We start from the raw sequence: 115,343 nt of genomic DNA on the forward strand, positions 1-115,343 counted from the left end.
CGAACGCCCCTGTAAAGCACCAATGTGTTCGTTCGCCTGAAAAATAGCCAAAAAGCTGTTATTCGCCTGAAAAAACAACAAAATGAGCAGTTTTGCAGCGCCTTATCCGCTGTTATTCGGCTTAATGCTTTTTGATATACATATCTTTGGTGTAGTAATACCCAAGGCTATCTGCGCTAAATCCGCCCACCCACGGTTTAACTAAGTGCGTTCGCACATAGTGATAGACCGGAATGGCCGGAACATCGCGCGCCAGTAAGTCTTCCGCTTGCTGATAATCACGGGCACGCTGAGCGTTATCCTGCGCTTTCGCGGCATCTCGCAAAACCTCGTCATAATCAGGATTGCTGTACTTAGCTGTATTTTCACTATCACCGGTACGGAACGTATTCAGGAAGGTAGAGGCATCGGCGTAATCGGCAATCCAGGCGTAGCGCACCACATCAAAATTACCGGTATGCATCGCGTCCAGCATGGTTTTCCACTCCTGGTTTTGCAGCTTCGCTTCAACACCGAGATTTTTCTTCCACATGGAGGCCGCCGCAATAGCGATCCGCTGATGCGATTCTGAGGTGTTATAAAGCAGATTAAACGATAACGGGTGTGAATCACTGAACCCCGCTTCTGCCAGCAACTTTTTCGCCTCGGCAAGGCGTTTTTCTCGCGGCCAGGTAGCATAATCCGGGCCGTGCAACGTCACCCCGCCAATCTCCGGCTGGCTCACCACCCACGCAGGGCGCTGCCCCTGCCCCAAAACTTTCTCAGCAATAATGTCTTTATCTAACGCCATATTAAGCGCACGACGAACGCGCGCATCGTTGAACGGCGCACGCGTAGTATTAAATTGATAGTAGTAAGTCGCCAACTGTGGCGAAACATCCACCTGGTCGCCTAGCGTTTTCTGTAGCTGGCTAAACTGGTTAATCGGCAGTGTGTAGACAATATCCACCTCACCCGCTTTATAGCGGTTAACGTCTGAGGCTTCGGAACGAATGGGAAGATAAGTCACGCGATTAATCACGGTGTGTTTATCATCCCAATAGTGAGGGTTACGCGCCGCCACAATACGTTCGTTAACCACCCACTGCGAAAGAGTATAAGCCCCACTACTAACAAAATGCTCCGGCTTCACCCACTGATCGCCATAACGAGTAATCAACACTTTATCAAGGGGAACCAGCGACGGGTGCGCGAGCATTGCGAGGAATGATGACGTGGGCTGGCTGAGCGTTATCTCAAGCGTAGTGTCGTTGAGCGCCTTCACTCCGAGCGTATCAGGCTCTTTTTTACCAAGTGCGATATCAGCGGCGTTAACAATATGCATATTGCCCGGATAACTGGCATACGGTGAGCCTGTAGCGGGCGACACCAGGCGCTGCCAACTCCAGACAACATCTTGCGCGGTGATTGCTGAACCGTCTGACCACTTGATGCCAGGGCGCAGATGGAACGTCCAGACGGTGTTGTCTTTATTCTCCCAGGATTCTGCCAACCGAGGCTCAATACTGCCGTCCTGTTTTACCGCCACCAGCCCATCAAACAGGTCGCTGATAATATTGTATTCCACATCGCTTTCGACTTTATGTGGGTCCAGCGATGCCGGTTCATTACCGTTACTGCGAACCAGCTCCTGTTTATCAGCCAGTGCCGTCCCTTCCGGCACGTTCGCCGCCTGAGCCGCCCCAATAAAACCCAGAGCCAGTAACGCTATCGTGATGTTGTTATGTTGATATAATTTCATTTCCATTGCCTTGTTGTTATTACCCTCTTCACTGTTGGCATGGACACTCAATAATGCAAGTTCTTACAACGACCTATAAGAGATTGATCTCGATCCAGCGGGCTTTATCGCTCGAATTTGTGAGCCACCAAAAGTCCTGCGTTAGGGCTGAGTAAAGATGGGTAAAAGCATTAGGGAATAAAAGCGACTTTTCTTATGCTGAGTTACTAATAACATCTGTCATAAGAGAGTGACTCATGGATCGTATAATTACTTCATCGCGTGACCGCTCATCACTACTGAGCACACACAAAGTCCTGCGTAACACCTATTTTCTGCTGAGCCTGACGCTGGCGTTTTCCGCCATCACCGCGACCGCCAGCACCGTGCTGATGCTGCCATCCCCAGGGTTAATTCTGACGCTGGTCGGCATGTATGGCCTGATGTTCCTGACCCATAAAACGGCGGATAAACCGGTAGGTATTCTGTCAGCCTTCGCCTTCACCGGCTTCCTGGGCTATATCCTGGGGCCAATTCTGAATGCGTATTTGTCTGCGGGCATGGGCGACGTTATCGGTATGGCGTTGGGCGGTACGGCACTGGTGTTCTTTAGCTGCTCGGCCTATGTGCTTACGACCCGTAAAGACATGTCTTTCCTCGGCGGTATGCTGATGGCGGGCATCGTGGTAGTGCTGATTGGTATGGTGGCGAACATCTTCCTGCAACTGCCAGCGTTGCATCTGGCGATTAGTGCGGTGTTCATCCTTATCTCTTCGGGTGCTATCCTGTTTGAGACCAGCAACATTATTCGTGGCGGTGAGACGAACTACATCCGCGCAACGGTTAGCCTGTATGTCTCGCTGTACAACATCTTTGTCAGCCTGCTGAGCATTCTGGGCTTCGCAAGCCGCGACTAACCCCAGCTTACCCACACAAGGCCTCGCTTATGCGGGGCCTTTTTATTTGCTACACTTGCCAGCATTTGTTGGCAGTGTGAAAAATTATGCTTATCTACGAAAATACCGAAATCGAGACGGATAACGAAGGTTATCTCAAAGACACCACGCAATGGAGCGAAGGGTTGGCACAAGCGATTGCCGCCAATGAAGGTATTACGCTCAGCCCGGAGCACTGGGAAGTCGTGCGCTTTGTGCGCGAGTTCTATCTGGAATTCAATACTTCTCCGGCTATCCGTATGCTGGTTAAAGCGATGGCCAATACCTTTGGCGAAGAGAAAGGCAACAGCCGTTATCTGCATCGCCTGTTCCCGAAAGGCCCGGCAAAGCAGGCCACAAAAATTGCCGGTCTGCCAAAACCGGTGAAATGCATTTAATAGCGAATGCTGAAGTTGTTCCACGTCTTTTCGGGTTGATGAGGCTCCATCAGGACTTTATCAACCCGTGCACTTCGTGGCCCACCCGCCTTGAGCCACGCCAATAGTTTTTCAACCTGCTCGCCAGCGCCGCAGGCAACCACTTCCACGCTGCCGTCATCCAGGTTCGCGGCGTAGCCACGCAGCCCCAGACGCATCGCTTCTTGTTGGGTAAAATAGCGAAAGCCCACGCCCTGCACGTTCCCGTAAACCCAGCAGATAACACATTTATCCATCGTTGATCTCCTCCACATGCGTTGCACCGTATATCAACACTGTAACGTCAAATACCCTCACATTCTTCCGCTGTTCGTTGCATTTATGCAGCGAAGTCGGGAAAATGCAGCCTGATTCCTTCAAATAACCAGATAAAAAAACTATGAGTGTACGTTTAGTGTTAGCCAAAGGGCGCGAAAAATCATTGCTGCGCCGCCATCCCTGGGTTTTTTCCGGTGCGATTGCCCGCATGGAAGGCAAAGCCAGCCTCGGTGAGACCATTGATATTGTCGATCATCAGGGGAAATGGTTAGCCCGTGGCGCGTATTCTCCAGCGTCACAAATCCGCGCTCGCGTCTGGACGTTTGACGCCAATGAAACCATTGATATCGACTTTTTCGTCCGCCGCCTGCAACAAGCGCAGCGCTGGCGCGACTGGCTGGCCCAGCAAGACGGCCTGGACAGCTACCGCCTGATTGCCGGTGAATCTGACGGTTTGCCTGGCGTCACCATCGACCGTTTTGGTTCATTCCTGGTGCTGCAATTACTGAGCGCAGGCGCGGAATACCAGCGCGCAGCGTTAATCAGCGCGCTGCAAACGCTGTATCCAGAATGCGCCATTTACGATCGCAGCGACGTTGCGGTACGTAAAAAAGAAGGGATGGATCTCACGCAAGGCCCAGTCACTGGCGAATTGCCGCCCGCCCTGCTGCCAATTGAAGAACACGGCATGAAGCTGCTGGTAGATATTCAAGGTGGGCATAAAACCGGTTATTACCTTGATCAGCGCGATAGCCGCCTGGCAACGCGCCGTTACGTCGCCGATAAGCGCGTACTGAACTGCTTCTCTTACACCGGTGGCTTTGCAGTTTCTGCGCTGATGGGCGGCTGCCGTCAGGTCACCAGCGTCGATACTTCCCAGGAAGCGCTGGATGTCGCACGCCAGAACGTGGAGTTAAACAAGCTCGACCTCAGCAAAGCGGAATTTGTTCGCGATGACGTTTTCAAACTGCTGCGCAAATACCGTGATCAGGGCGAGAAATTCGACGTTATCGTGATGGATCCGCCGAAATTTGTCGAAAACAAAAGCCAACTTCAGGGCGCATGTCGTGGCTATAAAGACATCAACATGCTGGCTATCCAGTTGCTGAATCCTGGCGGTGTGCTACTGACATTCTCTTGTTCTGGCCTGATGACCACGGATTTATTCCAGAAAATCATCGCCGATGCCGCAGTAGATGCTGGTCGTGATGTACAATTTATAGAACAGTTCCGCCAGGCAGCCGACCACCCGGTAATTGCGACATACCCGGAAGGATTGTATCTGAAAGGATTTGCCTGCCGCATCATGTAACTTGAAAAGAGAAATGGTGTCTATATATGAAAGATAGAGGCCATTGACTGGGAGGTGTGTATGATAATTACCAGCAAATTCGGCATTGGCCAGCAAGTGCGTCACTCCTTACTGGGCTATCTGGGCGTGGTGGTAGATATCGACCCGGTTTACTCGCTTGACGAACCTGAGCCGGACGATCTGGCGGCCAACGATGAACTCCGCGCGCTGCCCTGGTATCACGTGGTGATGGAAGATGACGACGGCCAGCCGATGCATACTTACCTGGCCGAAGCCCAGTTGAGCAGCGAGCCCAGCGAAGAGCATCCTGAACAACCTTCGATGGATGAACTGGCGCGTACCATTCGCCGACAGCTACAGGCCCCACGGCTACGCAACTGACGTCAGCACCATAAATTGAACCCCGCGAATGCGGGGTTTTTATTATTTAGCCAACCCTAAACGTGGGATTTCAATCGCTGGGCATTTGTCCATCACCACATGCAAGCCGGCGTTTCGAGCTAATACCGCCGCCTGTTCGTTTATCACACCTAGCTGCAACCACAGCGTTTTTGCACCAATGGCAATGGCTTCTTGAGCCACGCCCCACGCGGCTTCTGAATTACGGAACACATCCACCATATCGACCTTTTCAGGAACATCAGCGAGCGTTGCATAACCTTTCTGCCCCAATAGCGTCGTGCCCGCCACTTTTGGCGAAACGGGGATCACATGGTAGCCCTGATCCAGCAGGTATTTCATTACCCGATAGCTTGGGCGGTCAGGCTTGTCGCTAGCCCCAACCAGCGCGATAGTGCGCGTGGTGGTCAAAATGCTGGCAATATCATTCTCAGTCATCATTATCCTCCTGGCCAATATGTTAAGTGTATGCTAGTCCTCTGACGTCGTGCGTCAAATTTTTGCGATTCAGGGCTTGCAGCCTGATTCGCTTGCAGTAATCTGTCTGGATTTAACACTTAGGGAAAGGTTTTATGGAATTAACAACTCGCACCTTAGCGGCGCGCAAACACATTGCTCTGGTTGCGCACGATCACTGCAAAGATATGCTGATGAAATGGGTGCAGCGCCATCAGGAATGTCTGGCGCAACACACGCTGTCGGCAACCGGGACCACCGGCAACCTGATTCAGCGAGCCACGGGTCTGGAAGTACAAGCAATGCTGAGTGGCCCGATGGGCGGTGACCAGCAGGTTGGCGCATTGATTTCAGAAGGTAAAATCGACGTGCTGATTTTCTTCTGGGACCCACTCAACGCCGTGCCGCACGACCCGGACGTCAAAGCCCTGCTTCGCCTGGCAACCGTGTGGAATATCCCTGTCGCCACCAACGCATCTACCGCTGACTTTATTATCCAGTCGCCAAATTTCAGTGAACCGGTCGATATTCTGATCCCTGATTATCAACGCTACCTGGCCGAACGCCTGAAATAAGCCGCTAAATACCCCGGCGCTGTAACGCCTGCGCCGGGTGACTGTTATGGTTTGCGCGCCACCGGTACGGACAACAGCTTAAGTTCCTCCACAAATGGCGAAGGCTGTGCTTTATTAAACAGCAACCAAACTCGCAAACGGGCACGCGTCATCGCCACATACAGCAACCGCCGCTCCTCGGCATCGGGGAAGTCTTCCGCTGCGGGTAATAGCGCCTGTTCCATAATCGACTCCCGCGCTGGAGCCGGAAAACCGTCAAAGCCTTCCTGCAAGCCCAGCACAATGACATAATCCGCCTGTTGCCCTTTACTGGCATGAACCGTCATAAAATCGATATTCAACTTCGGCCAGCGTGTAGCGGCTTTTTCCAGCGCAGCAGGCTTCAGATGATGGTAACGCGCGAGGACTAAAATCCGCTGCTCCGCCGTGACATAGCCACTCATCTTATCGAACAGAGCGTCGAGTTTGTCATCTTCCAGCAGCGTTACCGCGTTTTTATCACCAGCCGTCAGGCTGTTGAGCGGCTTACTGAGCTGATGTGGGTTTTGCTGAATAAAGCGGTTCGCTATCTCGCCAATACGGCTATTAAAGCGGTAGGTAGTATCCAACGCACAATTATCACCTTCACCAAAGTAATGCGTGAAGGCAGTCGTTAACGACAATTGCGCACCGCTAAAGCGATAAATGGCCTGCCAGTCATCCCCTACGGCATAGAGCGATGTTTGCGAGTTTTGTTTACGCAGTGCTGCCAGCAGTGCCGCGCGTTGTGGGGAAATATCCTGGAATTCATCGACCAAAATATGTTTCCACGGGCTGACAAACCGCCCTTTCTCCAGGATATTAATGGCCTGATGGATCAGCCCGGAGAAATCAACAGCGTTCTCCTCTTTTAGCGCGGTTTTCCATGCTTTCAGTAGTGGAGCCATCAATTTAACGCGTTTACCGAACAGCTCACGCACCTCTTCCGGCGCACCGGCAATCATCTCCGCCTGTGAGCCGCCGTGCATTCGCATCAGGCTAACCCAGCGATCCAGCCGGCTACCCATACGTTTGATAATTTTGTCGTCTTCCCAGAAATTATCTTCTGCGACATCCCAGCCCATCTCATCTTGCAACCACAGCCGCCAACCTTTGGCTTGCGCTTTTTTCTCGCGGCACTGCTGCTGCCAACATTGCGTAAACAGTGTGTAGCGAGCGAGGGCATCGTTTTCCAGTTTACTCACCACGGGCACTTTTTTGCTGCCCTGTTGAATAATAGAAAGCGCCAGCGCATGGAAGGTGCGCGCGGTGATGGCATCGGTGTGCAAGCGCGTTTGCAGGCGTTCGTCCATCTCCTGCGCCGCTTTACGGCCAAATGCCAACAGCAAAATTTGCTCCGCCGATGCTTCGCCACGCGCCAGCAACCAACCCGCACGCGCGACCAGCACCGATGTTTTACCGCTGCCCGCTCCCGCCAATACCAGTAACGAACGCTCGCCGTTGACGACCGCACACGCCTGCGATGGGTTAAGCGGCGAAGACTCTATCTGCTCGAAAAATTCGTGGTACTGCGCCAACATCTCGTCGGTATAACGCTGGTTATGCTGCGCCCGACCGTTCTCGTTATCCGCCAGCCAGGCCTGACACTGATGCCAGGCGTCACGGCAGTTATCAAACTCTTCAAGGCGGCGAGTGGGAAGCGGCAATCCTTCTAACGCCCGAACGATTTGCTGGCGAATACCCTGCGCCTGCTGGCGTGTTAACCAATGCGTTTGTTCGCTGTTGCCCGCAATAATCGCCAACTGTGATTGCAAAAGATTCGCAGCAATATCGCTCATTTCCGCGCTCCATTGCTGCCATAGCCCCAGAAGATGACGATGAAAACGCTGTGTCTCGCCCCACTCCGTACCGTGCAGGCGCACAACTTTATCCTCTGGCAGAACGAATTCCAGCTCTCCCCATACCAGCCCACGCTTACAGTTAATCGCTAATAACTGATTGAAAGGAATGAGATATTCATGTTGAGGGCCGGAAACCCGAACGCCTGCGTTGAGAATTTCAACTCGGTCATACGGATGCTGCGCCATGCGCTTGCCGAGCGTCGTTGCTTTTAATTCCATGTGCTGCCGAATCCTGACGTTTTCGATATCTCACAGTGTAACCGCCAGAGAATAGGTGCTCCAGCGTAAAAAAACGTTACAATCATAAGGTCTTACTTTTCACAGCACTGCACAGAGGATTTATGCGTACTGTTCTGAATATTTTGAATTTTGTCCTGGGTGGTTTTCTGACAACCCTGGGCTGGCTGCTGGCAACGCTGCTCAGTGTCATCCTGATTATTACATTGCCGTTAACACGCTCTTGCTGGGAAATTACCAAGCTGTCGCTGTTGCCTTATGGTAACGAAGCCGTTCATGTTGATGAGCTGGAGCCTGGCGCGAAGAGTAGTGTGATGAACGCGGGTGGCACATTGCTCAATATTGTGTGGCTCGTGCTGTTCGGTTGGTGGCTGTGCATAACGCACATCATGGCGGGGATTGCCCAATGCCTGACCATTATTGGTATCCCGGTCGGCATTGCGAACTTCAAAATTGCCGCCATCGCCCTGTGGCCTGTAGGCCGCCGTGTGGTTCCTGTCGAGGTTGCGCGCGCCGCGCGTGATGCCAATGCCCGCCGCCGCTTCCAGTAATCAGGACGACTTGTTGACATGCTAAGCCCCCTGATTCGCCGCTATACCTTGAACAGCGCCTGGTTATATAACGCCAGAATATTTATCGCCCTGGTGGGCACAACGGCCCTTCCCTGGTGGCTGGGTGATGCGAAACTGACTATTCCGTTAACGCTGGGGGTGGTTGCCGCCGCATTGACCGATCTCGACGACCGCCTGACCGGGCGGTTACGCAACCTCGTCATTACGCTTATCTGTTTTTTCATCGCCTCAACCTCAGTAGAACTCCTATTCCCGTGGCCGTGGCTTTTCGCGTTAGGGTTAACCGTCTCCACCGTCGGCTTTATATTGTTGGGCGGGTTAGGGCAGCGTTACGCAACCATCGCCTTTGGTGCGCTACTGATTGCCATTTACACCATGCTCGGGGTTTCGCTCTATTCCCACTGGTATCAACAGCCGTTACTGCTGATTGCCGGAGCCGTCTGGTATAACGTGCTGACGCTGACTGGGCACTTGATTTTCCCTATTCGACCACTCCAGGATAACCTGGCGCGCAGCTATGAACAGCTCGCTCGCTACCTTGAGCTAAAATCGCGCCTGTTTGACCCGGATCTCGACGATGAAAACCAGGCACCTTTATATGAACTGGCGCTGGCAAACGGGCAATTGATGGCGACGCTGAACCAAACCAAGGTTTCGCTGTTAACTCGTCTGCGTGGCGACCGTGGTCAGCGCAGTACGCGACGAACGCTGCACTACTATTTCGTGGCTCAGGATATTCACGAACGCGCCAGTTCTTCGCACATCCAGTATCAGTCACTGCGTGATAGCTTCCGCTATAGCGATGTGATGTTCCGCTTTCAGCGCCTATTGTCGATGCAGTCGATGGCCTGCCAGGATCTGGCGAAAGCCGTACTGTTGCGTACACCTTACCAACATGATGCTCGTTTTGAACGCGCCTTTACCCACCTGGATGCCGCATTGGATCGCGTACGCGCCAGCGGTGTCGCACCGGAGCAGATAAAAGCGCTGGGTTTCTTGCTCAACAACCTACGGGCGATTGACGCCCAGCTCGCGACAATTGAATCTGAACAGCTACAGTCGCAGGCCAGAAGCGAAACTGAAACGCTGCTGGCAGATGACAGCCTGCACGGTTTTGCCGATATTCGTTCGCACCTGAGCCGCAACATGTCGCCAGAGTCGGCCCTCTTTCGCCATGCAGTGCGCATGTCGCTGGTTCTGTGCGCAGGCTACGCCTTTATTCAGTTTACCGGGCTGCAACACGGCTATTGGATCTTGCTCACCAGCCTGTTTGTCTGCCAACCGAACTATAGCGCCACCCGTCACCGCCTGGCGCTGCGTATTATCGGCACGTTGGTCGGTGTCGCGCTCGGCCTGCCAATTCTGTGGCTAGTACCATCACTGGAAGGACAATTGGCGCTTATCGTTATTACCGGCGTGCTGTTCTTCGCTTTTCGCAACGTGCAATATGCCCATGCCACCATGTTCATTACGTTACTGGTGCTCTTGTGCTTTAACTTGCTTGGCGAGGGCTTTGAAGTGGCGTTGCCGCGCGTGATTGATACGCTGATAGGTTGTGGTATTGCCTGGTTTGCGGTGAGTTTTATCTGGCCAGACTGGAAGTTCCGCAACCTGCCGCGTGTACTGGAACGCGCTATCGATGCCAACTGCCGTTATCTGGATGCCATTCTGGAGCAGTATCACCAGGGGCGTGATAATCGCCTTGCGTATCGAATTGCGCGACGCGATGCGCATAATCGAGATGCGGAACTGGCGTCAGTGGTATCGAACATGTCCAGCGAACCGAAGGTGACCGCTGAAATGCGGGAAACAGCCTTCCGTCTACTGTGTCTGAACCATACTTTAACCAGCTACATTTCCGCACTCGGGGCACATCGAGAGAAACTGAACACTGCAGAAATTTTGGCTCTTTTGGACGACGCCGTCTGCTACGTCGATGATGCTCTGCATCACCTGCCTTCTGACGAAGAGCGGGTGCAGCAAGCATTAACGGGGTTAGCCGCACGAATTCAGCATCTTGATCCTCGTCCAGACAGCAAAGAGCCATTGGTATTGCAACAAATTGGCCTGATGATTTCTCTACTACCTGAAATCTGTCGGCTACAAAAGCAGGTTCTGGCATAACGCCATATCAGCTATGGTTCTTGGGTATAGCTTTGTGCCCATTCCTGTAACTCCTGGCGTCTTTGCGCCGGGAGTGCCGCAGCATGAACGCCAGTAATTGCCCCTTCAAGCGAATAAAGCACATCAACACTTAACTGCTTGCGAATCTGCCGTAGTAATAACCAAGCGGTTTTCGCCCCCATTTGCTGTAACGATCGGCTATCCTTAATGCCGACTTCATTCAGCAACTGCTCCATACGAAAAGAGATATTCGGTAAATCTTTCAAGCGTGGCACCTGTTTGCGCTGCATTTTCTCCTGTTGCGCATCCTCCAACGCGCACATTCCCAACTGCACCAATACTGGCCTATCCCCCCACAAACTCTCGTCAACCTGAAAATATTTTAACTGCTGTGAACGCCCTCGCTTTTGTAGCGTAAGCAACGGTGGGGAGTGCTGCGCCTGATAGGTCGCGTTTTTTTCGCATACCCTCAGATACAGCTCACCTTCCGCAACCATAGCAAAAACCGTGTTATCGATAGCAAGGCTATAGCCACCAAACAGTGCTCGTGACTTAACTTTGCCCAAGGACTCGAAATATTCCTTGGATTGATAGATCCGTCTATATGATATTATTTTCATGATCAATCCTTAATAATCATGGACATGAAAACATTAGATCCGTTAATGGGATACATAATAAGCAACATAGGGAAGTTCGTTCAGTACAGCAAGGTGTATTTGTCATACCGTGCAATTACTATGCAATTTTGCGAGTCACTTTCAGAAATTGAGGTTGATCTTTAATTTTACGGGTAGTACTGTATATGCATACAGTAACCCACAAGGTTGGATTAGCTATGTATATTTCTGGTGTTGTAAATCAATCTTCTGCCGCTGTTGCTACAACGGCTTCTCATGCTTTTGCACCTGCAAAAAGTACGTCTACGGCGTTCGTCAGCGAAGTGCTGTACAGAGAAGATCAGCCTATGATGGCGCAAATGCTACTGCTGCCATTACTCCAGCAGTTGGGGCAACAGTCGCGCTGGCAGCTTTGGCTTACCCCACAGCAGAAGCTGAGCCGCCAATGGGTGCAAGCCTCTGGCCTACCATTAGCGAAAGTGATGCAACTACGCCAAATGTCATCGTATGACATGCTTGATGCGATGGTTCGTGCATTACGCACCGGGAATTACAGTGTAGTTATCGGTTGGTTAACAGAAGAATTGTCTTCAGAAGAGCATACGCGTTTACTGGCTGCCGCAGAGGAAGGTAATGCAATGGTGTTCATTATGCGACCAGTTACGACCGCGTCTCACCCAACTGGACAATTTAATGGGCTAAAAATTCACTCGAATTTGTACCATTAACGGAAATTAGGATTATTCCTGGGATTTTTTTTGCACCTTTTTTATCTGTCCGTTTTTATGCGATATTTTTAGCAGAATGCTTGTCTGGTGCGGTTCTCAGTGTTTTTTATTGGTTATTTTTTAGACTTATTTGTTAAATATTGCGTATACAACTCTTTTTTTTTCATAAGCCTGACGGAGTTCACACTTGTAAGTTTTCAGCGACGTTGTAGACTTTACATCGCCAGGGGTGCTCAGCTTAACACCGCAGATATCTGCTGAGTAATTAACTAAGCCACGCCCCCGGTGAAGGATTTAACCGTGAGTCTACTTAGAACTTCATGGCAAATTTTGGATGATAACGAGGCGCAAAAAATGAAAAAGACAGCTATCGCGATTGCAGTGGCACTGGCAGGCTTCGCTTCTGTAGCGCAGGCCGCTCCGCAAGACAACACCTGGTATGCTGGTGGTAAACTGGGTTGGTCCCAGTTCCATGACACTGGCTGGTACCAGAGTGACCTGAACAACAACGGTTCTACCCACAACAGCCAGCTGGGCGCAGGCGCGTTCGGTGGTTACCAGGTTAACCCGTACGTTGGTTTCGAAATGGGTTACGACTGGCTGGGCCGTATGGAATACACCGGTAGCCAGACCAATGGCGCACTGAAAGCTCAGGGCGTTCAGCTGACCGCTAAACTGGGTTACCCAGTAACTGACGATCTGGACGTATACACTCGTCTGGGTGGTATGGTATGGCGTGCTGACTCCAGCAACAACATCGCTGGCGATCACCACGACACCGGCGTTTCCCCAGTATTCGCTGGCGGCGTTGAGTGGGCTGTAACTCGTGACATCGCTACCCGTCTGGAATACCAGTGGGTTAACAACATCGGCGACGCAAACACTGTAGGTGTTCGTCCTGATAACGGTATGCTGAGCGTAGGCGTTTCCTACCGCTTCGGCCAGCAGGATGCGGCTCCAGTAGTTGCTCCAGCTCCAGCTCCAGCTCCAGAAGTACAGACCAAACACTTCACTCTGAAGTCTGACGTTCTGTTCACCTTCAACAAAGCTAGCCTGAAACCAGAAGGTAAGCAGGCTCTGGATCAGATGTACAGCCAGCTGAGCAACCTGGATCCGAAAGACGGTTCCGTAGTGGTTCTGGGCTTCACTGACCGCATCGGTTCCGAAGCTTACAACCAGGGTCTGTCCGAAAAACGTGCACAGTCTGTTGTTGATTACCTGATCTCTAAAGGTATCCCAGCTGACAAAATCTCCGCACGTGGCATGGGTAAATCTAACCCAGTTACTGGCAACACCTGCGACAACGTGAAAGCGAAAGCTGCGCTGATCGATTGCCTGGCTCCAGATCGTCGTGTAGAGATCGAAGTTAAAGGTAGCAAAGACGTTGTAACTCAGCCTCAGGCTTAAGTTCCCGTCTAATAAAAAACCCCGCATTGCGGGGTTTTTTTTGTCTGTAATTCAGCACACAACCGATGACTTACCTATCAGAAATCGCGTTACTTTTCTTTGCCGAGCATAGCTTGCAGATCATGCTTAAGGCTGGACATCTTACTGACATACTTCTCTTTGTTTTCCGCATCTTCAATCAGTTGAACAACCGTCTCAGATAACGTTTTACCACGGCGCTGTGCAAGCCCAGCTAACCGCTGCCAGACCACAAACTCCAGGTCGATAGACTTCTTGCGAGTATGCTGATGCTCGGCATTAAAATGGCGCTTACGGCGTGCACGAATCGTCTGCTTCATTCGGTTGACCAGCTGCGGATTAATATGCTGGATAATCCAGTCATTAACCTGTACCGGTTCATGTTCCAGTTTCAGCAAAACATCGACGGCCTCTTGTGCGGCGCTGGCTTCAATGTAACGGGTGATGGGTTCGCCTTCCCGGTGTTTTTTCACCAGATATTTCCACTTCCAGCCGCTTTCAAGATTTTCCAGTTGTTGATATTTCATTGCGATCTCAGTGTGACCGTATAACTCTTTTCAGGATAACAGTTTTTTCTCAATGTGCTGAGAAGAAATCTGCAACTGTGATACCAATAAAGCCAACCATAAAAGATACTTCCCTATTCTCCGTGAGCTTCCCTGCGGCATCAGGTATAATCACGCACTTTACATCTGACTAAAAATAGCGACATTGACTATAAATACTCTTTCCCGGCGCTTTCTCGCCCCTGCGACTGAGGCATACCAGGCGCTATTTGCCCTGCCTGACTTAGCCTCAGAAAATGACTCTCTCTTTAGCGAACTCCAGGCGCGTTTGCATTATGCGTTGGAGCAGTTCCTGCATCCGCAAGGTGTCTCTCCTTTCTTGCTGGTCAAGGCGCCAGAAGAAAAAGAGTACCTACAGCTCCTCACGCAAACCACCGTTTCGCTGCGCGATAACGATGAGTCGATCCTGACCGGTGTCAACTACCAGGTAAACGGCAGCAAAGTCAGTATGACGCCAGCCAGTAGCCCGGATGATAACTTTGCCAGCACAGGGCCAGTTATTTTTGCTGACTGGGCCGAAGCCGAGCAGCTTTTTGGCTGCGTGCGCCAATTCAACGGTGAAATTACGCTACAGCCAGGCCTGGTGCATCAAGCAAACGGCGGCATTCTTATCCTGTCATTGCGCACACTTATGGCACAACCGCTGCTATGGATGCGCTTGAAAAACCAGGTCATGCAACAGTGCTTTGACTGGCTCTCTTTTGACGATGCACGCCCTTTACCTATTAGCATCCCATCCATGCCATTGACGTTAAAGGTGATGTTGGTTGGCGATCGCGATTCGCTGGCTGATTTCCAGGAAATGGAACCGGAAATCGCGCAAGAATCGCTGTACAGCGAATTCGAAGACAATCTACAGATTACCGACGAAGAAACGTTGAGGCAGTGGTGTCAGTGGGTGTGGGGCATTGCACGCGAGAAATCCTTGCCAGGGCCTGCGGCAGACGCCTGGCCACTGCTGATGCAAGAAGGCGCACGTGATACTGGCGATCAGGAGATTATGCCGCTTTGCCCACTGTGGATAACGCGTCAGCTTCGTGAGGCAGCACCGTTCACCACCGATAACTTCATTACCGCCGAGCAGCTTAGAACCATGCTGGTGCAGCGTCAGTGGCGTGAAGGTTTCCTGGCAGAGCGTATGCAGGATGAAATCTTGCTTGAGCAGATCCTTATTGAAACTGAAGGCGAATGCATTGGGCAAATCAACGCCCTGTCCGTTATTGATTTCCCTGGCCACCCTCGCCCATTTGGCGAACCATCACGTATTAGTTGCGTGGTACACATCGGTGACGGCGAATTTACCGACGTTGAGCGCAAAGCCGAACTGGGCGGCAACATTCACGCTAAAGGGATGATGCTGATGCAGGCTTTCTTAATGGCCGAGCTGGATTTAGACCAACAGCTGCCCTTCTCTGCCTCGTTAACGTTTGAGCAGTCCTACAGCGAGGTCGATGGCGATAGCGCCTCTATGGCTGAGCTGTGCGCGCTCATTAGTGCACTCGCGAATGTTCCTATCAATCAAAGCATCGCGATGACCGGTTCCGTTGATCAGTTCGGTCGCGCACAGCCGGTCGGTGGTTTGAATGAAAAAATCGAAGGTTTCTTTGCTATCTGCGCCCAGCGTGGCTTAAGCGGCAAGCAAGGGGTGATTATTCCTTCTGCGAACGTGCGCCACCTGAGCCTTGCCGTCGAGGTACAGGAAGCGGTGGAAGCTGGGGAGTTCACCATCTGGGCGATTGATGACGTTACCGATGCGCTGCCGCTTCTGACTCAGCTCAACTGGGACGGCGAAGGCCAGACACTATTGCAAACGATTCAGGAACGTATCGCACAAGCCACGCAGCCGGAGCCTCGCTACCGCTATCCGTGGCCGTTACGCTGGTTAAACCGCGCTAATTCCAACTGATCGGACTTGTTCAGCGTACACGTGTTAGCTATCCTGCGTCCCGAACTCAAAATAAGGCTTACTGAAAACATGGTAGATAAACGCGAATCTTATACAAAAGAAGACCTTCTTGCCTCTGGTCGCGGTGAACTGTTCGGCGCAAAAGGCCCGCAGTTGCCAGCACCAAGTATGCTGATGATGGATCGTGTCATTAAAATGACCGAAACCGGCGGCAATTATGACAAAGGTTATGTTGAAGCTGAGCTGGATATCAACCCGGACCTGTGGTTCTTTGGTTGCCACTTTATCGGTGATCCGGTGATGCCTGGCTGCCTGGGCCTCGACGCAATGTGGCAGTTAGTCGGTTTCTACCTCGGCTGGTTGGGCGGCGAAGGTAAAGGCCGTGCACTGGGTGTAGGTGAAGTGAAATTCACCGGCCAGGTTCTGCCAACCGCGAAAAAAGTGACCTATCGCATTCACTTTAAACGCGTGGTTAACCGTCGTCTGATCATGGGTCTGGCGGATGGTGAAGTGCTGGTTGATGGTCGTCTGATCTACAGTGCTACCGACCTGAAAGTCGGCCTGTTCCAGGATACCTCTGCATTCTAATGCGTTTTATCACCATCATGCGTGATAGATAAGTATTGTGAATCTAAAGGCGAAACCTCCGCACTGCGGAGGTTTCTTTTTAAAGAGACAGTGTCAGGCAACTACGGCCCTGTCCTCCATGGCTTCTCGCCAGCCTCCCAGCCAGTAAGACCTTTGGTTAATTGTCTGGTATGGACACATCTCTTTTGATCGTCCGGTAATACCGGCTTGATATCCACGCTGATGTGCTCGTTCCAGGCGATCTCGCTTTTGTCTCTTCATGCCTCGTTTCCCTCATATCTTGGTCTGGTGGAAAAGAAAACAGTGGTTACAAAGTATGCAGCCACATAATACGAATACCGCTAAACAATGCCCCCGTCAATGCGCAGAATTCATACCAATGTCATATTTGTGAGCTACTCAGAAGTTCATTTGTACAAAAAATGTGACGTAGCATAAGTAACTGACTGACCATAGAGACAAAAAAAACCGCCGCCGGTTTTGCACCGACGACGGCTTTAGAACAATTAATTCTACTTATGGTTGGCGATTGATGGTCTGAGCGATAGAAGCCGCTTCCTGACTCCAGGCCTGCGCCAGCATTTTGACCATTGCATCATAGCCATCCTGCTGTTGTGCCACTTCAATGTGGAACGGACGTTTGGTCAACTGCCCTTGATGGTTCAGTAGCCATTCTCCGCTCACCACCACTTTGCCATCATAACGGCCATGGAAACCGCTCACCGAGACATTGAGCGTATCCTGCTCACTGCCTAATGGCTGTGAGGACACCACCCAGCCCGGCAACTGGTTGCTCAGGTTAGAAACCAGCGTGGTGCGCAGCTGTTGATCCAGCGGGCTTGCCCACAGGTTATTGCTGGCAATCACATACTGGACATCGCTGGTCTGATAAACCACACCGCTACCGGCCAGGAAGTCAGGGATGTTAACTTGCTCCACCCACAGCAAGCGCTGGCCTGAATGTGCGCTGTTTTGTATCGTGCCCGTTGCCACTGGCAGTTGATAGTACGTTTTATTCTCGCTACTGCTACAGGCCGCCAGAAGGCAGGCCGCAGCCAGAACTAACCACTTTTTCATTATTTCGCCCTCTTAGGCTCTGGATCTTTTTTATCCTTCGCTTCGAATACCAGCGCGTTACTCTTCTCATTCAACGTTTTCAGCACCGGCTGCAATTCACGCAGTACTTGATCCAGACGTTGCATGTCAGCGACCATTTTATTGTAAGCCGCAGAACCTGGCTGGAAGCCTTGCATACTGCGGTTCAGCTCACGCAGTGTTTTCTGCATATCGGCTGGCAGCTGCTGCGCAGACTGGCTCGCGGTAATCTTATTGAGATTATCCAGCGTAGTTTGCAGGCGGCGCATCGTGTTCTGACTTTCGGCCAGCGTATTGGTCGCCTGTTCAACCATCGGCGTTAACGGCAGATTGTTGAATTTATCCAGCGTTTCCATCAGGCGTTGCTGAATTTGCGCCAGACCACTGCTCACGGTCGGAATAATGTCTTTGCCTTCAAATGACTTAACGTCGGCAACGACCGGCTCTTTTGGATAGAAATCGAGATCGACATACAGCGCACCGGTCACCAGGTTGCCAGTCTTCAACGCCCCGCGCAGGCCGCGACCAATCAGAGTAGGCAAATGACCACGAATATCTGGGTTATCGCCAAACTGGGTGACTAAACGCTGCGGTTCGATACGAATCAATACCGGAATACGGTAGTCGCTGGTTAACGTCTGACGTAAGCCCGGATTAAAGTACGGCACTTGCGCCACTGTACCCATCCGAATACCACGGAACTCTACCGGTGCTCCCGGTTGCAGGCCACGTACCGAATCTTTAAAGAACATCAGGTAATCAATATGTTCGGTATACAGCGAATCCTGAATACTTTTCTGATCGTCGTAGAGCTTAAACTCGGTCTTTTCAGCAATCGGCTGACCCAGTTCTACGCCTTCCGGCACATCAAAGCTAACGCCGCCGCTAAACAGCGTAGACAGCGACCCCATCTCGACGCGCATCCCGGCAGAGGTCAGATCAACCGCCACGCCGCTGTCTTTCCAGAAGCGCACGTTGCTGGTCACCAGACGGTCGTTTGGCGCGCTGATAAACAGCTGATAGGAAATGCTGCGGCTCTGCGGATCAAAGGTGCTGGTCTCAACCGAACCCACGCGATAGCCACGGAACAGCACCGGGTCGCCAGGGCTTAGCTGCCCTGCTTTCTTGCTATCGAGCAACACCCGAATCCCTTTGGCATCCGGCGGAGCCAGCGGCGGAGAGTCGAGCAATTGATAACTCTCCGGTACCGATCCTTTCGATCCCGGCTGTAACTCAATGTACGCCCCCGACAGCAGCGTCCCCAGCCCACTAATCCCCTCGCGGCCAATCTGCGGTTTCACGACCCAGAATACAGAGTCCTTATGCAGCAGCTTCTCCATACCAGAGTTCAGCCGCGCTTTAATTTCCACGTGCGTCAGGTCGTCCGTCAGCGTCGTACTTTCAACCACCCCGACGTCAACACTGCGGCTTTTAATGGTTGTTTTACCGCCCTCAATCCCTTCGGCGTTGGTGGTTATCAGCGTCACCTCCGGCCCCTGGTGGCTGTAATGGTAAAACAGGATCCACGCGCCAATCAGCGCAGTGACAATCGGGAAGATCCAAACGGGAGACCAGTTTTTCACTTTCTGCACTTTCGCCTCCCCACTCTTGGTTTCCATGCTTTTACGACTCCTCATGGCTTGATTCAGGTTCCCGATCCCACGACAAGCGCGGATCAAAGGTCATTGCCGAGAACATGGTCATTATAACGACCAGCGCAAACATCAATGCCCCGATCGCCGGATAGATATTCATTAGCCCGCCAATACGCACCAGCGCAGAGAGGACTGCAATTACAAATACGTCAATCATTGACCAGCGCCCTACGAACTCCACCACTTCATAAATCAGGTGCATACGTTCGCTATCAGGGTGGCGGCGTTTCATACCGTTTGCATCAAGACACAGCCAGGCAATGGCGATCATTTTCAGCGTCGGCACCATAATACTGGCGATGAAAATCACCATCGCCACGGGATAGGAGCCTTCACTCCACAACAAAATGACCCCGGCGATGATGGTTGACGGCATTTTGTCGCCCAGCAGGTCAGTAATCATAATCGGTAAGATATTGGCGGGCAGATACAGCAGAATAGAAGTCACCAGTAGTGCCATCGTCCACTGTAGGCTATTTTTGCGCCGCGCGTGGCCTTTACTGTGACAACGCGGGCATTCCAACTGATCAATAGGCAGTATTGCGGTACAGCACGAGCAGGAGCGTAATCCCTGGCGAATACCGGCAATCCCTGGTTTCATCGGTTGAGTAAGTGGTGGCATAGGGGCGATATCGTCCCACAGCCAGCGCCGGTCAACGCACTGAAGCGTGCGTAGTTGCAGCAGGCAAAACAGACACCAGGGCAGGAAACTGCTGCCGACGCCGATATCACCGTATGCCATCAGTTTCACAAAACTGACCAGCACCCCGGCCAGAAAAATCTCGGCCATTCCCCACGTTTTGAGGGTGAACAAAATACGCGCCAACAGCGTTTTTAACCGCAGCGGCATCCGTACTCGGTTCACTAGTAGCAGAATAGTGACCAGGCAGAACGCTGGCACCAACTGCACAAACAACAAGAAGAAAGTGCCAAGACTTGCGTAGTTTTCAGAGAACATCACGCTGGGAATTTCCAGCAGTTCAATTTCACTGCTGACGCCTGCTACGTTCATGCTGATGAACGGAAACAGGTTCGCCAGCACGAGCATGAAAAGCGCCACCAGGACGTACGCCGTCGGCCGCTGCCTTGGCTCATCCCACGCGGTAGTTAACGTAGTACCACAGCGTGGGCAAGTCGCCTTGTGTCGGTGCTCAAGGTGCGGCAACGCCACCAGCATGTCACATTGTGAGCACAGAATATGCTGCGCAGCATGATGTTGTTCGCACATGAAGATTCCTCAATCAAGCGCCGTTTTTCAACGCTTCCAGATATTCCCACCGTTCAAAAGCGTCTTCCAGCGCTTGTTCCGCCTGCGCCAGCTCCGCCAGTACCTTTTGAGTATGGTCATGAGGCTGGTTGAAGAACGCCGCATCTGCAACCTGGGACTGCAAAGCTTCCAGAGCCGCTTCCAGCGTTTCCAGTTTTTGCGGTAGCTGTTCCAATTCGCGTTGCAGGTTATAGCTTAGTTTAGTACTCGCGCGCTTTGCCGTTTCTGCTTTCGGCGCTGCCGCTTCCGCCGCTTTTTTCACGTTCGCTTGTTTTTGCGCCAATGACTGCGACTGCTGCCCGCGCGCGTCGTGATAACCGCCCACATAGCGGCCAATACGCCCTTCACCTTCGAAAATCCAGCACTCGGTTACCGTGTTATCAACGAACTGACGATCGTGGCTCACCAGCATAACCGTACCCTGATAACCGTCGATCAGCTCTTCTAACAGTTCAAGCGTTTCAACATCCAGGTCGTTGGTCGGTTCATCGAGAATCAGCAGGTTACTCGGTTTAAGGAATAAACGCGCCAACAGCAGACGATTACGTTCACCGCCTGAGAGCGCGCGCACTGGCGTCATCGCACGTTTCGGATGGAACAAAAAGTCTTGTAGGTAGCCCAGCACATGGCGTGGCTTACCGTTCACCATCACTTCCTGCTTGCCTTCCGCTAGGTTATCCATAACCGTTTTGTCCGGATCCAGCTCCGCACGGTGTTGGTCAAAGTAGGCAACTTCCAGCTTAGTCCCGACGTGAATACGCCCGCTATCGGCTTGCAGTTGACCCAGCATCAGTTTCAGCAACGTCGTTTTACCGCAACCGTTCGGGCCAATCAGCGCAATTTTATCGCTGCGCTGTACCTGCGCGGAGAAGTCTTTCACCAGCACTTTGCCGTCAACCTGGTAATTCACGTCTTCCATTTCAAAGACAATTTTACCGGAGCGTGAAGCCTCTTCGACCTGCATTTTGGCGCTGCCCATCACTTCGCGGCGGGCGCTGCGTTCATTACGCATCGCTTTCAGCGCACGTACGCGGCCTTCGTTACGGGTACGACGCGCTTTAATCCCCTGACGAATCCATACTTCTTCCTGCGCCAGCTTACGGTCGAACTCGGCGTTTTGTAGTTCTTCAACGCGCAGTGCTTCTTCTTTCTCCAGCAGATACTGATCGTAGTTGCCCGGATAAGTCACCAGCTTGCCACGATCGAGATCGACAATACGGGTTGCCATATTGCGGATGAATGAACGGTCGTGGGAGATAAAAATAATCGTGCCTTTGAAGGACTTTAGGAAGCCCTCCAGCCAGTCGATCGTTTCGATATCCAGGTGGTTGGTCGGTTCATCAAGCAGCAGCACGCGCGGCGCACTCACCAGCGCACGGCCCAACGCCGCTTTACGCAGCCAACCACCGGAGAGCGACGCCAGCTCGGTATTAGGATCTAACCCGAGTTGATCCAGCACTTCGTTAATGCGGTTTTCCAACTGCCACAGGCCGTGGTGATCCAGTTGTTCCTGCACTTTCGCCAGCTCTTGCAGGTTTTTATCGCTAGGATCGGTAATCACCAGATGTGAGATATCGTGGTAGCGTTTGAGATAAACCGCTTGTTCTTCAATACCTTCAGCAACAAAATCGTACACGCTGCCCTGCACGTTACGCGGCGGATCCTGCTGCAAGCGCGCGACAACTAAATCTTGTTCATAAATGATGCGACCGTCGTCCAGACCCTGCTCACGGTTGAGGATCTTCATCAACGTCGATTTACCCGCGCCGTTGCGCCCTACCAGGCAGACACGTTCGTTATCCTCGATATGCAATTCGGCATTATCGAGAAGTGGTGCATCGCTGAACGACAGCCAGGCACCGTGCATACTAATTAATGACATTCTTTATTCCTTTCAGGCTGCGGTAATCAGCCAGCAGTTGTGGATCTGACGGTTACGGGCAAAATCCTGCGACTGTGTTTTTTGGGTAATATCTTGTGCTTTCAGTCCCAGTTCAGCCAGGCCGTCGTGATCCATACGGAAACCGCGTTTGTTATTGGAGAACATGATAGTGCCGCCTTTACGCAGCAGACGTTTCAAATCCTTCATTAGACGCAGATGATCGCGCTGAACATCAAACGCATCGTCCATGCGTTTTGAGTTCGAGAAGGTTGGTGGATCGATAAAGATAACGTCGAACTGCTCGTCAGTGTCGCGCAGCCACGCCAGTACATCCGCCTGCATCAGGCGATGTGAGCGGCCGGTTAAGCCGTTCAGGCGCAGGTTACGTTCCGCCCATTCCAGATAAGTACGGGACATATCCACCGTGGTGGTTGAACGTGCACCGCCCAGACCCGCATGAACACTGGCGCTGCCGGTATAGGAGAACAGGTTCAGGAAGTCTTTCCCCTGGCTCATTTGGCCCAGCATCCGGCGCGCGATACGGTGGTCAAGGAACAGGCCCGTATCCAGATAGTCGGTCAGGTTCACCCACAGGCGCGCATTATACTCGCTCACCTGCATGAACTCGCCCTTCTCGCTCATCTTCTGGTACTGGTTTTTACCTTTCTGGCGTTCGCGGGTTTTCAGCACCAGCTTGTTCGGTGCGATGCCCAGTACAGAAATAGTCGCCGCGATGATATCGAACAGGCGTTGACGCGCTTTGTTGGCATCAACGGTTTTCGGTGGCGCGTACTCCTGCACCACGACCCAATCGGCATAACGGTCAACGGCGACGTTGTACTCTGGCAGGTCGGCGTCGTACAGGCGGTAGCATTCGATCCCTTCCTGTTTCGCCCACTTCTCATATTTCTTCACGTTCTTGCGCAGACGGTTAGCATAGTCTTCGGCCACATTGGCTTTCACTTCACCAGTGCTTTCTGCTACGTGATAGTTTTTCTGCACACAGTCCAGCGGGCCGTTTTTGGCTTTAAACTGGCGGTCCGCTCGCAGAGAAACGCAGCTTAATAGCTCTGGCGAGGCGCTAAACAGCGACAGGTTCCAGCCGCCAAACTGGTTTTTCATGGTGCGACCCAGCAGGCTGTGCAGCGCAATCAGCGCCGGTTCGCTTTCCAGACGCTCACCGTATGGCGGGTTACTGATCACCGTGCCGTACGGGCCTTTCGGTAACGGATTGGTTAACTGTGCCACGTCTTTTTGTTCGAAGGTGATAAGCTCGCCAATGCCCGCGCGACGGGCGTTGCTGCGCGCAATTTCAACGACGCGACGGTCGGTATCAGAGCCATAGAAACGAGACTCATAAGCCGCCAGACCGGCACGAGCACGAGTTTGCGCTTCGGCTTTCACTTCCTGCCACACCACTTCGTCGTGATGCGCCCAGCCGCCAAAACCCCAATGGCCGCGATGCAGCCCTGGCGCACGGTCAGTTGCCCACATAGCGGCTTCAATCAGCAGTGTGCCGGAACCACACATCGGATCGAGCAGCGGTGTGCCTGGAACCCAACCGGAGCGCATCACGATCGCCGCCGCAAGGTTCTCTTTGATAGGCGCAAGGCCGGTACGATCGCGATAGCCGCGCAGGTGCAGGCCTTCACCGCTGAGATCAAGAGAGATATACGCCGTTTCTTTATTCAGGCGTACGTTGATGCGCATGTCCGGGTTTTCACGATCGACATTCGGACGCGGCAGATTCTTACGGGTGAAGGCATCGACGATGGCATCTTTAACCTTCAACGCGCCGTACTGGCTGTTACGGATAGTGTCGTTCAGCCCATTAAAGCTCACGGCAAAAGTGGCATCCGGGGTGAAGATCTCTGTCCAGTCAATGGCTTGAACGCCAAGATAAAGATCGAGATCGCTCCAGACGCTACACTCTCCGAGCGGCATCATGATGCGCGAAGCCAGGCGACTCCACATCAGGCTTTGGTAAAGAAGGCGCGTGTCTCCCTGAAAATGGACCCCACCCTGGGTAATTTTGCACTCTTGCGCGCCCAGACCTTCCAGTTCAGTTTTTAACAGCTCTTCCAGCCCACGGGCCGTACTGGCAAACAGAGAATTCATATCGTCACTTTTACTCGCAGAAAATTGTTGCGCATTATAGCCAATCTGCGTCCCATGTCATAAAGTTAAAGGCTTATTTTCGACTCAGGGACAGCGTCATGGCTACGTTATCGCGACTTTTTGTTCATCCGGTGAAATCAATGCGCGGAATTGGGCTTACCCACGCCTTTGCTGATATTAGCGGGCTGGCGTTTGACCGCATTTTTATGATCACCGAACCTGATGGCACCTTTATTACCGCCAGGCAGTTCCCGGCGATGGTGCGTTTTACCCCTGCAGTCCTTCACGATGGTTTACATCTCACCGCACCTGACGGCAGCAGCGCGCTGGTGCGATTTGCTGATTTCGCCGGGCAGGCGTCACCGACCGAGGTATGGGGCAACCATTTTACCTCGCGTATCGCGCCAGATGCCATTAATCAGTGGCTATCGCCGTTTTTTAAACGCGATGTCCAACTGCGTTGGCTGGGTTCAGACCTCACCCGTCGGGTGAAACGCCACGATGCCGTGCCGCTCTCTTTCGCCGATGGTTTCCCATTTTTGCTCACTAACGAGGCCTCACTGCGCGACCTTCAAAGCCGCTGCCGAGCCAGCGTGAGCATGGAGCAGTTCCGGCCTAATCTGGTGGTCACTGGTGTTGAGGCCTGGGCTGAAGATAGCTGGAAAACCGTGCGTATTGGCGAGGTCGTTTTCGATGTTGCCAAACCGTGTAGTCGCTGCATCTTTACCACCATTAGCCCAGAAAAAGGGCAAAAACACCCTGCGGGTGAACCGCTCAGCACTTTACAGTCGTTTCGTACCGACCCCAGCAGCGGTGATGTTGATTTCGGCCAGAACTTAATTGCCCGCAATAGTGGCGTGGTACGCGTTGGCGATAGCGTGGAAATTCTCGCCACTGGCCCGGCTAAAATTTATGGCGCAGGAAAAACGGACGACGCAGTTGCACCACAAATTCAGCAAGACGCACAGGTAGAAATTGACTGGGAAGGGCAAGCGTTTAATGGCAATAATCAGCAGATTTTGCTGGAGCAATTAGAACAACAAGGAATCCGCGTTCCTTACTCTTGCCGTGCAGGGCTTTGCGGCAGTTGCCGCGTCACACTGGTGGAAGGTGAAGTCAGCCCATTAAAGAAAAGCGCAATACGCGATGATGGCACTATTTTGAGCTGTAGCTGTGTGCCGAAAACAGCGCTGAAGTTGATGCGTTAAACGGCCTGTTCCAGGCTGTAACCGTCCAGCCCCGGCTGCGGTTGCAGCCTGTCGTTCATGACTTTAATCGGATCACCCAGTTGCATCGTGCGCCCTGCCAGCAGCAGTGCGGGTTGTGCAAGTAGGCACAGCGCGGCGTTTTCACCCGGCTCGACCACTAACAGATTAACCTGGCTGTCATCATCGCTCAGCCACACGCTCGCAGCATCACCGATGACCGGAGACCAGGCGTCGTCGTGAGCACGGAAATGCCAGCTTTTCGGCATTTGTGGTTTCAGAAAACGAATCGCCACCAGCGCATTTAAAATTAATTCGGCACGGTGTTCTTTAGACAGCAAGAGATCACGGCATTTCTCTTCAAAGGAAAAATAAAGCGCGGCGTCATCGACGCAAAAACCGGTTGGCGCAAAAGCATCAGGCGTTAACATGCGGCGAGCAAAACGTGAGCGAAACAACATACCGTTGGCTAAATCGAGCATCATTCTGTCGTGCTCTTCATCATAATACCAGCGCCAGTTATCATCCGGTTTAATTCGCATTTATCACCCCTATCAATTCCCGCCTCCAATGCTTTGCCTGTTCTTCCGTTTCATTGCTTAGCCCTAAATAATAAAAGACCAATATGTTTAAATAAGCAACAATGTGGAAATATAAAACAACCAGGGCCGGAAATAAAGCCCTGGATCACATTACGGGGAAAAAGACTAGATGTGTCTGACGATTTCTTTAATCAGCGGTGGGCCTTTAAAAATAAAGCCGGAATAAATCTGCACCAATGATGCACCAGCCGCCATTTTTTCACGCGCGGCAATCACCGAGTCGATACCACCGACGCCAATAATAGGTAGCTGGCCTTTTAATTCCGCCGACAGCATACGAATAATCTCGGTGCTTTTTAATTGTAATGGACGACCGCTTAAGCCACCCGTTTCATCACAATTTTTCATCCCCTGAACCAGAGAACGATCTAATGTCGTATTGGTTGCAATGACGCCATCAATATTATGACGCACTAAACTGTCGGCTACCTGGATCAGTTCTTCATGAGAAAGATCGGGGGCGATCTTCACCGCCACAGGAACATATTTATGATGCTTTTCCTGCAATTCAGATTGCTTATTTTTAATACCGGCAAGCAGATCATCCAGCGCTTCACCATATTGCAAAGTACGCAGCCCTGGGGTATTTGGCGATGAGATGTTAATCGCGATATAACCGGCGTAGGCGTAGACTTTATCCATACAAATCAGATAGTCATCTTTACCCTGCTCGACCGGAGTATCTTTATTTTTACCGATATTAATACCCAGGATACCGTTGAAATGCGCTTTTTTAACGTTCTCAACCAGGTTATCAACGCCGTGGTTATTAAAGCCCATGCGGTTGATCAAACCTTCTGCATCGACAAGGCGGAACAGGCGCGGTTTATCGTTACCCGGCTGTGGACGCGGCGTGACAGTACCAATCTCTATTGAACCAAATCCCATGGCTCCTAAGGCATCAATACATTCACCATCTTTATCCAGACCCGCCGCCAAACCCAGTGGGTTTTTGAACGTCAGTCCCATACAGGTGACTGGTTTTTCCGGTACATTCTGGCGCACCAGTGCTTCCAGCGGTGTTCCGGTTATACGGCGTAATTGTTGAAACGTTAATTCATGAGCGCGCTCTGGATCGAGCTGAAAAAGTGCTTTACGAACGAAGGGATAGTACATGAACTCTCCTGGATTCCCGGTGTGCAAACCGGGGGCGTATTATGTGCGATATCGCTCAGAAAGGGAATTGACCTGTGGCAAAAAAAGCGCAATCGTTTTCTTTATCGCGGCATAGCGCTATGCGCCTATATGCATTTTCCAGTATATCTACGCCAGAAAAAGTATTTCGCCCGCCCTTTCACCTCTGACACACTCGATAAAATGTTATCAATTTTAGATTAATGTGTGTTTTTGGTTATAAGGAGAGATTATGCGCGTCATCACTTTAGCCGGTAGCCCCCGCTTCCCCTCCCGCTCCAGTGCGCTGCTGGAATACGCCAGAGAAAAGCTCTCAGCGGCAGATGTTGAAGTTTTCCACTGGCACTTGCAGAACTTTGCCCCCGAAGATTTGTTCCATGCTCGGTTTGATAGCCCCGCACTACAAACCTTAACCGAGCAGTTGAGCCATGCCGATGGGCTTATCATTGCCACGCCAGTATATAAGGCCTCGTTTGCTGGGGCATTAAAAGCCCTGCTCGACCTGCTGCCAGAGCGGGTGCTTGAAGGGAAAGTGGTATTGCCGCTGGCAACCGGTGGAACGGTAGCCCATATGTTGGCGGTCGATTACGCGCTAAAACCGGTGCTCAATGCACTGAAAGCACAAGAAATTTTGCAGGGAGTATTTGCCGACGATAGCCAGGTGACGGACTATCAGCATAAGCCGCAGTTCAGCCCGAATTTGCAAAACCGGCTCGACACGGCGTTAGAGGCATTTTGGCAGGCGCTGCACCGCCGCGATATTCGCGTTCCGGCGTTTCATCAGCAGTTTGAACAGGTATAAAAATAACGCCGGATAGCGCTGCGTTTTTCCGGCCTACAATAGACTTATCGTAGGCCGGGTAAGACGTAGCCTCCACCCGGCGTTTTAGTTACGCTAGCGCTTTAGTAATTTTCTCGTACAGATCGCCAGACAGGTTTTCCAGCCCTTTCAGCTGTTCCAGCGCCGCACGCATCAGTGCCTGACGTTTCGCGTCATAGCGTTTAAGGCGAATCAGCGGTTCAATCAGACGAGAAGCCACCTGCGGGTTACGGCTGTTCAACTCGGTCAACATTTCAACCAGGAATTGATAACCGCTACCGTCTGCTGCGTGGAACGCGGCTGGGTTGCTACCGGCAAATGCACCAATCAGCGAGCGAATACGGTTCGGGTTATTCATGCTGAAGGAGCGGTGATTCAGCAGCTTGCGAACCGTCGCCAGCACATCGTCTGCTGGGCTGGTCGCTTGCAGAATCAGCCATTTATCCATCACCAGACCATCATGATGCCATTTGTCGTCATATTCCTGCATCAGCGCATCACGGCACGGCAGTTCCGCCGCTACTGCCGCAGAAAGCGCCGCCAGCGCATCGGTCATATTATCGGCCTGATGATACTGCTGGCTCACCAGCTTATCGCCCAGCTCACGGTCGCCAAACGCCAGATAACGCAGGCAAGTATTGCGCAGCGTACGTTTGCCGATATCCGCGTGTTCAACACGGTAGCTATCAAGTTTGTTGGCGTGATAAACCGCCAGGCACTCATCGGCCAGTTCAGTCGCCAGCGTGCGAGTCAGCGCCTCGCGTACCGCCGCAATGGCAATAGGGTCGATAATCTCGAACAGCTCGGCAATTTCACTGGCAGACGGCAGCGTGAGGATTTCAGCTGCCAGCGCCGGGTCAATCTGCTCATCAAGCAGAACCGCGCGGAACGCATCGGCAACATGCACCGGCAGCGACAGCGGCTGGCCTTGCTGGTGACGCGCCACGTTCAGCTTGATATAGGTTGCGAGCAGGCTCTGCGCCGCATCCCAACGGGAGAAATCATTACGCGCATGGCGCATCAGGAACGTCAGTTGTTGATCGCTCCACTTATATTCCAGTTTCACGGGCGCAGAAAACTCACGCAGCAGCGATGGCACTGGCTGGTAGTAGACGTTATCAAACACAAACGTCTGCTCGGCCTGGGTCACGTTCAGCACGTTATGCACCGGGTGGCCATCTTTTTGCAGCGGGATCACCTTCCCTTCGTTATCGTAAAGCTCGATATCAAATGGAATATGCAGCGGGAATTTCTCTTCCTGCTCAGCGGTGGCTGGCGTGCGCTGGCGAATGGTTAAGGTGTACTGCTCGGTTTCTGGGTTGTAGTCGTCGTGAACGCTAACGACCGGAGTCCCAGCCTGGCTGTACCAGCGGCGGAAATGCGACAGGTCAACGTTCGACGCATCTTCCATCGCCTGCACAAAATCGTCACAGGTGGCCGCACTGCCGTCATGGCGTTCGAAATAGAGCTGCATCCCTTTCTGGAAGTTAGCCTCGCCCAGCAGAGTGTGCAGCATACGGATAACTTCTGCCCCTTTCTCATACACCGTTAGGGTATAGAAGTTATTCATTTCAATAACTTTATCTGGGCGAATTGGGTGCGCCATCGGGCTGGCGTCTTCCGCAAACTGAAGCCCACGCATGGTGCGCACGTTGCTGATGCGGTTAACCGCGCGAGAACCGAGGTCAGAGCTAAATTCCTGGTCGCGGAATACGGTTAAACCTTCTTTCAGGCTTAACTGGAACCAGTCACGGCAGGTCACGCGGTTCCCCGTCCAGTTATGGAAATATTCGTGACCGATAACACGCTCAATATCGAGGTAGTCTTTATCGGTGGCGGTATCGGTACGCGCCAGCACATATTTGGAGTTAAAGACGTTCAGGCCTTTATTCTCCATCGCGCCCATATTAAAGAAGTCAACGGCGACGATCATATAGATGTCGAGGTCGTACTCGAGGCCGAAACGATCTTCATCCCACTTCATCGAGTTTTTCAGCGAGGTCATCGCCCACGGCGCGCGGTCAAGGTTGCCACGGTCAACGTACAGTTCTAACGCCACATCACGCCCGGAGCGGGTTTTGAAGGTGTCGCGCAGCACGTCGAAATCACCGGCCACCAGCGCAAACAGGTAGCACGGTTTTGGGAATGGGTCTTGCCACTGCACCCAGTGGCGACCATTTTCCAGTTCGCCTTCGGCAATGCGGTTGCCGTTAGAAAGCAGGAACGGATATTTGGTTTTATCGGCGGTAATTTTTGTCGTAAAGCGCGCCAGAACGTCCGGGCGGTCAAGATACCAGGTAATATGACGGAAACCTTCCGCTTCACACTGGGTGCATAACGCTTCGCCAGACTGGTACAGCCCTTCTAATGCGGTGTTCGCGGCTGGGCTGATTTCATTCACAATCTTCAGGGTAAAACGCTCTGGCAGGCCAGCAATCACCAGCTGGTTATCTTCTTCTTTATAGTCGGCCCACGGCTCGCCGTTCACATGAAGGGAGACAAGCGTTAAGTCTTCACCGTTCAGGCGTAGCGGCACATCAGACGCTGCGTGACGGGAAACCTGGCTTTCCGCAGTCACAACGGTTTTTGCGGCATCCAGGTCAAAGGCCAGGTCGATATCACTAATCAGGTAGTCCGGCGCACGGTAGTCGTGGCGGTACTTGGCTTGGGGCTGTTGTGTCATAAAAAACCTTTAGCATCTTATGTAAATGTCATCTCCAGTCTATTCCTGTTGTGTTAAACACGCTATGCAGAATCTTCATCTTTTCCAGTCAAATAGGGAAAAATGATACATTTACGCAACATGACGCACAACACGCGTAGCGTACTGTTCGTGCCTTATGGTGTGATCGGGGTTCAATAAATCGATAAACAAGGTATACTTCTGCGATTCTCCCCTGTTGTTTAATGTACTAAACGCTCCTGTGAGAGGATGCTACTGCGCACAATGACACAATTCGCTTATCCTGTTCTGCACTCGCTGCTTGATACAGATGCCTACAAACTGCATATGCAGCAGGCCGTTTTCCACCACTACTATGATGTGAACGTGGCGGCTGAATTCCGCTGCCGTGGAGACGATCTGCTAGGCATTTATGCTGACGCAATTCGCGAACAAGTCGAAGCTATGCGTTCGCTCACACTGCGGGATGACGAGTATTACTGGTTATCCGGGCTACCTTTCTTTCAGCAAGATTATCTGGACTGGCTGCGTGACTTCCGTTACGACCCGCAGCAAGTCACCGTGACTAACGACAACGGCAAGCTCAATATCCGCCTTGAAGGCCCCTGGCGCGAAGTCATCATGTGGGAAGTTCCCCTGCTGGCGGTGATAAGCGAGCTGGTTCATCGCTATCGTTCACCGGAAAGCGGTGTGCCCCAGGCGCTGGAAATGCTGGAACAAAAACTGGTTAGCTTTAAACAGCTGACGGCGGATATCGATATGTCCGCATTCAAACTCATGGATTTCGGCACACGTCGCCGTTTCTCTCGTGACGTCCAGGAAGCGATAGTTAGCCGACTCCAGCAAGAACCGTGGTTTACCGGCACCAGTAACTATGACCTGGCGCGCCGCCTGTCGCTCACGCCAATGGGTACGCAAGCGCACGAGTGGTTCCAGGCGCATCAGCAAATTAGCCCCGACTTAGCCACCAGCCAACGCGCTGCGCTGGCGGCGTGGCTGGCGGAATACCCTGACAGCCTCGGCATCGCCCTGACCGACTGTATTACGATGGATGCTTTCCTGCGTGATTTCGGTCTTGAGTTCGCCACCCGTTATCAAGGGCTGCGCCACGACTCCGGCGACCCGTTCGAGTGGGGCGAAAAAGCCATTAAGCATTATCAGAAATTAGGAATCGACCCGCTAAGTAAAGTGCTGGTGTTCTCCGACAATCTCGATTTGCCAAAAGCAGTGGAGTTATATCGCCACTTCTCATCACGCATTAATCTAAGTTTCGGTATTGGCACGCGCCTGACTTGCGATATCCCACAGGTAAAACCGCTGAATATTGTGATTAAGCTGGTGGAATGTAATGGCAAACCAGTGGCAAAACTCTCCGATAGCCCCGGTAAAACCATCTGCCACGATAAGGCATTTGTCCGCGCATTACGTAAAGCCTTCGATCTGCCACAGATTAAAAAGGCCAGTTAATCGACAAAGGGAGCCTGATTGGCTCCCTTCTTCTTTATTTATTTCTTAAAACACCCTTTATCTGTGCGAATTCTACTTGTCTGATAGAAGATGACAGGTAACATAGATATCCCCCCGCTATTATGGGGAAAACGATTTTTTTATTGGACTACGAAATAGAGAGACTATTATGAGCGTTGTGCCTGTAGCCGACGTACTCCAGGGCCGCGTAGCCGTTGACAGCGAAGTCACCGTGCGCGGCTGGGTACGTACCCGCCGAGATTCAAAAGCTGGCTTTTCCTTCCTGGCCGTCTATGACGGTTCCTGCTTTGATCCTGTACAGGCCGTTATTAATAATTCTCTGCCCAATTACAATCAGGAAGTCCTGCGTCTGACCACCGGCTGCTCCGTTGTCATCACCGGTAAAGTGGTGGCTTCTCAGGGCCAGGGCCAGAGCTTTGAAATCCAGGCGACCAACGTGGAAGTGACCGGTTGGGTTGACGATCCCGATACTTATCCAATGGCGGCAAAACGTCACAGCATCGAGTATCTGCGTGAAGTGGCCCACCTGCGCCCGCGCACCAACTTGATTGGCGCGGTCGCTCGTGTACGTCATACCCTGGCGCAAGCGCTGCATCGTTTCTTTGACGAGCAGGGGTTCTTCTGGGTATCCACTCCGCTCATCACCGCTTCGGATACCGAAGGTGCTGGCGAAATGTTCCGCGTTTCTACGCTGGATCTGGAAAACCTGCCGCGCAACCCACAGGGTAAAGTGGATTTTGACAAAGACTTCTTTGGTAAAGAGTCCTTCCTGACCGTTTCTGGCCAGTTGAACGGCGAAACCTACGCCTGTGCACTGTCAAAAATTTATACTTTCGGCCCAACTTTCCGTGCTGAAAACTCTAACACCAGCCGTCACCTGGCGGAGTTCTGGATGCTGGAGCCAGAAGTGGCATTTGCCGATCTGGAAGATAACGCCCGTCTGGCAGAAGCGATGCTGAAGTACGTCTTCAACGCCGTGCTGACCGAACGTGCCGACGACATGAAATTCTTCGCAGAGCGCGTAGATAAAGATGCCGTTGATCGTCTGCAACGTTTTGTGTCTACCGACTTCGCGCAGGTTGATTACACCGATGCCGTCACTATTCTGGAAAACTGTGGCAAGCAATTCGAGAACCCGGTGTACTGGGGCGTGGATCTCTCCTCCGAGCATGAACGTTACCTGGCCGAAGAGCACTTCAAAGCGCCAGTTGTCGTGAAAAACTACCCGAAAGAGATCAAAGCCTTCTATATGCGTCTGAACGACGACGGTAAAACCGTTGCCGCGATGGACGTTCTGGCACCAGGAATCGGTGAAATCATCGGCGGTTCCCAGCGTGAAGAGCGTCTGGACGTGCTGGATGCGCGTATGGCTGAAATGGGCCTGAATAAAGAAGACTACTGGTGGTATCGCGACCTGCGTCGTTACGGCACCGTGCCACACTCTGGCTTCGGTTTGGGCTTTGAACGTCTGATTGCCTACGTAACTGGTGTACAGAACGTACGTGATGTGATCCCATTCCCAAGAACGCCACGTAACGCCAGCTTCTAACGTAACTCACTTCTCAAGGCCAGCCTTTGTGCTGGCCTTTTTTTAACTTCTTATGTAAAGATGTCTCTATTAAGTTTAACAAACTTAAACATCAAGACCTTACCTTCCGTAGTATGTTACGAGCCATTTCGCCGCAACAATTTCGTACAAAAAACAACCTAAAGCTTGTTGCAACTCAGATTAGCCTAATCCCTTAGCATATTTTTCAGGCAAAAACACAGCTATCTGGACGGCTAAATTTTATCATAAGAAAATTATCACTCATCCGCCCAGTGCAATAAGAAAAAACGTTATGCAAATAAAAGATAAGGAATTCATATTGATAGATATTCAATCGTTTAATTATTACGCGTACGTCTCAGAATTTTGAGTTAGTTCACAAAGTTCCTTAATTTACACAGATTCTTACACATTATTTCTTTTGCTTACTTATTCTCGATGTTTGTAGCATTTTCAGGCTAGCGAAAGAATGTTTTGAATGGAAAGATGCCTCTCAGACACATAAAGACACCAAACTATCATCAATAGTTCCGTAAATTATTATTGACGGAAGTAATTGGCGGCAGTGGCGAGTGTCTATAAAAAAAACCTAATGAGGGTAATAAATAATGATGAAGCGTAATATCCTGGCAGTGGTAATCCCTGCTCTGCTGGCTGCTGGCGCAGCGAATGCTGCAGAAATTTATAACAAAAATGCCAACAAACTGGACTTCTATGGTAAAGCAGTTGGTGAGCACATTTGGACCACCAATGGTGAAACCGGTAACGAAGACACCACTTATGCCCGTATCGGCTTCAAGGGCGAAACCCAGATCAATGATCAGCTGGTGGGTTACGGCCAGTGGGAATACAACATGGACGCTTCCGGCACGGAAGGTTCTCAGACGACTAAAACTCGTCTGGCGTTCGCTGGCCTGAAATTTGGTGACGCAGGTTCTATCGACTACGGTCGTAACTACGGTGCTATCTACGACGTAGCGGCATACACCGATATGCTGGTTGAATGGGGCGGCGATTCTTGGGCTGCAACCGACAACTTCATGAACGGCCGTTCTTCTGGCCTGCTGACCTACCGTAACAACAACTTCTTCGGTCTGGTTGATGGCCTGAGCTTCGCGTTGCAGTATCAGGGCAAAAACGATCGTGACAACAAAGTTGCGACCACTTATGACGACGTAACCGGCGCAGTTGATGTTGTTGGCTACGGCGGCAACGGCGCGAAAGCAAACGGCGACGGTTTCAGCACCTCTACCCAGTATGATTTCGGCAACGGTATCGCACTGGCAGCAGGTTATGAAGTTGCTGACCGCACCAACGAGCAGGTTAATCCTGGTCACAACGCGGCTGGCGATACCTGGGCGAGCGCTGGCGGTAAAAAAGCTGAAGCATGGTCAACTGCGGCTAAATACGATGCGAACAACATCTACGCTGCTGTAATGTATGCTCAGACTCTGAACATGACTCGTGAAGCTGACAGCAACTTCGCGAACAAAACCCAGAACATCGAAGCTGTGGTTCAGTACCAGTTCGACTTCGGTCTGCGTCCATCCCTGGGCTACGTTCAGTCCAAAGGTAAAGACCTGATCGCTCGCGGCGACTTCAAAGGCGGCGACGCTGACCTGGTTAAATATATTGAACTGGGTACCTGGTACTACTTCAACAAGAACATGAACGTATACGCTGCGTACAAGTTCAACCTGCTGGACGACAACACCTACTCTAAAGCTAGCGGTCTGGCAACTGACGACCAGGCAGCTGTAGGTGTCGTTTACCAGTTCTAATCAGCAGACCCCTTTGTTATATCCCTCAAAAGCAGGACTTCGGTCCTGCTTTTTTGCGTTCATGAGATGAAGATCGTAACTTTAGAAAACCTTCGCGCTTTTAGTCTCTAATGGTTGGCATTTTGTAAATCTACCGTTAACCTGATAGCGGATTTCCCCCGAACTTATAAATGGAACCTCGTCATGTTTGAGAACATTACAGCCGCCCCTGCCGACCCGATTCTGGGCCTGGCCGATCTGTTTCGTGCCGACGAACGCCCGGGAAAAATCAATCTCGGGATTGGTGTGTATAAAGATGAAACCGGCAAGACCCCGGTTCTGACCAGCGTGAAGAAAGCGGAACAATATCTGCTGGAAAATGAAACCACCAAAAACTATCTCGGTATTGATGGTATTCCTGAATTTGGTCGCTGCACGCAAGAACTGCTGTTTGGTAAAGGCAGCACTATCGTGAGCGAAAAACGTGCGCGCACCGCACAAACTCCTGGCGGCACGGGTGCTCTGCGCGTGGCGGCGGATTTCCTCGCTAAAAACACCGATGTAAAACGCATTTGGGTAAGTAACCCAAGCTGGCCGAACCATAAAAGTGTTTTCGGCGCAGCCGGTCTGGAAGTCCGTGAATACGATTATTATGATGCGGAAAAACATGCGCTGAACTTTGACGGCCTGGTAGCAAGCCTCAATGATGCAAAAGCAGGTGACGTGGTTCTGTTCCACGGCTGCTGCCACAACCCAACCGGTATCGACCCAACGCTTGAGCAGTGGCAACAGCTGGCTGCGCTTTCTGTTGAAAAAGGTTGGCTGCCGCTGTTCGACTTCGCTTATCAGGGCTTCGCTCGTGGTTTAGAAGAAGATGCCGAAGGTCTGCGTGCGTTTGCAGCGCTGCACAAAGAGCTGATTGTGGCTAGCTCCTACTCCAAAAACTTTGGCCTGTACAACGAGCGCGTAGGTGCTTGTACGCTGGTCACTGCCGATGCCGACACGGCCGATCGCGCATTTAGCCAGATGAAAGCGGTTATCCGTGCGAACTACTCCAACCCACCGGCTCACGGAGCTTCTGTGGTCGCAACGATTCTCAGCAATGACGCTCTGCGCGCTATCTGGGAACAAGAACTGACCGACATGCGCCAGCGTATCCAGCGTATGCGTCTGCTGTTTGTGAACACATTGCAGGAGAAAGGCGCGAGCCGCGACTTCAACTTTATCACTAAGCAGAACGGCATGTTCTCATTCAGCGGTCTGACCAAAGAACAGGTTCTGCGTCTGCGTGAAGAGTTCGGTATTTATGCCGTGGCATCGGGCCGTATTAACGTCGCCGGAATGACGCCGGATAATATGGCTCCGCTATGTGAAGCAATTGTCGCCGTCTTATAAGTGATTGCAGTTATTGCCTGATGACGCATAGCGTTTACCAGGCAAAATAACCGTCACCAATAAAAAAGGCCGCATTCGCGGCCTTTTTTCATATTACCAAACGGGTAATTCGTCCTGAAGGAACGGGTTATGCAAACGCTCATTCCCTAACGTTGACATCGGCCCGTGCCCGGCAATAAACGTCACATCGTCGCCCAACGGCAGCAGCTTACGTTTAATCGAATCAATCAGTTGCGCATGGTCACCACGCGGGAAATCGCTGCGCCCTACGCCACCTTTAAACAGTACATCACCTGAAATCAACAGCCGCGCTGATTCATCAAAAAAGACCACGTGGCCTGGTGTATGCCCGGGGCAATGAAGCACCTGCAATTTAACGTTGCCGACACTCACGGTGTCGCCTTCATTCAACCAACGGTCCGGCGTTAGCGGCTGGCAATCCTCAAGACCGAACATCCGGCTTTGCGCCGGCAGCCCCTGCAACCAAAACTCATCTTCTTTTTCCGGCCCGATAATTGGCACACCATAATGCTGCGCCAGTTCCGCCGCCGCCCCAACATGGTCAAGATGGCCATGGGTCAGCAAAATTTGCTGTAACGTCACACCCGCTTCCGCGACCTGCTGTTTGATGGTTTCAGCATCACCACCTGGATCGACCAACGCCGCCAGCTTAGTTTGCTCACACCAGATCAATGAACAGTTCTGCGCGAAGGCAGTGACCGGAATGATACGATAGTTCATGTTGCTCCTGTTTATACTCTAAATGCTCGCCATCATGCTGATTTATCACTAAATCAGCACTGTGTTGGGCGTAGAGTTACCAGTGCCTTACCGGCCCGGTATCAATATGCACAAAGTTGCTACGTGGGTAATATCCTACACCACCTGCGCGCAGAGATAACGCAGCTTTGCGTATATTACTTAATGAAACACCTTCAATATGGAAATCCATTGCCTGACCCTTGGTGTGGTAACTCTTTTTAGCTACCCCACTGCTGTGCGCTCTCAGCTCATTATTGGTATCAACAGAACGATAACCAGAAATCAATTGCACAGGTTTGCTCGTCCCTAATAACCCCTGAAGGCGATAGAGTTGATCAAACAATGACGGATCAATACTCTTTATTTTATTCGCGCGATAATCCCGGAAAAAATGGTTTAGTTTTGCTAATTCATCCTGAATATAGCCTCGGCCGTCAAAAAACTCGGCTTTTATCAACTCACCCGTATGTAAATTACTCAACGTTAAAATACGCGGGCGTGGGGTCGAGAGGGTAGCAAATGCAGGCGTAGGCAAGATGGCCGCTGCGCCCAACGCAACACCACCTAATGCCAGCAATTTGCGGCGATTAGCGTCAAATTTGTCCATGATAATCAGGTCTACAGTAAGTAAAGGTGATCGAAATATATGCACTTCTGGCGCACGTAAAGCACCTTACCGGTCATCAAAGCCAGCGTCAAGGCGGCCCCCCGCGCAGACATGCAGGCCCCGAGCAACCAGGACCTGTATGTCTACTTTTTATTCGACCACAACATTACCTGAACTACTTCATTTATCTGATTAATTGTTCCGCTTTTGACAAAATTTGTGCACCGGATCGCGCGGTCACATCATAATTGTAAATATCTGTTCGATATTGTGTCTGGCCGTCAGCGCCGACAAAGGCGGTGAGGTAATAGAGATTAACCGGAATATTCTGCCGGATATTAACGTAACGCGTATTCCCCTCTTTCAGCGCATCGGAAATTCGCGCATCATTCCAGCCCGCATCCTGCAACAGCATATTCGCTAAATCGGAGGCCTTATTAACACGCACACATCCTGAACTTAATGCCCGCGCATCTTTCTGGAACAAATTATGATTCGGCGTATCGTGCAGATAAATCGCATCTGAACTCGGCATATTAAATTTATAACGCCCTAAGGAGTTATGTGCGCCAGGCGCTTGCTGGAAACGGAACGGTAAATTGGACGGGGTAATCGTTGACCAATCAACCTGCCACGGATCAATCGCCTCTTTGCTACTCCAGCCACGCATCACAGTATAATTGTGGCGTTCGAGATACCCCGGGTCGTTACGCAGTTTCGGCAGAATATCGTTACGCGCCAGCGTCGGCGGCACATTCCACGGCGGGTTAACCACCACGTTATTCAGTGCACTGCTCATCATCGGCGTTTTACGGTCTGGTCGGCCAACAATCACTCGCGAAGCCAGCACTTCGCTGCCATTAAGATAATACACCAGCGAGTAAGCCGGAATGTTAACCATAATACCGGTGGAGAGTTTCCCCGGCAGCAGGCGCAGACGTTGGATGTTCAGCGCCAGCACTCCCGCGCGCTCGGCGGATGAGACATTGAGCCAGTCTCTCGTGGATGCTCCGATAACACCGTCAGCCCCTAACCCTTGTGCCGTCTGGAAACGTTTCACGGCCTCGACCAATTGACGGTCATAGGCGGCAGGCCCACTTTTCACCACTTTCTTGCTGCTACCAACATTGTCACCAGGCAGAGGAATGTCCGGGCTATTATCCAACATGCCGTTGCGCTGTAAAATTTCACGCAGCGCCGGGACATCATTACTCCATTGGCCCGGACGTAGCGATGCCGTTGACGTTAGCTTGGGCCACGGGCGAGAATCCCCCACCAGCGCTAACAATGCTTGATGCATCGCGGCGTACTGTGGGTGCTGCGGCGACAGCGCGGTAACAAACGGCACTAACATGCCGCTATCAAGCGCCAACTGCCATTGGTTAATCACCGACAACGGCGGCGTGCCCAACGTATAAGGTTTGGCGCTGTACAGCCAACGGTTGCCCTGAACAGGGATCCCGCTGATGAAATGCAAATAGCCCATCAGAGCGTCAGACAGCACCACATCACGCGCCATGCCGCTAACGTTAGGATTGGTGAGCAGTTCTACCCATTGGGTAAACTGTGGTTGAAAACCGGCAATCGCCACTTCGGCCAACTGCTGTTGGAAAGCGCGCACTGCTTCACGGTTTTCCCACATCGGTTTCATCCCTCTGGCGGCATACAGCGTCACCAAAGGGTTGAGATAAACAGGTTTGTAGCCGGTAGGCAGTACGGCCTCAATATCGGCGCGGCTTTTCGCTGCCGCCCCTTCAGCCAGCGGCTGAGTGCCAACAAAAGTCGCCATCACCGGAGACTGCGCCCCAGAATGCAAAAGCACCGACGATTGTTCAGCTGGCGTTGCAGTGCCGTCAGAAGGAACCAGTTCAGGCTCATCCGCAAAGGCAGTAAACAGTGGAGCAAACGTCATTGCCAGGCACAAACTTATGGCTGACAACCGACGACCATTTTCATTTTTCAGCAACATCCCTTGCCCCCTGTTAAATATACGAATACCCGTAACGTGGGCTTATCTTCAGTATATAAAGACAAAAACTTTTTTGCCCGTTCAAATGTAAAGAAGTCTAAAGATAATAACGTGCTGGCAAACAAATGAGGATCAAAAAAGGCGGCATTGCTGCCGCCTTGGGTTGCGTATTCGGACTTTTCTGGGGATCAGGTCACTATTTGGCCTGATTTATCGCCCCTAAGAGGCATCGGCAGTGCCCGGTAATGTCTCCGGTAGCTGTGCCGCAAAACCGCGCAGACCAACGACATGTACGTGTTCATGGTTGTTCACCACTTTACGCACCAGTTTATAGGTTGTGCCTTTCTCTGGGCTGATGTTTTCTGGTGCTGCGATAATCAACTGCATCTCCAGTCGCTCGCACAGCTCGAACAGCGTAGCGATGGAGCGCGCATCCAGACGGGCCGCTTCATCGAGGAACAGCAGACGGCACGGCGACAAGTCCTTGCCGCGCAGACGGCGCGCTTCATCTTCCCAGCTCTGAACGACCATGACCAGAATCGACATCCCCGTACCGATAGCTTCACCGGTCGAAAGTGCCCCAGATTCTGCGCGCAGCCAACCGTCAGAACCACGGTTAACCTCCACTTCCATCTCCAGATAGCTACGGTAGTCCAGCAGTTCTTCACCGATGGTTTGTGGCGTACGCTGCCCCATATCGATTTGCGGATTGAGACGCGAGTACAGTTTCGCCAGCGCTTCCGAGAAGGTCAGACGGTTGCTGTTGAACAAATCCTGATGCTGTTCGTGTTGTTCAGACAGCACATCCAGCAGCATTGAGTGCGTCTCACGCACGTTGACGTTCAGGCGCACGCTGTTCACCTGACCAAACGACACGTTTTGCAGCCCCTGGTTCAGTTGGCGAATACGGTTCTGTTCGCGCTGAATGGTCTTGCGAATAATATTCGCCACGCTGCGTGAGCTGATCGCCAGTTTCTGTTCACGGTTGGTCAGCTCTTCGGTCAGACGGCTCAGCTCGATTTCCATCTGTTCGATGGCTTCAACCGGGTCATCGGTGCGGATAATATCCTGGCGGATACGTTCGCGCAGGTGCTGATAAACGGCAACAAAGAACTGAATTTTGCGCTCAGGGCGTTTCGGATCTTCCGACATACGCAGCACGTCGCGCAGGTGTTCGTTGTCCGCCACCGCCAGACGCAGCGCACCCAACGCTTTATCCGACATTGAACGCAAATCATCAGCGGAGAGATAAGCCAGCTCGCGACGGTGCAGACGGCGTTCGACGTTGTTGTCTTTCACCAGGCGCATTACCGCACACCAACCGGCTTTCGCATTCACCACCTGCTCGCGCATTTCCAGATAATCACGCTCCAGCTTGCGCAGCTTACGGGTCAGGTTATCCATCTCCGCTTCACAGAAGGTCAGCGCTTTTTCTAACTGGTTACGACGCGCACGGTTATTGCTGAGCTGAGCATGGAGTTCGTCACGACGCGCACGCGCACGCTCTTCAGCCCCGGCATCGGCGCGCACACCGATATCCTTCAGCTCTTTATACAGGTCGTTGAGCAGCTCTTTTTTGGTGTCGTACGAGCTTTTCAGCGACGCCAGCACTTGGCTGTACTGGCTCACCTGCGCAGCGTGAGTACGCATGGCATCACGCGCGCGGCTACGTTCGCTTTCTGCCTGTGCCAGGCGCTGGCGCAGTTTTTCATTCAGGTCACTGTTGCCACTCAACATGTCAGCCGAGTCGGAATAACCAAAGTGAGCGCGGCGCTGTACCACTTCTGTCAGGGCAAAAGCCTGCTGACGTGCGTCACGCTGCACCTGCTGTGACCAGGCGTAATCTTCTTTCAGTTGTTCAAACTGTTCCGGGTCGCTTTGCAGAACGGAAACCATCGGCTCCAGTTTTGCCAGTTGATTACCGTGTTGCTGGATAAAGCGCGCGGCTTCCTGCGCTTCGTCCAAACGCTCCTGGATTTCATCCACACGGTCGGCCAGCGTTTCATCCGCCAGCAGGCTGAGGCGAGGCAGCAGGCGGTTGAGCATCGCAACGCCCTCTTTCGCCTGCTCAAACTGAACTTGCTGTTGCTGATTGTCGTTTTCGTGGCTGCTGAGCGCGCGCTCCAGTTCATTACGACGACCATTCAGTTTGCGAATTTCGGCTTCCGGGTCATCGTCAAAGGCCACTGACAAATGGCTACCGATAAAGCGGCTGAATGCTTGATGCAGACGCTGGGTTTTCTGTACGTCAAACGACAGCGTAGCGAAACGCTCGGACAGCACTTCACGCTCGGCGTGCAGACTTTCAATGCGGCTTTCACGCGCGGCGCGGCCAAACAGCGGCAGCGTCGGGAAGCGCGAATAACGCCACTGGCGATCGGAGGTTTTCACCACCACCGCTTTTTCCAGCTCATCGACGTTAAATACGCTGTCGTCGAAGGACTGCGGGTCCCCCTCGATCAGGTAGAGATCTTCCGGGCAATCTTCCAGACCTTCGAGGTATTCGGCGATCTGCGAGAGATCCGGTACGACAATGGCGTGACGTGACGGGCCATACAGCGCGGAGAAGTACGGAGCATCATCCAAGCTAACGTCATCATAAATTTCAGACAGCAGCACGCCGCCAAAACGTTCCGCCAGCGCGTTAAGGCGCGGGTCTTCCGAACCGCCAGGCTGGCTGAGACGTTCGATTTCCTCATCAACCGCACGCTTACGTGCGCCCACTTCATCGCGCTCAACGATGGCTTCGCGCTCACGCTCCAGCAGTTGTTGCAGGTACTCGGTTACGTCCTGGCTGGACTCAAACTGCTCACCGCTCTGCTCACACAGTTGGCTGAGGCTGTTTTGCGCCGCCAGCCAAACCGGTGCGCGGTGCATCAGCGCGGAGATGCGCGATTGCAGTTGTTCCTGCTCCTGACGCAGCGCCATGCGCTGTTCGCGCGCGTCGCTAACGCAGTCGCTCAAGGCGGCAATGCGTGCTTCCAGCTCGTGGTGCAGCGTTTCAAGTTCGTCGATATCGTACTGTTTGCCCTGACGTTTGCAGAACTCAGCCAGCAGACGCTCAGCCTCCTGCTGCTCACGCAGACGCTGTTCCAGCTCGTTTAAACGGCTGCGCAGCGGCTGCGCTTGCTCAGCCAGATGGCGCTGGTTAACGCCATCGCGCAGCAATTCACGCGCCACATCCCAGGCTTCGTTACGCGCCAGCGGGCCGTTGATCGCCACCACAATCTGGTAGGCCTGTTCAAACTGGCTGTGCGCAGTCTGCGCAACGCTCATTTTTTGTTCAAGCGAGAGCAGTTTTTCCGTCGCTTCCTGCTCTTTTGCCTGGAAGGTTTCCAGCCATTCGGCGGCGCTGTCCGGGGTTAAATCCGGCAGATGACACAGCTCTTTGGCGCGTTGTAACGCTTGCAACGCCTGGGTGTACTGAATGGCACGCGTCTGCTGTACGTCCAGCGCCTGCTGGTAATCCGCCAGTTGGCTTTTCAGCTCATCCACTTCCAGCTCGGCCGCTTCGGCGCGGGCTTCGTTTTCTTCCTGCTGTTCGGCGGCTTCTGCCACCACTTCGTTTTGTTCTTCCAGACGAATTTGCAACTCGTCGAGATCCGCTTCATAGCGTTCGATTTTTTCTTGCTGACGCAGCGCTGTTTGCACCAGATTCAGGTGGTCGCTGGCGGCCTGGTGATCGGCCTCCAGATCCCCTTCTGCGCCGTTGTGCTCTTGCAGTTCACGCGCCATTTCGACGTGTTTGAACTGCTCTGCGGCAAGCTGGGCGCGCGAGGTAAACAGCTCGCGACGGTATTCCAGAGCTTTGTCCAGATGCACTCGACGCTCGTTGGCGTGGCGCATATAGTCCGCCGCTACGTAGTCGGTCGCTTCTGAAATCAGGTGCTTAAACAGGTCACGGTCAGACTGCGTGACGCGAATCGCTTCTAGCGTCATGCGGTTTTCACGCAGTGCCGCTTCCATATCCTGGAAGGCTTTACGCACGCCGCTGTTTTCCGGCAACAGGTAGTCGCGCAGCGAGCGGGTGATGGCGCTGGAAATACCACCGTACAGCGAGGCTTCAATCAGGCGATAGAATTTGCTGCGATCGGACGCTGAGCGCAGACGGCGCGCCACAATGCCCAAATCGAACATCAGCGAGTGGTAATCGGTAATTGAGTTAAACTGCTTAAACTGTACGCCTTCAATGGTTTCCAGTTTATCTTTCAGCTCTTGCAGCGTCAGCACGCGCGCCTGGCGCTCGTTGAGCGTTTCGGTCAGTAGCTGGGTCGGCTGTATGGACGTTGGCAGCCCCTGGATTGCGAACGGTTTGATGTCAACTTTACGGTCACGCCCGGCGACTTGTTGCAGACGAACGCCAACCACCACACGCTGGTGGCGCGAGTTCATCACGTCAAGCACCGAATAACAGACACCGGCTTTCAGCTTACCGTGCAAACCTTTATCACGCGAGCCGCTGGTCGCACCAGCTTCGGTGGTGTTACGAAAGTGCAGCAGGGTTAAATCTGGGATCAGCGCCGTGACGAAAGCCGCCATGGTGGTGGATTTACCCGCCCCGTTACCACCCGACAGCGTGGTCACTAATTCATCAAGATCAAAGGTACGGGCAAAGAACCCGTTCCAGTTAATCAGCGTTAGCGAACGAAATTTACCGCGATCGATCATTATTCTTCCTCCCCGCTATCGTGCTGATTGTCGTCGTTCTCATCATTGAGTTGCAGATGGTTTTCAATCGCCATCGCTTCGCCATCGCGGATCATGCGCAGCTGTGCTTCGCGCGGATCATCGCCAGAACGGACGTCGGCACCAAAGCGGAAGACCGATTCGGTGATACGGAACTTACTGCTGTCATGGCCCATAAACCACACCATTCCCAGACGGCGCAGACGGTTGAGCGAGGAGCGCACTTTCTCCTGCAATTTCTGCCGGTCAAGGTCAGAACCGGTGGAACGGTTATTAACCAGCTTCAGCAGTTTGCTTTCGTCAGCCAGCGCCAGCAGCTCATCGTACAGCTCCTGCTGGGTAAAAATACCTTCGTTAGCCAGGCGTTCTGGGCTTAGGTAGAGGTAGCAGAGAATTTTGCCGACCATCATATCCAGCTCAGAAAGCACCGAACGCGGAATCAACGTGGTGGAACGCGGGCGCAGGTAGAAAAAACCTTCCGGCGCGCGAATCAGTTCAACGTTATAGCGGGTATAAAACTCTTCCAGATACTCCTGGAAATCCATCAAAAATGCGTGGTTATCCAGCTCGTCCAGACCAATGTGACGGCCAGCACGCAGCGCGCTATCCAGCGCAGGGAAAAGGGGGTTGGCCAGGGCCTGTGCCAGTTTAACCGGCATCACTTGTTCAATATTTGTCGATGACATGCGCCTGTACCTTGGCTCCGTAATCATTAATCGACTGCCATTTTGCCGGCAGTCCGGTGAAATCTGCTTGCGCTACGCCCAAACGTACCGCCTGGTCCACAACGATTCGCGCGACGTCAAAGTGACGCGCGCGCGGATATTGGGCCAGGTACTCTTTGACCACCAGACCGAGATCAAGCGGCAGTTGTTTGGTTTTATAAATGGCTAACTGTTCTTCTATCAGCGCAGCGAGCTGTTCGCGTATTTCGTTAAATTCTTCGTATTCAAGGTCGGCAGGCAGTTCGCCGGTGACCTCTTCATCGCGCAGCGTCATCTCTTCGTCACGCATATCCAGCAGACGATCGGCGCTGGCATGGGTTAACGCCCACGGCGCATCGAAATAAGATTGCACAGACTGGCGCAAACGCTGAGCAAAGACGCGATTTTTATCCATATCGATAGCGGTACGGATAAATTTATGCACGTGGCGATCGTAGCCGATCCACAGGTCAATCGCCTGTTGGCCCCAACTGACGATGCGGTCGAGTTTACTTTGTAAATCAAATACCAGTCGATCGACAAAGTGCAAATCGTTATGGCTCAGCGTCGCATCCTGAATACGCAGCAGGTTGGCTTGCAGCTTATCGCCCGCAGCATCCAGCGTATCCTGTAGCTCACGCAGCGTGCCGGAGGTTTCCGACAGCAGCAGCTCACAGCTGGAAATCGCCGCGCGCCAGTCTTTATTCAATAGCTGAGCGATATCATCTTTTACCGACTGCTGCTGCTCATCCATAATGCGCTGCGTCAGATCGATACTGTCAAAAATTTCAGCAACCGAATACTTCAGCGGCGCGTAAACGTTGCGATGCCAGTGGAACTCGTCGCCACCTTCATCTGCTGAATCGGCAGCCCTTTTCAGCTCGCTTGCCACAATCGATAGCTGCATCGATAAACGCAGCGTGGAAAATTCGCGCTGACGAATATAGTAATCGGTGATGCCGATACCCAGCGGCGTCAGACGATAAATGGCGTTCCCTTCTGTGATTTCGCTGGTAAAGCGGTTCAGCAGACGTTGGCGAACCAGGTCATTAATGGCGTTGTTAGCACGCGTACCGATGGTTTCACTGGTTTGCTCAAACGCATCACTGACGTGACGGAACGCATCCACCAGCTCGCCTTCCGTCATTTCACCTTCCAGCCGCTCGCCGTTCAGCGTTGCGATGGCCAGCAGAAATGAGAGCCTATCGACGGGTAGAGAGATGGCGAAATCATTTTTCCTGGCCCAGGCAACCAGTTCGGGGACTGTCTGGGAAAATTCACTCATCGTTTATCCTTGTTTCTGTCTGCGGCCTACGCGCGGTGACATGAATATAGCGCCCCAGGCTGATATACGGTTCCTGACGGCAGTAGCGCATTTCAAGCTCCAGCAGAAGTTCATAGCCGTCCTGCTGCTTGTATTTATCGCGCAAATAGTCATGAAACACTCGCACACCGGTTTTCCCGTTAATTTGCCAGCCGATCTCTTCCAGCCAGCCATAGACCTGCTGCGGGTCGCGCGGATAGTTCGGCGACAGCGTACGCTTTTTCTTTTTCGGCATACCGACAACGACATAGTCAAAGTTGCCCGCCACCATGTTATGCATCAACAGGCCGTTTGCATTGTAGAACATTAATGATAATGCGCCGCCCGGACGCAGCACTGACCACAGCGTTTTTAACACGTCCTGCGGTTCAGCCACCCACTCCAGCACAGCGTGAAACAATATCAGATCAACCGAGCTTTCCAAATGCTCGGCCACATCCTGCACCGCGCATTGTATAAAATGCATGTTGTGGCTCACACCTCTGTCGCTGGCGGCCTGCTTCGCTCTGGCGATCATTTCCGCAGAAAGATCGCACAACGTCACATGATGCCCGCGCTCCGCCATTTTGATGGCCGTCTGCCCTTCTCCGCCACCGGCGTCAAGAATATGCAGCGGCTGCGAGCCCATCGTCGCCAGCAGTGCGTCCAGATCCTGCCACAGAATAGCCTGGCGCAGCTTTCCTTTAGTGGTGCCATAAATATTGCGCGAAAACTTTTCCGCAATGTCATCGAAATTGCGATCCTGCACAGGACGGCCTCACTTCACCAACCACAAAGGGGCTATTTTGTCACACCCACGGCGAGAATGAAGCTATCTGGTGTAATATCCCTGCATTCATACGGTCAGATGGTTAAAAAAGGTACTCTACAGAATGCTTTTTATGCTGAAAAAGTATATCGGCGGCATGATGCTGCCGCTGCCCTTGTTGCTTTTACTGATTGGCTTGGGAATTGTCCTGGTGTGGTGCACCCGCTTTCAAAAGCTGGGCAAAAGCGCCATCACCCTGGGTTGGCTGTTATTGCTACTGCTGAGCCTACAGCCCATCGCCGATGGTTTACTCAAACCCATTGAAGACAAATACCCCACCTGGCAAGGCGAAAAACCGGCGCAGTATGTGGTGGTGCTGGGCGGCGGATACACCTGGAACCCTGCGTGGGCGCCAAGTTCAAACCTCATCAACAACAGCCTGCCGAGGCTGGCAGAAGGGATTCGCCTGTGGCAGGCCAACCCAGGAGCGAAACTGGTTTTCACAGGTGCGACGGCGAAAACTAACCCAGTGAGTGCCGCTGAAGCCGGTGCTCGGGTGGCCGAAAGCCTTGGTGTTCCGCGCAGCGATATTATCGTTCTCGATACCCCGAAAGATACCGAAGAAGAAGCCAGCGCGGTGAAAGCGGCTATCGGCGATGCGCCGTTCCTGCTGGTGACATCGGCCTCGCATCTGCCGCGCGCGATGATTTTCTTCCAACACGCCGGGCTACATCCACTGCCAGCGCCCGCCAATCAGTTAGCGATTACCTCGCCGCTTAACCCGTGGGAGCGCATTATTCCCTCACCAGTCTGGCTGATGCACAGCGACCGAGTGGGTTATGAAACGCTGGGACGCCTCTGGCAGTGGCTGAAAGGCCGCTCAGGAGAGCCAGGGGAGCAGTGATTTCGCGGCCAGAGAAAAGTTGTCGCGGTTGAATCTGCCGGTCGTCACCAGTTGTTCAACTTCGTCCCACAGCAGATACAGCCAACGCCGCCAGAGGAATGCTTCCGCCACTGGCGCGCGTTGCAGATAATGCCACAGCAGTTGTTCTGCCTGGCCACTTTCGTGCAAGCGGAATAACTCATATTCTCGCGGAGCCCACAAAATAGCCCCCGGGCCAACCATCGCTAATAGCTGGTCGCTTCGCGAGTCTTTGAGCATACTGCGCAAGGTAAAATGGCCGTGCACCAGCACACAGTTATCATTAAAGCCGTCAAATAACGCATCCAGACATTCGCGGGTACGGAACAACAGGCGCTTGTCCTGCATGGTCAGCCCCGTATTTTGATACAGATTGAGTGTCTCCCACAGCACTTCAATGCGCTGGCTATACCATTGCGGCCAGCTATTTTCCTGAGTGCCATCGACAAACCCGACACAGCCTGCACTATCAACGCGATGCCATGCCAGTAACGCTTCAACGATTTGATCTTTCAGTGCATTCCAGCGCTCCGGGCTGCGCGTGGGCGCTTCAACGGACACACCCCGTAACCGCTCCAGCAGCAGAACATCCGGGCCGGGCGTTTCTTCATGGGTCATGACGCCATAAACCACGGGCATTCGCACGGTGCCATTGCGCGCCAGCATCGAAAACTTCCACGCTAATTGCCGGGCGAGCCCCGGTGATGAAAAGCTCCGAGCCAACAATGGCATCGGGTTCCCCTCGGCATCATACAGCGACCACAGCGCGGTATCTGCCTGCTCATTAATGCACTCAACGCGGCTGAGAGATTCACCCAGCAGATGGCTTAATTCTACGCGTAGCTGTTCCATATCGGTTTCCCCCTATAAAAGCCATTGCTTTCATAATGAGCATATGAAATACAAATTTCACCAAACAAGATCAAAATTGCAACAGAAAGGCAGGAAATATTCAGGCGGGAAACGCCCCCTGAGATCCAGAGGGCGGGAATATCATTTCATTTCGGCGCGTACGCGAGCCAGATCTTCCGGGGTATCGACACCCGTCCCCGGCACTTCTTTCGCCACGGCAACGTGAATTTTTTCGCCGTACCACAGCACTCGCAGCTGTTCGAGCATCTCGATGTGCTCCAGCGGGCTTGGCGCCCAGTTGACGTAGCGGCGGACAAACCCGGCGCGGTAACCGTAGATGCCAATATGGCGCAGCAAGGTGTCACCAATTTGTTCACGGCTTTGCGCAAAACGGTCGCGATCCCAGGGAATAGTTGCTCTGGAGAAATATAGCGCGTAACCGTCTTTATCCATCACCACTTTCACCGCGTTCGGGTTAAAGGCTTCTTCTGCATCGTGAATCGGCACGGCAAGGGTCGCCATACCGGATTGGCTGGCTGCTAAGTTTTCAGCAACCTGGCGAATAATCACCGCCGGGATCATCGGTTCATCACCCTGCACGTTAACAATGACGGTGTCATCGCTAAAGCCACATTTCTCGACCACTTCCGCCAGACGCTCGGTGCCTGATTGATGGTCGGCGCGGGTCATGCACACTTCACCGCCCGCCGCTTCAACGGCTTTAGCCACCTCTGGGTGATCGGTTGCAACGATAATTCGCTCAGCCCCAGACTCACGGGCACGCTCCAGCACATGCACAATCATCGGTTTGCCGTTGATGTCCTGTAACGGTTTACCCGGCAGACGCGTTGAGGCAAAACGCGCCGGAATAATCACAACGAAACTCATGGTCGATTCTCTTCAGCAGCTAACACGCGGGCTTCGTTTTCCAGCAATACGGGGATACCGTCACGCAGGGGAAACGCCAGATTATCAATTTTGCAAATCAGTTCTTGCTTGTCCTGGCTGTAGTAGAGTTTGCCGTTGCAAACTGGGCAGGCAATAATTTCAAGTAGACGGTGATCCATGGTTCCTCCTGATGGGCCGTATCGAAAACCAGTGCAGCATATCATAGAGCGCTACCGGTCGGCGTCAATCTCCCAACCGTGTCGTTGTTGCGTAAAGAGTTTTTCAGCGACCGTGCCAAGCATAATTCTTGTGGCGCCCTGCCAACGGGCAAAATCATTGATGGCCTGCATCAACCCATTTTCCAGGCGCTGACTTACCCGTACGCCGTCTTCAAGGTACAGCGCAAAAATCTCCAGCACGCCATCACGACGATGCATTTTGCTGTCCATACGGCCAACAATTTCCCCTCGGTGCAGCAGTGGCAGCACGAAATAACCGTACTGACGTTTCGGCGCTGGCGTGTAACATTCCAGCCGATAACTGAAATGAAATAACTGCTCGCTACGTTTGCGATCCCAAACCACTGGGTCAAACGGTGACAGCACAGCGCTATGCGTGGCGTTAAGTTTGCCTTCTGCCGCCCGCGCAAGCTGCGTAAGCAGGCTGCAATGCACCCACATTTCGCCAAGCTGTTCAACCTCAACCGCCACGACTTTTTGCTGCGTCTGCCACTGTGCCAGCAGTTCGCTGAGATTGGGCTGGCGCAAACGGTAGTAATCCGCCAGCCACTGAGGGCGGAAAATGCCCAGGCTACGGGCGCTATTTTCTAGCATGAGTGCTTCGGCCCGCGGCTGCGGCAGCGCATCGGTGGCGTCATTCCATTCCGGCATTACGCGTTCGGTGAGGTCATACACGCGCTGGAAATTGCGCCGTTCGATTACCATCACTTCTCCGGCGGTAAATAGCCCTTCAAGGTGGCGTTTATGCGGCTTCCACGCCCACCAGCCACTCTCCCCTTTACGTGGATGCGTAAAATCGGCTGAGCGTACAGGGCCGTTTTCGGCAATATGGGATTTCAGCGCGCTAATGTCATCGGCGTGTTCTTCCATCCAGTTTTTAGGGTACTTCCAGCCCATCGTGTGCGGGGCCAGCATACGGTGGCGAACGAGTGGAAAATCACTGCGCGGTAGGAAACAGGCTTCATGCGCCCAATATTCCATCAGTTCCCCGCGAGACAGCGCTTCATCCAGCCATATTGGCGGGTACGCGCCAAGACGGCTGAACAGCACCAGATAGGGGCTACGTGCGACTACGTTGATAGTATCGATTTGCAGCAGCGACATTTGCTGGATGGTACGAAGAATATCTGCCGCAGTAGGCTGGCGACGGGGCCGGTTGAGGAGACCCTGCGCTGCGAGATGAAGCTGACGTGCGGCGCGAAGGGTAAGACGCAGAGAAGCCATGCCATTTCCCCCGAAAATCGCCGACGCCATCTAGCGCCGAGCGAGGGTTATCAGTTCCTGTAGTAGCGTTTGCGCGCGATCGCCACAAAGCACCGCATCAACCGGCAGATACCACCAGTTTTCCTGCGCAAAGGGGCGGCATTTCACCGCATCTTTTTCGGTCATGATCAGCGTTTGACCTGGCGCGACATGCGCTTCGACATCAGCTTGCGTTAGTGCCTGATGATCTGCCAGCGCCACCGTACGCACCGGCGTTAAACCACATGCGTTTAGCGTCGCAAAAAAGCGCGGTGGATGGCCTATTCCCGCCATCGCTATGGCATTTTGCAATGCCGAGACAGGCTGGCGTTCACCGGTAAGCAGATTAATGGCTTCACCCGGGCGCAAGGTCATGGGAATTTCTCCCGGCTGTGGCTCGCCGCCGTTGACGATTCGTGCATCGACGGTTTCCAGGCGCGACGCGCGTTCACGCATCGGCCCCGCCGGTAACCACCAGCCATTGCCGAAGCGACGCTCACCGTCGATCACCACGATCTCTTTATCACGCGCCAGGCGATAGTGCTGTAACCCATCATCAGTCACGATCAACTGTAGATCATGCTCCGCCAGCAGCGCTTTCACCGCGTCAACTCGCAGCGGAGAAACTGCAACCGGCGCGCCGGTACGCTGGAAAATCAGCACCGGCTCGTCGCCAGCTTGCGCCGTGGTGGTTTGTGCTGTGAGCAGCAGCGGATAGTGCTCCGCTTTGCCGCCGTAGCCCCGCGATACCACACCCACGCGAATCCCCTGCCGTTGCAGTTGCTCCACCAGCCAAATGACAACTGGCGTTTTGCCATTACCACCTGCTGTCAGGTTGCCCACGACAACAACCGGGCACGGCGCGCGCCAGGATTTTTTCAGCCCTAGTTGATAGCTCAGGCGAATGAGCCCACTCACCAGGCCATAAAGCCAGGAGAGCGGTAATAACAGCCGCCAAAGCGGCGATTCACCCGACCAGATTTTCGCTATCATTGGCCAAACTGCATTTTGTGCAACTGCGCATAAACACCGCGATGGGCAAGCAGGTCGGCGTGGCTGCCGCGTTCAACGATATAACCGTCTTCTACCACGACAATCTCATCAGCCTGTTCAATGGTAGACAGACGGTGCGCGATGACCAGCGAGGTGCGGTTTTTCTGCAACTCATCCAACGCAGCCTGAATCGCACGTTCTGATTCGGTATCCAGTGCAGAAGTCGCTTCATCGAGAATCAGAATCGGGCTGTTACGCAGCAGCGCACGCGCGATGGCGATACGCTGGCGCTGGCCGCCAGAAAGCAGCACGCCGTTTTCGCCAATAATCGTATCCAGACCGTTATCCATCTTATTGATAAAGTCCATCGCATAGGCCATGCGGGCGGCTTCTTCAATCTGCTCACGGCTGTACTCATCAGTACGCGCGTAGGCGATGTTATTGGCTACAGTGTCGTTAAACAGGTGGACGTTCTGTGAAACCAACGCGACCTGATTACGCAGCGAAGACAGCTTGTATTCACGCAGGTCATGGCCATCAAGCAAGATTTCGCCCTGATCGACATCGTAGAAACGGGTTAACAGGCTGGCAATGGTTGATTTACCCGAGCCAGAACGCCCCACCAGCGCCACGGTTTTCCCCTCTGGAATCTCGAGGTTGATGTTACGCAGCGCAGGAACTTCGCGCCCTGGATAGGTAAAGGTGACATCACGGAATTCGACTTTGCCTTTCGCACGTTCAACGTCGAGCGTACCTTCATCTTTTTCCTGCTCGCTATCGAGAATAGAGAACAGTGTCTGACATGCCGCCATACCGCGCTGGAACTGCGCGTTCACGTTGGTTAACGATTTCAGTGGACGCATCAGGGCAATCATGGAGGAGAAGACCACGGTAATCGTACCGGCGGTCAGCGTATCCATCACGCTCGGGAAGCTCGCGGCATAGAGCACGAACGCCAGCGCCAGAGAGGCAATCAGCTGAATGATAGGGTCAGAGATAGACGATGCTGAAACCAGTTTCATCCCCTGCAAGCGCATTTTATTGCTGACCTTTTCAAAGCGTTTGGTTTCCACTTGCTGGCCACCAAACATCAGCACTTCTTTATGCCCTTTCAGCATTTGTTCTGCGCTAGTGGTCACCTGCCCCATGGTGTTCTGCATGTTTTTACTGATACTACGGAAGCGTTTAGAAACCACGCGAATCGCTATCGACACAATCGGAGCCAATACGATAAGGATCAGCGACAACTGCCAGCTGTAGTAAAACATCATGATAAACAGGCCTATAATCGACGCCCCTTCACGCACCACAGTAATCAGCGCGCTAGAAGACGATGAGGCAACCTGTTCAGAGTCATAGGTAATGCGCGATAACAGAGTACCGGTGGACTGTTTATCGAAGAAAGAAACCGGCATTCCCATCATATGGCCGAACAACCGACGACGCATGGTCATCACCACTTTGCCGGAAACCCAGGAGATACAGTAGCTAGAGATATAGCTTGTAATGCCGCGCAGGATCATCAAGCCAACAACGACCAGCGGCATCCACAGCAGCACTGAGCGATCCGTTTTACCAAAACCATCATCCAGTAATGGTTTGAGAAGCGATAGCATAAACGTATCGCTAGCTGCGTTGAGGACTAACGCAACGGCCGCCACGATCAACCCTGCTTTAAACGGCGCAATAGTTGGCCAGAGTCGGCGGAAGGTCTGCCACGTGGAGAGATCTTTGTCGTTCTGCATTCAAAAAACCAGCTTGTATTGAAATAGCCGCATATTCTACCCGTTATCGCGAGTCTCGCCAAACCACTGATGATACCAACGTGGTAAAAGTTGATCTCGTAAGCCTTCAATCTTCCAGCCTTTGGCGCTGAAAGTGAGCGTGATTTGCCCCTGATGAGGCGTATCAAACCACGCATACTGCCGTTGAAGATAACGAGCCTTAATCTTTACTGAAGGCAGTCGCCACGCGTTATAGCGGGATGCGGAGGCCATTGCAGCGACACCACCAACGCGCTGGATTAACGCCATGCCCGAGGAGGTTGAACTGCCATGATGAGGAACCTGGATAATTGTAGACGCAAACGGCTGCCAAAAATGGCTTAACATTGCCATTTCCGCCGACAATTCAATATCTCCCGTCAACAGAATGCTATTTTTGCCGTCATCGACCCTGACCACACATGAACCGTTATTACCTTTTTGCTCCTTACCGGGTAATGGCCAAAGCGCACGAAAAGTTAAACCCTGCCATTGCCAGGATTGCCCACGCGCACAGGGCTGATGCCCTACCCAGCCAAGCGGGCTTTTGACCCACACCTGCGGCCAGGCTTTTTGCAATGAACGCAAGCCGCCACGATGATCCAAATGATCATGGCTAAGAATAATTCCCTGTGGGGTAAGCCCATGCCAGCGCAACCAGGGAATAATCAGTTGCTCGCCGCTATCTCCTTCCGGCCACGCTAGCCCTGTATCATAAAGAATGGCTTTGTCGCCGCGAGAAATCACCATCGCCAGCCCCTGCCCGACATCCAGCATGGTGACCTGCCAGCGATCTGCCGCTGTTTTTTGCCATAACGGGAAAGCCAACAGCACGCTTAACGATAGCCACAGCGCTACAAATCGCCACCAACCATTCACACGCCAAATCATCAGTGCAAGCCACGGCAGTAACGACACCCCAATCCATGAGCTGCTCACGCTTAACCAGCCCTCGGGCAACAGGCGTAAATAGGCAAATACCAGCGCTATCACGCGATCGGCTGCATACCAAACGCCCATCGCCACCGCCGCAGGAGCACAAATGTGTAGAAACATGCCAAGTAAAATCAGCGGTACGGCAACGAAAGTCACCACCGGAACAGCCAACACGTTAGCCAGCAAAGACGTTAGGCTGATACCGTGAAACAACAGAATTTGCAGCGGTGTAAGCAGCAGCATTAAGCCCAGTTGCAAATGAATAAGGCTGAATAAAGGCCGCGTCACAGGCGGATATCGCCACTCTGGCAACGGCAGCCACTGATACCAGAAAATAAGCGTCGCGACCGCAAATGCCGACAACCACAGGCTATCGGAAAGCACCGCCAACGGGTCAATAAACACAATAGCCGCCAGGCAGCACAACCAAACTTCCCAGCCACTCCACAGCCTACCGCTCAGGCGTAACAAACACCAGATAGCCGCAGCCACCACAGTACGCTGCGCAGGCGGTTGCATACCGGTAAAAGTGGCGTATGCCAACCCACTCAGCAGCGCGGCAATTAACGGTACACGCCAACTGACAAAACGTTCTGGCAGGAAAAACTGAATCCCACGAATAAACAGCCACCCCAGCCATGCGCCAAGGGCGATATGCAGCCCTGAAATCGCCATCAGGTGTGATGTGCCGGTTTGCTGCATCAGAGTTTTAATCTCTGAAGCTACCGATAAGCGCTCACCCATGCCTAACGCCAGCATGACATCACGCCAGGGTAAACCCGCCAACGATGCCTGCAATGAGCCCAGAAAGCGCGCACGTAGGCTACAGGCGCTATCAAGCGGTGCTGCGTCGATAATACGTCCGGTCAACGGCCTATGCTGTGATAACGCATAACGCTGTGAATCAAATCCTCCGTCATTTAGCTGACCATGAACGGCACGAACGCTGAGCGTCATTCGCCACTGCTGTCCTGCACAAGGAGGCTGTGGGAGGTAGCTGCCATACAGCACAATTTCTGGCGCAGGAAAAAGCCGCCGCCCGTCCAGACGAGTTATCTTGCCGCGATGCGTAGTTTGGCCATCGGTTTGTGTTAGTGACATCTCAACGTGGCGATTTTTACCCGGTAGCACCTCGGCAGGCCATTGCATTTGCCAGGCCGCCAACACTCCCCAGCAGAAAAACAGCCCAGTCAGCGCCAAAAGACGCCCCGCGCGCCTACAAAAACTCAGGCCAATCAGCCCCACAATGACAAACGGAATAATGCCTAACGGGGGAAGCGTGGGTAACACACAAAGCGGTAGTATTCCCGCGAGGACACAACAGGCGAGCAGTGGTAAACGCATTGGCAACTCCTTGTTATTCGGGAGTGTCACGCGAACCAAAAAACCTGTCGTTATTGATGTTTGCCGTTTACGTGGCGGATTCCAGTGATTCGTAGCGATTGCATAAGCGTTGCGCTAAATATGCGCGGCGGGTTCCACTCGTAGCGGATCTCTGCAGAAACGAAAAAAGCACCCGTAGGTGCTTTTCTCTCAATCAAGTTTACCGCACAGCGGCGACATGAACTCAATCGTAAATATTGGCGCGGTCGCGCAGTTCTTTGCCCGGTTTAAAGTGCGGAACGTATTTACCTTCCAGTTCCACTTTGTCGCCCGTTTTCGGGTTACGTCCGGTGCGTGGTGCTCGATAATGCAGAGAGAAGCTGCCGAAACCGCGGATTTCAATGCGCTCACCCTGTGCAAGAGTCGAGGCCATATGCTCCAACATCTCTTTCACCGCATCTTCCACTGCTTTGGCAGGGATATGGGATTGCTGGCTGGCAAGTCTTTCAATCAATTCTGACTTGGTCATGATTCCTCCGGTTTCCTTTCAAGGAAAATTAGCTAACAGCTTATTAAACAAGGGCGACCGTAGCCGCCCTTTGTGCTTGATTACAGGCCTAAACCTGTAATCTGTCAAGTAAACTCATCATAATTCAGATTGTTAAATCTGAATTAGTAAGATTACTCGCCTTTAGCTGCTTTGAATGCTTCAGCCATTGCGTTGGAGAAGTTGCCGTCTTCCTGTTTGTTGTTAACAGTAGCGATTGCATCTTTCTCGTCAGCTTCGTCTTTAGCACGAACAGACAGGCTAATTGCGCGGTTTTTGCGATCAACGCCGGTGAATTTAGCTTCAACGTCGTCACCAACGCTCAGAACCAGAGTCGCATCTTCAACGCGGTCACGGGATGCTTCAGAAGCACGCAGGTAACCTTCAACGCCGTCAGCCAGTTCTACGGTTGCGCCTTTAGCGTCAACTGCAGTTACTTTACCGTTAACGATAGCGCCTTTCTTGTTCAGAGCAACCCAGTTGTTGAACGGATCTTCTGCGAGCTGTTTAACACCCAGGGAGATACGTTCACGTTCTGCGTCAACCTGCAGAACAACTGCAGCGATTTCGTCGCCTTTTTTGTATTCACGAACTGCTTCTTCGCCTGCAACGTTCCAGGAGATGTCAGACAGGTGAACCAGGCCGTCGATGCCGCCGTCCAGGCCGATGAAGATACCGAAGTCAGTGATAGACTTGATTTTACCTTCAACACGGTCGCCCTTGTTGTGGGTTTCCGCGAACTGCTGCCATGGGTTGTTTTTGCACTGCTTCAGACCCAGGGAGATACGACGACGTTCTTCGTCGATATCCAGAACCATAACTTCCACTACATCACCAACGTTAACAACTTTGGATGGGTGGATGTTTTTGTTGGTCCAGTCCATTTCGGAAACGTGAACCAGGCCTTCAACGCCTTCTTCGATTTCAACGAAGCAGCCGTAGTCAGTCAGGTTGGTCACGCGACCAGTCAGTTTGGTACCTTCTGGATAACGCTTAGCGATAGCTACCCATGGATCTTCGCCCAGTTGTTTCAGGCCCAGAGAAACACGAGTACGCTCGCGGTCGAACTTCAGCACTTTAACAGTGATTTCGTCGCCAACGTTTACGATTTCGCTTGGGTGCTTAACGCGTTTCCAAGCCATATCGGTGATGTGCAGCAGGCCGTCAACGCCGCCCAGATCAACGAATGCACCGTAGTCAGTGAGGTTCTTAACGATACCTTTAACTTCCATGCCTTCCTGCAGGTTTTCCAGCAGCTGATCGCGCTCTGCGCTGTTTTCGGATTCGATAACGGCACGACGAGAAACAACAACGTTGTTACGCTTCTGGTCCAGCTTGATTACTTTGAATTCAAGCTCTTTGCCTTCCAGGTGCAGAGTATCACGCACTGGACGAACGTCTACCAGGGAACCTGGCAGGAACGCACGAATACCGTTCAGCTCAACAGTGAAGCCACCTTTAACTTTGCCGTTGATAACACCAACTACAGTTTCAGCGTCTTCGTAAGCTTTTTCCAGCGTGATCCAAGCTTCGTGACGTTTAGCTTTCTCACGGGACAGCAGGGTTTCACCGAAGCCGTCTTCTACTGCATCCAGAGCAACGTCAACTTCGTCACCAACCTGGATTTCCAGTTCGCCCTGGGCGTTTTTGAACTGCTCTGCCGGAATGGCGGACTCAGATTTCAGACCGGCGTCAACCAGTACTACGTCTTTGTCGATAGCAACAACAACACCACGAACGATGGAACCCGGACGGGTTTCGATTGTTTTTAAGGATTCTTCAAATAGTTGAGCAAAAGATTCAGTCATGTTTAATCTTCAGGTTAATATTAACGTCCACCTGGCTCCGTGCCGGATGGGGTTGTTTCACATACCCGCCGTCAATCCATTGCAGCGGGGGTACTGCAAATTCGGTCGCGTTTTACGCGAGAGCCAACTTCTGGCGCGCATAGTCTAACGCTTTTTCAATTACTTGCTCAATGCTTAAGGTGGTGGAATCCAACACTAAAGCATCGGAGGCAGGAACCAGTGGCGCAACAGCACGATTACGATCGCGATCATCACGCTCCTTTATCTCTGCCAAAAGGCGGTCAAAGTTAACACTAAAGCCCTTTTCCTGCAACTGTAGCATACGGCGGTTTGCCCGTTCTTCCGATGAAGCATCAAGGAAGATTTTAACCGGCGCATCCGGGAACACGACCGTGCCCATGTCGCGACCATCGGCAATCAGGCCTGGCGCTTCGCGAAAACCGCGCTGACGGCGAAGAAGCGCTTCACGTACGCGGGGAAATGCCGCCACTTGCGAAGCCGCGTTAGCCACTTCTTGAGTGCGGATTTCGCCGCTCACATCTTCACCTTCCAAAATCACTTCCAGCGTTCCGTCGGTGGAGACAAAACGAACGTCAAGGTGCACTGCCAGCGGGACTAACGCATCTTCCGATGCGACATCAACATGGTGATGCAGGGCCGCCAACGCCAGCACACGATAAATCGCGCCCGAGTCCAGCAAATGCCATTGCAATGCTTCTGCCATTGCTTTGCACAGCGTGCCTTTACCCGCGCCGCTTGGGCCGTCAATGGTAATTACCGGGGCAAGTGCCGTCATTTTTATCTCCTTAATAAAAGGCATATACAACGTAAACGCCGCGCATTATACGCATCTCTGCGTCAGACGGTTACTATTGTCTGCTATTTCCAGAGTTCGCCTCGAAAAAAGGAGAATAGACAAGTATAGCGGGCTAGCAAAACGCTAGCCCGAAAAGTGGTGCGGATTTACTTTTGGTCAGCCGCAATGCGGTCACGGATATGCTGTGCACGTTCCGTGAATACGAGTGTGAGTCGAACAATGATTTGGTGTGACCGGCATCAAGCGCCGCCAGTTTTGTAAGCGGTCATGGCTGAACCGACCAATGCATTCGTATCAGTTCCCTGCATATGTTCACAGCCCACCAGCAGGACGGTGGAAATGGTGCTCTTGCCCGGTAAAAAAGTCCGAAAAAAACGCCGACATAATGCCGACGTTTTTACCGATCATTTTTTGAATCTATTTCATCACGCCAGCGTACTAATTCGCGCCAACTGTTCGAAATAATCCGGGAAGGTTTTCGCTGTACATTTCGGGTCAAGGATGGTCACCGGCGTATCGGACAGCGCCACCAGCGAGAAGCACATCGCCATACGGTGATCGTTATAAGTCCCGATTTCGGCAAAATTCAGCGCTGTAGGTGGCGTCACACGAATATAATCTTCGCCCTCTTCCACTTCAGCACCCACTTTACGCAGTTCGGTCGCCATTGCGAACAGGCGGTCAGTCTCTTTTACGCGCCAGTTGTAAATGTTGCGCAGCGTCGTTGTCCCTTTAGCAAACAGCGCTGCTGTCGCGATAGTCATTGCTGCGTCAGGAATATGGTTCATGTCCATATCAATCGCGTTCAGTTCACCGCGCGTACAAGCAATAAAATCATCGCCCCAAGTGATGGTTGCCCCCATTTTTTCCAGCACGTCAGCAAAACGGATATCGCCCTGTACGCTGTAACGGCCGATACCGGTCACCTTCACCGTACCGCCTTTAATCGCCCCTGCGGCAAGGAAATAAGAGGCAGAAGAGGCGTCTCCTTCGACCAGATACTGGCCCGGAGAGACATATTGCTGATTGCCACGTACGATAAAGCGCTGGTAATTCTGGTTCTCGACGTCAACGCCGAAAGTTTTCATCAGGTGCAGCGTGATATCGATATACGGTTTGGAAACCAGATCGCCTTTAATGGTGATGGTGGTGTCTTGTGGAGCCAGCGGTGCGGTCATCAGCAACGCCGTCAGGAATTGGCTAGAGACACTGCCGTCCACTTCCACGCTACCACCGATAAAACCGCCTTGCAGGCGCAGCGGTGGGTAGTTTTCCTGCTCCAGATAAGTAATTTGCGCACCGCCCTGACGCAGGGCATCCACTAAATGACCAATCGGACGTTCTTTCATACGCGGTTCGCCGGTCAGAACGATGTTGTTTTGGCCGAGGCAAAGTGCCGCCGCCAGTGGGCGCATCGCCGTCCCCGCGTTACCTAAAAAGAGTTCTAGCTCGTCAGAAGACTGAAGCGGGCCGCCGTTGCCGGTGACTTCGCAGCAAGTGCGGTCATCAGACAAGGTGTAGTGAATTCCCAGCGCTTTCAACGCATTCAGCATATGGCGAACATCATCACTGTCCAGCAGGTTGGTCAGGACGGTGGTGCCTTGTGCTAAAGCCGCCAGCAGCAAAGCCCGGTTAGAAACGCTTTTAGAACCGGGTAAATTAATGGTGCCGTCTACGCGTGCGATAGGTTGTAACGTCAGGGATTCCATGAAAATCAACTCTCAAAAACAGAAGTAATAACCCCACGGTTTAGCCGTGGGGATGAAGTGTAGAGATAAACTAAATTAACCGTGACGGCGTTCGAAATCTCGCATGAAGTCCGTCAGCACCTGGACGCCAGCCAGCGGCATGGCGTTGTAGATAGAAGCACGCATCCCGCCAACCACACGGTGGCCTTTGAGCGCATGTAGGCCTGCTGCAAAGGATTCTTCTAAGAACAGTTTATCCAGCGCGCTATCCGCGAGCTGGAACGGTACGTTCATGCGCGAACGGTTGCTGCTCGCCACATCGTTACGGTAGAAATCGCTGCTATCAATGGTGTTATACAGAAGATCAGCCTTCTGCTGATTGATGCGATCCATTGCCGCAACGCCGCCCTGCTCTTTCAGCCATTTGAAGACTAAGCCTGCCAGATACCAGGCAAACGTCGGTGGGGTGTTGAACATCGAGTCGTTATCATTGAGCACGGTGTAGTCGAGAATGGATGGGCAGGCGATGTGCGCTTTACCCAGCAAATCTTCGCGAACGATAACCAGCGTTAAGCCCGCAGGGCCAATATTTTTCTGTGCGCCCGCGTAGATAACACCGTAGCGGCTAACGTCGATAGGACGAGACAGAATGGTTGAGGAGAAATCTGCGGCGACCACGACATCTTTGCCGAAGTCTGGGGTTTCATCGATAGCAATACCGTCGATGGTTTCGTTCGGGCAGAAATGCAGGTATGCGGCATTGTCGGAGAGCTGCCAGTCGCGCATAGGTTTCACTGCGCGTTTGCCGTCAACGGTCACTTTCGCGTCGATAACGTTCGGCGTGCAGTATTTTTTGGCTTCTTTAATTGCGCTTGCCGCCCAGTAGCCCGCATCCACGTAGTCTGCGGTGGTTTTGTCACCCAGAATATTGAGCGGCACACCGGCGAACTGACCGCGACCACCGCCGTGACAGAACAACACTTTGTAGTTGGAAGGGATATTAAGCAGGTCACGGAAATCTTTTTCTGCTTCCTCCGCCACATGGATAAATTCTTTACCACGGTGGCTAACTTCCATTACCGATGTACCTAACCCGTTCCAATCGCGCAGTTCACTCTGCGCCAGTTTAAGAACATCTGCCGGTAGCATCGCCGGACCTGAACTGAAATTAAAGACCTGAGCCATAACCCTCACCACATTGCAATGTTGTCTGACCGCATGCCACGCGCGTCATCGAACGCGTGGGCATAAGTTATTCCTGTGGTTATTGGTTTTATCATTCAGTGACACAGGCCGCAATGGGTAATCCCGTCTGAGGCAAAAATGCGTGGAAAATCACACAACAGAATCTATCGGCTTGACGAAACAAGATGGACTATTTCGCTGTTTGCGTTTGATAGTGGAAGTGTATAGCGCCTGTCATGCAAAACCCGTATCATTGCGCGCTTTCCGTACGACAAAAGAGATTGCTATGACGCAAACCTATATTCCCGGCAAAGATGCCGCTCTGGAAGATTCCATCGCTCGCTTCCAGCAAAAGCTGCTCGACCTGGGTTTCGATATTGAAGAAGCCTCCTGGTTGAACCCTGTTCCTAACGTCTGGTCGGTGCATATTCGTGATAAGGAATGCGCTCTGTGCTTTACCAACGGTAAAGGCGCAACCAAAAAAGCCGCACTGGCCTCTGCGCTGGGCGAGTACTTTGAACGTCTCTCTACCAACTATTTCTTTGCTGATTTCTGGCTGGGCGATGAGATTGCTAACGGTCCCTTCGTTCACTATCCAAATGAAAAATGGTTCCCGCTGACCGACGATGACGAAGTGCCTGAAGGCCTGCTCGACGCTCGCCTGCGCACATTCTACGATCCCGATGATCAACTGACCGCCAGTATGCTGGTTGATTTGCAGTCCGGTAACGACGATCGCGGCGTGTGCGGCCTGCCGTTTACTCGTCAGTCAGACGGCGAAACCATTTATATTCCGATGAACATCATCGCCAACCTGTACGTTTCCAACGGCATGTCTGCGGGCAACACCCGTAACGAAGCCCGCGTTCAGGGGTTGTCGGAAGTATTCGAACGTTATGTGAAAAACCGCATCATCGCGGAAAGTATCAGCCTGCCAGAAATCCCGGCTGACGTGCTGGCGCGCTATCCTGGCGTGGTCGAGTCTATTGCCACGCTGGAAGCCGAAGGTTTCCCAATTTTTGCATACGATGGCTCTCTGGGCGGTAAATATCCGGTTATCTGTGTCGTACTGTTCAACCCACAAAACGGGACGTGCTTCGCCTCTTTCGGCGCGCATCCAGACTTCGGTGTTGCGCTGGAACGTACGGTGACCGAGCTGCTGCAAGGCCGTGGCCTGAAAGATCTCGATGTGTTCACTCCGCCAACCTTCGACGATGAAGAAGTGGCCGAGCACACCAACCTCGAAACGCACTTCATTGATTCCAGCGGTTTGATCTCCTGGGATATGTTCAAGCAGGACGCCGACTATCCGTTCGTTGACTGGAACTTCTCCGGTACGACCGACGAAGAGTTCGCCACCCTGATGGCCATCTTCAAAGAAGGAGATAAAGAAGTGTATATCGCGGATTATGAGCATCTTAGCGTGTACGCTTGCCGCATTATTGTTCCAGGGATGTCCGATATTTATCCGGCTGAAGATCTGTGGCTGGCTAATAACAACATGGGTAGCCATCTGCGTGAGACGATTCTGTCTCTGCCGGGCAGCGAGTGGGAAAAAGAAGAGTACCTGAATCTGATTGAACAGATGGATGATGAAGGTCTGGACGATTTCACCCGCGTACGTGAGCTGCTGGGTCTGGCGACCGGTTCTAATAACGGTTGGTATACCCTGCGTATCGGCGAACTGAAAGCGATGCTGGCACTGGCAGGTGGTGACCTTGAACAGGCGCTTATCTGGACAGAATGGACGATGGAATTTAACGCCTCGGTGTTTAGCCCAGAGCGTGCTAATTACTACCGTTGTCTGCAAACGCTGCTGCTGCTGTCTCAGGAAGAAGATCGTGAACCGCTGCAATACCTGAACGCTTTTGTAAGGATGTATGGTGCTGAAGCCGTAGAAGCCGCCAGTGCGGCGCTGAGCGGCGAAGAGGCGTTTTATGGTCTCCAGCCGGTTGACGGTTCCCTCGATGCCTTCCCATCGCATCAGTCGCTGCTGAAAGCCTATGAAAAATTGCAGCGTGCGAAAGCCGCATTCTGGGCAAAATAGGATTAATCCGTAGAAAAAGTAGGCTTAAAGCGACGCTCTACGCTATATTACAGGGCCACTTGTTGGCCCTTTTTTTATTTTCACGCTTCGATTCACCAAAGTGTGAAAATAAAGTTAAAAATAAGTAAACACAATAATTGGTAGCTTACTTTTATTGTTAATTTACCCGATCATTACTCCATTTTAATTAACCAGTAAAATGAAGGGAAAAGAAAAAAATCAACTTAACTTGCAAATATTAAAAATTATTTTTATTATGTAATTCATAAAGTTACCCTGCGATTGTTGAAAAACCATTCTATTTGCAGGCCTATAAGCCAGGCGAGATATGATCTATATCAAATTCTCATCTATAATGCTTTGTTAGTATCTCGTCGCCGATTAAATAAAAAGAGAGAGTTAGTGTGAAAGCTGACAACCCTTTTGATCTACTCCTTCCTGCTGCAATGGCTAAAGTTGCCGAAGAAGCGGGTGTCTATAAAGCAACTAAGCATCCGCTGAAAACCTTTTATCTGGCGATTACTGCGGGCGTCTTCATTTCGATTGCTTTTGTTTTCTACATTACTGCCACCACAGGTACCGCAGGAATGCCGTTCGGCATCGCGAAACTGATTGGCGGTATCTGCTTCTCACTGGGCTTAATTCTCTGCGTTATCTGCGGTGCTGACCTGTTCACATCGACCGTGCTGATCGTTGTCGCTAAAGCAAGCGGCCGAATCACTTGGGGTCAGTTGGCAAAAAACTGGTTAAACGTCTACGTGGGTAACCTGGTTGGTTGTCTGCTTTTTGTATTACTGATGTGGCTTTCCGGCGAGTATATGACCGCGAATGGCGGATGGGGTCTTAATGTCCTGCAAACCGCCGACCACAAAGTTCACCACACATTTATCGAAGCCGTCGCACTCGGCATTCTGGCAAACCTGATGGTCTGCCTCGCCGTTTGGATGAGCTACTCTGGCCGTAGCCTGATGGATAAAGCCATGATTATGGTTTTACCGGTTGCCATGTTCGTCGCCAGCGGCTTTGAGCACAGTATCGCAAACATGTTTATGATCCCGATGGGTATCGTAATACGCGATTTTGCTAGCCCGGAATTCTGGACCGCTGTTGGTTCTTCTCCGGAAAATTTCTCTCACCTAACCGTGATGCACTTCATCACTGATAACCTGATTCCGGTCACTATCGGGAACATTATCGGCGGTGGTTTGTTGGTTGGGTTGACATACTGGGTCATTTATCTGCGTGGCGGCGACCGTCATTGATGGTTGCTCCAGGCAGTAAATAAAAGTCCACTTAAGAAGGTAGGTGTTAAATGTCCGAGCTTAATGAAAAGTTAGCCACAGCCTGGGAAGGTTTTGCAAAAGGTGATTGGCAGAATGAAGTAAACGTACGTGACTTCATTCAGAAAAACTACACTCCATACGAGGGTGACGAGTCCTTCCTGGCTGGCGCTACTGACGCGACCACCGCTCTGTGGGACAACGTTATGGAAGGCGTTAAACTGGAAAACCGCACTCACGCGCCAGTTGACTTTGACACCTCCGTTGCTTCTACCATCACTTCCCACGACGCTGGCTACATCAACAAAGCGCTGGAAAAAATTGTTGGTCTGCAAACTGAAGCGCCACTGAAACGTGCTCTGATTCCGTTCGGCGGCATCAAAATGATCGAAGGTTCTTGCAAAGCGTATGATCGCGAGCTGGACCCAATGATCAAAAAAATCTTCACCGAGTACCGTAAAACTCACAACCAAGGTGTGTTCGACGTTTACACTCCAGACATCCTGCGTTGCCGTAAATCTGGCGTCCTGACTGGTCTGCCAGATGCGTACGGTCGTGGTCGTATCATCGGTGACTACCGTCGTATCGCCGTTTACGGTATCGACTACCTGATGAAAGACAAATTCGCTCAGTTCACCTCCCTCCAGTCTGACCTGGAAAACGGTGTGAACCTGGAAGCGACTATCCGTCTGCGTGAAGAAATCTCTGAACAGCACCGTGCGCTGGGTCAGATCAAAGAGATGGCTGCTAAATACGGCTACGACATCTCTGGTCCGGCTACTAACGCTCAGGAAGCTATTCAGTGGACTTACTTCGGCTACCTGGCCGCGGTTAAATCTCAGAACGGCGCTGCAATGTCCTTCGGTCGTACCTCCAGCTTCCTGGATATCTACATCGAACGTGACCTGAAAGCAGGCAAAATCACTGAGAAAGAAGCTCAGGAAATGATTGACCACCTGGTCATGAAACTGCGTATGGTTCGCTTCCTGCGTACCCCTGAGTATGATGAACTGTTCTCTGGTGACCCAATTTGGGCAACTGAATCCGTCGGTGGTATGGGCGTTGATGGCCGTACTCTGGTTACCAAAAACAGCTTCCGTTTCCTGAACACCCTGTACACCATGGGTCCTTCTCCGGAACCGAACATCACCATCCTGTGGTCTGAAAAACTGCCTCTGCCGTTCAAAAAATTCGCAGCGAAAGTATCCATCGATACATCTTCTCTGCAATATGAGAACGATGACCTGATGCGTCCAGACTTCAACAACGATGACTACGCTATCGCTTGCTGCGTAAGCCCAATGATCGTTGGTAAACAAATGCAGTTCTTCGGTGCGCGTGCTAACCTGGCGAAAACCATGCTGTACGCAATCAACGGCGGCGTTGATGAAAAACTGAAAATGCAGGTTGGTCCTAAATCTGAACCAATCAAAGGTGACGTTCTGAACTATGACGAAGTCATGGATCGTATGGATCACTTTATGGATTGGCTGGCTAAACAGTACGTCACCGCACTGAACGTCATCCACTACATGCATGACAAATACAGCTACGAAGCGTCTCTGATGGCTCTGCACGACCGTGACGTTATCCGCACCATGGCGTGTGGTATCGCAGGTCTGTCCGTTGCTGCTGACTCCCTGTCTGCAATCAAATATGCGAAAGTTAAACCAATTCGTGACGAAGACGGTCTGGCTATCGACTTCGAAATCGAAGGCGAATACCCGCAGTTTGGTAACAACGACGCTCGTGTAGATGACATGGCCGTTGACCTGGTAGAACGTTTCATGAAGAAAATTCAGAAACTGACTACTTACCGCGACGCTATCCCTACTCAGTCTGTTCTGACCATCACTTCTAACGTTGTGTATGGTAAGAAAACCGGTAACACCCCAGATGGTCGTCGCGCTGGCGCTCCATTCGGTCCAGGTGCTAACCCAATGCACGGTCGTGACCAGAAAGGTGCTGTTGCCTCTCTGACCTCCGTTGCTAAACTGCCGTTTGCTTACGCTAAAGATGGTATCTCTTACACCTTCTCTATCGTGCCAAACGCACTGGGTAAAGACGACGACGTTCGTAAAACCAACCTGGCTGGCCTGATGGATGGTTACTTCCATCACGAAGCTTCCGTTGAAGGTGGTCAGCACCTGAACGTGAACGTAATGAACCGCGAAATGCTGCTCGACGCGATGGAAAACCCGGAAAAATATCCGCAGCTGACCATCCGTGTATCTGGCTACGCAGTCCGTTTTAACTCCCTGACTAAAGAACAGCAGCAGGACGTTATTACCCGTACTTTCACTCAGTCCATGTAATGGATTTGACTGAAATCGCGATTTAAAAAGCGTACAATAAAGGCTCCACGTAAGTGGGGCCTTTCTTATAACTGCCCCACTCTCTCCGAGTCGATTTTGCCTGGTAACTTCTATAATCAGGTTAACAAGCAAAATAAACTCAAGACGACCTGAAGTCATAATCGTCACCCTGCTGACCGCAGGGAAAAACTGGAGATAACACTGCAATGTCTGTAACTGGTCGCATTCACTCCTTTGAATCCTGTGGTACCGTTGATGGCCCAGGCATCCGCTTTATTACCTTCTTCCAGGGCTGCCTGATGCGCTGCCTGTATTGTCACAACCGTGATACCTGGGACACCCACGGCGGCAAAGAAGTCACCGTTGAAGAACTGATGAAAGAAGTGGTGACCTATCGCCACTTTATGAACGCTTCCGGCGGCGGCGTTACGGCCTCCGGTGGTGAAGCTATCCTTCAGGCAGAATTCGTGCGCGACTGGTTCCGCGCATGTAAAAAGGAAGGCATTCACACCTGTCTCGACACCAACGGTTTCGTGCGTCGCTACGACCCAGTAATTGATGAACTGCTGGAAGTGACTGACCTGGTAATGCTTGATCTCAAACAGATGAACGACGAGATTCACCAAAACCTGGTTGGCGTATCGAACCACCGAACCCTGGAGTTCGCTCAGTATCTGTCGAAAAAAGATGTGAAAGTGTGGATTCGCTACGTTGTCGTACCGGGTTGGTCAGACGACGATGACTCCGCGCACCGTTTGGGCGAGTTTACCCGCGATATGGGCAACGTAGAGAAAATCGAACTGCTGCCATACCATGAGCTGGGCAAACACAAATGGGTGGCAATGGGTGAAGAGTACAAACTTGACGGCGTTAAGCCGCCGAAGAAAGAGACCATGGAACGCGTAAAAGGCATTCTTGAGCAGTATGGTCATAAAGTGATGTACTAAGCACCGCAGAGTGGCTCCCTATTGGGGGTCACTCCCCTTTTTGCCAGGTGTTATCAATCGCCGTCAAAATTGTCGTCAACTGCGTTGAAGGTATTTGCCCTGGCTTCCACAATGCCACCACCGGATGCGTCAAACCTTTATCACCCGCTTCGATTTCCAGCCGCTCCACGTCATGCCATTGCTCCGCACCAAAATGATCGGGTAAAAAAGCCCAGCCATCACCTGCCGACACACGATGTTGCAGCAGCGACAGCTCATTGACTCTAATCATCCGATCGGCCAGTTGAATTCGCTGCGCCAGCGAGTCAGGCAATGCGCAAAACGGCACGAGCTGAGGGCGAGCCGCCAGGTGCAGCATCGATACCGGGCTAACGCTAAAAAAGCCGCTACGCGCCCAAACCGCCAATGAAATCGTGCCAACCGCCCGCCACTTTAAATGGTCATTCACCGAGCGGTTCAACGCTTGATAAATCCCCACATGGGCTTTGCCTTCATCCAGCCACTGCTCAGCCTGTTCGCGTTCACACATCAGCAGTTCCAGCGAAACATGCTGACGCGCCAGGCTTTCCGTTAGCCGCAACAAAAACGGGCGTGGGGTAAACGGGTCATAGCACAGCGTTAACTGCGTCTTGAGCTGATCCGGCAACTGATGCGCCGCCTGGGAAAATGCCTGAGCTTCATGCAGAAAAAGCCGTGCCTGCCGGTACAACAGCTTGCCGGACTCCGTTAATTTCAATGGCCGCGTGGTACGGTCAAACAGCGTATAGCCGAGATCAATTTCCAGATAATCAATCAACTGACTGACCGTCGTGCGATCTTTGCGTAATTTTTTAGCCGCCTGCGTTAACGTGCCGCACTCGCAAACACAGGCAAAAGCCTCAATCTGCGCCAGGGTGAAATTAATCGACTCCATCTCATCTCCTTTGATTGCTACTGGGGGATTTTCCCACATTAAGTGACTTATACCGACGTCTTTCTTATCGATATTATCCATAGCGAGCTAATCAATTAAGGATTTCACCATGAATAAGAAGACAATTTCTGCCGCTGCGTTGGGGATGGTATTAACCGCTGGTATTAGCGTCAGCGCCGATGCCTGCACCCGCGCCTTTATGAATATGTTCCCGGGCTATATGGTCACCGCACGTAATCTCGACTTTTTCGGCCCAGTTGACCCTTCGCTGGTTATCACGCCAAGAGGCGTTGAGCACAACGGCGGCGACAGTGCCAAAGCGGCGCACTGGACAACGCGCTACGGCAGCGTTGTTATTTACGCCGATGGAGTATTCCCAATGGACGGCATGAATGAAAAAGGGCTGGCTGGGCACACTCTGTTCTATATGAATGGCTCACAGGTTCAGCAAGATAACCAGGATAAACCGCTGCTGGAAAGCCGCGCCTGGCTAAGCTACATCCTGGATAACTATTCCACCGTCAATGACGCAGTAGAAGGCCTGCGCAATAATGTCCGCCTCGCCGCCGCAAAACTGCCGGTCGATTACGCCACCGACACCAAACATATCGCGATTGAGGACAACAGCGGCGATTCCGCCATTATTGAAATCGACAACGGCAAAGTGAATATCTATCACGACAAAAATTACCGCGTGATGACTAACCCGCCGTCCTACGACAAGCAGTTGGCGAACCTGGCGCGCTTCAAAAACGCCAGTCGTGAGGCGATCCCAACGGGCCTTGATGCCGACCAACGTTTAGTTCGCGCGACGTGGAACCTGCAAAACTTACCGAAGCCGGAGAATAAAGACCAGGCGCAAGGTTTTGTGTTATCGGTCGTCAATAACGTAGCGTATCCGCTGGGTATTCCAGCAGAAAGCAGTGAGCAAAAAGTCATTGATATGTACGCGAAGTACAGCAAAAAACCGGAGAATAACAAAGGGATTGGAACCTACTGGACGACGATTTCCGATCTCTCGCATCAGGAGTATCACTTCAAATCAACCTTTGCCGCTTCTCAGGTATGGGTGGATTTAAAACAGATTAACTTCAATGCGGGACAGCCGGTTAAAACCATCAATGGCCTGAATGACTACGCACAAAAAGGCTGGGAAGGTAATATTTTGGCTCAGGCAAAATAACATTCCACATCACCACAAACCCGCTCGCGCGGTGGGTTTGTGGTGATCACGATAATTACCGCTACCATACACCAGACCATAATCCCACACGCGAGCCAGATAACCTTTCAGCATCGCCGGGAAGCTATACCACCAAACAGGGAAAACAATCACTGCGGTATCATGGCCCTGCATCTCGGAAAAGAGCTGGTGCACATCGGCAATTAGCCATGCAATTAAGCAACTGGAGCAGCGATTAAAAATCCGCCGGTTCAACCGCACGACCCGAAGCGTCGCGCTGACGGAGGCCGGACGCAGCCTGTATGAAAAACTTCGCCCCGCTTTTGATGACCTGTACACCATGCTGGATGAGGTCAACAATTTTCGTGATACCCCATCAGGAACCCTGCGCTTTAACGCCGCCAGAACAGCAGCCCGTTCGCCTGATGGCGGTCGCTACGCCGGGACATTATCATTAAGCGTGGGCCACTGGCGTTGGATGATGCCCAGCTTTGCGCAGCAGCATCATCAAATAAACCAACGAGACACCCGCAATCATGACAAACAGCAGATTATCGGAGTAGCTCTGCATCAGCATGGCGGTGAGCGATGGCCCCACTAAGCTGCCGATGGTGTAGCTTAGCAATAGCGCCTGGTTCATCGACACCAACTGATGATGTTCCACCTTCTCACAAGCCCAAGCCATTGCTACCGGATACAGCGTAAAGCCAGCCGCTCCCAGGATAAACAGCGCCGGAGCCATCATCGCCTGGCTTAACATTCCCAGACAGCCGATAATGACCACAAACACCTGCACGCGCAGCACCAATAAACGGCCATAGCGATCCGCCAGGCGACCAATAGGCCATTGCCCCAGAATACCGGCACTGACCATGACCGCCATCCAGAAACCGATCCCGGAATCGCTCACGCCACGGTGGTTAAGGTACAGCGGCATCAGGCCATACAGCGAGCCGAGAACAATCCCGGAAATAATACAACCGTTCACCCCTAAACGTGCCTGGCGCAGTTTGAACATAGGCCAAACGCGAGTGCTGCCATCCTGCGGACCGTCTTGTTGATTCATGATACGGGTAAACAGCAGCGGCAGGATGCCCGCCAACACAACCCCCGTCATTAATGGCAAAATGGTCGCCATGTCTGTCGGCAATTTGCTGACGATAAGCTGCCCCAGCACAGTGCCGATATAATACATCATCATATAGGCTGCCAGCAGGCGGCCCCGGTTGCTTGACGTACCGCTGCACATCAGCGCGCTTTCCACTACCACCCAAATCATGGCGCAGCCGACACCCGCGATAAAACGCCAGAACATCCAGCTCCAGAAGCCGACCATAAAGCCCAGCCCTACGCAGCCCGCCGCGAAAATCAGCGAGGCAATGTAATAGCTGAAGTTAAAGCCAAGACGTTTAATCAGACGCCCGGTTAGCAAAGTGCCTACCAGGTTGCCGGTGAAATAGGACGAGCCGACCATTCCTACCTGCCATGTCGGCAGACTTTCATGGGCGAGCCACAGCGGGACGAGCGTATTTAATACCGCGATCGCCAGCGTCAATAACAATAAGCCACAGAGCAATAACAGCACCGGGCGAGTATAGGTAGACATGGGTCTAAAACCGTGAGGATAAACAGATTCGTGCGCATCATGCCACCGCCAAAAACATTGTCAATCCACCGGAATTACGCTACGGCACACTTTGATCGATGACGATTGACGTTTTTTATTCAACGCAGCGGAATAAAGACATTATAAAAATCTATTTAATTGTTTTTGTTAATAAATGATGAGAATAAAAGAAAGGCGTTCAGTTGAAAAATTCATGAACAAAAAATGCCGGAGCGGGGCCGCCCCGGCAGTCTATTTTCGTTAGCTGGCAATCGCCATGCCGACGGTCATATGCAGACAGTAGAATACGCCACGCCCAATCAGCTCACCGGCCAGCACCAGCACAAACGCCAGGCTGAGGAGCGGCAGCGTCGGCTGGTAGCCTTTCAGCTGTGGAGCCACCCAGCACACCAGCGCCAGCGCAATCGCCACCACCCGCCACGCCATCAGCGAGCCGTAGTCCGGCACCAGCGCGGACGCCTGCTGAATCGAACTGTGGATTGTCGCCAGCTCTGCCCCTGCATCAGCGATACCACCACGCTCACCACCAGTGCAGTCAGGCTCACCACCGGCAGCAGACGCATCGCCCAGCCTTCCACGCCGGCCCAGCGCAGCAGCAGGAAGCCCAGCAGCGGGCCGCCGATAAACAGCGTCAGGAAGAAGCTCAGCGGCGTCCAGATGCTGTACCACGTCGGCACGGTGTCGATGGTGTTGTACACCCGCACCATCATCCACACGAACACCACGCCCAGCACCAGCGTCACCACCAGCCACAGGCTGCGCAGCGCGCACGACAGCTTACCGGTCACGGCCAGCAACCAGCCGATACCGCCCACGGCAAAGAAGACGGCGCCGCTGGCAATTTCATTACTCAGCGACGACGCCCCCACGCGGTTCAGCGAGTTAAACGCGCGCAACGGAGAGCCGAGGTGCAGGGTCGAGGCGATAAAGCCAATCCCCATCAGCACCCACAGTGCAAACATACTCAGCACCACACGCTGCTGCTGTTCACGCGCCAGTTGCCCTTTCATCAGCGCCAGCGCCAGGACGATAAACCCGCCTGCCACGCACTGTCCAAAGACCGTGAAGATCATTAACGGCCATTCATGCCATCCGCTTCCCATCTCAGACCTCCTTCGGGTTGGCCAGGTAGCCAGTAGTGTCGCCGCACGGACGTGCATTGGCGTTCGGTTTAATCACAATGCTCGGCCTGGTGAAGTGCGCCGATGGCAGTGGCGCAACTGCCGCCAGTTGCCCGTGTTTCTGGCGCAGTTCCTCAACTGGGCCAAAATCCAGCGCGCGCAGCGGGCAGGACTCGACGCAATCGGTTTTTTGCCGTCGGCCACACGTTCATGGCAGCCGTCGCACTTGGTCATGTGGCCTTTGGCGGCGTTGTACTGCGGTGCGCCGTACGGGCAGGCCATATGGCAGTAGCGGCAGCCGATGCAGACATCTTCGTCCACCACCACAAAGCCGTCTTCGCGCTTGTGCATTGCGCCGCTCGGGCACACTTTGGTACAGGCCGGATCTTCACAGTGGTTGCAGGAAATCGACAGGTAGTAGGCAAAAACGTTCTGATGCCAGACGCCGTTATCTTCCTGCCAGTCGCCGCCCGCGTATTCGTAAATACGACGGAAGCTGACGTCCGGGGTTAAGTCTTTGTAATCTTTACACGCCAGCTCGCAGGTTTTGCAGCCTGTGCAGCGGGCGGAGTCGATGAAAAATCCGTATTGTGTGGTCATCTATTATTCCTTACGCCTTCTCAACCTGAACAAGGTTGGTGTGAGATGGGTTACCTTTCGCCAGCGGCGATGGGCGTGATGAAGTCAGAATATTGATGGAACCACCGTGGTCTATCTTATCGCCGAACATATCGGCCTGTAGCCAGGCCCCCTGACCCATTGCTGTCACCCCTGGCATAATGCGTGGCGTCACTTTGGCCTGAATAAACAACTGTCCACGATCATTAAAGACTTTAACCTTGTCACCATTGGCTATTCCGCGCGGTTTCGCATCGATAGGGTTAATCCATACTTCCTGCTGACAAGCTTGCTGCAAAACATCAATATTGCCGTAGCTGGAGTGGGTTCGCGCCTTATAATGGAAACCGGTTAATTGCAGCGGGTAATTCTGCCGTTGAGGATCGTCCCAGCCTTCAACTTCGGCAGCATAAATTGGCAGCGGATCAATCACATCTCCTTTAGGTAATTCCCAGGTCGATGCGATTTCTGCTAATCGTTGTGAATAGATTTCGATTTTGCCAGATGGCGTTTTTAATGGGTTAGCCTGTGGGTCTTCACGGAAAGATCGATAAGCCACATAATGCTCTTCCGGGCATTTACGTTTATAAATCCCCGTTTCTTTCATCTCTTCATAAGATGGCATTTCAGGATTGCGTTCGCGGGTTTTCTCAAACAGATATTTTATCCATTCATGCTGCGTACGCCCCTCGGTGAAGGTATTCCAGACATCATCCCCCAAGCGTTTTGCTATTTCGCTGAGCATCCAGTAAATAGGCTTACGCTCAAATTTTGCCGTGGTAGCGGGTTGCCCCAAAATAACGTAGCCCATATTACCTGCCGACTCATGCGAGATCAGGTCTTCCTGTTCGGTAGGCATCAGGTCAGGCAGCAGGATGTCATAATATTTCGCCGACGCGGTGACAAAGTGATCCATCCCGACAATCATTTCGCACTTGCTCTCGTCTTGTAATATGTCGTGCGTTCTGGCGATATGGCTATTCTGGTTAATCAGGGTATTACTGGCGTAGCACCACATAAATTTAATCGGCACATCAAGCTTATCTTTACCTCTGATACCGTCGCGGATCGCGGTCATTTCAGCCCCACGTTCAATGGCATCAGTCCAGGTAAAGACCGAGATCTGTGTTTTCACTGGGTTATCCAGCATTGAAAACCACTCTACGCCCAAATCAAACGTCCCTTCACGAGCCCCTGAGTTGCCGCCATTAATACCGACGTTGCCGGTCAGAATAGACAGCATGGCAATAGCGCGAGAGGCTTGCTCACCGTTGGCGTGGCGCTGTGGCCCCCAACCCTGACAAATATAGGCGGGTTTAGCCGTGCCGATTTCACGTGCCAGTTGCACGATTTTATCTTGTGGAATACCCGTAATACGCGAGGCCCATTGCGGCGTTTTAGCGATACCGTCTGGCCCATTTCCCTGAATGTACGCTTTATAATGCGCATTCGGTAATGCGCCTTCCGGCAGCGTTTTCTCATCGTAGCCAACGCAGTATTTATCGAGGAACGGCTGATCCACCAGATTTTCAGCAATCAGCACCCAGGCAATTGCCGCAGCCAGCGCACCGTCCGTACCAGGGCGAATCGGCAGCCACTCATCTTCACGCCCTGCGCCCGTGTCGGTATAGCGTGGATCAATCATTATCATCCGCGCATTCGAACGTTCACGCGCCTGTTCGACGTAGTAAGTTACTCCGCCGCCGCTCATTCGCGTTTCCGCCGGGTTATTACCGAACATCACCACTAATTTACTGTTCGCAATATCATCCGGGCTATTGCCGTCGTTGCCGCCGTATAAATAACTCATCGCGGCACTAATTTGCGCGGTACTGTAGCTACCGTAGCGGCTTAAATAGCCCCCACAGGAGTTCATTAAGCGATACGGCACATTGGAGTTAGTAATATTGCCGCCATCAACCCCAGTGCCATATAAAACGTGCACTGCTTCATTACCATAATCGTTGAGCGTTTTTTTCAGGCTGTTGGCAATGGTATCCAACGCTTCATCCCAGCTGATGCGTTCAAATTTACCTTCACCACGTTTACCTACCCGTTTCATCGGATATTTAATTCGATCCGGGTGATTCATTCGGCGGCGAATAGAGCGTCCACGCAAACAGGCTCTGACCTGATGCTGGCCATAAATATCGTCACCCGTGGTATCTGATTCCACCCAATATACTTCATCATCTTTCACGTGAAGCCGCAGCAAACAACGGCTACCACAGTTAACGGTGCAGGAACTCCACACGGCTTTTTCTTCTAACCTGGCGGCTTTTTCACTGGCGGCAAAAACTTTACGACTGAAAGGTAATGAAATACCACCGGCTGCGGCAACCAGCCCAGTTGCGGCCCCTGCCTGAATAATCTTTCTTCGGCTTACCGGTATTTTAATGAATTTATCAATATGGTCATCTGACATTATTCCACCCCGAGCTTGCTTTAATTTAGAGACAAAAAAGCCGGAAATCATTCCGGCTTCAAAATTTGATTAGCTGGCAATCGCCATGCCGACGGTCATATGCAGGCCGTAGAACACGCCACGCCCAATCAGCTCACCGGCCAGCACCAGCACAAATGCCAGGCTGAGGAGCGGCAGCGTCGGCTGGTAGCCTTTCAGCTGTGGAGCCACCCAGCACACCAGCGCCAGCGCAATCGCCACCACCCGCCACGCCATCAGCGAGCCGTAGTCCGGCACCAGTGCGGACGCCTGCTGAATCGAACTGTGGATTGTCGCCAACTCTGCGCCCTGCATCAGCGATACCACCACGCTCACCACCAGCGCAGTCAGGCTCACCACCGGCAGCAGACGCATCGCCCAGCCTTCCACTCCGGCCCAGCGCAGCAGCAGGAAGCCCAGCAGCGGGCCGCCGATAAACAGCGTCAGGAAGAAGCTCAGCGGCGTCCAGATGCTGTACCACGTCGGCACGGTGTCGATGGTGTTGTACACCCGCACCATCATCCACACGAACACCACGCCCAGCACCAGCGTCACCACCAGCCACAGGCTGCGCAGCGCGCACGACAGCTTACCGGTCACGGCCAGCAACCAGCCGATACCACCCACGGCAAAGAAAATGGCGCCGCTGGCAATTTCATTACTCAGCGACGACGCTCCCACGCGGTTCAGCGAGTTAAACGCGCGCAACGGAGAGCCGAGGTGCAGGGTCGAGGCGATAAAGCCAATCCCCATCAGCACCCACAGTGCAAACATGCTCAGCACCACACGCTGCTGCTGTTCACGCGCCAGTTGCCCTTTCATCAGCGCCAGCGCCAGGACGATAAACCCGCCTGCCACGCACTGTCCAAAGACCGTGAAGATCATTAACGGCCATTCATGCCATCCGCTTCCCATCTCAGACCTCCTTCGGGTTGGCCAGGTAGCCAGTAGTGTCGCCGCACGGACGTGCATTGGCGTTCGGTTTAATCACAATGCTCGGTCTGGTGAAGTGCGCCGATGGCAGTGGCGCAACCGCCGCCAGTTGCCCATGTTTCTGGCGCAGTTCCTCAACTGGGCCAAAATCCAGCGCGCGCAGCGGGCAGGACTCGACGCAAATCGGTTTTTTGCCGTCGGCCACACGTTCATGGCAGCCGTCGCACTTGGTCATGTGGCCTTTGGCGGCGTTGTACTGCGGTGCGCCGTACGGGCAGGCCATATGGCAGTAGCGGCAGCCGATGCAGACATCTTCGTCCACCACCACAAAGCCGTCTTCACGCTTGTGCATTGCGCCGCTCGGGCACACTTTGGTACAGGCCGGATCTTCACAGTGGTTGCAGGAAATCGACAGGTAGTAGGCAAAAACGTTCTGATGCCAGACGCCGTTATCTTCCTGCCAGTCACCGCCTGCGTATTCGTAAATACGACGGAAGCTGACGTCCGGGGTTAAGTCTTTGTAATCTTTACACGCCAGCTCGCAGGTTTTGCAGCCTGTGCAGCGGGCGGAATCGATGAAAAATCCGTATTGGGTAGTCATTGGTTACTCCTTACACCTTCTCAACCTGAACAAGGTTGGTATGCGATGGGTTGCCTTTCGCCAGCGGCGACGGGCGTTGAGTGGTCAGCACGTTAATGCAACCGGCCTGGTCAATACGCCCGGAGTCCGGGTTGTACCAGGCACCTTCTCCCAACGCGACGATGCCAGGCATCATGCGCGGTGTAACTTTGGCTTCAATATGCACTTCCCCGCGATCGTTGAAGATACGCACGCGATCGCCGTTGGCAATACCGCGTCGCTGCGCATCCAGCGGATTAATCCACATCTCCTGGCGGCAAGCCGCTTTCAGCACGTCAACGTTGCCGTAGGTAGAGTGCACACGCGCTTTATAGTGGAAACCGGTCAGCTGTAGCGGGAATTTCTCCACTAACGGATCGTTGTAGTTTTCAAAACCTGGGGTGTAGATCGGTAACGGATCGATAACATCGCCTTCCGCTAGCTCCCACGTGGCGGCAATCTTCGCCAGATCCTGCGAATAGATTTCGATTTTGCCGGATGGCGTGGTCAACGGGTTAGCCTGCGGGTCATCGCGGAAGGCTTTATAAGCCACATGATGCCCTTCTGGATCACGCTGCTTAAAGATGCCCTGCTGACGGAAGGTGTCGAAGTCCGGCAGTTCCGGTACAGCCTGGCGGGAAAGCTCATGCAGATGGCGCATCCAGCCTTCTTGCGTACGCCCTTCGGTAAACTGCTGCTCAACGCCCATGCGTTTTGCCAGCTCAGTGGTCATGTCATAAATCGTTTTGCATTCGAAGCGCGGTTTAATGGCCTGATCGGTAAAGATGACGTACGACATGTTGCCGCAGGAGGCATCCATCGCGAAGTCCATCTGCTCAGAGGCCGTACAGTCTGGCAGCAGAATATCGGCATATTTCGCCGATGAGGTCATGTGGCAATCAATCACCACAATCATCTCGCATTGCTTATCATCCTGAAGGATTTCATGCGTACGGTTGATATCGGAATGCTGGTTAATGAGGCAGTTACCGGCATAGTTCCAGATCATCTTGATCGGCACGTCCAGTTTGTCTTTGCCCCGCACACCATCGCGAAGCTCCGTCATTTCAGGCCCACGCTCGATAGCATCCGTCCACATGAACATGGAGATGCTGGTCTGCACTGGGTTTTCCAGCGTCGGCATACGCTCAAACGGAACCTCATAGGAGCCTTCGCGCGCGCCGCTGTTGCCACCGTTAATGCCCACGTTACCGGTCAGAATAGACAGCATCGAAATCGCGCGAGTGGTGATTTCACCGTTCGCATGACGCTGCGGCCCCCAGCCTTGTGAGATATAAGCGGGTTTGGCATTCGCAATTTCACGCGCTAGTTTCACTATGCGCTCAGCCGGAATACCGGTAATGCTCGCGGCCCATTGTGGGGTTTTCGCCGTAGCATCTTTGCCCTGACCCAGGATATAGGCTTTGTAGTGGCCGTTAGCTGGCGCACCTTCAGGCAGGGTTTTCTCGTCATAACCGACACAGTATTTATCGAGGAACGGCTGATCGACCAGATTCTCAGTGATCATCACCCACGCCAGCGCCGACACTAATGCAGCGTCCGTGCCCGGGCGAATCGGGATCCATTCGTCTTCACGCCCCGCACCGGTATCGGTATAACGGGGATCGACGATAATCATGCGCGCGTTCGATTTCTGCCGCGCTTGCTCCAGGTAATACGTCACCCCGCCGCCGCTCATGCGCGTTTCACCAGGGTTATTCCCGAACAGCACCACTAATTGGCTGTTTTCGATATCCGATGGGCTGTTACCATCAGCCCAACCGCCGTAGGTGTAATTCAGGCCAGCAGCAATCTGTGCAGAGGAGTAATCACCGTAGTGGTTGAGATAACCACCGCAGCAGTTCATCAGGCGCGCAATCAGCGTTTTTCCCGGTGGCCAGGAACGGGTCAGCGTGCCACCCAATGTGCCAGTGCCGTAGTTGAGGTAGATAGACTCGTTGCCGTAATCTTTAATCAACCGCTTCATATTATCAGCAATGGTATCGAAGGCTTCTTCCCAGCTAATCCGCTCGAATTTGCCCTCACCTCGCTTACCTACCCGCTTCATCGGGTATTTCAGGCGATCGGGGTTATAAACACGGCGGCGCATAGAACGGCCTCGCAAGCAGGCGCGAACCTGGTGCAAACCATCGTAGTTATCGTCACCGGTATTATCCGTCTCAACGTATTTAATTTCGCCATCGACAACATGCATACGCAGCGGGCAGCGGCTTCCACAGTTTACGGTACAGGCACTCCAGACGACGCGTTCCGCTGCCGTCACCGGAGCCAGTGTATCGGCGGCGTTAACAATACGGCTAAACGGGAGCGTAAAAGCACTGCTGGCCATCGCCAGGCCGCCTATGGCCGTGGTTTTCATCAAACCACGACGGCTGACCTCTGCTGCCAGTAAAGCATCGGGGGTTTCAGTTTTCATGGATACTCACTTCGTTGCTTACATTGAAAATACTCTTCGTTATATAGTTATTTATATAACGAATATTTATTATTGTAGTTTTATATGCTGGTACTACTTAGAAGGGAGTATTAAATCTTCTGCCAGGAGGGGTATTGTTCGGTATCAATATGGATATAAAAAAAGCGCCTTACGGCGCTTTTTTTTGCAAAATAGTCGGAAATTAACCGATATATTCCAGACCATTCATGTAAGGACGCAGTACCGCAGGAACTTCAATGCGGCCATCTGCTTGCTGGTAGTTCTCCAGCACGGCAACCAGCGTACGACCAACTGCCAGGCCAGACCCGTTCAGGGTATGCACCAGACGCGTTTTCTTGTCGGACTTGCTGCGGCAACGAGCCTGCATACGGCGCGCCTGGAAATCCCAGACGTTAGAGCATGAAGAGATCTCGCGGTAGGTATTCTGCGCCGGAACCCAAACTTCAAGGTCATAGGTTTTGCAAGCGCTGAAGCCCATATCACCGGTGCACAGGATGATTTTACGGTACGGCAGGCCCAGTAATTGCAGCACTTTTTCCGCATGACCGGTCATCTCTTCCAGCGCCGCCATAGAATCTTCTGGACGCACAATCTGAACCATTTCAACTTTGTCGAACTGGTGCATACGGATCAGACCACGCGTATCACGACCATAAGAACCCGCTTCGGAACGGAAGCATGGCGTATGAGCGGTCATTTTGATTGGCAGGTCATCTTCGTCGATGATTTCATCACGAACCAGGTTGGTCAGCGGCACTTCTGCCGTTGGGATCAACGCATAGTTGCTGCTGTCAGATTCTTCTTCCAGTGGACGCGTGTGGAACAGGTCGCCAGCAAATTTTGGCAATTGGCCTGTGCCGTACAGCGTATCGTGGTTCACCAGGTAAGGGACATAGTTTTCACTATAACCATGCTGCTCGGTGTGCAGATCCAGCATAAATTGCGCCAGAGCACGATGCATACGAGCAATCTGACCTTTCATCACGACGAAGCGTGAACCGGTCAGTTTAACGGCCGATGCAAAATCCAGCCCGCCATGCATTTCACCCAAGGTGACGTGATCGCGAATTTCGAAATCGAACTCACGCGGCGTACCCCAACGGCTGACTTCAACGTTGTCGTTTTCATCTTTGCCAATCGGTGCGTCGTCATGCGCAATGTTCGGGATCGCCAGCGCAATATTGCGAATCTCAGCCAGCAGGAGATCCAGTTCGGATTTCGCGGCATCAAGTTGTTCGCCAAGTTTATTCACTTCCAGGCGTAAAGGCTCAATGTCTTCCCCGCGCGCTTTCGCCTGGCCGATGGATTTCGATCGCGAGTTACGCTCTGCTTGCAGATTTTCAGTTTCTACCTGCAGCACTTTACGACGCTCTTCAAGAGCGCGAAGTTTATCTACATCCAGCTTATAGCCCCGGCGTGCCAGTTTTTCTGCGACTGCGTCTGGCTCTGTACGCAGCAGATTGGGATCGAGCATGCTTATCCTATGCTTATCGAATTGAAAGTGGAGTATGTGACCGCAGCCCGCGGTCACAGAGGTACATCGACAACATTACCGCAACGCCTGCGCTAGCGGTAGCGTTTTGTGCGGCTATTTTGATCCTGTTCAGCAAGCCAGGCGAGCTTTTCGCCAATCTTGCCTTCAAGACCTCGGTTTGTTGGATGATAGTAGCGAGTTTGTGCCATTTCGCTGGGGAAATACTCTTCGCCTGCGGCATAAGCATTTGGTTCATCATGGGCATAGCGATATTCCTGCCCATAGCCCATCTCTTTCATCAATTTGGTCGGCGCGTTGCGCAGATGCACCGGCACGTCATAGTCCGGGCGTTCACGGGCATCAGCCATCGCCGCTTTAAAGGCGGTATACACTGCGTTACTTTTTGGCGCGCACGCAAGATACACAATCGCCTGTGCAATCGCTCGCTCCCCTTCGGCTGGGCCGACGCGGGTAAAACAATCCCAGGCTGAAATGGCAACCTGCATGGCGCGCGGGTCGGCATTGCCAACATCTTCAGAAGCAATCGCCAGGCAACGGCGCGCCACATATAGCGGATCGCCACCGGCGCTGATAATCCGGGCATACCAGTACAGCGCGGCATCAGGTGCGCTGCCGCGTACCGATTTATGCAGCGCGGAAATCAAGTCGTAGAAGCGGTCGCCTTTGTTATCAAAGCGGGCGCTGCGCTCACCGGCAATTTCAGTCAGCAGCTGCGGTTGCAACACGCGCTTACCGGAATCATCCAGTTCCGCCATATCGGCCATCATTTCCAGCGTATTCAGCGCCCTGCGCGCATCGCCGTTGACCAGCTCCGCAATAGCACGACGCGTTTCATCCGGCAGGACGATATCCTGCCCGCCATAGCCGCGCGCTTTATCTTCCATCGCCTGAGTAAGCACTTGCTCAATATCTTCGGTAGTCAGCGATTTCAGCAGATAGACACGGGCGCGGGAAAGCAGTGCCGAGTTCAGTTCAAATGAAGGGTTTTCAGTAGTCGCGCCGATAAACGTAATAGTGCCGTCTTCAATATGCGGCAGGAAAGCATCCTGCTGGCTTTTATTGAAACGGTGAACTTCATCGACAAACAGAATAGTGCGCCGCCCGGCGTTGCGATTTTGCCGCGCGCGTTCGATAGCCTCACGAATCTCTTTCACCCCGGAGGTCACCGCCGAAATACGCTCAACATCCGCATTGGCATAGCGAGCAATCACTTCCGCCAGCGTCGTTTTACCCGTGCCTGGCGGCCCCCAGAGGATCATCGAGTGCAGATGTCCTGCTTCAATGGCGCGCGGCAACGGTTTACCGGAGGCCAGCAGATGCTGCTGCCCGATATACTGCGCTAAGTTTTCTGGCCGCATACGCGCGGCCAGGGGTTGGAAAGTATTTTCAGAAAAATCGAGCGACAAATTGCTCACGCAGGCCTCTTACTTACGCTGATCGTCCACCGTCACGCCCTGCGGCGGTGTAAAGGTGAATTTGGACACATCAATCGCACCATTCTGCTGTGCTTTCAGCTGATAGCTGCTGCGCTGATCGTCTTGTTCGATAGCGCTAAATTGATGGATGGTGCCATCACGCCCAACGTTGATAGTGAATTTTTTCAGGTTACCGTTGCTGCCACGCGGGGTCAGCACAAAATCATCGCCATTTTGCTGGATATTGTACTGCTGCCAGTCGCTGGCCTGGTTACGGGCAATCAGCATAAACGGTGTGTTGCCGGTAGCATCTTTTAACCAGGTGGCTGTCGCCTGTTCGACAAACGGATTATAGAACCACAGCGTTTTGCCATCGGAAACCAGAACGCTTTCATCCGGCTGAGTCATGTGCCAGTTAAACAGATTTGGGCGCTTAACCCACAGATCGCCCTGACCGTCCTGCACCGCATTACCGCTACCGTCAGTCACTTTTTGGGTGAAGCTGGCGTGGAAACTACTCACTTTATCCAGGCGGCTTTTCAGGTCGCTGGCGGCATCAGCCCATACGCTGCTGACAACAAAGCTGGAAAGTAATGCACAGGTGATCGCTGTCTTTTTCATTGTTAGTCCTTAAATAGCCTCAAGCTCCCGTCAGGAGCGCCTCTGTCACTCACTCTATGACGTCATTTCGAGTGGTGACAGAAGAAAATACTTAATTCTGACTTATTTACCGATCTTTGCAATCAATCGAACGGCGGCGGAGCCAGCACCTCACGGTTGCCGTTATGCCCCTGCTCGCTGACGATCCCCTGCGCTTCCATCTGTTCGATGATACGCGCGGCGCGGTTGTAGCCAATACGGAACTGACGCTGTACGCCGGAGATCGACGCTTTACGTTTCTGGGTCACGAAATTCACCGCTTGATCAAACAATGGATCCAGCTCCTCGCCACCGTCGAAGCCACCGCCGCCGCCTTCGCTTTCGCTATCGGAGGTGATGCCGTCGATATACTGTGGACGACCGCGCGCTTTCCAGTCCTGTACCACGGCGTGAACTTCCTGGTCGCGAACAAACGCCCCGTGCACACGCACTGGGTTGTTAGAGTTCGGCGCGGCATAGAGCATGTCACCCATCCCCAGCAGGGATTCTGCGCCACCCTGGTCAAGGATGGTACGGGAGTCAATCTTACTGGAAACCGTAAACGCAATACGCGTTGGAATGTTGGCTTTGATAAGGCCGGTAATGACGTCAACCGACGGACGCTGGGTTGCCAGCACTAAGTGGATGCCCGCAGCACGCGCTTTCTGAGCCAGACGCGCGATAAGCTCTTCCACTTTTTTACCTACGGTCATCATCAGGTCAGCAAATTCATCGACCAGAACCACGATATACGGCAGTTTTTCCAGCACAGGGTGTGTGGCGTCCATGCTGTCGCCCGGCTTCCAGTACGGGTCTGGAATCGGACGGCCCATACGCGCCGCTTCGGCAATTTTCTCGTTATAGCCCGCCAGGTTACGCACGCCCAACGCCGACATCAGCTTGTAGCGACGTTCCATTTCATTGACGCTCCAACGCAGGGCATTAGCGGCATCTTTCATGTCGGTCACAACTTCGGTCAGCAGGTGCGGAATACCTTCGTAAACGGAAAGCTCCAGCATTTTCGGGTCGATCATGATGAAACGCACATCTTCCGGCTGTGCTTTGTACAGCATACTGATGATCATGGCGTTAACACCAACGGATTTCCCCGAACCAGTCGTACCGGCGACCAACAAGTGCGGCATTTTGGCGAGGTCAGCCACCACCGGTTCACCGGCAATGTCTTTACCCAGCACCACGGTCAGTGGCGATGGATTATCGCGGAATTTATCGCAATCCAGCACTTCACGCAGGTAAACGGTCTGACGTTTTTTGTTCGGCAACTCCAGGCCAACGTACGGTTTCCCCGGGATCACTTCCACCACACGCACAGCGACAGTAGAGAGTGAACGTGCCAGGTCACGCGACAGATTAGAGATACGCGCGGCTTTTACACCCGGTGCCAGGTTCAGCTCGAAGCGAGTAATAACAGGGCCTGGCGAGTAGTTCACAACATCCGCTTTGATACGGTAGTCAGCCAGTCGCGTTTCTACCAGACGCGCCATTTGTTCCAGTGCAAAGGTATCAACCGGCTCCACTTCCGTTGGCGGTGGCGTTAACAAATCTAACGATGGCAGCGGCGTCGTCGGTTTTTGCAACGGACGATCGTCACCGTTACGCATCAGCAGTGGATGAATCAGGCTTTCCTGCGGCGGTGTTACCGGCTGCTGTACGTGCTGCTGAGGCGGCACATATTGCTGCGCTGGCTGAGGCGCATATTGCGGCGGCTGCGCGACAGGCTGTGGAGCTGGCTGCTGATGAACAGGCTGCGGCTGATAAGCTGGTGCAGGTTGTTGCTGTACGTGCTGCTGCGGCGCTGGCGGTGGAGTCACCGCAGGCTCCGGCATTGCGCCTGGCGTGAACAACGGCGCTTTCGGAGTATCGTCTACCAACGCTTTCATTGGCGAAAATTCAAAATCGTCGAGTGAGAACGGATGCGCCCCTTCAGGTTGTTCATTGGCGTAGCGCGTCTGCTGCGAGGCCGCGAACTGGCGCGCGAGTTCAGCCTCTGCGGCAGTATCGGCATCGTCTTCTTCAGCGGCGTAGCTATTTTGCGCTTCGGTTTCACCGTAGCGCTGCTGCTGTGAGGCGGCAAACTGGCGTGCTAACGCATCCTGATGCAGTGCATCGGCTTCGTCATCCATCAAGTGAGAATGATTGTCCTGCTGGCCACGCTCAGCTTCACGGGCGGCACGTTCTTCAGCCATCCGCTGCGATGGCAGCTTAATGCCATAAGAAGCCAGCTCACGACGCGTAGGAACACGTACTCGATTCGGCGGTGGCAGTTTCGGGCCAATCCCCTCTTTCACCTGTGGGCGCGGGCCTTCGGCTGGGCTAAATAATGGCGTAGACGCCGCTGCGGCAGCCGCAACACCGACGGTGGCGGCAGCGTGACGAACGCTGGCAGCAACTGGAGCAACGCTTGCGCTCGGCTCAGGTACGGCAGCAGGAGCAGATGCAGAAGCTATCGATGCTCCGCGTTGTTCAACCGGCGCTAGCGGTTCTGGAATAGGCTGATACCATGCAGCCAACTGTTCACGCTCACGTGCGCGCTTCTCTTCCACTTCTTCGAAGTAGTAAAGCGGAGGACGATGGGCTTTAACCTCTTCTTCCACGGCCGGTTCAGGCTCAACAACCGGAGCAGGTTCAGTCTGAGGCTGTTCATAAACCGGTTGCTGCGGTTCGGCATATTGTGGCTGTTCGTAAACCGGTTGCTGCGGTTCGGCATACTGCGGCTGCTCATAAACCGGCTGCTGCGGTTGAGCGTACTGCGGCTGCTCGTAGACCGGCTGCTGCGGTTGAGCGTACTGCGGCTGTTCGTAAACCGGTTGCTGTGGTTGAGCGTACTGCGGCTGTTCGTAAACCGGTTGCTGTGGTTGAGCATACTGCGGCTGCTCGTAGACCGGTTGCTGCGGTTGAGCATACTGCGGCTGTTCGTAAACCGGTTGCTGTGGTTGCGCATACTGCGGCTGCTCATAAACCGGCTGCTGCGGTTGAGCGTACTGCGGTTGCTCGTAAACCGGTTGCTGCGGTTGAGCGTACTGCGGCTGCTCGTAAACCGGCTGCTGCGGCTCGGCATACTGCGGCTGCTCGTAAACTGGCTGCTGCGGCTCGGCATACTGCGGCTGCTCGTAAACCGGCTGTTGTACCGGCGGCCAACCTTCTGGCGTCGGCGCTACCGCTGGATCTGTCTCCTGCCACGGCGCTGCAGGCGCTGTAACAATCTGATCGTTAATAGACGGCGCGGCCTGAGTCGGGTCTGCGGCCCAAGCCGGAGCCGTGCCAAGTGCGGCGGTCGCGGCAAGCGGCTCAGTGACAGAATGCCCATTCAGCAGCGGATCGTATTCATCGTAGCTCGCCGTGCGCGCAACACTGGCACCAGAAAACAGAACATCATCAGGATCGACCTGAGTAACATAACGCCCGCCCTCTTCCGGCTCGTCCATACGACGACCAGAGAACAGCGCCTCATCGGTCTTACGACCCATAGGGTTAGAGAATTTTTCGGCTATGCGTTTACGACGCGCCAACGCGCCACGCAAGATTCTGGCACGACGAGATTCTCGAGAGGCTTTTGGTGCAACCTCACCCTCTTCGTCCTCATATTCATCGTCTTCGTATTCATCTTCATCGACCCACGTATCATCACGACGGGTGCGATTGCTCGCGAAGGTTAGAATACTGAGTATCCAGCTGCCCATTTTTTCGGCAATGCTCACCCACGACCAACCGGTGAACAATGTCAGACCGGCGGCCCAGATACACAACAATGCAATGGTTCCGCCACTGCTGTGCAGCATCGGTTGCAGTGCCGTGCTCAGCAGGCTGCCAATGACGCCGCCCGAGGCGAAATACCAGATGTCATCGGCGTTGATTGCCGCCAGGCCACAGGCGGTAAGAATCATTGCCAGCACGCCAATCAGGCGTAAAGAAACGGCGAAATAGTCGATGTAATCTTCGCTCGCTCGGTGTCGCCAGGCAAACCAACAGCCGCCGACAATAATCACCGGAATGGTGTAAGCCATGACGCCGAAGATGAAGAACAGCGTGTCAGCCAGCCATGCACCAGAAGCGCCGCACAGATTATGGATAGGTTCGTGCCAGGCCGTTTGTGACCAGCTGGGATCGGAAGGATTAAAGCTCAGCAACGCCGCCATCAACCAAATGGCAAAAATGGCGCATAAAAGGAGTAACGCCTCAAGTAGTCGGCGTCCGCTGCTGAGTTTTGTCAGTTTGACTTCTTTGTCTTCTGTATATTCCTGGCTCAAGAAAGGCTCTCCAGGTGCCAAATGCTAAAACGGACAACAGTGTCAGAGATACCCCGACACTGTTGCTGTATGGATTAACAGGAGTGTAATCAAACTACGCTGATTTTGCACCTGTTCCGTTTTAGCGGGTCTTAATTACCAGACGATTGCTCTGCTTGACCTCTTCCATCACGACGTAAGTACGGGTGTCGTTGACGCCTGGCAGACGCAGCAGGGTTTCGCCAAGAAGTTTACGGTAGGCCGACATGTCCGGTACACGGGTTTTCAACAGATAGTCGAAATCCCCGGAAACCAAGTGACACTCTTGAATTTCTTCAAGTTTTTGCACAGCGGAGTTAAATTGTTCAAACACGTCCGGCGCGCCGCGATTCAGAGTAATCTCAACAAAAACCAGCAGCGATGCATCCAGATAATGCGGGTTTAACAGCGCGGTATAGCCCTGAATAAAACCCTGCCGTTCCAGACGACGTACGCGCTCAAGGCACGGGGTCGGAGAAAGTCCTACTCTTTTGGAAAGCTCCACGTTCGAAATACGCCCATCCTTTTGCAGCTCATTCAGAATGTTGCGGTCGATGCGGTCGAGATCTTTGCCAGGGCGTTTTTTACTATCTACCATTATTATTGTCTCTCTGTATTCCTTCCCTACTCCTGTCTTGACTCTGTGCACTTCACTGTTCAGAGCCTTCTCCCCACTTCAATACGCCGTTGTTGCTGCAACACCGTATATCCCGGGTATGCGTATGAGAAGCCCCGGGGCCTGACGGCCTCTCTCCAACATCACGTATGATGTCTGTCCACACCATACGTAGATTTCAGTGAACCGGGTAAAAATGGCATTTGCGTGCATGAAAATTCACCGCACGCGAAACACTGCTTTTCTTCTTCCTTGAATGTTGTCGCAAAAGCACAGGGGATTGTCAAAGCAAAACATCTTTTTTTAGTACAACATGCCAGATATTCATTATTGCCTGGCCCGTATCGACATGTAATCGTCTTATAATTCGTCCGCGTGCAGTAGAAATAGTTATATTCTTTGTTGTTAAAACAGACGATTAATCGGTCTATTCTATTGCACATATCGTTAACAAAATCGCTATGCTCTTTTTTTACGTCTACAAATTCCCTACAATCCAGACCAATGTCTGCCAACAATTATGGGGATCTCATGGGCACGGCCAAACACAGTAAGTTGCTAATCCTTGGTTCTGGACCTGCGGGATACACCGCTGCGGTCTATGCTGCACGCGCAAACCTGCAACCGGTATTGATTACCGGGCTGGAAAAAGGCGGTCAACTGACCACCACCACAGAAGTGGAAAACTGGCCTGGCGATCCAAACGACCTGACAGGCCCGCTGCTGATGGAACGTATGCACGAACATGCAACGAAATTTGATACCGAAATTATTTTCGATCACATCCACAGCGTCGATTTACAAAACCGTCCGTTCCGCCTGACTGGCGACAGCGGCGAGTACACCTGCGATGCGTTAATCATCGCCACGGGGGCATCCGCGCGTTATCTCGGCCTACCGTCGGAAGAAGCATTCAAAGGCCGTGGCGTATCTGCCTGCGCGACCTGCGACGGTTTCTTCTACCGTAACCAAAAAGTCGCGGTCATCGGCGGCGGCAATACCGCAGTTGAAGAAGCGCTGTATCTGTCTAACATTGCATCCGAAGTGCATTTGATTCACCGTCGCGACAGCTTCCGCGCGGAGAAAATCCTCATCAAACGCCTGATGGATAAAGTGGAAAACGGCAACATTGTGCTGCACACCAACCGCACGCTGGAAGAAGTGACTGGCGATCAGATGGGCGTGAGCGGCTTGCGCCTGCGTGACACGCAGAACACCGACACCCTTGAGACTCTCGAGGTGGCGGGCCTGTTTGTCGCTATCGGTCATAGCCCTAACACCGCGATTTTCGACGGCCAACTGGAGCTGGAAAACGGCTACATCAAAGTGCAATCAGGGATTCACGGCAACGCCACGCAAACCAGCATTCCAGGTGTGTTTGCTGCGGGTGACGTTATGGACCACATCTATCGCCAGGCAATTACCTCTGCGGGCACGGGCTGTATGGCGGCGCTGGACGCGGAACGTTACCTCGACGGACTGGCTGACGCTTGCAAATAATCTTTACAAGTCAGTAACAAAAGTAAAAAAGGCGACGATAAGTCGCCTTTATTTTTTCTGCGATGTAACATTGCCGCGCCCATAACTGAAACCATTACCTATAAGCCACCTGCTAAGCGCCCAATGAATAAAAGTCGCCAACAAGAACTCACCCGCTGGCTCAAACAGCAAAGCGTACTTTCACGCCGCTGGTTGATGACCTCCCGTCTGCTCGGCTTTGTCAGCGGTGTGTTGATCATCGCCCAAGCCTGGTTCCTGGCTCGTATTCTCCATCATATGATCATGGAGAATATCCCGCGCGAGGCGCTGCTGTTGCCCTTTGTGCAACTGGTGTTGATTTTTATCCTTCGTGCGTGGGTGGTTTGGCTGCGCGAACGCGTCGGCTTCCATGCGGGGCAACAGATCCGTTTTGAAATCCGCAAACAGGTGCTCGACCGGCTACAACAGGCTGGCCCTGCGTGGATCCAGGGCAAACCCGCCGGTAGCTGGGCAACCCTTATTCTTGAACAAATTGACGACATGCATGATTACTATGCCCGCTATCTGCCACAAATGGCGCTGGCGGCGTGTGTGCCGTTATTAATCGTAGTAGCGATTTTCCCATCCAACTGGGCGGCTGCGCTGATTTTACTGGTTACCGCGCCGCTGATTCCGCTGTTTATGGCGCTGGTTGGCATGGGCGCTGCCGACGCAAACCGTCGCAACTTCCTTGCGCTGGCGCGCCTGAGTGGGCACTTCCTTGACCGCCTGCGCGGTATGGACACGCTGCGTATTTTTGGCCGTGGCGACGCTGAAACAGAGAGTATTCGCAGTGCCTCACAGGATTTTCGCCAGCGCACTATGGAAGTACTGCGTCTCGCCTTCCTCTCATCAGGCGTGCTGGAGTTTTTCACCTCGCTCTCCATCGCACTGGTCGCGGTCTATTTTGGCTTCTCCTATCTTGGCGAGCTGAATTTTGGCAGCTACGGGACGGCTGTCACGCTCTCTTCCGGTTTTCTGGCATTGATTCTGGCGCCTGAATTCTTCCAGCCGTTGCGCGATTTAGGCACGTTTTATCACGCCAAAGCGCAGGCTGTCGGGGCTGCCGATAGCCTGAAAACGTTCCTTGAAGCGCCACTGGCGCATCCTGAGCAAGGCGACCAAACGCTGGATTCCAGCGACCCCGTCACACTGCACGCACGCGATCTCTTTATCACCTCACCAGAAGGCAAAATGCTGGCTGGCCCGCTTAACTTTACGCTGAAAGCCGGGCAACGAGCGGTGCTGGTTGGGCAAAGCGGTTCGGGGAAAAGTTCGCTGTTAAATGCGCTGGCGGGCTTCTTACCCTACAGCGGTTCATTACAAGTGAATGGCGTAGAGCTGCGCAATCTGCAACCGGAAAGCTGGCACCGAATGATGAGTTGGGTGGGGCAAAACCCACAACTACCGGCGTCTACGCTGCGGGAAAACGTGCTGCTGGGCAACCCTGATGCCGGAGAGCAACCGTTGCATAACGCGCTGGAAAAAGCGTGGGTGAATGAGTTTTTGCCGCAGCTCCCGGACGGCATTGATACCGTAGTGGGCGAGCAAGCCGCGCGGTTGTCCGTCGGCCAGGCGCAGCGCGTAGCCGTTGCTCGTGCGCTGATAGCGCCTTGCCGCCTGCTGCTGCTGGATGAACCCGCCGCCAGCCTTGACGCGCACAGCGAGCAGCGCGTGATGCAAGCATTGACCAAAGCATCAACCCAGCAGACCACGCTCATGGTCACTCACCAGTTAGAAGGCCTTATAGCGTGGGACGCCATCTGGGTTATGGAAAACGGGCAGATTATCGAACAAGGGACGTATCAGCAGTTAGTTGATGCCAACGGCGTGTTTGCCAGCCTGTTGGCTAATCGTCAGGAGGAAATTTAAATGCGCGCACTGTTGCCTTATCTGGCGCTCTATAAACGCCACAAATGGCTGTTAAGCCTTGGCGTCATTCTGGCGATTGTCACGCTGTTAGCGAGCATTGGCTTACTGACGCTTTCCGGCTGGTTCTTGTCGGCTTCGGCGGTGGTCGGGTTTGCGGGCGCTTACAGTTTTAACTACATGCTCCCCGCCGCAGGCGTTCGTGGCGCAGCGATTATTCGTACCGCCGGGCGCTATTTTGAACGTCTGGTCAGCCACGATGCGACATTCCGTGTGCTTCAACACCTGCGCGTTTTCACCTTCAGCAAATTGCTACCGCTTTCCCCTGCTGGCCTGGCGCGTTTTCGTCAGGGCGAGCTACTTAACCGCATGGTGGCGGATGTAGACACACTCGATCACCTCTACCTGCGCGTAATTTCGCCGCTGATGGGGGCTATGGTGGTGATTGTGGTGGTGACCTTAGGCCTGAGCCTGTTGGACGTGTCTCTGGCGCTCACGCTGGGCGGCATTATGCTGGCAACACTTTTACTGTTGCCACCGCTGTTTTACCGCGCTGGCAAGCCCGCAGGCGAGCAGCTCACCACACTGCGCGGGCAGTATCGCCAACAGTTGACCAGCTGGTTACAGGGGCAAGCGGAGCTGACCATTTTTAACGCCAGCCAGCGCTACCGTAAACAGATGGAACGCACCGAACTGCACTGGCATGACGCGCAACGCCGCCAGTCTGAACTCACCGCCCTGTCTCAAGCGCTGATGCTGCTGATTGGCGGCGTGGCGGTTGTCGCGATGCTGTGGCTGGCTGCCGGTGGCGTCGGTGATAATCGCCAACCGGGGGCGCTGATTGCGCTATTCGTATTCTGTGCGCTGGCAGCCTTCGAAGCGCTCGCGCCGGTAACCGGTGCATTCCAGCATTTAGGGCAAGTGATCGCCTCGGCGCTGCGCGTTAGCCAGATTATTGAGCAGCAGCCGGAAGTGACCTTCCCGCAACAAGCTGTTGCTCGTCCACAGCAGGTGGCCTTAACGCTTGAGCAGGTGTCATTCACTTATCCGCAGCAGTCTCAACCCGCGCTGAATAACCTCTCGCTACAGGTCACCGCCGGTGAACATATCGCCATCCTGGGTCGTACTGGCTGCGGTAAATCGACTTTATTACAATTGCTGACCCGCGCCTGGGATCCACAGCAGGGCACGATTCTGCTCAACGATATGGCGCTTAATAGCCTGGATGAACAGACGCTCCGCCAGAGCATGAGCCTGGTTCCGCAACGTGTGCATCTGTTTAGCGCTACGCTGCGCGATAACCTGCTGTTAGCCAAACCGCAAGCCAGCGATGAAGCGCTAAGCGACGTACTGCGCCGTACCGGGCTTGAAAAACTGCTGGAAGACGCCGGTTTGAACAGTTGGCTGGGTGAAGGTGGCCGCCAGTTATCCGGCGGTGAGCTGCGCCGCTTAGGCATTGCTCGCGCATTGCTGCACGACGCCCCGCTAATGATGCTCGACGAACCTACTGAAGGGTTAGATGCCACCACCGAGAGCCAAATTCTTGAGCTATTGGCCGACGTTATGCGCGATAAAACGCTGCTGATGGTGACCCATCGCCTGCGCGGCCTGGCGCGGTTTAATCGGATAATTGTCATGGACAACGGGCAAATTATTGAGCAAGGTAATCATACAGAACTGCTGGCAAAACAAGGCCGTTACTACCAGTTCAAACAGCGCCTGTAAGCTATGATTAGTGAATACCCGCGTTGAAAACACGCACGGTCAAACGGGCAAATAAAATCGCCTGATGGGATAGTTTTTTAGAGCCTATGCCATCAGGCGTATATTGTTGCAGCCAGTTTGGACACGGACAGCGCGGAAAAACCGCAGCGTACACGTAGTACGTGAGGATTTTGAGCACTGCCCTGGGCCAAAATGGCAAATAAAATAGCCTAATGGAATAGGCTCTTAGTGAGGTTGTCGCAGTATGCGCCTTGTCCAGCTTTCTCGTCACTCGATTGCTTTCCCCTCACCCGAGGACGCATTACGCGAACCGAACGGGCTTCTGGCCTTAGGGGGCGATCTCGGCCCTGCCCGGCTGTTGATGGCTTATCAACGCGGGATCTTTCCGTGGTTTTCACCTGGTGACCCGATCCTGTGGTGGTCACCGGATCCACGTGCGGTTTTATCGCCAGAGCAGTTTCACCTCAGCCGCAGTATGAAGCGCTTTCATAAAAATTCGCCCTACCGCGTGACGCTCAACTATGCCTTTAGCCAGGTTATCGAAGGCTGCGCACAAGATCGCCACGAAGGCACGTGGATAACCACCAGCATCAGCCTGGCGTATCAACGCCTGCATGAGCTTGGCCATGCGCATTCGATTGAAGTATGGCATCACGATACGCTGGTAGGCGGCATGTACGGCGTGGCAATGGGCGAACTGTTCTGCGGCGAGTCGATGTTCAGCCGAGCCGAGAACGCCTCTAAAACTGCGTTGTACGTCTTCTGTGAGGCTTTTCGTGAAGCAGGCGGTAAATTAATCGACTGTCAGATACTCAATAATCATACTGCTTCGCTTGGCGCGGTGGAAATTCCACGCCGGGATTACCTGGAACAGCTCGATTCTCTGCGTTTGCAGCCGCTATCCGACAGATTCTGGGTTCCACGCCATCTCTTTTCACCTGAAACGTAAATGTTTTCAGCACAATCTTCATCAGGATGATATAATTGCCGACGAGAGTCGCTTCTGCCTTTTGCCCCGCCGCCGTTTGGGAATCATTCGAGTCAGATAACGCCCACGTTAATCCTGCTGTTTCCGGCCTGGTTCGCGCCCATCACACGTTGCTTTTGTGTGGTGAAAGGGTAATGCGCAAAAACGACTTTCGCCAATTAATATGCACAATTCTTTACTTACTTGATGAACTTCGGCATTATCTTGCCGGTTCAAATTACGGTAGTGATACCCCAGAGGATTAGATGGCCAAAGAAGACAATATTGAAATGCAGGGTACCGTTCTTGATACGTTGCCTAACACCATGTTCCGCGTAGAACTGGAAAACGGGCACGTGGTTACTGCACATATCTCCGGTAAAATGCGCAAAAACTACATCCGCATCCTGACGGGCGACAAAGTGACTGTTGAGCTGACCCCGTACGACCTGAGCAAAGGCCGCATTGTCTTCCGTAGTCGCTAATAGCCGCAGATAATGAGCGCCCGACGCCAATGCCGCCGAGTGCTATTTGCCAAACGATGCCTCGCTTAACGCGGGGCATTTTTTTGCCTGCCATATAGCGATTCCCTGCCATATATAAAACAAAGCAAATATCGCGAATCTCTTGGTTTTTTAGGAAGTTGTACGACAGGGTTTTACCCTATAAATCGGCGCATATTTCTAAACTGCCTATGCGGAAGTCCACGAGGCAATATCATCTCATTGTTTCGCATAGGAAAAGACATAAACCCTCTTTTTATCTCCTTTTTTATAACCCTATATTCAGCATTTAAAAATCAAACAGTTACCGGGCCTGAATTAAAAAGGATAAAAATCCGCCCTTAAGATTGAGGGCGGATGCATCGCATATTAGAACCAGGGAACCGTCGCAACAGCGCTCAACCCGTAACTGCTGAATACGCCATCGGCGGGCGCAGTTTGCAATGGCCCATGCTCTACAAACAGGCGGAATTGCTGATTACTCGAAAGGCTTTTTATTGTCAGATAAGGCAGTGTCGTTCGTTGCACCGTCAACGTAGGCAAACGCGCTTCAGCTTCCTCTGGCGTTAACCACCCTTTTTTTACCGAACGGCGTAACAACCGCTGCGGATTACTCTTTACCTGAACACGATTGACCGTTCTCCACCCTTTGGCTTCGGGTATCGGAGAAACTATCCCACACTGGCAATAGTCGTTCATACCCTTACGCCAGTGGGTCATTTCAAGTTCGTGCAATGCGCTGACGCTACCATGCAGACGCAAGCAGCCGCCCAGCGTGATGTCATAGAGAGGAAAACTTACACCGATATCACCTTTACCTCTCGCCCCCAATGCGCGATGAAGTTTGGCAAACAGCGCAGACATCAACATACCGGTATTAAACTCAGGATCAGGTAACACCCGGATCTCCAGATAGTGATCCATATCCAGCTCCTTATTCGCTCTTCTCACCGAATACGCCACCGCGAATCAGTACCGCCATCACGTAGTGCTGCTGCTCCGTATCAGGTTTTACCCCTTTGGTTACCCAGTTATCCAATAAGGTGTAAAAATCCATTTTATCTTTTGGCTGGCGACAAGCGACACCACGGCTTGTGACTGAGCCGTAAGGTTCCACAGCAATCGCCCCCAGTTCATCAGTACGCGGATGCCAGGTATCAATAGTGCGCAGTGCATTACCGATTTTCTGTGAGTGGATACCTGCAACCCCCGCCACCTGATATAACACCCGACTTTTCGTGCTATTGCTGTCCAGCACCAGCTCCTGAGACGGGAAGACTTCCTGCCCAGCGCCCAAACGGACCTGAGCCTCGACATTTAGCATGACCCACTGTTCGCCGTTTAATCCCTTAGCAATTACAGCAGCGAGTTCATTCAATGACTTCTCACGGTAGTCAAACTGGCGCAGTGAATAATCATGGCTGTTAAATGTCCATGACTGCTCGCCCGTAGTCACTTTTACCTGAACCTGTTCTGCACCAATTCGGTTACGCCACAGAAAGCGGCCATTCGCCAGATTAGTCGCATAACGGTATGCCAGTTCACCAAAACCGTGTTCCTGTATATACCCCTCAATAACCTGTAAAAGCGCATCCTGATAGGCCATATCATTACAAACGGAAGGCGTAGACAAGTTCCCGAGCACGCGCAGGGTAAAGACTATTTTGAGCGTATCAGCATCGGCAGGTAATGCGGCGACATCTACACGTTGCAGGTTTGCTTTTTGAATTTCGGCATCCAGCTTTGTAGGGTCGCTGGCAATCGCATTTTTCAGGCGATTAGAGATAGTGCCGCGCACGGCCTTTTCTTGTATTTCAATCGGTTGCCAGTTAACACCTTGCCAGTTACCGGCATACATTGTTGCGTCAGAGGTTGCCAGTTTGCGTTCAAATGCCAGCACAGAAGCCGTTTTTACAGAGACAGGAGCCTTTGCCATAGTCATATCCTTATTCATATTCATCATTGTCATTAATCGTGAAATCATCAGCGACTGGCGGCATCGCTGAGCAGTAGTAGCCGGTATCGGTTGTTCGATAGCGCCACAACAGTGGCTCAATGTCGGTTATTCGATGCAGCCCACGCCATTCGCCAACACCGTACACGGCTTCGACAAAAGCAAAAGGTGTGGCAAGATCTCGTGCTTTTTCCACCTCACCCGGAGCGTACAATGCTGAAATACGCTGATAACCACACATTAACGGCACGAGATAACCCGGCATCGGTTTAGGTTGATACTCCCATCGCGCGTCATCCCCCTCTTCTGCTGGTTCAGCCTGATATTTGATGGCAGCAAAATCCAACCAAGCGTCCAGAAGCGGCTTTTCTGGACGCTGTTGATGATGCTCCGCTAACCATCCGCTGCGATCGTATAAAGCAAAACCGGGCATTAGCCGCCACAGGATTTGCCGTAACTGCTTTTCATTTTCGGGGGGATAAAAAATCTGCGGGTCGCGCATACTGATAATGCTGCCACCGGCCAGTTTTTGCCCCTGGCACAGCATTTTCAGATGCCTACACAGCGCGTCTTTACCGTATTCGCCATTGATAATTTCACCTTTACATTCAACCACCAGCGAAACGGTGAGGTGCATCCGCCCTTCTTCATTGAAGGAGGCGGTATTACCTTCTTTAGTCAGCGGATTACGGGTAAGCGCAAATTGATAATCACGGCCAGACGAGTACGCATGAACCTGATGTTCATGGCTAATCACCGAGCAGCCGTCAAAACGAACGCCATATTCTGCGTAAATTTTACGAGAGAGTGCATGGACATAGCCCAGAAAATGGGTGATGGCCGGAAATCCCCAGGTTAATCCCGCCACGGCATTAGCATTCTCGACGCGTAAATGGGGCAATATCACCAGATAACTCATTTCAGCGCCTCCTGCACAATAGCGTCCATTTCTCGCATCCGTTGGCGGAACAGAGACTGCGTACGCCATTCTCGATATTCAACCGCGCCAACATCCAGGCTCGCTTTTTTCAGTCGATAGTTCAGCCAACGAGCAAAGTCTTCTGCCACACCAGCCTGCCAGCCATCTTTCTCGCGTTCGAGTCTGAATGTTTCATCGGTTTTGCTGCGCCACGGATCAAGCCAAAGCTGTTGGTGTAACGGCATATCGGGGCAATGCTGTGTCCAACCCTGCCATTTTTCCTGCTGGAGGGTTGAGGCTTGCACAAAAAGGAGGTCGATAAGTTCATCAACATACCGCGCCCTGGTTGTGCGGATATGGACATTATTTCGGTCAGCATTCACCGCTAACAGGTGGGTCATGCTGGCGAGCACACCAGACGCAGCCCGATTAAACGCCCCACTACGTGTAAAAAGACTCCGCATATTTTGTGGCGCGCGCGGAAAGGTTATCCACGCAGGGGGCTTTGAAGGCAGTAGCCAAATGCGACCACCGCGCGAACTATTCAGGGCAGATATATTTTGCGGTTTAGTCCCGCCGAAATGCATCTCGGCAAGATTCGGGTAGCGGACATCAGGCTGCGAATGCCATTTTCTGGCCCTATGCGCATCCCGGATGGCTTTCGCCTCTTCGCCAAAACGTGCAGCCACCAGCTTTTCTTGCATCGCCTGCGCCAACGAAGTCGCAAACAACGGGCACAGGAGGTGGTAACCATCATCAACAGGAAAATAGATCTGTTTCGCCAGCTTGTGGGAGGAAGGCTGCGCTGGGGTCAATGCCTGATTAAAGCCATCTACCCATTGTTTCAGTTGCGCTTCGTCTTCAGCCAGTGCCTCCAACGCTTGATAATCGCCACGTTTCAGGCAGTCGAGTAAGGAGTCTCCATCGACAACGGTTTGCAGTAATTTAGCCACATCCAACGCCGCTGCATTACCTACCGCATCAGTAGCAATGCTCGATAGCGAGTCTGTGCTGAGATAATCAGCCTCACTTTCCGTTTCCCGATAAATACTGCTACTTTTCGAATCACCGTGGGTAAACTTCGCCGCATGGGTGACAAGGCTAATTTGCCCAGCGCGTTTTGCGGCATCCGTTAGCCAGTTTCTGGGCTGATAGCGAGCATCCAGATCCTGGCGTTCCTGCGCTATCGCGCTTGCATCCTCCCCCTGCTCCAACCGTTTAGCGGCCATTTTTTCAAAGGCTTCAAACTTCGGCTGCCTTCGCGAGGCGATATAATCGGTGATAAAATTAACTAAATTATCGATCAAAAGTTTCCCTCCCCGTACCTTATAATCCCTAAAAACTTAAAGAAATGAATGAGTTGTATATAACCCCACCAGTTCCAATATGCTGATTAATTGACATCAAGACTGGTTTAGATGCAAACATCCATGATGTAAAAAGCAAAACCGTGCAAAGCACCTTAAAATCGTTATGCATGAACAATACCTCGACAGTATTAAGTATCGGGATTGTAGGACTAGCACGACACAGATTCAACCCCCTATATAATGTTTACTTTTTTAATATAATCTCAGCGTACCTTTGCTCTACTTGAAATCTAGAACTAAATTACTTTAAACTCATAAATTAACCTGTCGAACAGACAGCTTAGAAATATATAAAGTTAACTTTATTAACCCAGTACACTGCTGTACAAGCAGCTCGCGCCCCTTTTCAGGGGGCGCGAAACACACCCAACCACGGGTGATAAAACCAATCTTTAACGGCATCGTCCTCACTGACAGTCACACGAACCTCACCAAATATCTCCCCTATCTGGTCGATTTCTCGATTCTGCTTATCAGCCAGTTTTAGCAAGACTTGTTTGTAATCCACCGCTCCCCAGCAGGCTACGCCGCTGGCACAGGTGAGTTTCTGCAACTTAAAAGTGGCGGCTTTGCCTTCGTTATTGTCCTGGCGGGAGAAAAAGCGTGGCTCACTTTCTTCATCTTTCATGTGCAGGTAAAACACCGCTTCCGGCTGCGAGCATCGAAATGGGGTTCTGCGCTGCATCCAACCGTTCCAGCTCAAAGACTGACGCCACCATTGCGCCGCCACCACAGACGGGCTTTTCGTGCTTAACAACGCATCTTTTAAGCGCTGATGCTCCAGCTCCGCCAGCTTGTTTTCGCCATCCGGTGACAGGATTCTCGGTAACGCATTAATGGTGCGGAAGTCCTGCAACGGGAGCAGTTCCCGCAAATCATGGCTGACAAGCAGATGGGTTTTGTCTTCAAATCCTGGTTTACAGAAGGCAGGCGTTTGGTGCTGTAACGCTTTGATATTGTGACTAAGAATCACCAGATTCTCACTTTGCGGCACAACACGGCGATGGCGTTGAACACGCCCGGCAAACTGGATAATGGAGCGCATCGAACTGGGCTCTATTATTCCCCAATCCGCATCCCAATCTCGCCCCACCTCAATAACCGAGGTTCCGAGCACGACAAAAAGATGATGTTTTTCTGGGCGATGCTGAAGTGCGGCGGCAATATCCGTATTGCGCCAAAGGGCATCCGGTTGATGTCGGGTAAAGGCGCTATCCAGACGGGCTTCAATATCCGAACGCACCGCCAGAGGATGGCGGGCATGATAAACGCAGTAGTGAATGCAAACATCGTCCGGTGAAGGTATCGCCATTAGCGCTTGCGCCACCGCCACCAATGGATTGATATTGGCAAATCTTACCAACCCTAACGACACTGTTTTGCCCGTTTCATGCACCACTTTATGTGCCTGATGTAAGGCTCGCATTTGGGTATGCACGGTGTGAGCCACACTGGCTATCACTTCGTCTGTCGCCGGAGTTGTTGCCTGAACCGCCGCGATACGCCCAAAATGGAGACGCGGCTTTGCAGCCAGCATCTGTGACCGCTTGCTGATAAACGCCTGATGGGTTTCATGAAACGTACGACCATCGGCAATCCGCTCCGCCTGTGCGTGCTTTTCATCAAACCATGCACAACCGATGTTTACGGGCCGATCGTGCCCTCCACACGCAGACTGCCATATTTTGCGCCCAGCCAGGTAAGCAGCAAACAGTGCTTGAATGAGATCTGGCGGCAACGTCGCAGACGAAAGCAGCACGCGAGTTCCCAGCATTCCCGCCCAGTTCATCAACCGGCATACGGCGTAGAGATCGGCAATATCAAAATCGTCTGGTTCATCCAGCACGAGATCGCTGGTTAGTAGCCGTAACATGGCGGGAAGCTGTGAACCACCTCGCACACCTTCCGTTGCAGGAATCAAGTGATCGATAGTTGCCACTAAAATCGGCGCACTGATCAGTGCCTTTAACTTATCATCACCTTGTAACCATTTTTCCAGTACACCCGTATTCATGCTGCCGTCGTAATGAACGTATTGCACTTCATCAGACAACGCATCTTCCGAAGCACTGCCACGATCCGCATCCGGTTTTTCCGCGTTTTTTTGCTGCCACAGCCTTTTTACCGCCGCCGAACCTATCAGCACCGCCAGATCGTCCTCATCCAGACCTAGCCGATCGCGAAGCGCCTCACCGGTTTGCAGCGTTAAAGTCCGCAAGCCTAGTGCTACGGTGAAACGACAGCCTTCCTGCTCGTCTGCCAGTGCATACATGATGCGCGCGTTAGCGTAGGTTTTCCCGCAGCCTGTTGACGCCATGTTGACACCAAAAAAGCCCTCCTGACGGCTATACTCACGTAGCCCACGCGCCACATCCCATGCTTTATTCTGCCAATGATAACGCTCATCGACCGCCCGCTGACTAAACCCTTTATGCCGAGCGATGGCAGGCAGCGAGGCGCGTACTTGTGGCAGTTGTCGCCCCAGTAATAGCGCATGATGAGCCACGCCAACAAGGTGTTCATCCACGCGCTGCTTAAGCTCACCACTCTTTCTGTCACTATTAGCCCACGCGCCATAATCAGGGTCTTGCCACTTTTGCTGAGGGTGATTGGCAGAGTAAAAATGGTCTGCCAACATTAAGCAAAAACGCGCAATATGCAGCGTAAACGGCTGATCCATCTGCCCCCAGGTTTTTAATGACACGGCATTCTGAGTTCGGCGGGCAATCTGTCGCGCCTTTTCTCGCCAGGTACGGCTTTGCAATGGCGTGCCTGACGGAAATGTCCAGACAGACTGGAAATCGCTACGCATCCATTCGTCTTTACGATGATTCAGCGCATTCCAGTCCACATTGAGCTGATTTTCCAGCCAGGTATCACAGTGTTCTGAAGACTCTTTGCTGGCGCTGGGCAAATTTTCCGGTAAACGGTGATGCGATAAAATCAGCCAGGCGACCGTTTTCGCCACCGGAGGCAGCTTGCGAAATGGGCTATCGGTAAACTCTGGGCTATCCTTGCGTAACCGCTCCAGTATGGTTTGCTCATCATTGGGTGAAAGCGTGCCAAGTTTTGCCAACCATTCTTCATCCGTTTGCCCACCGACAAATGCCTGAAAAAGCCGAACGGAGATCCACTCGTGGCGATAAGGTTGATAGCTTTTTGCTTTTTTACTGGTCAGACTCGCCTGGAAACTACGCCCCGACTTACCAAAATCATGAAATAACCCCGCGATTGCCGCCAGTAATGCGATGCTCTCCGCACTTTGCCAACGATGCTCTTCTCGATTAACCGCCAGGCTGCGCGTCGTGCGATGGGTAGGCACTCGCCCTTGAGCATTAAAGCGCCTGAGATTCCCCACCATCCACATTAGTTCCGTTTGGCCATTTTTCTTCAACCAGTGACATGCCACCGCCGTGTTGCGCCTTGCGGTTTTACGTAACAAACGCCGTAACGTATGCACACCTTCGAGGGTGATTGCGGTCTGCCAGGCGGCATCTCCGGTACGCTCGGCAAACTGGTCGATAATCCGGCAACTTTCTTCTCTGGCTCGTTTGGTGCAGCGCGAAATAATCAATACATTCATTGAGCAACCTTACCCAACGATTGTGCCGTTTCCTGAAGCGAAGTAATCATGATGTCTAGCGCATCTGCCTGCTGAAAGACGTTGATGCAACGCTGGCGAAACTCCTGCGTATCTTCTCCCGCCATTGCGGCAATAAATGCCTGCGGCATCACTAGCGCGTCTTTGATCAGATCGGCCAGGTCAAATACCAGGCCGCCGCGACGCGTTTTGCCATGCATTACCGCTAAGCCATGTGGCACACCAGTTACCCACGCCGCTACCGCAGCAAGCCCATAAGCCAGGTAATTTCCCTGATCGAGAAAGCGGTTTGCCATATCGATCCCACCACCGCGCTTAGCCCGTGTAAAATCGCCATAACCCACCGCTTGGCTTGCCGTTTTGTACAGCACTTTAGTCAGCTTGGCTTCCGCCAGCATTAAGAGGGTGTGATCTTTGGCCTGCGACATGCTGTCACTGGCCTGAGTCAGTAAGGTGCGTAATGCCTGAGGGTCTGGTTGAAAAGCTGACTCACGTTGCATCTGCGTACTTAGCCAGCGCTTTTCAATTTGTGCTAGCCGGATTTGCTGAAAACGTTTTGCCGCCTCAAGACGTTGCGATTCATCAAACCAAAACGATACCCAGTGCTGGAGATATTCCGTCGGGCGATATTCGCTTTGTGGACTCAACCATGAAACATCAACATCGACTTCATTGGCTGAATATAATGGCGTGCCGTCAGTGCCACAAAAACCCACCATCACCCCTGCATGAGCAAATTCACGCATCGCAGCCTGAGTAACCGAAGTCCCCATTCCTAGCATCAGCGCGGTGGTATTCGCGATCGGGATATTCCAGTAAAACGACTCTTTCCCCTCGCTGGTGACATACTCGACTCGACCACCATTAACCTGCACACGGCACTTTTCGAGGTAGTAAATATTGGCGCGCTTAGAATGAAGGATGGTTTTGAGATCGGATGGGGTGAAATGGTTCGCAGTCATAAGCACGTCCTGTGATTATTACGTCTCGTTGTTTATTCGAGACAATAAAACATTGTTCCACAGCAGTTTCGTTGGTTTCCATCGCAATTATTAACTTTGCAACTATCTGACAATGCGTAGAGAGAGGATTAAGAGGGATGGGATGAAAGCTGCCAGTGCGGCAGTGAACGTTGTAACGCAACACACTCATGCCCGAGTAATTTTCTAAGCTGCCTATACGGCAGTGAACTGCTGCTGCTGCTGCATTGCGTTCGCGGTATTTTTCTAAGCTGCCTGTACGGCAGTGAACCCGTTCAGACCGGAACTTTCGCTACTGCGATCTTTCTAAGCTGCCTGTACGGCAGTGAACCGGAAAGGAATTCTCCCCTGAATACCCTTCACTTTCTAAGCTGCCTGTACGGCAGTGAACTTCTGTCGTCAGTTGACGCGGTTATTTGTCGATTTCTAAGCTGCCTATACGGCAGTGAACAATGACATCAGAATCCATGATGCAGTCATACTTTTCTAAGCTGCCTATACGGCAGTGAACGCAATCATTGCCCCGATTGCGGCCCGTCGTGTTTTCTAAGCTGCCTGTACGGCAGTGAACTCCCCGTTGTGCGCACCACTTCATGTTTTTTGTTTCTAAGCTGCCTGTACGGCAGTGAACCCCATAACGCTGACATGCTCGTGCCAGTTACTTTTCTAAGCTGCCTGTACGGCAGTGAACGTAGTGATTAGCCGCTCGGCAGTCTGGCGCAATTTCTAAGCTGCCTGTACGGCAGTGAACGGACGTGCTCCCCGGCGAATGGAGCTGCACATTTTCTAAGCTGCCTGTACGGCAGTGAACCAGTGCGGGGATTCTCTCGACGAACGTCGAGATTTCTAAGCTGCCTATACGGCAGTGAACGAAAGTGGAAGCACAATTTTAACCGACGAAGATTTCTAAGCTGCCTATACGGCAGTGAACAGAAGCGAGTCAGAACGTATTCTGTCATCAATATTTCTAAGCTGCCTATACGGCAGTGAACTGTCAGATGGCTGTTGCCCGTTGTTTTTGACTTTTCTAAGCTGCCTATACGGCAGTGAACTTTCTGACCTAGCTCGTCAGCACAGCATGAACTTTCTAAGCTGCCTATACGGCAGTGAACTTATTTACCTGATGGCATGAACATTTCGGCGCTTTCTAAGCTGCCTATACGGCAGTGAACTAGACAATAAACAATCCAGCGTATTGGAATCATTGCACTTTATCAACAAATCCAGCATTTACCCTAATTTTTACTTCACTTATCCAGCCTATAAAAATCAATAAGTTATAAAACATCGAAGAAAAAGGGTTTATCACAGGCGGAGTAAAAACCACCTGCGTAGAAACTAGCACATCACTGGGGTGTATTAAAAATGCGTAAAAGAAGCCCCTGGCGGTTGCTACCACCTCCCTTCTATAGATGGAGATAATGTTGGGTTAAAAAACTTAGTGAAAATGGGTATTAGGTTTTCGTGATTTTTGCCAGTGATGATGCTCACGCAAACCTTCCGCTGACTCCTCCGCCACAATTCGCAGCTCGTCGCTATCAGCTTCATGGCGCAACTGGTGATCGACATTTTTAACCATCAAAAACTCATGGCCTTTATGCCCAGCCATCAACTGACCGGAAAATAATGCACAGGTCAGTAAAATAACTGACAACGCTTTCGTCAACATCCTATCCTGCCACCGTCTTATTACCTTTTGCGATTATGATGCCAACGGCTTCGTCTGGTTGTTATTGACAGTTCAAAGTAACGCAAACAATTTGTCAGCGCGGGTTAGGCTGCGTTAGCGCAGGTGAGTGATATAAAAAAACCGAGCTGTTTCCAGCTCGGTTTGTATTCTACATCGCGGCATTTGCCGTTAATGCGCCGCTTCCGGCTTGTGCTTTTGCGCACTCTGGAAGTCGTAGGTCAGCTCGTTCTTCTCTTTATCGAGCGCCACGGTGACCTGGCCGCCGTCCACCAGCGAGCCGAACAGCAGTTCGTTAGCCAGCGGTTTTTTCAGGTTGTCCTGAATCACACGCGCCATCGGACGCGCGCCCATCGCCCGGTCATAGCCTTTATCGGCCAGCCAGTTGCGGGCTTCCTGGCTCACTTCCAGCGACACGCCTTTTTGATCCAACTGTACCTGCAACTCGACGATGAACTTATCCACCACCTGATGGATCACCTCGGTTGACAGGTGATCGAACCAGATAATGTTGTCCAGACGGTTACGGAACTCTGGCGTAAAGATCTTTTTGATCTCCTCCATCGCGTCGGTGCTGTTGTCCTGCTGGATAAGCCCAATCGATTTACGCTCGGTTTCACGCACACCGGCGTTGGTGGTCATCACCAGCACCACGTTGCGGAAGTCAGCTTTACGACCGTTGTTATCCGTCAGCGTGCCGTTGTCCATCACCTGCAACAGCAGGTTAAAGACATCCGGGTGCGCTTTTTCGATTTCGTCCAGCAGCAGCACAGCGTGCGGATGCTTAATCACCGCATCGGTCAGCAGACCGCCCTGATCGAAACCAACGTATCCCGGAGGCGCACCAATCAGGCGGCTCACCGTGTGACGTTCCATATACTCAGACATATCGAAACGCAGCAGCTCAATGCCCATCGCCTTCGCCAACTGAACGGTCACTTCCGTTTTACCAACACCCGTTGGGCCAGCAAACAGGAATGACCCCACCGGACGATGCTCGTGGCCGAGGCCCGCGCGGCTCATCTTGATAGCTTCGGTCAGCGCATCAATGGCGTTATCCTGTCCGAACACCAGCATTTTGAGGCGGTTGCCCAGCGTTTTCAGCGTATCGCGATCGCTTTGAGAGACACTTTTCTCTGGGATACGCGCAATACGCGCCACCACAGATTCAATATCTGCCACGTTGATCGTTTTTTTACGCTTGCTCACCGGCATCAAACGCGCCCGCGCGCCTGCTTCGTCGATAACGTCAATCGCTTTATCCGGCAGATGGCGATCGTTAATGTATTTCACCGCCAGCTCCACCGCCGCACGTACCGCTTTTGCGGTATAGCGAACGTCGTGGTGCGCTTCGTACTTCGGTTTCAGGCCGTTAAGAATCTGCACGGTTTCTTCAACCGATGGTTCGGTAATATCGATTTTCTGGAAACGACGCGCCAGCGCCCTGTCCTTCTCAAAGATATTGCTGAACTCCTGATAGGTAGTAGAACCCATCACCCGAATTTTACCGCTGGAAAGCAGCGGTTTAATCAGGTTCGCGGCATCCACCTGGCCGCCGGACGCCGCCCCCGCACCAATAATGGTGTGGATTTCGTCGATAAACAGAATGCTGTTGCTGTCCTGCTCTAACTGTTTGAGCAGCGCTTTAAAGCGTTTCTCGAAATCGCCACGATATTTAGTACCCGCCAACAGCGAGCCAATATCCAGCGAGTAGATAGTGCAATCAGCCATGATTTCCGGCACGTCGCCGCGCACGATGCGCCATGCCAGCCCTTCGGCAATTGCTGTTTTACCGACACCGGATTCCCCCACCAACAGCGGGTTATTTTTACGGCGACGGCACAGCACCTGAATGGTGCGCTCCAGCTCTTTATCACGGCCAATCAGCGGGTCAATACCGCCGACACGAGCAAGCTGGTTAAGATTGGTGGTGAAGTTTTCCATACGATCCTCCCCGCCTGCTTGCTCTTCGTTAGTCTGCTGGCTTCCGGCATCAGAAGACTGGCTTGGCTCGTCTTTACGCGTACCGTGAGAGATGAAGTTCACCACATCAAGGCGGCTAACCTCATGCTTACGCAGAAGATAGGCGGCCTGCGATTCTTGTTCGCTAAAAATGGCCACAAGGACATTCGCGCCGGTCACTTCGCTACGCCCGGACGATTGAACGTGGAAGACCGCGCGTTGCAGAACACGCTGGAAACTGAGCGTCGGCTGAGTTTCACGCTCTTCTTCACTGACCGGCAGCACCGGCGTGGTTTGTTCGATGAAGGCTTCGAGTTCCTGACGCAGCGCCACCAGATCGACCGAACACGCTTCCAGCGCTTCACGGGCTGATGGGTTGCTGAGCAGCGCCAGCAACAGATGCTCCACGGTCATAAACTCATGACGGTGCTCGCGCGCTCTGGCGAAAGCCATGTTTAAACTGAGTTCCAGTTCTTGATTGAGCATAGGCACCTCCCCCAATTTTCATGCCTGTATCAGGCTTGTTCCAGCGTACACAACAATGGATGCTCGTTCTCCCTCGCATACTGATTCACCATGGCAACTTTGGTTTCGGCGACTTCTGCCGTAAACACACCACAAATTGCCTTACCTTGATAGTGAACCGTTAGCATCAGTTGCGTGGCACGTTCTACATCATAAGAAAAGAATTTTTGTAACACGTCAATAACAAACTCCATCGGAGTGTAATCATCATTGACCAATATCACTTTATACATTGACGGGGGTTTAAGCCCATCCTGAAGTTTATCTGCCGCAAGCTGGTCGAAGTCCAGCCAGTCTCTGGTCTTACTCATTGTCAGTCATCATCGTCGGTGTCATCTATTGCTGCTGACGAGCCTGTTTACAACATGCGGCTCTGGTTCTCGTATTATTGACGGGTTTTATGACACATCCCCCGCCGCCACGTTACCGTCCGTTTCTGTGTATACAGGTTCTCAATTTACTGTAGATCATAGATAGCTATCACCTATAGCTGCCATTCGCGAACTCTGTCACATTCCCGTCAATAGCGTTAACTGCTTCAAATTTTGATTCATTTTCCCCCTTTCCTCTTCCTCTAACGCTTGACGCTTGGTGCGAAAACTCTAAATTGTACTGGCGAGAGTTGGTGAGGTTTTGAGCAACTCCTGACTCCACCACCGGTTCATTCCATCTACTTATAAACGTATAATAGAGTTACGAAGGATGTCGAAGTATGGAAATGGGTACTGTTAAGTGGTTCAACAATGCCAAAGGGTTCGGTTTTATTTGCCCGGAAGGCGGTGGCGAGGACATCTTCGCCCATTACTCCACCATCCAGATGGATGGCTACAGAACGTTAAAAGCCGGGCAAGCCGTCCAGTTTGATGTCCACGAGGGGCCAAAAGGTAATCACGCCAGCGTAATTATCCCCGTAATAGAAGCAGAAACAGCCGCCTAGTTTACTGCCCCATTGTGTACATCCCGCCGTCAAAATGCCAGTCCTTCTGACTGGCATTTTTTCATTTAAACACCGTAATTATTCCCGCGCCAATGCATCGACCGGATCTAGCCGCGCCGCATTGCGCGCAGGTAGCCAGCCAAAAAGCACGCCTGTTAAGGTCGAACAAATAAAGGCCGTGAGAAGTGCCAACGGTGAGAAACCAATTTCCCAACCAGGCAGCACCAGTTGCAATATTAGCGCAATCATTAGCGATAACATCACGCCCAACGCGCCACCCACCAAACAAACCAGGATGGCTTCAATCAAAAATTGCTGTAGAACATTGCTCGCCCGCGCGCCCACCGCCATACGAATGCCGATTTCCCGCGTGCGCTCCGTCACCGACACCAGCATGATATTCATCACGCCAATCCCACCAACCACCAGCGAAATCACCGCCACCAGCGTTAAGAACAGCTGTAATGTATGTGTGGTGCGTTCTGCGGTTTTCAAGACGCTGTCCATATTCCAGACGAAGAAATCTTTCTTGCCATGCCGCAGGCTCAGCAAGCGGGTAAGCTGCTGCTCGGCAACGCTGCTGTCGTAGCCCTCTTTCACCCTCACGGTAATCGAGTCTAACCACGATTGCCCCATCACACGCCCGGACATCGTGGAATACGGTAGCCAGACACGCAAAGCGCTACTGCTGCCAAACATCGACTGCTTCTCATCCGCCACACCAATGACGGTGGCGGGCATATTGCCAACGAGGATAACCTCGCCCACGACCTTCGGTTTATTGGGGAACAACTGGCGTCGGCTGTTGTTGTCCAGCACCACCACCTGCGAGCGTTCCGCAGCCTGCACCTCATTAAAGGTATTCCCTTCGCTGAAGGTCATGCCGTAGACGTTAAAATAGTGCTGTCCGATACCCTGCGCGCCAGCGGCAACGTCAACATTGCCCGCGCGTATACGCAGGTTTTTTGACACCGACGGCGTCACCGAACTCACCCATGACTGTTTTTCAATCGCCAGCAGGTCGTCATATTTCAATGACTGCCGATACTGCGGGTCGTCATCGCCGAAATCCTTCCCCGGATAGACATCAATGGTGTTAGTGCCAATTGCGCGGATATCTGCCAGCACCATTTGCTTGGCGGCATCCCCGACGACCACAATCGACACCACCGAGGCGATGCCGATAATAATCCCCAGCATGGTCAGCAAGGTGCGCATTTTATTCGCCACCATCGCCCGCCAGGCCATAGAGAGCGCTTCACGGAAACTGTTGCTGAACTGCAACCAGCCAGAGGTGGTTTGCTTCGTTGGCTGGTGTGGCGTGACCGTGGTCTGGCGCGCGGGAGGATTATGGATAATTTTGCCGTCACGAATTTCAATCACTCGCTCGGCCTGCGCCGCCACCTGCGGGTCATGAGTGACGATGATAATGGTATGGCCCTGCTCTTTGAGCTGATGGAGAATCGCCATCACCTCTTCGCCGGAATGGCTATCCAGCGCGCCGGTTGGTTCATCCGCCAGAATCACCTGGCCGCCGTTCATCAGCGCACGGGCGATACTCACGCGCTGCTGCTGGCCGCCGGAAAGCTGCGACGGCGCATAATCCACGCGATCGGCAAGCCCCAGGCGCTGTAGCAACTCTTTCGCACGTACCAGCCGCGCCTTGCGCTCCATGCCCGCATATACGGCGGGCACTTCGACGTTTTGCGCCGCCGTCAGATGCGACAACAAATGATAACGCTGGAAGATAAAACCAAAGTGCTCGCGACGTAACGCCGCCAGCGCGTCGCTGTCGAGCGTGGCAATATCCACGCCCGCCACCCGATAAGTGCCGCTCGTGGGTTTGTCCAGACAGCCGAGAATATTCATCAGGGTGGATTTACCGGAACCTGAAGCCCCGACAATCGCCACCATTTCCCCGGCGTTAATCTGCAACGAAATGCCTTTCAGCACCTCAACGCTTTCATCACCTGAAGGATAACTACGGCGAATATCCGTCAGTTCGAGCAGTGCGGTCATTGTTCGGCTCCGGCGTTGCCTTCACCGATGATCACTTCGTCGCCCTCTTCCAGCCCTTTGGCAATTTCCACGTCCGTATCATTACGTGCGCCAATCACGACTTCACGGGTTTTTACTTCGCCATTGCGCAGTAAGCGCACGTTGTAGCGGTTATCGCCGACGTTATCGCCCAGCGCCGACAGTGGAATCGTCAGTACGTTATTGACGCCGCCGAGTTGGATATGTACCTGCGCGGTCATCTCCAGGCGCAGCACGCCCTGCGGGTTTGGCACTTCAAAACGGGCATAGTAGAAGATGGCGTCGTTGACTTTCTCCGGCGTTGGCTGAATATCTTTCAGCGTTCCTTCGTAGCGGGTTAACGGGTCGCCCAGCACGGTAAACCAGGCTTTCAGACCGGGTTTAAGGTGGATAACATCGGCCTCAGAAACCTGCGCTTTCACCAGCATAGTGCTGAGATCTGCCAGCGTAAGAATATTAGGAGCCTGTTGCGCCGCAATAACCGTTTGCCCTTGCAGTGTGGTGATTTGGGTCACTTCACCCGCCATCGGCGCAACGATACGGGTAAAATCAAGGTTTGTTTTGGCGGTATCAAGCGAGGCTTGATTACGCTTAATTTGCGCATCAATAGTGATAATTTGCGCCTTTTTCACCGCCATTTCCGTCGCGGCGGTGTCGAGATCCTGGCGAGAAACCGCCTGTGTTTTTGCCAACTGTTGTTGTCGCGAATAAGTCACACTCGCCAGCTTCCATTCGGCTTCTGCCTGCATACGCTGGGCGCGCAGTTCCATTAACGTCGCTTCAACCTCTTTTATTTGGTTTTCTGCCTGTTCCGGGTCGATAACCCCTAAAAGCTGATCTTTCACGACTTTATCGCCGATATTTACCGACAGCGTTTTCAACTGCCCGCTGACCTGCGCGCCGACATCGACTTTACGCAGCGCATCCAGTTTACCGGTCGCCAGAACGCTCTGTTCAAGGGAGCCCTTACGCACAATTAACGTTTGATAATTGGGCAACGGCGCATTCAGCGTCCGCCAGACTGCAATAACCACAAAAATAAGAATGGCAATAGCAATCAAATACCGTTTTTTCAATTTTCCCTTGATGTTCATAAAAATCCTGAATTCCCCAGTTAATACGACAGAATGGAAAAGTTAACGTCAATGAGAATTAAACGACCGTTCGATAGTGCAAAAAACCACACACCTATTGAGATTTTGTTTAAATTTCTAATTGTAAAATATGGAAAAGTTTTCCCTTCCAGGTCGTAAATCATGTCACAGCTCAGCGAAAATTCACTTGCGCCTTCTCGTTCATACACCGGTGCAGGCCTCTTTTTAAGCCTGTTTAGCGGTCAATGGCGTCCAGGTGAACATTGGCATAAACGCAGCTTTCGCCGGAAGTTTATGCTGCGATCGCTGTTAATGCCACGTTTAAGCCGTGAATGGATGCACGAACTGTCTCAATGGCCTAACCTGGACACGTTACTGAAACGCCAGCCTCGCCTGCCCGTTCGCCTACATCGTCCTTATTTGGCGGTGAATTTTAACCGTCATCAGGTACTGGATGCGCTGCGTTATCACTATACGCTGTTGTCTCAAGCCATGTCCCCTGAAGAGTTAAAAACCTACCTGAATAGCCAGTCTTTACCGCTGGCGAAAATAGAAGGTAAAAATGGTGAGCTATTTACCTTTGAGCTGACGATGCAGGTCAATCTGGATAAAGAAGGCGATAGCACCATTCTTATGCGTAATAGCGACGGCGACGTACTGGCAGAAATGACCTTTGCCCTGTTGGCCTATCAAAATAAACGTACGTTATTTATTGGCGGGCTTCAGGGCGGTAGACCAGACCTGCCACACGAAGCGATTCAGGGGGCGACGAAGGCCTGTCATGGGTTGTTCCCGAAACGCCTGGTGATGGAAGCCGTATGCCGTTTTGCCGAACGCCTACAGGTTGAGCAAATTCTTGCCGTCAGTAACGAAGTGCATATTTTCCGTGGCGAACGTTACCAGGATAAGAACAAAAAAATTCTCTCTGACTACGACTCCTTCTGGGAAGCCGTCGGCGGTGAATGCGATAAAAAAGGCTATTTCCACATTCCGGGGATTATCGCGCGCAAAGATGAAGCGGAAATCGCCAGTAAAAAACGAGCGGAATACCGCCGCCGCTACGCGTTGCTGGATGAAATTCAGACCCAGATGTCCAGCCTTTTTAGCTAGCATTCTGCCCTGATCTCCCATCGCCGCCGGGCGATGGGAGAATACTTACATTAAGTAACAATCATTAATATAAATAATCATTCAACAAGATTATATATTTTTCATTTATTTTAATTCGTTGAAAAACCGTTGAATCTCATCCTGTTGGAATAAGCACATCCCCCCACCAATGAGATTTACAGCTTATGTCTAGCGTCGCCGATCTTTCGCAATCCACCTCCCCGCAGCCCGAATCC

87 protein-coding genes, 4 pseudogenes and 1 CRISPR repeat array (1 of these 92 cut by a window edge) are annotated in these 115,343 nt (G+C 52.5%); of the genes and pseudogenes, 32 read left to right on the forward strand and 59 right to left on the reverse strand.

Features of this window, described 5'->3' with window-relative positions; genetic code table 11:
* Positions 1-121: 121 nt before the first annotated feature.
* A complete protein-coding gene (locus tag AC6I4B_RS14710; protein WP_497766126.1) occupies positions 122-1,741 on the reverse strand; it encodes an ABC transporter substrate-binding protein in 1,620 nt (539 codons plus the stop codon).
* 236 nt (positions 1,742-1,977) lie between these two features.
* Between AC6I4B_RS14710 and yccA the strand changes: the two genes are divergently transcribed.
* Positions 1,978-2,637 (forward strand): FtsH protease modulator YccA, encoded by a 660-nt coding sequence (gene yccA, locus AC6I4B_RS14715; protein WP_349599944.1) that lies wholly within the window; start codon positions 1,978-1,980, stop codon positions 2,635-2,637.
* Between the two features lie 86 nt (positions 2,638-2,723).
* The gene (gene tusE, locus AC6I4B_RS14720; protein WP_497766128.1) at positions 2,724-3,053 is read left to right on the forward strand and encodes a sulfurtransferase TusE; all 330 of its coding nucleotides are present in this window, start codon (positions 2,724-2,726) and stop codon (positions 3,051-3,053) included.
* Here the strand turns inward: tusE and yccX are convergent.
* The gene (yccX, locus tag AC6I4B_RS14725) at positions 3,050-3,328 is read right to left on the reverse strand and encodes an acylphosphatase (protein WP_497766129.1); all 279 of its coding nucleotides are present in this window, start codon (positions 3,326-3,328) and stop codon (positions 3,050-3,052) included. The genes tusE and yccX overlap by 4 nt on opposite strands.
* A gap of 143 nt (positions 3,329-3,471) precedes the next feature.
* Here yccX and rlmI point away from each other — a divergent pair, with 143 nt between their 5' ends.
* Both rlmI and hspQ read left to right on the forward strand, forming a co-directional pair.
* Positions 3,472-4,662 carry a 23S rRNA (cytosine(1962)-C(5))-methyltransferase RlmI gene (rlmI, locus tag AC6I4B_RS14730; RefSeq protein ID WP_497766131.1) on the forward strand — a complete coding sequence of 397 codons (1,191 nt, stop codon included), beginning with the start codon at positions 3,472-3,474 and terminating at the stop codon, positions 4,660-4,662.
* A 63-nt stretch (positions 4,663-4,725) separates the two neighbouring features.
* Positions 4,726-5,043, forward strand: coding sequence for a heat shock protein HspQ (hspQ, locus tag AC6I4B_RS14735; RefSeq protein WP_497772186.1), 318 nt, complete (start codon positions 4,726-4,728; stop codon positions 5,041-5,043).
* Between the two features lie 42 nt (positions 5,044-5,085).
* Here hspQ and AC6I4B_RS14740 read toward each other — a convergent pair whose 3' ends face one another.
* On the reverse strand, positions 5,086-5,499 hold the full coding sequence (locus AC6I4B_RS14740; protein ID WP_497772188.1) for a CoA-binding protein: 414 nt from the start codon (positions 5,497-5,499) through the stop codon (positions 5,086-5,088).
* Positions 5,500-5,633: 134 nt separating this feature from the next.
* On the opposite strand from AC6I4B_RS14740, the gene mgsA reads away from it, so the two are divergent.
* Entirely contained in the window at positions 5,634-6,092 is a 459-nt protein-coding gene (gene mgsA / locus AC6I4B_RS14745) for a methylglyoxal synthase (protein ID WP_497766133.1), read from the forward strand.
* A 44-nt stretch (positions 6,093-6,136) separates the two neighbouring features.
* On the opposite strand, the gene helD is transcribed toward mgsA, so the two are convergent.
* Positions 6,137-8,191, reverse strand: a complete 2,055-nt coding sequence (gene helD / locus AC6I4B_RS14750; RefSeq protein ID WP_497766134.1) for a DNA helicase IV — start codon at positions 8,189-8,191, stop codon at positions 6,137-6,139.
* Positions 8,192-8,313: 122 nt separating this feature from the next.
* On the opposite strand from helD, the gene AC6I4B_RS14755 reads away from it, so the two are divergent.
* Both AC6I4B_RS14755 and yccS read left to right on the forward strand, forming a co-directional pair.
* On the forward strand, positions 8,314-8,760 hold the full coding sequence (locus tag AC6I4B_RS14755; protein WP_497766136.1) for a YccF domain-containing protein: 447 nt from the start codon (positions 8,314-8,316) through the stop codon (positions 8,758-8,760).
* An 18-nt stretch (positions 8,761-8,778) separates the two neighbouring features.
* Positions 8,779-10,905: a YccS family putative transporter gene (gene yccS / locus AC6I4B_RS14760; RefSeq protein WP_497766137.1), complete on the forward strand. Its 2,127-nt coding sequence runs from the start codon at positions 8,779-8,781 to the stop codon at positions 10,903-10,905.
* Positions 10,906-10,916: 11 nt separating this feature from the next.
* Here the strand turns inward: yccS and AC6I4B_RS14765 are convergent, their stop codons facing one another.
* Positions 10,917-11,525: a TfoX/Sxy family DNA transformation protein gene (locus AC6I4B_RS14765; protein ID WP_497766139.1), complete on the reverse strand. Its 609-nt coding sequence runs from the start codon at positions 11,523-11,525 to the stop codon at positions 10,917-10,919.
* A 218-nt stretch (positions 11,526-11,743) separates the two neighbouring features.
* Between AC6I4B_RS14765 and sulA the strand changes: the two genes are divergently transcribed.
* Together sulA and ompA are read left to right on the forward strand one after the other, a co-directional pair.
* Positions 11,744-12,253, forward strand: a complete 510-nt coding sequence (gene sulA / locus AC6I4B_RS14770; protein ID WP_497772189.1) for an SOS-induced cell division inhibitor SulA — start codon at positions 11,744-11,746, stop codon at positions 12,251-12,253.
* A gap of 354 nt (positions 12,254-12,607) precedes the next feature.
* Positions 12,608-13,660, forward strand: a complete 1,053-nt coding sequence (ompA, locus tag AC6I4B_RS14775; RefSeq protein WP_497766141.1) for a porin OmpA — start codon at positions 12,608-12,610, stop codon at positions 13,658-13,660.
* Positions 13,661-13,749: 89 nt separating this feature from the next.
* On the opposite strand, the gene matP is transcribed toward ompA, so the two are convergent.
* Positions 13,750-14,205, reverse strand: a complete 456-nt coding sequence (gene matP / locus AC6I4B_RS14780) for a macrodomain Ter protein MatP (RefSeq protein ID WP_497766142.1) — start codon at positions 14,203-14,205, stop codon at positions 13,750-13,752.
* 184 nt (positions 14,206-14,389) lie between these two features.
* Here matP and AC6I4B_RS14785 point away from each other — a divergent pair, with 184 nt between their 5' ends.
* Both AC6I4B_RS14785 and fabA read left to right on the forward strand, forming a co-directional pair.
* Complete coding sequence (locus AC6I4B_RS14785) at positions 14,390-16,150, forward strand: AAA family ATPase (protein ID WP_497766144.1); 1,761 nt, start codon at positions 14,390-14,392, stop codon at positions 16,148-16,150.
* A 69-nt stretch (positions 16,151-16,219) separates the two neighbouring features.
* A complete protein-coding gene (fabA, locus tag AC6I4B_RS14790; RefSeq protein ID WP_497766145.1) occupies positions 16,220-16,738 on the forward strand; it encodes a bifunctional 3-hydroxydecanoyl-ACP dehydratase/trans-2-decenoyl-ACP isomerase in 519 nt (172 codons plus the stop codon).
* Between the two features lie 93 nt (positions 16,739-16,831).
* On the opposite strand, the gene rmf is transcribed toward fabA, so the two are convergent.
* The 6 genes from rmf to rlmKL all read right to left on the reverse strand — a co-directional run bounded on the left by rmf (position 16,832) and on the right by rlmKL (position 24,755).
* Positions 16,832-16,999 carry a ribosome modulation factor gene (rmf, locus tag AC6I4B_RS14795; RefSeq protein ID WP_497766147.1) on the reverse strand — a complete coding sequence of 56 codons (168 nt, stop codon included), beginning with the start codon at positions 16,997-16,999 and terminating at the stop codon, positions 16,832-16,834.
* Positions 17,000-17,254: 255 nt separating this feature from the next.
* Complete coding sequence (gene pqiC / locus AC6I4B_RS14800) at positions 17,255-17,815, reverse strand: membrane integrity-associated transporter subunit PqiC (RefSeq protein ID WP_497766148.1); 561 nt, start codon at positions 17,813-17,815, stop codon at positions 17,255-17,257.
* Positions 17,815-19,452: an intermembrane transport protein PqiB gene (gene pqiB, locus AC6I4B_RS14805; protein ID WP_497766150.1), complete on the reverse strand. Its 1,638-nt coding sequence runs from the start codon at positions 19,450-19,452 to the stop codon at positions 17,815-17,817. The genes pqiC and pqiB overlap by 1 nt, the downstream gene beginning before the upstream one ends.
* A 4-nt stretch (positions 19,453-19,456) precedes the next feature.
* Entirely contained in the window at positions 19,457-20,716 is a 1,260-nt protein-coding gene (gene pqiA, locus AC6I4B_RS14810) for a membrane integrity-associated transporter subunit PqiA (protein ID WP_497766152.1), read from the reverse strand.
* 13 nt (positions 20,717-20,729) lie between these two features.
* Positions 20,730-22,637 (reverse strand): ABC transporter ATP-binding protein, encoded by a 1,908-nt coding sequence (locus AC6I4B_RS14815; RefSeq protein ID WP_497766154.1) that lies wholly within the window; start codon positions 22,635-22,637, stop codon positions 20,730-20,732.
* Positions 22,638-22,649: 12 nt separating this feature from the next.
* Positions 22,650-24,755, reverse strand: a complete 2,106-nt coding sequence (gene rlmKL, locus AC6I4B_RS14820) for a bifunctional 23S rRNA (guanine(2069)-N(7))-methyltransferase RlmK/23S rRNA (guanine(2445)-N(2))-methyltransferase RlmL (RefSeq protein ID WP_497766156.1) — start codon at positions 24,753-24,755, stop codon at positions 22,650-22,652.
* 98 nt (positions 24,756-24,853) lie between these two features.
* Here rlmKL and AC6I4B_RS14825 point away from each other — a divergent pair, with 98 nt between their 5' ends.
* A complete protein-coding gene (locus AC6I4B_RS14825) occupies positions 24,854-25,963 on the forward strand; it encodes a YcbX family protein (RefSeq protein WP_497766157.1) in 1,110 nt (369 codons plus the stop codon).
* Here AC6I4B_RS14825 and zapC read toward each other — a convergent pair.
* Together zapC and pyrD are read right to left on the reverse strand one after the other, a co-directional pair.
* Positions 25,960-26,502, reverse strand: a complete 543-nt coding sequence (gene zapC, locus AC6I4B_RS14830) for a cell division protein ZapC (protein WP_497766159.1) — start codon at positions 26,500-26,502, stop codon at positions 25,960-25,962. The genes AC6I4B_RS14825 and zapC overlap by 4 nt on opposite strands.
* Before the next feature lie 165 nt (positions 26,503-26,667).
* Positions 26,668-27,678, reverse strand: coding sequence for a quinone-dependent dihydroorotate dehydrogenase (gene pyrD / locus AC6I4B_RS14835; protein ID WP_497766160.1), 1,011 nt, complete (start codon positions 27,676-27,678; stop codon positions 26,668-26,670).
* 250 nt (positions 27,679-27,928) lie between these two features.
* Here pyrD and ssuE point away from each other — a divergent pair, with 250 nt between their 5' ends.
* Positions 27,929-28,498 (forward strand): NADPH-dependent FMN reductase, encoded by a 570-nt coding sequence (ssuE, locus tag AC6I4B_RS14840; RefSeq protein ID WP_497766162.1) that lies wholly within the window; start codon positions 27,929-27,931, stop codon positions 28,496-28,498.
* Between the two features lie 88 nt (positions 28,499-28,586).
* Here the strand turns inward: ssuE and pepN are convergent, their stop codons facing one another.
* Positions 28,587-31,199 (reverse strand): aminopeptidase N, encoded by a 2,613-nt coding sequence (gene pepN / locus AC6I4B_RS14845; RefSeq protein WP_497766163.1) that lies wholly within the window; start codon positions 31,197-31,199, stop codon positions 28,587-28,589.
* A gap of 264 nt (positions 31,200-31,463) precedes the next feature.
* Here pepN and pncB point away from each other — a divergent pair, with 264 nt between their 5' ends.
* From pncB to AC6I4B_RS14865, 4 genes are all read left to right on the forward strand, one after another.
* Entirely contained in the window at positions 31,464-32,666 is a 1,203-nt protein-coding gene (pncB, locus tag AC6I4B_RS14850; RefSeq protein ID WP_497766165.1) for a nicotinate phosphoribosyltransferase, read from the forward strand.
* A gap of 169 nt (positions 32,667-32,835) precedes the next feature.
* A complete protein-coding gene (gene asnS / locus AC6I4B_RS14855) occupies positions 32,836-34,236 on the forward strand; it encodes an asparagine--tRNA ligase (RefSeq protein ID WP_497766166.1) in 1,401 nt (466 codons plus the stop codon).
* 608 nt (positions 34,237-34,844) lie between these two features.
* On the forward strand, positions 34,845-36,017 hold the full coding sequence (locus AC6I4B_RS14860; RefSeq protein ID WP_497766168.1) for a porin: 1,173 nt from the start codon (positions 34,845-34,847) through the stop codon (positions 36,015-36,017).
* 183 nt (positions 36,018-36,200) lie between these two features.
* Entirely contained in the window at positions 36,201-37,391 is a 1,191-nt protein-coding gene (locus tag AC6I4B_RS14865) for an amino acid aminotransferase (protein WP_497766170.1), read from the forward strand.
* Positions 37,392-37,484: 93 nt separating this feature from the next.
* Here AC6I4B_RS14865 and AC6I4B_RS14870 read toward each other — a convergent pair whose 3' ends face one another.
* The 7 genes from AC6I4B_RS14870 to cmoM form a co-directional block, all read right to left on the reverse strand.
* Positions 37,485-38,132 carry an MBL fold metallo-hydrolase gene (locus tag AC6I4B_RS14870; protein WP_497766171.1) on the reverse strand — a complete coding sequence of 216 codons (648 nt, stop codon included), beginning with the start codon at positions 38,130-38,132 and terminating at the stop codon, positions 37,485-37,487.
* A gap of 76 nt (positions 38,133-38,208) precedes the next feature.
* Positions 38,209-38,760: a peptidoglycan L,D-endopeptidase MepK gene (gene mepK, locus AC6I4B_RS14875; protein WP_497766173.1), complete on the reverse strand. Its 552-nt coding sequence runs from the start codon at positions 38,758-38,760 to the stop codon at positions 38,209-38,211.
* A 184-nt stretch (positions 38,761-38,944) separates the two neighbouring features.
* Entirely contained in the window at positions 38,945-40,729 is a 1,785-nt protein-coding gene (ldtD, locus tag AC6I4B_RS14880; RefSeq protein ID WP_497766175.1) for a L,D-transpeptidase, read from the reverse strand.
* Between the two features lie 219 nt (positions 40,730-40,948).
* The gene (gene mukB / locus AC6I4B_RS14885) at positions 40,949-45,397 is read right to left on the reverse strand and encodes a chromosome partition protein MukB (RefSeq protein ID WP_497766177.1); all 4,449 of its coding nucleotides are present in this window, start codon (positions 45,395-45,397) and stop codon (positions 40,949-40,951) included.
* Complete coding sequence (gene mukE, locus AC6I4B_RS14890) at positions 45,397-46,101, reverse strand: chromosome partition protein MukE (RefSeq protein ID WP_497766179.1); 705 nt, start codon at positions 46,099-46,101, stop codon at positions 45,397-45,399. The genes mukB and mukE overlap by 1 nt, the downstream gene beginning before the upstream one ends.
* A complete protein-coding gene (gene mukF, locus AC6I4B_RS14895) occupies positions 46,082-47,404 on the reverse strand; it encodes a chromosome partition protein MukF (RefSeq protein WP_497766180.1) in 1,323 nt (440 codons plus the stop codon). The genes mukE and mukF overlap by 20 nt, the downstream gene beginning before the upstream one ends.
* Complete coding sequence (gene cmoM, locus AC6I4B_RS14900) at positions 47,397-48,191, reverse strand: tRNA uridine 5-oxyacetic acid(34) methyltransferase CmoM (RefSeq protein ID WP_497766182.1); 795 nt, start codon at positions 48,189-48,191, stop codon at positions 47,397-47,399. The genes mukF and cmoM overlap by 8 nt, the downstream gene beginning before the upstream one ends.
* 124 nt (positions 48,192-48,315) lie before the next feature.
* Here cmoM and elyC point away from each other — a divergent pair, with 124 nt between their 5' ends.
* Positions 48,316-49,095, forward strand: a complete 780-nt coding sequence (elyC, locus tag AC6I4B_RS14905; RefSeq protein ID WP_497766183.1) for an envelope biogenesis factor ElyC — start codon at positions 48,316-48,318, stop codon at positions 49,093-49,095.
* Here elyC and AC6I4B_RS14910 read toward each other — a convergent pair.
* The 12 genes from AC6I4B_RS14910 to serC all read right to left on the reverse strand — a co-directional run bounded on the left by AC6I4B_RS14910 (position 49,072) and on the right by serC (position 63,394).
* The gene (locus tag AC6I4B_RS14910) at positions 49,072-49,965 is read right to left on the reverse strand and encodes a YcbJ family phosphotransferase (protein ID WP_497766185.1); all 894 of its coding nucleotides are present in this window, start codon (positions 49,963-49,965) and stop codon (positions 49,072-49,074) included. The genes elyC and AC6I4B_RS14910 overlap by 24 nt on opposite strands.
* Positions 49,966-50,106: 141 nt before the next feature.
* Positions 50,107-50,853, reverse strand: a complete 747-nt coding sequence (kdsB, locus tag AC6I4B_RS14915; RefSeq protein WP_497766186.1) for a 3-deoxy-manno-octulosonate cytidylyltransferase — start codon at positions 50,851-50,853, stop codon at positions 50,107-50,109.
* Positions 50,850-51,032 carry a protein YcaR gene (gene ycaR, locus AC6I4B_RS14920; RefSeq protein WP_106928826.1) on the reverse strand — a complete coding sequence of 61 codons (183 nt, stop codon included), beginning with the start codon at positions 51,030-51,032 and terminating at the stop codon, positions 50,850-50,852. Before ycaR ends, kdsB begins: the two co-directional genes overlap by 4 nt.
* A 51-nt stretch (positions 51,033-51,083) precedes the next feature.
* Positions 51,084-52,316 carry a winged helix-turn-helix domain-containing protein gene (locus tag AC6I4B_RS14925; RefSeq protein WP_497766188.1) on the reverse strand — a complete coding sequence of 411 codons (1,233 nt, stop codon included), beginning with the start codon at positions 52,314-52,316 and terminating at the stop codon, positions 51,084-51,086.
* A 30-nt stretch (positions 52,317-52,346) separates the two neighbouring features.
* Positions 52,347-53,327, reverse strand: a complete 981-nt coding sequence (lpxK, locus tag AC6I4B_RS14930) for a tetraacyldisaccharide 4'-kinase (protein WP_497766189.1) — start codon at positions 53,325-53,327, stop codon at positions 52,347-52,349.
* On the reverse strand, positions 53,324-55,072 hold the full coding sequence (gene msbA / locus AC6I4B_RS14935) for a lipid A ABC transporter ATP-binding protein/permease MsbA (protein WP_497766191.1): 1,749 nt from the start codon (positions 55,070-55,072) through the stop codon (positions 53,324-53,326). The genes lpxK and msbA overlap by 4 nt, the downstream gene beginning before the upstream one ends.
* A gap of 36 nt (positions 55,073-55,108) precedes the next feature.
* Positions 55,109-57,370 (reverse strand): ComEC family protein, encoded by a 2,262-nt coding sequence (locus tag AC6I4B_RS14940; protein ID WP_497766192.1) that lies wholly within the window; start codon positions 57,368-57,370, stop codon positions 55,109-55,111.
* 223 nt (positions 57,371-57,593) lie between these two features.
* Positions 57,594-57,878 (reverse strand): integration host factor subunit beta, encoded by a 285-nt coding sequence (ihfB, locus tag AC6I4B_RS14945; RefSeq protein ID WP_015965094.1) that lies wholly within the window; start codon positions 57,876-57,878, stop codon positions 57,594-57,596.
* A 152-nt stretch (positions 57,879-58,030) separates the two neighbouring features.
* Positions 58,031-59,704 carry a 30S ribosomal protein S1 gene (rpsA, locus tag AC6I4B_RS14950; protein ID WP_497766194.1) on the reverse strand — a complete coding sequence of 558 codons (1,674 nt, stop codon included), beginning with the start codon at positions 59,702-59,704 and terminating at the stop codon, positions 58,031-58,033.
* A 112-nt stretch (positions 59,705-59,816) separates the two neighbouring features.
* Positions 59,817-60,500, reverse strand: coding sequence for a (d)CMP kinase (gene cmk, locus AC6I4B_RS14955; protein ID WP_497766195.1), 684 nt, complete (start codon positions 60,498-60,500; stop codon positions 59,817-59,819).
* Between the two features lie 446 nt (positions 60,501-60,946).
* Positions 60,947-62,230 (reverse strand): 3-phosphoshikimate 1-carboxyvinyltransferase, encoded by a 1,284-nt coding sequence (aroA, locus tag AC6I4B_RS14960; protein ID WP_497766197.1) that lies wholly within the window; start codon positions 62,228-62,230, stop codon positions 60,947-60,949.
* 75 nt (positions 62,231-62,305) lie between these two features.
* Positions 62,306-63,394 (reverse strand): 3-phosphoserine/phosphohydroxythreonine transaminase, encoded by a 1,089-nt coding sequence (serC, locus tag AC6I4B_RS14965; protein ID WP_497766198.1) that lies wholly within the window; start codon positions 63,392-63,394, stop codon positions 62,306-62,308.
* A 286-nt stretch (positions 63,395-63,680) separates the two neighbouring features.
* On the opposite strand from serC, the gene ycaO reads away from it, so the two are divergent.
* The 4 genes from ycaO (at position 63,681) to pflA (ending at position 69,983) form a co-directional block, all read left to right on the forward strand.
* Positions 63,681-65,441, forward strand: a complete 1,761-nt coding sequence (gene ycaO, locus AC6I4B_RS14970) for a 30S ribosomal protein S12 methylthiotransferase accessory factor YcaO (protein ID WP_497772191.1) — start codon at positions 63,681-63,683, stop codon at positions 65,439-65,441.
* Positions 65,442-65,845: 404 nt separating this feature from the next.
* Complete coding sequence (gene focA, locus AC6I4B_RS14975) at positions 65,846-66,703, forward strand: formate transporter FocA (RefSeq protein WP_497766200.1); 858 nt, start codon at positions 65,846-65,848, stop codon at positions 66,701-66,703.
* A gap of 50 nt (positions 66,704-66,753) precedes the next feature.
* Entirely contained in the window at positions 66,754-69,036 is a 2,283-nt protein-coding gene (gene pflB, locus AC6I4B_RS14980; protein WP_497766201.1) for a formate C-acetyltransferase, read from the forward strand.
* A 206-nt stretch (positions 69,037-69,242) separates the two neighbouring features.
* A complete protein-coding gene (pflA, locus tag AC6I4B_RS14985; RefSeq protein ID WP_497766203.1) occupies positions 69,243-69,983 on the forward strand; it encodes a pyruvate formate lyase 1-activating protein in 741 nt (246 codons plus the stop codon).
* Positions 69,984-70,011: 28 nt separating this feature from the next.
* Here pflA and AC6I4B_RS14990 read toward each other — a convergent pair whose 3' ends face one another.
* Entirely contained in the window at positions 70,012-70,896 is an 885-nt protein-coding gene (locus tag AC6I4B_RS14990; protein WP_497766204.1) for a LysR family transcriptional regulator, read from the reverse strand.
* A 109-nt stretch (positions 70,897-71,005) separates the two neighbouring features.
* Here AC6I4B_RS14990 and AC6I4B_RS14995 point away from each other — a divergent pair, with 109 nt between their 5' ends.
* Positions 71,006-72,079, forward strand: coding sequence for a linear amide C-N hydrolase (locus AC6I4B_RS14995; protein WP_497766206.1), 1,074 nt, complete (start codon positions 71,006-71,008; stop codon positions 72,077-72,079).
* Positions 72,080-72,133: 54 nt separating this feature from the next.
* Here AC6I4B_RS14995 and AC6I4B_RS15000 read toward each other — a convergent pair.
* Positions 72,134-72,277: pseudogene (locus AC6I4B_RS15000) on the reverse strand (NAD(P)H-dependent oxidoreductase); the annotation flags it as partial.
* On the opposite strand from AC6I4B_RS15000, the pseudogene AC6I4B_RS15005 reads away from it, so the two are divergent.
* Positions 72,273-72,497, forward strand: a pseudogene (locus AC6I4B_RS15005) (LysR family transcriptional regulator); the annotation flags it as partial. The pseudogenes AC6I4B_RS15000 and AC6I4B_RS15005 sit on opposite strands and share 5 nt — an antisense overlap.
* A 36-nt stretch (positions 72,498-72,533) precedes the next feature.
* Here AC6I4B_RS15005 and AC6I4B_RS15010 read toward each other — a convergent pair.
* The 12 genes and pseudogenes from AC6I4B_RS15010 to lrp all read right to left on the reverse strand — a co-directional run bounded on the left by AC6I4B_RS15010 (position 72,534) and on the right by lrp (position 90,331).
* Complete coding sequence (locus tag AC6I4B_RS15010) at positions 72,534-73,685, reverse strand: MFS transporter (RefSeq protein WP_497766207.1); 1,152 nt, start codon at positions 73,683-73,685, stop codon at positions 72,534-72,536.
* A gap of 261 nt (positions 73,686-73,946) precedes the next feature.
* A pseudogene (locus AC6I4B_RS15015) lies at positions 73,947-74,809 on the reverse strand (dimethyl sulfoxide reductase anchor subunit family protein).
* Position 74,810: 1 nt separating this feature from the next.
* Positions 74,811-75,427: pseudogene (locus AC6I4B_RS15020) on the reverse strand (DMSO/selenate family reductase complex B subunit).
* 10 nt (positions 75,428-75,437) lie between these two features.
* Positions 75,438-77,843 carry a selenate/tellurate reductase subunit YnfF gene (gene ynfF / locus AC6I4B_RS15025; RefSeq protein WP_497772192.1) on the reverse strand — a complete coding sequence of 802 codons (2,406 nt, stop codon included), beginning with the start codon at positions 77,841-77,843 and terminating at the stop codon, positions 75,438-75,440.
* 96 nt (positions 77,844-77,939) lie between these two features.
* Entirely contained in the window at positions 77,940-78,803 is an 864-nt protein-coding gene (locus tag AC6I4B_RS15030; protein ID WP_497766209.1) for a dimethyl sulfoxide reductase anchor subunit family protein, read from the reverse strand.
* A gap of 1 nt (position 78,804) precedes the next feature.
* The gene (locus AC6I4B_RS15035) at positions 78,805-79,422 is read right to left on the reverse strand and encodes a DMSO/selenate family reductase complex B subunit (protein WP_497766210.1); all 618 of its coding nucleotides are present in this window, start codon (positions 79,420-79,422) and stop codon (positions 78,805-78,807) included.
* A 10-nt stretch (positions 79,423-79,432) separates the two neighbouring features.
* Positions 79,433-81,877, reverse strand: a complete 2,445-nt coding sequence (dmsA, locus tag AC6I4B_RS15040) for a dimethylsulfoxide reductase subunit A (protein ID WP_497766211.1) — start codon at positions 81,875-81,877, stop codon at positions 79,433-79,435.
* A gap of 202 nt (positions 81,878-82,079) precedes the next feature.
* Positions 82,080-83,372: a serine--tRNA ligase gene (gene serS, locus AC6I4B_RS15045; RefSeq protein ID WP_497766213.1), complete on the reverse strand. Its 1,293-nt coding sequence runs from the start codon at positions 83,370-83,372 to the stop codon at positions 82,080-82,082.
* Between the two features lie 92 nt (positions 83,373-83,464).
* Entirely contained in the window at positions 83,465-84,808 is a 1,344-nt protein-coding gene (rarA, locus tag AC6I4B_RS15050; protein ID WP_497766214.1) for a replication-associated recombination protein RarA, read from the reverse strand.
* A gap of 9 nt (positions 84,809-84,817) precedes the next feature.
* Positions 84,818-85,429, reverse strand: coding sequence for an outer membrane lipoprotein periplasmic chaperone LolA (gene lolA / locus AC6I4B_RS15055; protein WP_497766216.1), 612 nt, complete (start codon positions 85,427-85,429; stop codon positions 84,818-84,820).
* Positions 85,430-85,551: 122 nt separating this feature from the next.
* Positions 85,552-89,715, reverse strand: coding sequence for a DNA translocase FtsK (gene ftsK, locus AC6I4B_RS15060; RefSeq protein ID WP_497766217.1), 4,164 nt, complete (start codon positions 89,713-89,715; stop codon positions 85,552-85,554).
* 121 nt (positions 89,716-89,836) lie between these two features.
* On the reverse strand, positions 89,837-90,331 hold the full coding sequence (gene lrp, locus AC6I4B_RS15065) for a leucine-responsive transcriptional regulator Lrp (RefSeq protein ID WP_002439523.1): 495 nt from the start codon (positions 90,329-90,331) through the stop codon (positions 89,837-89,839).
* 549 nt (positions 90,332-90,880) lie between these two features.
* On the opposite strand from lrp, the gene trxB reads away from it, so the two are divergent.
* The 5 genes from trxB to infA all read left to right on the forward strand — a co-directional run bounded on the left by trxB (position 90,881) and on the right by infA (position 96,913).
* On the forward strand, positions 90,881-91,849 hold the full coding sequence (trxB, locus tag AC6I4B_RS15070) for a thioredoxin-disulfide reductase (RefSeq protein ID WP_497766219.1): 969 nt from the start codon (positions 90,881-90,883) through the stop codon (positions 91,847-91,849).
* A 123-nt stretch (positions 91,850-91,972) separates the two neighbouring features.
* Positions 91,973-93,739, forward strand: coding sequence for a heme ABC transporter permease/ATP-binding protein CydD (gene cydD / locus AC6I4B_RS15075; RefSeq protein ID WP_497766220.1), 1,767 nt, complete (start codon positions 91,973-91,975; stop codon positions 93,737-93,739).
* Entirely contained in the window at positions 93,740-95,461 is a 1,722-nt protein-coding gene (cydC, locus tag AC6I4B_RS15080) for a heme ABC transporter ATP-binding protein/permease CydC (RefSeq protein WP_497766222.1), read from the forward strand.
* Positions 95,462-95,705: 244 nt separating this feature from the next.
* Complete coding sequence (gene aat, locus AC6I4B_RS15085; protein WP_497766223.1) at positions 95,706-96,410, forward strand: leucyl/phenylalanyl-tRNA--protein transferase; 705 nt, start codon at positions 95,706-95,708, stop codon at positions 96,408-96,410.
* A gap of 284 nt (positions 96,411-96,694) precedes the next feature.
* Positions 96,695-96,913, forward strand: coding sequence for a translation initiation factor IF-1 (gene infA, locus AC6I4B_RS15090; protein WP_002211347.1), 219 nt, complete (start codon positions 96,695-96,697; stop codon positions 96,911-96,913).
* Between the two features lie 387 nt (positions 96,914-97,300).
* Here infA and cas6f read toward each other — a convergent pair whose 3' ends face one another.
* The 9 genes from cas6f to clpS all read right to left on the reverse strand — a co-directional run bounded on the left by cas6f (position 97,301) and on the right by clpS (position 110,240).
* Entirely contained in the window at positions 97,301-97,855 is a 555-nt protein-coding gene (cas6f, locus tag AC6I4B_RS15095) for a type I-F CRISPR-associated endoribonuclease Cas6/Csy4 (protein ID WP_497766225.1), read from the reverse strand.
* A gap of 10 nt (positions 97,856-97,865) precedes the next feature.
* Positions 97,866-98,867: a type I-F CRISPR-associated protein Csy3 gene (csy3, locus tag AC6I4B_RS15100; protein ID WP_497766227.1), complete on the reverse strand. Its 1,002-nt coding sequence runs from the start codon at positions 98,865-98,867 to the stop codon at positions 97,866-97,868.
* Positions 98,868-98,877: 10 nt separating this feature from the next.
* Positions 98,878-99,804 carry a type I-F CRISPR-associated protein Csy2 gene (gene csy2, locus AC6I4B_RS15105; RefSeq protein ID WP_497766228.1) on the reverse strand — a complete coding sequence of 309 codons (927 nt, stop codon included), beginning with the start codon at positions 99,802-99,804 and terminating at the stop codon, positions 98,878-98,880.
* The gene (csy1, locus tag AC6I4B_RS15110) at positions 99,801-101,111 is read right to left on the reverse strand and encodes a type I-F CRISPR-associated protein Csy1 (protein WP_497766230.1); all 1,311 of its coding nucleotides are present in this window, start codon (positions 101,109-101,111) and stop codon (positions 99,801-99,803) included. Before csy1 ends, csy2 begins: the two co-directional genes overlap by 4 nt.
* A 409-nt stretch (positions 101,112-101,520) precedes the next feature.
* A complete protein-coding gene (cas3f, locus tag AC6I4B_RS15115) occupies positions 101,521-104,757 on the reverse strand; it encodes a type I-F CRISPR-associated helicase Cas3f (RefSeq protein WP_497766232.1) in 3,237 nt (1,078 codons plus the stop codon).
* The gene (gene cas1f / locus AC6I4B_RS15120; RefSeq protein ID WP_497766233.1) at positions 104,754-105,737 is read right to left on the reverse strand and encodes a type I-F CRISPR-associated endonuclease Cas1f; all 984 of its coding nucleotides are present in this window, start codon (positions 105,735-105,737) and stop codon (positions 104,754-104,756) included. The genes cas3f and cas1f overlap by 4 nt, the downstream gene beginning before the upstream one ends.
* Before the next feature lie 201 nt (positions 105,738-105,938).
* Positions 105,939-106,927: a CRISPR direct-repeat array (repeat unit 28 nt; unit sequence TTTCTAAGCTGCCTGTACGGCAGTGAAC).
* 266 nt (positions 106,928-107,193) lie between these two features.
* Positions 107,194-107,424: a DUF2554 family protein gene (locus AC6I4B_RS15125; RefSeq protein ID WP_497766235.1), complete on the reverse strand. Its 231-nt coding sequence runs from the start codon at positions 107,422-107,424 to the stop codon at positions 107,194-107,196.
* A gap of 189 nt (positions 107,425-107,613) precedes the next feature.
* On the reverse strand, positions 107,614-109,890 hold the full coding sequence (gene clpA, locus AC6I4B_RS15130; protein WP_497766236.1) for an ATP-dependent Clp protease ATP-binding subunit ClpA: 2,277 nt from the start codon (positions 109,888-109,890) through the stop codon (positions 107,614-107,616).
* A 29-nt stretch (positions 109,891-109,919) separates the two neighbouring features.
* Positions 109,920-110,240, reverse strand: coding sequence for an ATP-dependent Clp protease adapter ClpS (gene clpS, locus AC6I4B_RS15135; protein ID WP_064548721.1), 321 nt, complete (start codon positions 110,238-110,240; stop codon positions 109,920-109,922).
* Between the two features lie 401 nt (positions 110,241-110,641).
* Here clpS and cspD point away from each other — a divergent pair, with 401 nt between their 5' ends.
* Complete coding sequence (gene cspD / locus AC6I4B_RS15140; RefSeq protein ID WP_497766238.1) at positions 110,642-110,866, forward strand: cold shock-like protein CspD; 225 nt, start codon at positions 110,642-110,644, stop codon at positions 110,864-110,866.
* Between the two features lie 78 nt (positions 110,867-110,944).
* Here cspD and macB read toward each other — a convergent pair whose 3' ends face one another.
* Together macB and macA are read right to left on the reverse strand one after the other, a co-directional pair.
* Positions 110,945-112,885 (reverse strand): macrolide ABC transporter ATP-binding protein/permease MacB, encoded by a 1,941-nt coding sequence (gene macB / locus AC6I4B_RS15145; RefSeq protein ID WP_497766240.1) that lies wholly within the window; start codon positions 112,883-112,885, stop codon positions 110,945-110,947.
* Positions 112,882-113,997, reverse strand: a complete 1,116-nt coding sequence (macA, locus tag AC6I4B_RS15150) for a macrolide transporter subunit MacA (RefSeq protein ID WP_497766241.1) — start codon at positions 113,995-113,997, stop codon at positions 112,882-112,884. Before macA ends, macB begins: the two co-directional genes overlap by 4 nt.
* Before the next feature lie 162 nt (positions 113,998-114,159).
* On the opposite strand from macA, the gene AC6I4B_RS15155 reads away from it, so the two are divergent.
* Positions 114,160-115,107, forward strand: a complete 948-nt coding sequence (locus AC6I4B_RS15155) for a VirK/YbjX family protein (RefSeq protein ID WP_497766243.1) — start codon at positions 114,160-114,162, stop codon at positions 115,105-115,107.
* 185 nt (positions 115,108-115,292) lie between these two features.
* On the forward strand, positions 115,293-115,343 hold the beginning of the coding sequence (locus tag AC6I4B_RS15160; protein ID WP_497766244.1) for a VirK/YbjX family protein. Its footprint extends 906 nt past the window's final position; 51 of the gene's 957 nt are visible here — the first part of the coding sequence; its start codon is at positions 115,293-115,295; its stop codon lies beyond the right edge, outside the window.

This window comes from Kluyvera fluvialis (assembly GCF_059725275.1).

Excerpts from the sequence above, each read along its gene's own strand:
- AC6I4B_RS14710 (WP_497766126.1), bottom strand. The coding sequence starts at position 1,741 with ATGAAATTATATCAACATAACAACATCACGATAGCGTTACTGGCTCTG.
- yccA (WP_349599944.1), top strand. The coding sequence starts at position 1,978 with ATGGATCGTATAATTACTTCATCGCGTGACCGCTCATCACTACTGAGC.
- tusE (WP_497766128.1), top strand. The coding sequence starts at position 2,724 with ATGCTTATCTACGAAAATACCGAAATCGAGACGGATAACGAAGGTTAT.
- yccX (WP_497766129.1), bottom strand. The coding sequence starts at position 3,328 with ATGGATAAATGTGTTATCTGCTGGGTTTACGGGAACGTGCAGGGCGTG.
- rlmI (WP_497766131.1), top strand. The coding sequence starts at position 3,472 with ATGAGTGTACGTTTAGTGTTAGCCAAAGGGCGCGAAAAATCATTGCTG.
- AC6I4B_RS14740 (WP_497772188.1), bottom strand. The coding sequence starts at position 5,499 with ATGACTGAGAATGATATTGCCAGCATTTTGACCACCACGCGCACTATC.
- mgsA (WP_497766133.1), top strand. The coding sequence starts at position 5,634 with ATGGAATTAACAACTCGCACCTTAGCGGCGCGCAAACACATTGCTCTG.
- helD (WP_497766134.1), bottom strand. The coding sequence starts at position 8,191 with ATGGAATTAAAAGCAACGACGCTCGGCAAGCGCATGGCGCAGCATCCG.
- AC6I4B_RS14755 (WP_497766136.1), top strand. The coding sequence starts at position 8,314 with ATGCGTACTGTTCTGAATATTTTGAATTTTGTCCTGGGTGGTTTTCTG.
- yccS (WP_497766137.1), top strand. The coding sequence starts at position 8,779 with ATGCTAAGCCCCCTGATTCGCCGCTATACCTTGAACAGCGCCTGGTTA.
- AC6I4B_RS14765 (WP_497766139.1), bottom strand. The coding sequence starts at position 11,525 with ATGAAAATAATATCATATAGACGGATCTATCAATCCAAGGAATATTTC.
- sulA (WP_497772189.1), top strand. The coding sequence starts at position 11,744 with ATGTATATTTCTGGTGTTGTAAATCAATCTTCTGCCGCTGTTGCTACA.
- ompA (WP_497766141.1), top strand. The coding sequence starts at position 12,608 with ATGAAAAAGACAGCTATCGCGATTGCAGTGGCACTGGCAGGCTTCGCT.
- matP (WP_497766142.1), bottom strand. The coding sequence starts at position 14,205 with ATGAAATATCAACAACTGGAAAATCTTGAAAGCGGCTGGAAGTGGAAA.
- fabA (WP_497766145.1), top strand. The coding sequence starts at position 16,220 with ATGGTAGATAAACGCGAATCTTATACAAAAGAAGACCTTCTTGCCTCT.
- rmf (WP_497766147.1), bottom strand. The coding sequence starts at position 16,999 with ATGAAGAGACAAAAGCGAGATCGCCTGGAACGAGCACATCAGCGTGGA.
- pqiC (WP_497766148.1), bottom strand. The coding sequence starts at position 17,815 with ATGAAAAAGTGGTTAGTTCTGGCTGCGGCCTGCCTTCTGGCGGCCTGT.
- pqiB (WP_497766150.1), bottom strand. The coding sequence starts at position 19,452 with ATGGAAACCAAGAGTGGGGAGGCGAAAGTGCAGAAAGTGAAAAACTGG.
- pqiA (WP_497766152.1), bottom strand. The coding sequence starts at position 20,716 with ATGTGCGAACAACATCATGCTGCGCAGCATATTCTGTGCTCACAATGT.
- AC6I4B_RS14815 (WP_497766154.1), bottom strand. The coding sequence starts at position 22,637 with ATGTCATTAATTAGTATGCACGGTGCCTGGCTGTCGTTCAGCGATGCA.
- rlmKL (WP_497766156.1), bottom strand. The coding sequence starts at position 24,755 with ATGAATTCTCTGTTTGCCAGTACGGCCCGTGGGCTGGAAGAGCTGTTA.
- AC6I4B_RS14825 (WP_497766157.1), top strand. The coding sequence starts at position 24,854 with ATGGCTACGTTATCGCGACTTTTTGTTCATCCGGTGAAATCAATGCGC.
- zapC (WP_497766159.1), bottom strand. The coding sequence starts at position 26,502 with ATGCGAATTAAACCGGATGATAACTGGCGCTGGTATTATGATGAAGAG.
- pyrD (WP_497766160.1), bottom strand. The coding sequence starts at position 27,678 with ATGTACTATCCCTTCGTTCGTAAAGCACTTTTTCAGCTCGATCCAGAG.
- ssuE (WP_497766162.1), top strand. The coding sequence starts at position 27,929 with ATGCGCGTCATCACTTTAGCCGGTAGCCCCCGCTTCCCCTCCCGCTCC.
- pepN (WP_497766163.1), bottom strand. The coding sequence starts at position 31,199 with ATGACACAACAGCCCCAAGCCAAGTACCGCCACGACTACCGTGCGCCG.
- pncB (WP_497766165.1), top strand. The coding sequence starts at position 31,464 with ATGACACAATTCGCTTATCCTGTTCTGCACTCGCTGCTTGATACAGAT.
- asnS (WP_497766166.1), top strand. The coding sequence starts at position 32,836 with ATGAGCGTTGTGCCTGTAGCCGACGTACTCCAGGGCCGCGTAGCCGTT.
- AC6I4B_RS14860 (WP_497766168.1), top strand. The coding sequence starts at position 34,845 with ATGATGAAGCGTAATATCCTGGCAGTGGTAATCCCTGCTCTGCTGGCT.
- AC6I4B_RS14865 (WP_497766170.1), top strand. The coding sequence starts at position 36,201 with ATGTTTGAGAACATTACAGCCGCCCCTGCCGACCCGATTCTGGGCCTG.
- AC6I4B_RS14870 (WP_497766171.1), bottom strand. The coding sequence starts at position 38,132 with ATGAACTATCGTATCATTCCGGTCACTGCCTTCGCGCAGAACTGTTCA.
- mepK (WP_497766173.1), bottom strand. The coding sequence starts at position 38,760 with ATGGACAAATTTGACGCTAATCGCCGCAAATTGCTGGCATTAGGTGGT.
- ldtD (WP_497766175.1), bottom strand. The coding sequence starts at position 40,729 with ATGTTGCTGAAAAATGAAAATGGTCGTCGGTTGTCAGCCATAAGTTTG.
- mukB (WP_497766177.1), bottom strand. The coding sequence starts at position 45,397 with ATGATCGATCGCGGTAAATTTCGTTCGCTAACGCTGATTAACTGGAAC.
- mukE (WP_497766179.1), bottom strand. The coding sequence starts at position 46,101 with ATGTCATCGACAAATATTGAACAAGTGATGCCGGTTAAACTGGCACAG.
- mukF (WP_497766180.1), bottom strand. The coding sequence starts at position 47,404 with ATGAGTGAATTTTCCCAGACAGTCCCCGAACTGGTTGCCTGGGCCAGG.
- elyC (WP_497766183.1), top strand. The coding sequence starts at position 48,316 with ATGCTTTTTATGCTGAAAAAGTATATCGGCGGCATGATGCTGCCGCTG.
- AC6I4B_RS14910 (WP_497766185.1), bottom strand. The coding sequence starts at position 49,965 with ATGGAACAGCTACGCGTAGAATTAAGCCATCTGCTGGGTGAATCTCTC.
- kdsB (WP_497766186.1), bottom strand. The coding sequence starts at position 50,853 with ATGAGTTTCGTTGTGATTATTCCGGCGCGTTTTGCCTCAACGCGTCTG.
- ycaR (WP_106928826.1), bottom strand. The coding sequence starts at position 51,032 with ATGGATCACCGTCTACTTGAAATTATTGCCTGCCCAGTTTGCAACGGC.
- AC6I4B_RS14925 (WP_497766188.1), bottom strand. The coding sequence starts at position 52,316 with ATGGCTTCTCTGCGTCTTACCCTTCGCGCCGCACGTCAGCTTCATCTC.
- lpxK (WP_497766189.1), bottom strand. The coding sequence starts at position 53,327 with ATGATAGCGAAAATCTGGTCGGGTGAATCGCCGCTTTGGCGGCTGTTA.
- msbA (WP_497766191.1), bottom strand. The coding sequence starts at position 55,072 with ATGCAGAACGACAAAGATCTCTCCACGTGGCAGACCTTCCGCCGACTC.
- AC6I4B_RS14940 (WP_497766192.1), bottom strand. The coding sequence starts at position 57,370 with ATGCGTTTACCACTGCTCGCCTGTTGTGTCCTCGCGGGAATACTACCG.
- ihfB (WP_015965094.1), bottom strand. The coding sequence starts at position 57,878 with ATGACCAAGTCAGAATTGATTGAAAGACTTGCCAGCCAGCAATCCCAT.
- rpsA (WP_497766194.1), bottom strand. The coding sequence starts at position 59,704 with ATGACTGAATCTTTTGCTCAACTATTTGAAGAATCCTTAAAAACAATC.
- cmk (WP_497766195.1), bottom strand. The coding sequence starts at position 60,500 with ATGACGGCACTTGCCCCGGTAATTACCATTGACGGCCCAAGCGGCGCG.
- aroA (WP_497766197.1), bottom strand. The coding sequence starts at position 62,230 with ATGGAATCCCTGACGTTACAACCTATCGCACGCGTAGACGGCACCATT.
- serC (WP_497766198.1), bottom strand. The coding sequence starts at position 63,394 with ATGGCTCAGGTCTTTAATTTCAGTTCAGGTCCGGCGATGCTACCGGCA.
- ycaO (WP_497772191.1), top strand. The coding sequence starts at position 63,681 with ATGACGCAAACCTATATTCCCGGCAAAGATGCCGCTCTGGAAGATTCC.
- pflB (WP_497766201.1), top strand. The coding sequence starts at position 66,754 with ATGTCCGAGCTTAATGAAAAGTTAGCCACAGCCTGGGAAGGTTTTGCA.
- pflA (WP_497766203.1), top strand. The coding sequence starts at position 69,243 with ATGTCTGTAACTGGTCGCATTCACTCCTTTGAATCCTGTGGTACCGTT.
- AC6I4B_RS14990 (WP_497766204.1), bottom strand. The coding sequence starts at position 70,896 with ATGGAGTCGATTAATTTCACCCTGGCGCAGATTGAGGCTTTTGCCTGT.
- AC6I4B_RS14995 (WP_497766206.1), top strand. The coding sequence starts at position 71,006 with ATGAATAAGAAGACAATTTCTGCCGCTGCGTTGGGGATGGTATTAACC.
- AC6I4B_RS15010 (WP_497766207.1), bottom strand. The coding sequence starts at position 73,685 with ATGTCTACCTATACTCGCCCGGTGCTGTTATTGCTCTGTGGCTTATTG.
- AC6I4B_RS15030 (WP_497766209.1), bottom strand. The coding sequence starts at position 78,803 with ATGGGAAGCGGATGGCATGAATGGCCGTTAATGATCTTCACGGTCTTT.
- AC6I4B_RS15035 (WP_497766210.1), bottom strand. The coding sequence starts at position 79,422 with ATGACTACCCAATACGGATTTTTCATCGATTCCGCCCGCTGCACAGGC.
- dmsA (WP_497766211.1), bottom strand. The coding sequence starts at position 81,877 with ATGAAAACTGAAACCCCCGATGCTTTACTGGCAGCAGAGGTCAGCCGT.
- serS (WP_497766213.1), bottom strand. The coding sequence starts at position 83,372 with ATGCTCGATCCCAATCTGCTGCGTACAGAGCCAGACGCAGTCGCAGAA.
- lolA (WP_497766216.1), bottom strand. The coding sequence starts at position 85,429 with ATGAAAAAGACAGCGATCACCTGTGCATTACTTTCCAGCTTTGTTGTC.
- lrp (WP_002439523.1), bottom strand. The coding sequence starts at position 90,331 with ATGGTAGATAGTAAAAAACGCCCTGGCAAAGATCTCGACCGCATCGAC.
- trxB (WP_497766219.1), top strand. The coding sequence starts at position 90,881 with ATGGGCACGGCCAAACACAGTAAGTTGCTAATCCTTGGTTCTGGACCT.
- cydD (WP_497766220.1), top strand. The coding sequence starts at position 91,973 with ATGAATAAAAGTCGCCAACAAGAACTCACCCGCTGGCTCAAACAGCAA.
- cydC (WP_497766222.1), top strand. The coding sequence starts at position 93,740 with ATGCGCGCACTGTTGCCTTATCTGGCGCTCTATAAACGCCACAAATGG.
- aat (WP_497766223.1), top strand. The coding sequence starts at position 95,706 with ATGCGCCTTGTCCAGCTTTCTCGTCACTCGATTGCTTTCCCCTCACCC.
- infA (WP_002211347.1), top strand. The coding sequence starts at position 96,695 with ATGGCCAAAGAAGACAATATTGAAATGCAGGGTACCGTTCTTGATACG.
- cas6f (WP_497766225.1), bottom strand. The coding sequence starts at position 97,855 with ATGGATCACTATCTGGAGATCCGGGTGTTACCTGATCCTGAGTTTAAT.
- csy3 (WP_497766227.1), bottom strand. The coding sequence starts at position 98,867 with ATGGCAAAGGCTCCTGTCTCTGTAAAAACGGCTTCTGTGCTGGCATTT.
- csy2 (WP_497766228.1), bottom strand. The coding sequence starts at position 99,804 with ATGAGTTATCTGGTGATATTGCCCCATTTACGCGTCGAGAATGCTAAT.
- cas3f (WP_497766232.1), bottom strand. The coding sequence starts at position 104,757 with ATGAATGTATTGATTATTTCGCGCTGCACCAAACGAGCCAGAGAAGAA.
- cas1f (WP_497766233.1), bottom strand. The coding sequence starts at position 105,737 with ATGACTGCGAACCATTTCACCCCATCCGATCTCAAAACCATCCTTCAT.
- AC6I4B_RS15125 (WP_497766235.1), bottom strand. The coding sequence starts at position 107,424 with ATGTTGACGAAAGCGTTGTCAGTTATTTTACTGACCTGTGCATTATTT.
- clpA (WP_497766236.1), bottom strand. The coding sequence starts at position 109,890 with ATGCTCAATCAAGAACTGGAACTCAGTTTAAACATGGCTTTCGCCAGA.
- clpS (WP_064548721.1), bottom strand. The coding sequence starts at position 110,240 with ATGAGTAAGACCAGAGACTGGCTGGACTTCGACCAGCTTGCGGCAGAT.
- cspD (WP_497766238.1), top strand. The coding sequence starts at position 110,642 with ATGGAAATGGGTACTGTTAAGTGGTTCAACAATGCCAAAGGGTTCGGT.
- macB (WP_497766240.1), bottom strand. The coding sequence starts at position 112,885 with ATGACCGCACTGCTCGAACTGACGGATATTCGCCGTAGTTATCCTTCA.
- macA (WP_497766241.1), bottom strand. The coding sequence starts at position 113,997 with ATGAACATCAAGGGAAAATTGAAAAAACGGTATTTGATTGCTATTGCC.
- AC6I4B_RS15155 (WP_497766243.1), top strand. The coding sequence starts at position 114,160 with ATGTCACAGCTCAGCGAAAATTCACTTGCGCCTTCTCGTTCATACACC.